Here is a 115,343-nt window from a genome sequence, read left to right as displayed (position 1 = left end):
ATTTTTCACACCGAAGCCGAGGCCCGTGCCTTTGCCGACACCTTGCAAGCCCGCATCCAGGCCCCCCACCGCTTTCCACTCAGCCAGCAACGCGCCGCCGGCTGATCGGCTCTTCAGACCTGCGCCTGCGCGGCCCTTGCCCGTTGCAGGCGCAGAGTCGCCATCGCAATCGTCACCGCCAGCACCCCACACAGGCTGATGACCATCGCCATCGGCATGGCCGTGCCGTCGTGCAACACCCCGACCAACGATGCCGCCCCCGCCGCCACACCAAATTGAATGCACCCGAGCAAGGCCGAGGCGCTGCCGGCGCGCGCGCCTTGCCCGTTCATGGCGCACGCCGAGGTGTTGGGCAGAATGCAACCCAGGCTGGCGATACAGATAAACAACGGTACCAGCAACGGCCACAGGGCTTCGGTGCGCAGCGCTGCAATCCCAAGCAGCGTCAGCGCCGCCGCCACGTAAACCCACACCGTACGCGAGAGCAGAAACGCCGGGCCGCGTTTGGCCAGTAACCGCGCATTCAACTGCGCCACCAGGATAAAACCGGCGGCATTGGAACCGAACAGCCAGCCGTAATGCTCGGCGGGCACGCCATACAGTTTGATGAACACGAACGGTGAACCGGCGATATAGGCAAACATCCCCGCAATCGAGATGCCACCGGTCAGGGCGTAGCCCAGGTAAACCCGGTCCGACAACAGCGCGCCGTAGCGGCGCAACGAGCCGGACAACGGCTGGCGCGGCTGATGCGCCGGAAAGGTTTCCGGTAAACCCACCGCCACCGCAATGGCTGCCATCACGCTGAACAGCGACAGCGCCAGGAAAATCGACTGCCAGCCCCACAGCCCCACCATCAGCCCACCCGCCAGCGGCGCAAGGATGGGTGCCAGACCCGTGACCAGCATCAATTGCGAATACACCTTGGCCGAGCCCACGGCGTCGCATTTGTCACTCACCACCGCCCGCGAAATCACCATGCCCGCGCAACCGCCGAGCGCCTGCACGAAACGCGCACCGATCAGCCATTCCAGGGACGGCGCATAGGCACAGGCGAAGGACGCGAGGGTAAACAGCGTCACACCGCTGAGCAGCGGCACGCGCCGGCCGAAGCGGTCGGCCAGCGGGCCGTAGATCAATTGGCCGATGGCCAACCCCGCGAAATACACCGCCAGGGTCAGTTGGACATGTTTTTCGTCGGTGGCAAAAGCGCTCGCGATGGCCGGAAAGCCCGGCAGGTAAAAGTCGATCGCCAACGGCGCAAAGGCGCTCAAGGCGCCGAGGATCAGAATAATGCGAAGGTTCATCAGGCACCCAAGTGAGTCGGCAGCCCGACAGTCTAGCCGCGCTTGGGTGCCTTGAACATTAAGATAGCTCGCTAACTATTAAAATCAGACGACGGTGTAGCCTTCTTCCTTGATCAACTGTGCGATCGCTTCGCGCTCCAGTTGGCTTTGCACCCTGACCTGCTTCGCCGCAAGATCGACCGTGACCTCGGCATCTGCATCCCGGCTCTGCACGGCCTGGGTCACCGCCCGAACGCAATGGCCGCAGGTCATTCCTTCAACATTGAATATTTGCATGACAAGACTCCTTGGATGAGGTTGAACCCAGTCTCGACCTTGCCACGATGGCAAGGTCAAGTTTCAGAAACGTCGGCCGGGCTGGTATTCGGCGGCGACGTCGGCCAAGCTTCAACTTTATCGATGTGACCCACGGAGCATTCGCCATGCGCTGGTCGTTTTTTGCCCTTGCCGGCCTGATGAGTTTTTCTGCTGTTGCGCCCGCCGCTGAAGACTACGCGGTGCTGATCATTTCCCGGGAGCGCCTGGAAGTGCCGACCACCTGTGAAATCGGTCTGTACATCCAGGATCAACTGGCCGGCCGCCTGTTTCAGGAGGAGTCCACTTCATTCAACCTGCCGGCCGGCAATGTGTCACTGCGCCTGAAACTGCTGCCGGGGCAATCGCCGGGCTGTCTGCCCGGCATGCTCGCCCCGCCCTCCCAGAACATCACGCTCAAGGCCGGCGACGTGCGCAAGCTGCGGATCGCCCAGGGCCCGGACGGCATGTACCTCAAAGCGGCCGAGCTGGGCTATTAAGCTAAGATTTAAAGACGCTTGACCTTACCCACAGGTCAAGGTTGATGCTGGGGGCACTGTCTTCCGGAGGACTGCCCCATGAATGGAACCACCACCTTTGACCTGCCCATCGGCGGCATGACCTGCGCCAGTTGCGCCGGCCGTGTGGAGCGTGCGCTGGGCAAGGTGCCGGGGGTGCAACGTGCCAGCGTCAACCTGGCCAATGAACGCGCCCACATTGAGGTAATCGGCCAGATGGACCCCGGCGTGCTGATCGCCGCCGTCGACAAAGCCGGCTACACCGCCAGCCTGCCCGAGGCCGACACCGCCACCCAGGCCGATCAAGTCCGGCACCTGCACCGCGAACGCTGGGCGCTGATACTGGCGATCGTGCTGGCATTGCCCCTCGTGCTGCCGATGCTGGTCGAACCCTTCGGCCTGCACTGGATGCTTCCCGCCTGGGTGCAGTTCGCCCTGGCGACACCGGTGCAATTTATCCTCGGTGCGCGTTTTTACCGGGCCGCCTGGAAAGCCGTGCGCGCCGGCGCGGGCAATATGGACCTGCTGGTGGCGATCGGCACCAGTGCCGGTTACGGCCTGAGCGTTTATCAATGGCTTACCCGGCCCGCTCCGCATTTGTATTTCGAAGCCTCGGCCGTGGTGATCGCACTGGTGCTGCTGGGTAAATACCTGGAGAGCCGCGCCAAGCGCCAGACCGCCAGCGCCATTCGTGCCCTCGAAGCCTTGCGCCCCGAGCGGGCGGTGCGCGTGTTGGAGGGCCGTGAGGAAGAGGTCGCCATCACTGCGCTCAAGCTCGGTGACCTGGTACGGGTCCAGCCAGGCGAACGCTTCCCGGTAGACGGCGAAGTTGTCGATGGCCAAAGCCATGCCGACGAAGCGCTGATCAGCGGCGAAAGCCTGCCGGTGCCGAAACAACCGGGCGACCGGGTCACCGGCGGCGCGATCAACGGTGAAGGTCGCCTGCTGGTGCGTACCCAGGCCCTGGGCGCGGAAAGCGTGTTGGCCCGGATCATCCGCCTGGTCGAGGACGCCCAGGCCGCCAAGGCACCGATCCAGAAACTGGTGGATAAAGTCAGCCAGGTCTTCGTCCCGACGGTGCTGGTAGTGGCGTTGCTCACCCTCGCGGGCTGGTGGCTGTACGGCGCGCCCCTGGAGAGCGCAATCATCAACGCGGTCGCGGTGCTGGTGATCGCCTGCCCGTGCGCCCTGGGCCTGGCGACGCCGACGGCAATCATGGCCGGCACCGGCGTCGCTGCGCGCCATGGCATTCTGATCAAGGACGCCGAGGCACTGGAGCATGCCCATGCGGTGAGCGCCGTGGTGTTCGACAAGACCGGCACCCTCACCTCGGGCGCGCCGAGAATCGCCCATCTGGCGGCGGTGGACGGCAACACCTCGCGCCTGCTGCAACAGGCGGGAGCCCTGCAGCGCGGCAGCGAGCACCCGCTGGCCAAGGCGGTGCTGGATGCCTGTGATGAACAGGGGCTGCACCCGGCCGACGTCAGTGCCAGCCAGTCCCTGACCGGACGCGGTATCGCCGGCACCCTGGACGGCCGGCAACTGGCCCTGGGCAATCGACGTCTGCTGGAAGAAACCGGCCTTGACGCTGGCCCGCTGAGTCAGCGCGCGACTGAATGGGAAGCCGAAGGTCGCACCCTGTCCTGGCTGATCGAACAAGGCGCACATCCGCGCGTGCTGGGGCTGTTCGCGTTTGGCGACACGCTCAAGCCCGGCGCACTGCACGCCGTGCAGCAACTCAAGGCCCAGCACATCAGCAGCCACCTGCTCACCGGCGATAATCGCGGCAGCGCGCGAGTGGTCGCAGAGGTCCTGGGTATCGACGATGTCCACGCCGAAGTGCTGCCCGCCGACAAAGCCGCCACCGTGACCGCCCTGAAAAAAACCGGGGTGGTGGCCATGGTCGGCGACGGCATCAACGACGCACCGGCCCTGGCTGCGGCCGATATCGGCATCGCCATGGGCGGCGGCACCGACGTGGCCATGCACGCCGCCGGCATCACCCTGATGCGCGGCGACCCGCGCCTGGTGCCGGCGGCCCTGGAGATCAGCCGCAAGACCTACGCAAAAATTCGCCAGAACCTGTTCTGGGCCTTTGTGTATAACTTGATCGGCATCCCGCTGGCGGCCTTCGGCCTGCTCAACCCGGTATTGGCAGGCGCAGCGATGGCGTTGTCCAGCGTCAGTGTGGTGAGCAATGCGCTGCTGCTGAAAACCTGGAAACCCAAGGACCTGGAGGATCAACGTCCATGAATATCGGCCAAGCCGCTCGCCAAAGCGGGCTGAGCGCGAAAATGATTCGCTACTACGAATCCATCGGCCTGCTCAAGGCCGCTCATCGCACCGAGAGTGGTTATCGCCTCTTCAGTGCAGACGACCTGCACACCCTGGCGTTTATCAAACGCTCGCGGGACCTGGGGTTTTCACTTGAAGAAGTCGGCAAGTTGCTGACCTTGTGGCAGGACCGCCAGCGCGCCAGCGCCGACGTGAAAGCCCTGGCGCGCCAGCATGTCGAGGAGCTGAATCAGAAGATTCGCGAGTTTGAGCAACTGCGCGATACGTTGCAGGACCTGGTGGAACACTGCCAGGGCGACCACCGGCCGGATTGTCCGATTCTCAAGGAGTTGGCTTCAGGCAAGTGCTGCGCCTGACTGGTTGCAAATAAATCCAATGTGGGAGGGGGCTGGCAGTTTGTCAGCCAGGCATGTGTTGATTGACACACCGCCATCGGGGGCAAGCCCCCTCCCACACTTTGATTTTCATCTACCCGAAGGTTACTGCATCCAGGGCGGCAGCGGTTCTTCTGCCGTCTTGGTCGATGGCGCATCGTCCGCCGCACGAATCGCTTGCTTGCGCTCTTCGTCCAACCGCGCCGCTTCGATCTCGCGGATCACACCGCCCACGTCCGCCAGTTCTTCCGGCTCGTCGAACTCACCGGTCAGGATACTGGCTGGGTGCAAGGTGCCGGCTTCGTACAACGCCCACATTTCCTTGGCGTACTTGGTCTTCTTCAGCTCCGGGGCAAAGCGCCCGAAGTAGGAAGCCATGTTGCCCACGTCCCGCTCCAGCATGTTGAACGCGTGGTTGTTACCCGCCGCATCCACCGCCTGGGGCAGGTCGATGATCACAGGGCCGGTCGGCGTGAGCAGTACGTTGAACTCGGACAGGTCACCGTGCACCAGCCCGGTACACAGCATCAGCACGATCTGGGAAATCAGGAAGGCGTGGTATTCGCGCGCCTGGTCCGGCTCCAGCGTCACGTCGTTCAGACGCGGCGCCGCATCGCCGTACTCGTCGGCCACCAGCTCCATCAACAGCACGCCTTCGAGAAAGTCGTACGGCTTGGGCACGCGAACGCCCGCCCCGGCCAGGCGGAACAACGCCGCCACTTCGGCGTTCTGCCAGGCATCTTCGGTTTCTTTCTTGCCGAACTTGGAGCCCTTGGCCATGGCCCGGGCCTGACGGCTGTTACGGACCTTGCGGCCTTCCTGGTATTCGGACGCCTGACGAAAACTTCGTTTATTCGCCTCCTTGTAAACCTTGGCGCAACGCAATTCGTTGCCGCAGCGCACCACATAAACAGCTGCTTCTTTACCACTCATGAGTGGGCGCAGCACTTCGTCGACCAGACCGTCTTCGATCAGGGGTTCAATGCGTTTAGGAGTCTTCATCAGCTTTTATTGTGGGTCCTGTATTACCAAACACGCGTGTGGCACTCGTTATACGGCAATCCACTCGTTGGAGGGAGAGGCTACCGCAATTTCCTGCAGGAGCGAGCTTGCTCGCGAAGAACTCAAAGGCAACGCGTTTATCCAGGATGCACGCGTTATCCATGACATCTTTCGCGAGCACGCTCGCTCCTGCAAGGGGGATTCGTCAAGCCTCGTTCATCGTTCAATGATCGCCGTCACGCCCTGCCCCCCCGCCGCGCAGATCGAAATCAAGCCACGGCCTTTGCCCGCCGCATCCAGCAACTTGGCCAGGCTTGCGACAATGCGCCCACCGGTCGCGGCAAACGGATGCCCGGCGGCCAGTGAACTGCCCTTGACGTTGAGACGGCTGCGGTCGATGGCGCCCAACGGCGCCTCCAGGCCCAGGCGCGTTTTGCAGTAATCGGCATCTTCCCAGGCCTTGAGCGTGCACAACACTTGGGCAGCGAACGCTTCGTGGATCTCGTAGTAATCGAAGTCCTGCAGCGTCAGGCCATTCCTCGCCAACAAACGCGGGACGGCGTACACCGGCGCCATCAGCAGGCCTTCTGCACCATTGACGAAATCCACCGCCGCCGCTTCGCCGTCGCGCAGGTACGCGAGGATCGGCAAACCGCGCTCCCTGGCCCAAGCCTCGCTGCCCAGCAGCACCAGCGAGGCGCCGTCGGTCAGCGGCGTGGAGTTGCCGGCGGTGAGCGTGCCTTTTTCACTGCGTTCGAACGCGGGCTTGAGCGCAGCAAGTTTTTCCAGGCTTAGGTCAGGGCGCAGGTTGTTGTCGCGGGTAAGGCCCAGAAACGGCGTGAGCAAATCGTTGTGCCAGCCTTCGGCGTAGGCGGCGGCCATGTTCCGGTGGCTCTCAAGGGCAAGCTGGTCCTGCTCGGCGCGGGGGATCTGCCAGGTCTGCGCCATCAGCTCGCAATGCTGGCCCATGGACAACCCGGTGCGCGGTTCACCGTTGCGCGGCAGCTGCGGCTTGAGGTGATGCGGACGAAGTTGTAACAGGACTTTAAGCTTATCCGCCATGGACTTGCTGCGGTTGGCTTGCAGCAACAGCTTGCGCAAGCCTTCATTGACCCCAATCGGCGCATCGGAGGTGGTGTCCACCCCACCGGCAATGCCGCATTCGATCTGGCCCAGGGCAATCTTGTTGGCCACCAGCAAGGCGGCCTCCAGCCCGGTGCCGCAGGCTTGCTGCACATCGTAGGCCGGGGTTTGCGGCGACAGGCGCGAGCCGAGCACGCATTCGCGGGTGAGATTGAAGTCGCGGGAATGCTTGAGCACCGCGCCGGCCGCCACCTCGCCGATGCGCAGGCCGTGCAGGTTGAAACGTTCGATCAGGCCCTCCAGGGCGGCGGTGAGCATTGCCTGGTTACTGGCCGTGGCGTAGGGGCCATTGGAGCGGGCGAAGGGAATGCGATTACCGCCAATGATCGCCACACGGCGCAATTGAGTCATGGAAAGCTCCCTCTGTCTGTTATGGGCTTGATCACTGAGCCTAGTCGAACGACTGCTACCCTGGGATGGTCAACCCTTTGAACCCCAGTCTTCGGAGAGCGTTCCATGTCTGACCGTTATATCGACTTCGCCAACTCCAGCCTCGGCCATCGCCTGGTCGCCGCCCTTGGCCTGCCGTCACCGGTACGCCTGGAACGCTGGCAAGCCGGGCGCCTGCGCCCGGTGGAAGGCGCACTGCTGCTGGGCGGCGGCGCGCTGGCGAATAAAATCCTGCCGTTTGCCAACAAACTCACCGATGCGTTGTACAGCTATGGCGCCCAGACGCTGGACGCGCCGGCGTGGATTCCCGGGCACGGTCCCAAACTCAAGGCCGTGGTGTTCGACGCCAGTGACTTGCAACACACCGACCAGCTCAAGCAGCTGCGCGAATTCTTCCAGCCATTGCTGAAAAACCTCGCCCCCAGCGCACACCTGGTGATTCTTGGCCGCGCGCCGGAAAGCCTCAGCGACCCGTTCGCCGCCAGCGCCCAGCGCGCCCTGGAGGGGTTCAGCCGCTCCCTGGCCAAGGAATTGCGCAGCGGCGGTGTGTTGCAGTTGCTGTACGTGGGCGAGGGTGCCGAAGACCAACTGGAAGGCGCGTTGCGGTTTTTCCTGTCCCCCAAGAGCGCCTATATCTCAGGGCAAGTGATTCGCCTGGAAGCCTGCGCCACGCCGGTCGAGGATTGGACGCGCCCGCTGGCCGGGCGCAAGGCGCTGGTGACCGGCGCTGCCCGGGGTATTGGCGCGTCCATCGCCGAGACCCTGGCGCGCGATGGCGCCGAGGTGATCCTGCTGGATGTGCCCCAAGCCAAGGCCGACCTTGACGCCCTGGCCGCACGCTTGAACGCGCGCACCCTTACGCTGGATATCTGCACCGAGGACGCCGCCGCGCAGTTGATCGAACACTTGCCCGACGGCCTCGATATCCTGGTGCACAACGCCGGTATCACCCGCGACAAGACCCTGGCCAACATGACCCCGGAATACTGGGACGCCGTGCTGGCGGTCAATCTCAATGCGCCGCAGGTGCTGACCCAGGCACTGCTCGACAGCGGCACCCTGCACGACAACGCCCGCGTGGTGCTGCTGGCCTCCATCAGCGGCATCGCCGGCAATCGCGGGCAGACCAACTATGCCGCGAGCAAGGCCGGGCTGATCGGCTTGGCCCAGGCATGGGCACCGCTGCTGAAAACCCGTGGGATCAGCATCAACGCCGTCGCACCCGGTTTTATCGAAACACAGATGACCGCGCATATTCCGTTCGCCCTGCGCGAGGCCGGCCGGCGCATGAGTTCGCTGGGCCAGGGCGGCGTGCCGCAGGACGTGGCCGAAGCCGTGGCCTGGCTGAGCCAGCCGGGCTCGGGTGCCGTCAGCGGCCAGGCACTGCGGGTGTGCGGGCAGAGTCTTCTGGGAGCGTGACTATGCAATGGCAGACAGTGGACAGCACACCGTTTCTACCGCCGCTGTACTGGCGCGCGGCACTCAAGCGCAAGATCACCGGCAGCGCACTGCCCGAACATGGCCTGCGTTGCCAGGTGCGCGTCGATCCCACGGCTGTCGCGGCGTACCGCAAGGTCTGCGGGTTTGCCGACAGCCCGATGCTGCCGGCGACTTATCCGCACATCCTGGCGTTCGGCCTGCAGATGCAATTGCTGACCGACAAGACCTTTGCATTCCCGTTGCTGGGGCTGATTCACCTGAGCAACCGCATTCGCGTCCATCGGCCCCTGGGCGGTGTGAGTGAGCTGACCGTCGGCGTGTACACCTGCAATCTCAAGCCTCATGCCAAGGGCGCGACCTTTGACCTGATGACCGTGGTCGAGGACGCCCTGGGGCTGCTCTGGGAAGCCCAAAGCACAATGTTATGCCGTGGTGTGAAGCTTGAGGGCGAGACCGTGGAGCATGGGTTGTCGGTGCACACGCCCCTCAGCGAGCTGTCCCGTTGGAAAGCCCCGGCTGATATCGGTCGACGTTATGCCCGCGTGTCCGGCGATTACAATCCGATTCATCTCAGCGCACCGACGGCCAAACTGTTCGGCTTCCCCCAGGCCATCGCTCACGGGTTATGGAACAAGGCCCGCACTCTGGCGGCGCTGGACCAACACCTTCCGCTCGCCAATGTCGACATTGAAGTTGAATTCAAAAAACCCGTACGCCTGCCCGGTGAAGTGATACTGATGACCAGCGGCGCCGGTTCAAGTGGCGAGTTAGTGCTGAATGGCGCAGGGGCTATTGAGCATATGCTCGGGAAGTGGCAACCGATTGCCTGAAGCCCACTGTTTAATTGTATATATACACCTTAAGTTATAGCGGACCCGCCCGGGTCCGCTTTTTTTTATTCAACTTATTGATTTTCATAAATTATAATTACTGAACTTCTACACATTATACCGTTTGTATTAGCGCTTAAGCCGACTAAGACCTTATGTATATAAATCGTTAATACGAAGTTGAGCGTTGCGAGAAAACCGACCCAGGTCTGTGATTAATCACACGGACAAACGTATCGCTGGCCGAAGAAACGGCGAACGTTTGAAACAACCAAGGTTGTACCTGGTGCAAGGAACTCAATCATGAAAACTCAAGTCGTGTTCTGGAAAGCAAGTACCGCACTGGCGTTGATTCTGGCAATGAGCCTCGGCGGCTGCAGCAGCGGTGGTGGCGGACACAAATCAAGCGTGGCGGCGTCGTCGCCGGATGCTGGCGCAGGTGCCGGTGGCGGTACGGGGGGTGGCACCGGCGGCGGCTCTGGCGATGGTACCGGAGGCAGCACGGGTGGTGGTACCGGTGGAGGTACAGGCGGCGGCACGGGTGGCGGTACCGGTGGTGGTACAGGCGACGGCACTGGCGGCGGTACCGGTGGTGGCACTGGCGGAGGCACAGGTGGCGGCACTGGCGGCGAAACAGGTTCGACAGCCACTCCGCTCGTCACTGGCCGGATCGCCGGCACCCTCGGCACCACCGTGGGCAATGTGGGCGCAGCGGTGGGTGATCTCGGTTCGACCTTGAACGGTGTCCCCATTGTCGGCACGACGGCAGGCGGCCTGGTCACTTCGGCCGGCACCGCCGTCACCAGCATCGGCACCGGCGTCACCCGTGGCCTGGGCTCACTGGGCACCCGCCGTAACTCGCTGGGCATCACTGTCGCGGGTGTCGGCAACGGCGTGTCCGATGTGGGCGGTGGCCTGTCGACCACCGGCCGATCGCTGTCGACCACCCTCGGCGGTGTCCCCGTCGTCGGCGGTCTGACCGGCGGCGTGGGCGGCGCAGTCGGTGGTGTGGTGGATAACGTGGGCACTGCCGTGACAATGCTCGGCGATACCCTCAGCACCGCCAGCACCACCGGTCCCTTGGGCTCCCTGACCGGCAACGTGAACCGCAGGGTACTGGTGCCGGTGGTTTCACTGGTGGAAAACACCACCGGCAACCTCGGCAATGCCACAGGCCTGGGTAGGCCTGTCAACGGCCTGGTGGGCAAAGTGGGCGCCGCCGTCACCGGCCTCGGCACCCAGGTCGCCAGCACCGGCGGTACCGGCAACCCTGTGACCACGCTTGTCGGCAACGTGCTGACGGGCGTCCGCGGCACGCTCGACCAGTCCGGCGGCTATGTCGCGCCCACCGGCGGCGCCGCAGCCCCCGGTATACCGGAGCTGGTCGGCGGCCTGGTGAACAACGCAGGCACCGGCCTCAACGTCGGCAACACCAACGGCACCGTCAGTGCAGCCGGTGTGACCGGCGGCGCATTGGGCAACACCATTGCCTCGGTGGGCACCGTACTGGGTGGCACGGGTGTCGCCAACACCGGCGCCACCGCCCCGGTCGCAACCGTGACCGCCAACGTCGGCGCAGCCTTGAACCCGGTGACCTCCGGCGTCACCACAGTGACGCAAAACATCGGCACCACCACCGGCGTCGGTGCTCCGGTCAACGGCCTGGTGACTCAAGTCGGCGGCGCCGTCAGCAGCCTGGGCACTAACCTGAGCACAGCCAGCGCCAACCCGGTCACCACGACCCTGGGCACCACCGTAACCGCCGTGGGCAATACGGTAGGCTCGGTGGGCGGCCTGGTCACAGGCGGCACCGGCGGCACTGCAACAACCGGAGGCCTGGGCGGTTTGGTGAACGGCCTGACCGGCAGATAGAAAATGCACCTGGCCGATTAGACGGTCTCCCCTGCGGCGCCTGCGCTTGGTTGAGACGAGAGACACGGAGTCAGTCTCTCGTCTTTTTGCTGGGCTGCCGCAGTTGACCAAGGAGTGTCCCATGCGCGTGTTCACGCCGTTGTTCCTGCTGACCCTCAGTGCTTACGCCCAGGCCGAGACCCTTCCCACCTTCCTCAACAGCAATGACACCATCCGCACCTTGCCGGTACCCAACCTGCCTGCCGACGCCTATCGACCGGCCACGCCGCAAACCCAGGTGCCTGAAGCGCAGCCCACCGCCGGCCAGCCCCTGTTGATGGACACCAGCGTGACCATTCGCAAACTGCAGATCGAAGGCGGCACGATCTATCCGCTCACCGAGACGGCCCAGGCCTATGCACCGCTGATTGGCCACGAGACCAATCTTGCGCAATTGATCGAAGCCACCCGAGGCATCACCCGCCGCTATCAGCAGGACGGCTACCTGTTGTCCTACGCGTTCCTGCCGCAACAGACCTTCGAAAACGGCCTGGTCCGCGTGGTACTGGTGGAAGGCTACATCAAGGATTACCAGCAAACCGGCGATGTCGGTGCGGTGTCGGCCTATGTCGACAAACTGGCGCAACAGCTCCTCGCCGAACGCCCCCTCACGCGCAAGACCTTCGAGCGCTACACCACCCTGATGAGCCGCATCCCCGGCCTCACCGTACAGGCGCAAGTGCCGCCGCCGGGCACCACCGATGGCGCCACGCACATGCAGATCCAGGCCAGCCGCAAGCCCTTCACCACCAGCATGAGCCTGGTGCAGAAAAGCCGGGGCGGCACCCAAGCTTTGCTCAGCGCCACCAGCCATGCGCAAACCGCCCTGGGCGAACAGTTGAGCGTCAGTGGCCTGTTCCCACCGGGCGAGGACAAAGAGCACTACTACCGGGTGGACTACAACCAGTTCATCAATGCCGAGGGCACCCAGCTGGCACTCGCCGCAGAGCGTTATCGCGCCGATCCCCACAGCCGTGTGCAACTGGACGGCGGCTTCGAACTCAAGCCCCATCAGTCGATCGATCGCTACTCCATCGGCCTGAGCCATCCCTTCATTGCCTCGCCCACCGAGTCACTCACCCTGGGCACGCGCCTGTACGCGGTGGACCAGACCACCCGCTACAAACTGATGGGCTACCCGCTGCGCTTCGATATCGAATCCAACCTGCGTGCCCTGGCGTTCGAGGGCGACTGGCGCAAGGCCGACGCGCGACAGCTGCGAATCCTCACCGGCGGCCTGTATCACGGCATCGACAGTGTGGGCGCCAAGGCGCGCAGTGATCTGGACGTGGCCACACCGGACCTCGACTTCTTCCGCCTGCGCCTGTCCGGCGTGCAAAGCGACAAGTTCTTCGACAACTGGCAAGGCGTGCTTTCAGGCGCGCTCTACTGGAGCGACAACAGCCTTCCCGACAGCGAACGCGCCACGTTTGGCGGGCAGAACTTCGGCCGTGGCTACCCCGACGACCAGGGCTCGGGCGACAAGGGATGGGGTGTGGCGTACGAGGTCAACTACAGCTTCAACCGCGCCGGCAATTGGCTGAAGGTGCTGCAACCCTACGTGGTGCTCGACCGCGCCAGGGCCTGGTTCAACGACCTGCCGGTCAAGGCCGGAGACATGTCCTCGGCGGCGGTGGGTCTGCGCTTTGGCGATAACAAGTACTACAACATCGCCCTGGAGGCCGCCAAGCCGATGTCGGACATCGCCCTGGACAGCTTCAACCGGCGAGCGCGGTATACGCTGAGCTTCAGCTATCAACTGTAAACGCCAAACATCCCTGTAGGAGCGAGCTTGCTCGCGAAGAACGCTAACGATGACGCAGGCATCCAGGTTCCCCGCGTCGCCTTGACGTTCTTCGCGAGCAAGCTCGCTGCTACACCTACAGTTAATGAATTGTCCGGGGGAAAAGACTGTTGAGCGTATCGATCAGCCGCACCAGATAGATGGGCTTGCGAAACAGGTCCAGCACCTGCAGGCGCAGCATGTCGCTGACGTCATCCATCTCGGCATGGCCAGACATCACGATCACCGGCAGGTGGGAGCGAGAAGTGTGTTCGCGCAGGCGCTTGATCAAGGAAATCCCGCTTTCCTCGGGCATGCGCAGGTCGGTGATGACCAGGGCGATATCGGGGTGCAGGGTGAGTTCCTGCAGGGCGAATGTCACGGAGGTGGCGGTAAAACAAACGAAGCCCTCGTTCTCCAGCGACTCCGCCAGTTCAACGAGGGCATCCTCTTCGTCGTCCACCAGCAGGATTTGTTGGCGGGTTAGTTGGCTTGGAGATGCAGCAACATTCATGGGCACGTCCTGACCAATCAACAACGGGAACTCAAGGGGAAATTGCTGTACCGATCCTGGTAAAGAAGGCAGTGATCTGCGGCCCCAGCGTTGTCCCGGCGGCGAGTATAACCAGCGCTACAATCGCCACAAGAATGAGGTATTCGATTGCTGTCGCGCCGTCTTTACGATGAAACAACAATTGAAGTTGAACGTAAAGCTTCATCAGCAGAGCAAGGACCATAACACTTCTCCTCAGGCGATTGGCGCCTTAATTCCGGTACCGCACGGTAATTGCGATGTGCCACTTGAGCATTGCCAACAAAGCCCGGCCTCACAACTGTAAGAACTGATTAGTCATAAAGTAGTAGGTGCTTTTCTGACGCCGTAAATGCGCGCTTTTCAAAGGATTCAGCCTACAGCCCTAAGAAATCTTTCTGTCAGTAATGGCATTTCGTCCTAGCTGAACTACCGTCAAATAGCGAAATAGTTAGTCACTGTTCATAGCAGCCGGATTGCGAAATTAGCCTTTTGGATAGATAGGCTGTCGTGCAACAGGAAAAGGAGAGCCGTCATGAACACGCGTCTGAGCATGGTACTGGCCGGTGTGTTACTGGTCGGTGCGCTGTTTGCCGGCTACTGGGGATTGGTCCTGAGCCGTGAGCCCGCCCCGGCTCCGCCACCGCCGCCAGCGGCTGCTCCCGCCGAACAAGCCGTTGCCGTTGTAGAAGACCAGACCCGTCAATCGGTCGTCGTCCTGGCCCACGATGTGCCCCCCTTCGTTGCCCTGGTTGCCGCTGATCTGAGCATCGAGAAGCTGCGCACGGTACCGGCCGGCAGCCTGAGCAATGTCGAGCAGGCCATCGGCCGCACACCGTGGCGGGCGCTCAGCGCCGGCAGTTGGTTGAACGATGAAAGCTTCACCGCCGGCGGGCCGCTGGCACGCATGATCCGTGCCGATGAACGCGCCCTGGCCGTGGCCGTCGATGAAGTGATTGGCGCCGCCGGCCAGTTGAGCCCCGGCGACTATGTGGACGTGCTGCTGTACCTGCGCCAGGACGCCGCCAACCTTGAACAATCGGCTCAGGTGGTGATCCCCGCCATGCGCCTGCTGAGCGTCGGCGACCAGATGGGCCTGACCAACGACGGCACCCCAGCGTCTCCTCGTGCGCTGACTGCCGAAGAGAGAGCTCAACGCCAAGCCCCCTCGCGCACGGTGGTGCTGGCCGTGCCCGAACAGCTGTTGAGCCGGCTGATGCTGGCCACCCAGGCCGGCACCCTGCGCCTGGCCGTGCGCAGCGCCGACGAGCGTCTGCTGAGCCGCTACTGGGCCGGCGAAGGCGACGCGCCGGGCAACCTGCAGAACGCTAACCGCGACCTTTATCAGTTCACGCAACTGGCCTTGGCCCAGGCCCCCAGAAAAGTAGCCCAGAGCGGGGCCCCGCGCCGCGCCGGTGTCGAGGTGATCCGTGGCAATCAGGCAACCCAACAAACACCCGACTGAACAAGGATGCTGTGCATGAACCGACGTTTCGTACCGGTGTTCACGCTGAAAATCGCCTGCGCCCTGCTGCTGTCGCACCTGTCCATGAGCCTGGCCGTGGCCGCTCAGGGCAATTGCGCCAGCCTTGGACAATTGCCCGCCGCGTTGTCGGTCGGCGAGGGCCTGCAACAGGAGTTGCAATCGCCGGTAGCGATCACGCGCCTGGCCATTGGCGATCCGAAAATCGCCGACGTTCATCTCAATGGCGACCGAACCTTCCTGCTTACCGGCGTCGGCCCCGGCACCACCAGCCTGATGGTCTGGACCGCCTGTTCCACCACGCCGCGCCAGAGCATGGTCTTCGTCAAGGGCAAGGCCAATACCGCCTTGACCAGTCTGTCGCTGTCGCCGGCCGATGATCCGCTGCTGCCCAGCCAGGTCCAGACCGATATCCGCTTCGTCGAAGTCAGCCGTACCAAACTCAAGGAGGCCAGCACCAAGATCCTCGGCATCGGCAACAACTTTTTCCTCGGCAGCCCGAACTTGCTGTTCCCCACACCCAGCACCTTTAAACTGCCGGTGAGCGCGGACAACTTCAATATCGGCTTTGGCGGTGGTCGCGTTTCGGCGATGATCAATGCCCTGGAAAGCAGCGGCTTCGCCTACACCCTCGCCCGGCCAAGCCTGGTGGCCATGAGCGGGCAAAGCGCAACCTTCCTCGCCGGGGGGGAAATACCGGTGCCGGTGCCGAGCAGCGGCAGCGACACCATCTCGATCGAGTACAAGGAATTCGGCATCCGCCTGACCCTCACCCCGACCGTGATCGACCGTAACCGCATTTCGCTCAAGGTGGCGCCAGAGGTCAGCGAGCTCGACTACACCAACGCCGTGGTCATCGAAAATATCCGCGTGCCGGCCCTGACCATCCGCCGCACCGACACCAGCGTGTCCCTGGCCGATGGCGAAAGCTTTGTGATCAGCGGCCTGATCAGCAGCAACACCACCACCAACATCGGCAAGTTTCCCGGCCTGGGTGACATTCCGATCCTGGGGGCGTTCTTTCGCGATTCCTCGGTCAAGCGCGAAGACAAGGAGTTGCTGATGATCGTCACGCCGCACCTGGTGCAACCGCTGGCAGCCAACGCCCAGTTGCCGTCGTTGCCCGGTGAAAGAATGCGCAACTACGACCCGAACTGGTACCGCCTGTTCTTCTTGGAAAACGGCAATTTCGACCGGCTCAACGGGCTGTCCCAATGAGCGATAGCCTGAGCCAGACGTTCCTGGCAATCACCCGCAATACCACCGACCTGGAGTGGTTGCAGGGCGCCCTGGCGCCTCTGGGCCAAGTGGTCAGCGCCGGCAGCGGCACCCTCGATGAATTGCTGGCGCTGGTCGATGTGACCTTCGCCAGCCTGGTATTCATCGGCCTTGACCGCGAGCATCTGGTGGCCCAGAGCGCGCTGATCGAAGGCGCCCTGGAAGCCAAGCCGATGCTGGCCATCGTCGCCCTCGGTGACGGCATGGACAACCAGTTGGTGCTCAATGCCATGCGCGCCGGGGCGCGGGACTTCGTCGCCTACGGCTCGCGCTCCAGCGAAGTCGCCGGGCTGGTGCGCCGCTTGAGCAAGCGCCTGCCCCCGGTCGCGACCAACACGCAATTGGGCGGCCTCTCGGTGCTCTACGGCACCCAGAGCAGTTCCGACGGCGCCCTGCTCACCAGCCACCTGGCGCTGGTGGTGCAAAAGAGCGGCCAGCAGACGCTGTTGCTCGACCTGGGCCTGCCCCGCGGTGACAGCCTGGCGCTGCTGGGCCTGGAAAGCTCGTTCAACTTCGGCGATGCCCTGCGCCACCTGAGGCGGCTGGACACCACCCTGATCAACAGCGCCTTCACCTCGGCCGAAGACGGCCTGCGCATTCTCGCCTACGCGCCCGGCGACGAGCCCCTGGAGCGCACCAGCGCCGCCGAGCTCTACATGCTGCTCAGTGCACTGCGCCAGCACTTCCAGCACATTGTGGTGAACCTTGCCGGCCAGCCGGACAGCGAGGCTCTGCGCACCTTTGTCAGCCACTGCGACAAGCTGCTGTGGTGCACCGATCAAAACGTACTGGACTGCCGACGCAACCTCGCCGTACTGAACCTGTGGCGCGAAAAAGGCATGAAGCTCGACCATGCCAGACTGCTGATCGATCGCTACATCAAAAGCTGCGCGCCGGACGCCGATGCCTTGAGCAAAAGCTTCGGCCTGGAAGTGATTTCCGTGTTGCCCCTGAGCCCGGAGGTCCGGCTGAACGCCAAGAACCAGGGGCAAACCCTGTTTGCATTGACACCGCGCGAAGCCCTGACTCAGGCGCTCAAAACCCTCGGCCAGCGCCTGGCGAAACGCTCGGAAGACGCCAATCGAAAATCCCCCAGCCGCTGGCTGGAGCGCTTGTTGGGAGCCGATAAATGACCAGCGAAAAACTCTTCGGCGCCCCCGCACGAGGCCAGGGTGGCAACACCGACCACGACGGTCTGAAGCTGGTGCTGCATCGCTACATCATTGATGCCATCGAAGAGTCGGGCAAGAACCTGCTGGAAGGCTCGCGCCAGTCCCTGGCGCAATTTGTCATCGACAAAGTCGCCGAGTACATCAACCGCATGCACCTGGCGATCTCGCGCTACGAGATGGAGCGCCTGGCCGAAGAAATCGTCGACGAACTGACCGGTTTCGGCCCGCTGGAAGTGCTGCTGCGCGACCCGTCCGTCACCGAAATCCTGGTCAATGGCCCGCACCGGGTGTTTATCGAGCGTGACGGCCTGCTGCACCAGAGCGACCTGCGCTTTATCGACGCACACCATGTGGAGCGCGTCATGCAGCGCATCCTCGCGCCGCTGGGGCGGCGCCTGGATGCCTCGTCGCCGATGGTCGATGCACGCTTGCCCGATGGCAGCCGGGTCAATGCGATCATCCCGCCGATTGCCCTGGACGGGCCGTGCCTGTCGATTCGAAAATTTCGCAGGGACATGCTCAAAAGCAGCGATCTGGTGGCTATGCAGACCATTGACCAGAACATTTTCGACTTCTTCCAGGAAGCGGTGGGCAAGCGTTGCAACATCCTCATCAGCGGCGGCACCGGCACGGGTAAAACCACACTGCTGAACATACTCAGTCAGTTGATCAACCCCCATGAACGCCTGGTCACCATCGAGGACGTGGCCGAACTGCAACTGGCCCACCCCCACGTCGTACGCCTGGAAACCCGTCCACCGAATGCCGAGGGCCATGGCGAGGTCAAGGCCAGCGACCTGATCCGCAACGCCCTGCGCATGCGCCCCGACCGCATCATCCTCGGCGAAATTCGCGGCGTGGAAGTGATCGATGTCCTCACCGCAATGAACACCGGCCACGACGGTTCCATGAGCACCGTGCACGCCAACAATGCCGCCGATGCCCTGCTGCGCCTGGAAACCCTGGTGGGATTGACCGGCCGAGTGGTCGCGGAAAAGACCCTGCGCCAGATGATCTGCGCAGCGCTGGATGTGGTGGTCCAGTTGACCCGTCTGCCGGACGGCCGTCGGTGCGTCAGCGAAGTGGTCGAAGTGGTGGGCATCCGCGACGACGTGTACGTGACCAACACGCTGTTCCGCCATGACCGGCGCACCGGCTTCGGCTTTGTGCGCGAGGCGCTCAACCCGGCCGGCGAAAAGCTGCGCCGCGAATCGGCCTAGCCCTGGAGGGGAATCGAGCATGACCGGGGCCATCCTGCTATGCATCTGCCTGATCCTGATCGGCCTGTCGGTCCGCTCATTCCAGAACGGCTTGCGCCGCGCCCGGACCGAGCGCGTGCTGGACCGCCTCGCCGAAGGCCAGCCGCAGCTCGTCGAAGAAAGCGATTCGTGGAGCGGTGTGGAGCGCATGTTCCTGCGCGCCGGCCTGGGCAAACCCAGTGACAACCTGGGCCTGTGGCTGACCGCCTGGGGCCTGGGCGTGGTGCTGGGGTTGATCGTCGCCGGCTGGCTCGGCCTGCTGGTGATGCTGCTGTCGCCGCCCCTGCTGCTGCGCCTGTACATCGCCTGGCGTTACCAACGCCGGATCAAACGCATGATCGAGCAACTGCCGCAGTTGCTCGACCACACCGTGCGCAGCCTCAAGGCCGGGCGCACCCTGGCCGACGCGGTGCTGGGCGGTATCGAGGTGACCGAAGATCCGCTGAAAAAAGCCATGGGCCGGGTCCGGCGCAACGTGCAACTGGGCGTCAGCCTGCCGGAGTCCGCCCACGATTTCGCCGAATTCTACGAACGCGACGAGTTCCGTCTGTTCGCCCTGGGCTTGAAGGTCAATCACCGCTACGGCGGCAATGCCAGCGAGCTGTTGGAAAACCTGATCAAGATGATCCGCGAGCGCGAGCAAGCCGCGCGCCAGCTACGCGCCCTGACCGGCGAAACCCGGGTGACCGCCTACGTGCTCACCGCCCTGCCCATTTCGATGGTGGGCTATTTCCTGGCGGTCAACCCGGCCTACCTGATGACCATGTGGAACGACGGCACCGGCCGCCTGCTGTTATTCGTCGCCCTGATGATGCAGGTGCTCGGCTGCTTCACCCTGTGGCGCATGTTGCGGAGCGTATGAGATGGCTATTTCACTGCTGATCAGCGCTGTGTTGTTTCTGGCCGCCCTGGCGCTGGTGCTGGCCAACCTGATCAAACATCGACGTGGTCAGCGTCTGGTTGCCCAGCGCCTGCAAGGGCAGATGGGCCGCGAACATCGCCTCGGTGCGATGATGCGGCAGTTGGGCAACAGCCCGCTGGCGCAACGTTCGGTCAGCCTGGACAACGAAACCCAGACGCTGCTCAACCGCGTGGGTTGGCGCAAAGCCAGCCAGCGCTCGATGTTCGCCGCCTTCCAGATCGGCACGCCGGTGCTGCTGTTGATCGTGACCCTGATCACTCAGCAGGTGCTGTTTCCCAAGGGCGACTCGCCATGGCTGGTGCCCCTGATCGCGCTCGGCATCGGCTATCTGCTGCCCAAGCGTATCCTGGCCAGCGTGGCCAAGGCCCGCCAGCAGCGCATCTCCCAGGAAGTCTCGACGTTCATTCCGCTGCTGCGCATCCTGTTCGAATCGGGCATGGCGGTCGAACAGGCGCTGCGTGTATTGAGCATCGAAGCGCAACGCCTGCTGCCGGCGCTGACCCATGAATTGCGGCTGATCCTGAGCCGGGTCGACTCCGGCCTTGAGCTCAGTGAAGAGTTGGGCAAGACCGCCAGGCTGCTGGCCGTGGACGAGTTCACCGACACCTGCATCATCCTCCAGCAACTGGTTCATCAGGGCGCCGGCGCGATGAAATCGTTGCTGGCGCTCAAGCAATTGCTCGACGACCGGCGCCTGACCCGCATCCAGGAATTTGTGTCGAAGATGTCGGCGAAGATGTCGGTGGTGATGATGGTGTTTCTGTTTCCCGCCTTGCTGATCGTGCTCGGGGGGCCGGCATTCATCGGCATCACCCGGGCGTTGAGTAACTTATGAGGAATGATCGATGAAAGCCTTGATCGCCGGTTTGAGCCTGTTGCTGCTCGGTGGTTGCGCCACCGATGGTCAACCCCCCTGGAGCGCCCTGACGGCCCCTGGCAGTTGCCCCAAGCCCAGCGCCGAACAGGAGCTGTCGTTGAACCTGGCCGATGAAATGGCCAACGACGGCAAACTGCACGCCAGCCTGGCCAACCTGCACACCCTGCCGGCCAGTCTGCCCCAGGTGCGACTGCGCCAGGCCAAGGCGTATCGCTTGCTCGGGCGCAGCGCCGAGCCGCTGTACCGCAGCCTGCTCGGCACCTGCATGGCCGCCGAAGGCGAACACGGCCTGGGGCAAATGGCCGCGGCCAAAGGCGACAACGGCCTGGCCATGGCCCATTTGCAGCGCGCGGCGCGGCTGGCGCCCACCGACGAGAAAATCCGCAATGACCTGGGCGTGGTGTACCTCAACCAACTGCGCCTGGAAGATGCACGGTTTGAATTCATGACCGCCATGGAACTCAAGCAGAGCGACCCGCTGGCGGCCATCAATCTGGTGACGCTGCTGATCTATCAAGACAATTGGAAGCAGGCCGCGCAGGTGGTCAGCAAGACAGGCCTGGGCCCCGAACAAGTCACCCAGGCCCAGGCCCGCGCCGAGCAACTCAAGGCCTCAAGCGTCAAGGCCGCAAAGGCCAAGGATCAGATCGCCACGGTCAGTGAAGCCCATAGCAACCCGAGGAATTGACGATGAAACTGCCCTGTCTTGCCAGCCTCGCCGCGCTGGCCCTGCCCCTCAGCGTCATGGCCATCGAGCCGGGGCCTTCCTCCCCGCAGCAGGCCGCCACCGAGAACTGGCTGGCATTGCAGGTCAGTGGCCAAGCGGCGTCAGCCACGCCACAGGCAGCCTCCGCCACCGAACGCGACCTGGCCGCGCAGCGTTGGCTGGAAAGCTTCAAGCATGAGATTCCGGAGTTTTTCGAGCAGAAGATCGGCGGCAAAACCGAGGGGGACAACTGAGCAATGTAGGAGCGAGCTTGCTCGCTCCTACATTGACCCGTTGCCTCTCAGTGCGCCGTCACCCGCTGGCGCATCGCCGCGTTGTTGGGCGCCAGCGCCAGAGCCAACTGCGTGCGGTTATGCATATGCGTCAGCCGCAGCACCTGGGAAACATACAGCTTGACGGTGTTCTCGGTGATGCCCAGCTCGCAGGCAATCTGATAATTGGTCTGCCCCTTTCCGACCAGCCTGGCCACGTCCAGTTGGCGCGGTGACAGCTGGTTGAAAATCGCCGGGATTTCGACCTGACCTGTCTCTTGCGTCGAAGCCTCTTCACCGTCCGGCCCGGGCGGGCTGCGCCGCACTTTATCGAGGTCCTGGTACAGGTCGTTGATCGTTTCGGAGAGACATTGCAGCTTCTGGTTCAGGTTGCCCAGTTGCAGGTCTTTCCTGCGCTCTTGCAACTCGGCTTCCTGGCGTTGCAAGCCTTCGAGCAATTCTTCCAGGTTAATGGGTTTCTGGTAGTAATCCGCGATGCCGGCGCGCAGGGCCTTGATTACGTCCTGCTTGTCGGAGCGCCCGGTCAACATGATCGACTCGAACACCCGCTGCCTGCCGGCAATCTTTTGCAGCGCCTGGACCAACTCGATGCCGTCCATGCCCGGCATATGCAGATCGCACAGCACCAACCCGATTTCACTGTCTTCGCCAAAGCGCTTCAAGGCTTGCTGACTGGACTCACAGGGGACACAACGGAACCCGCTGCTTTCAAGAAACTCACACAGCTCTTCCACGATCAGCGGCTGATCGTCGACCACGAGCACTTTTACCGCAGAATTAAGCTTGTTCACGCGCTACTCCATGCCTGGCAAGCCAAAGATTGACCCATCCTCAAACCACTCAATTCCTATACAACGCCTTATTAAACGTAGACGTACTTCCCGACTCTGTACATAGCGCCAGAGCCCTGCGGCGCTCAGTGGATCCAAAACCAGACCAGCGTAAATCCCACCAGCAGGAAGGGCGCAAACGGCAGTTTTTTTGACGGTTCGGGGGCCAGGTGCCCGAGGCAATCTGTAAGCCTTTGACCCATAAGCGGCCAGAGCTTTGGCGCCAGCAACAGCCAGAGCACACTCGTCAGGGCGGCGCCGATAAACGCGCCCAATAAATACTCGGCGTCCGACACCAGTGCCAAGGCTGCGAGCAGCTTCACATCCCCGGCGCCGAGACGGCCCAGGGCGTAACCCGGCAAGGTCAACAGCAGCGCCAGGACAAATGCCCACAGGCCCTGGCCGACTGAAGCACCGAGCCAGGTGCCGCCGGTCCAGCACAGGTAGACCCCGCCCAGCGCCGCAACCCCCAGCGTCAGGCGGTTGGCGAGCAATCGCTGCCGCGTGTCCTGCACCGCACACACCACCAACCACAACAGCACCACCACACTCTGGATCACGGAAAAAACCTGCCTTTTCGCTGATTGATTCTATGCTGATATCAAGTAGTAGCCGTCAGGGTAGACGCGGTGATGAAAACTAGCCTCCCCCACAAGCAGAAAGGCACAGCCGCGATCGAGTTCGTGGCCGTCTTCGTGATTTTTTTTGCGGTGTTCTACGGCATGGTCAGCTATAGCCTGCCGCTGCTGTTGCTGCAGTCGTTCAACCAGGCCACCGCCGAAGCGGTGCGCCTGAGCGTAGGGCTCGACCCGGCGATGCAGGGCTACAGCAGCGCCGTGCAAAACACCGCCAGAAGCGCAATCAGCGACCGCCTGCGGTGGATCCCCAGCGCCTATAACTTCAATGCAGCGACACACGTCAACACCACGTTCGTGGGTGGCTTGCTGTCGGTGCAGATCAATTATCCGTCTGCCAATCTGCACGCGGTAATGCCCTTCATTGTGCTGCCCGGCATTGGCAGCGTGCCGCAGTTGCCGGTGACGCTGCAGGCCCAGTCGAGCCTGCAGTTTTGACCTCGGGAGACAAACTGCTCGGGCGTCTGCTTGGCCGTGGCAGCGCGCTGGCAATCGCGCCTGCTGCGCCGCCCTCGGCCGGTTTGCAGGTGCAATTGGATGCGCAAGGCCAGGTGCTCGGTATCAGCGGCACACTGCGCTCCCAACTGGCGCCCCATGCCGAGGCGGCGCCGCTGCGAGCCTTGCTGCGCACCCATAGCGCCCTGGCGGTGGAGGGCGTTCCCGCCGACTGGCAGCGCCATAGCCTTGACCTGGATTTCCAGGGCATCGCCGGGCAGGTGCTGCACACCCGTGCCACTCTGGAGCCGCACGACACTGGGTGGCGGCTGCATGCGGTGGATATAGGCGATCTGCTCAGCGGCCGACGACTGGCCGAACAGCGTGAACAGAATCAGCAATTGACCAGTCAGGCCAGCGAGCAATTGCGCGTGTGCAGCCTCAGCCGCTTGCCCGAGGTGTTCAACGACCAACTGTGCAGCGTGGCGCAGCGTTGGCGAATCCCGTGTATCGCCCTGGCGCTTGTTGATCAAGAGGACCAGAGCTGGGTGATCTACAGCCACTACGCCCAACATGACGCGCCGCAGTTGTGGCACACCGGGCAGCGCCTAGGCGCGTGCCTGGACGGCCTCGACGGCACCGTCCCCTTGAGCCTGCCCCCCACTTACGGTTGCGGGGAGCACCCGCGGCTGCACAGCGTGTTCGGCAATGCCGACGGTTTCCTGGTGCCCTACCGCGATGCCCAGGGCGTCGCCGCGTGGCTGTTGTGCGCAGCCTTCAGCGGTGAAGCCGACACACGTGAGCGCGACTGGCTGGACCTCGCCGCCGCCCTCGCCGCCCCGCTGCTCAGCCGTCTGCGTGAACAGCACCACCATCTGCAACTGGAACGCCAGGAAGCCCTGCAGGGTTTGCTCGGCACCGGCTGGTGGGAATTGCTGCCCGCCGGCGGCGAGATCCAGCTCGCACCGCAATTGATGCGCAACCTGAGCGACGAAGAAAGCCCTACCCGTCAACCCTTGGAAACCTGGCTGAACCTCATCCACCCCGCCGATCGCCAGGAGCTGCACAGCCGCCTGCACGACTTGCAGACCCTCGGCAAACCCTTGCTCGCCAGCGTGCGCCTCAACCGTGGCGACAGCGACCAGCCACCCATCTGGTACCGCGTGCAGGGCCAGGTATTGGGCGCCGGTGAGCAGCGCCGCTGGATCGGCTTCATGCTCGATATCAGCGACGTCAAGAACCAGCAACTGCAAGCCGACGCCGCCCACGCACGCCTGGACAACCTGATCGCCAGCTCGCCGGCGGTGATCTATGTGCAGCGCTACGTAAAAGGCGCCCTGCAGCCGGTGTTTTTCAGCGACAGCCTGCTGCCGCTGCTGGGCCGCACGCTCGCCGAATGCAGCCACGACAGCCTGGTGCAATGGGTCCACCCGGATGACCGCGACCTGTACTTCCAGCGTACGCGCCAACTGCTGCGCGAAGGCAGTGTGCGCAGCCGCTACCGGGTCCAGGATAAACAAGGCGACTACCACTGGCTGCTCGACGAAGCCAAGTTGCTGCGCGACGACCTCGGCCTGCCGGTGGAGGCGGTCGGCCTGTGGCTGGACATCACCGAGGCCACCCTGGCCGCGCAACAGGTCAAGGACAGCGAGGAACGCTACCGCATCCTCGTGGAAGACTCCCCGGCGATGATCTGCCGCTACCGTCCGGACCTGACCCTGACCTTTGGCAACACGCCCCTGGCCAACTACCTGGAGTGCCTGCCCGGCCAATTGCCGGGGCTGAACCTGGGGCACTGGTTATCGCCCGAGCAACGCGCGGCGTTCATGCTGCGCATCGAGCAACTGACCCCGGAATTTCCCGTCAGCACGGCGGAAATCAGCCTGCAACTGCCCGGGCGCGAGCATGCGTGGTGGGTATGGTCGGACCGTGGCGTGTTCGACGAACACGGCAATCTGCTCGAAGTGCAGGCCGTGGGCCGCGACAACACCGAAGTGCGGCGCTCCCAGCAGCAACTGACGCAAAGCGCGAAAATGGCCACCCTCGGCGAAATGGCCACCGGCCTGGCCCATGAGATCAACCAGCCGCTGAACGTGATGCGCATGGCCATCGTCAACGTACTCAAGCGCCTGGGTAATGGCGACGCGCAGATCGACTACCTGACGGAGAAACTCCAGCGCATTGACGCGCAGGTACAACGCGCGGCGCGGGTGGTGGACCACATGCGCGTATTCGGCCGCCGCTCGGAAGTCGAGCAGCACCCCTTCGACCCGGCGCAGGCGGTGGAAGGTACCCTGTCACTGCTCAGCGAAGGCCTGCGCGGCAAGGGCGTAGAGATCAAACTGACCCAGGCGGATACGCCTGTGCAGGTCACAGGCTACGCCGACCAGCTGGAGCAAGTGCTGATCAACCTGATGGTCAATGCCCGCGATGCGCTATTGAGCCTGAAGGAAAAGCACCCTGACCTGCGCCCATGGATCGCCCTGCACACCGAACACGACAGCCGCCACGTGCGCATCTGGGTCGAAGACAACGGTGGCGGCATTGACCCGCGTTTGCTGGAGCGCATCTTCGAGCCGTTCTTCACCACCAAGCCGATTGGCGTGGGCACCGGGCTGGGCCTGTCGGTGAGCTACGGCATCGTTGAAAACATGGGCGGACGCCTCAGCGTCAGCAACGGCGAACACGGCGCGCGATTCTGCGTGGAACTGCCCAGGGTCACCGACGCTTAAATCACCAGATAGGCCTCGCCGGTCTGGCCGCAGCTCAGGTTGGCGCCCACGGTCACGCTTGCCAGGCTGATACCCAAGCTGCTCAACAGGTTGTTGAGGATCGGATTGAGCAGCGGGCTCAGCACATTGTTCAACATGGGCGTCACCAGCGTGCTGACGCCGCTGAGCAACGATACCGTGCCGGCGATCACGCTTCCCAAGGGGTTGCTCCCCACCGGTTGATAAGCAGTAATGCCGACGCCATTGAGGGCTGTGGTAAGGCCACTGACCAGGTTGGTGGCCGGTGCGAACGTTTGATAGCTGGGGGCAAGCCCCACATTGGCGGGCATGGCAAAGGGCGTGGTGCTGGAAAACACCAGGTTCTGGATACTGTTGCTGCCCGCAATCGGGCTTTGCACCTTGATCCCGACGCCGCCCCCCGCAAAGGGTACGCGAGGGTCGCAACTGCCGATGCCGAGGATCTTATGGCACGTCTTGATGCCGAAATCGATCAAGGCCAATGGCTCCACGGTCATTGGCTGTGTGGATGAAAACGCATTGTTGATATTGCCCACGTTCAGCGAGGCCGCCGAGGTGGTGGTGTAGGCCGTCAAGCTCTTGGTGCCCGCGCCTGCCGCCGGGCAGCTATAGGCGGTGACATAGCTGCTGGCGCCGCCGGCATCCAGCACGATCTTCAGCGGCAGGTTGCCCGGCAGCGCCAGCACGTCCAACTGTTGGCAACCGGCGCCCAACAGGCAAAGCGTCGAGTTAATCGTGGTCACCAGGTTCAAGCTCAACAGGCTGCTGAGGACCGGTGTCAGCGGCCCCACCAGGTCATTTACTGCCGTGGTCAAGCCGGACAAACTGCCGAGCACCGGCAAACTCACGGTTATCTGCGTGCGCAGTTGGGCGGTGCGCACATAAATTTTATTCGGCCCCAACGGGTTGGCCGCCGCCAGCATCGGATTGCCGATGGCCGATAACTGCGGCGGCTCCATGACTTTGATCTGCGTGGTGATATTGGCCAGCCCCAACAGGCTCACGGGCAGTGTCACCGCCGCCGCGCTCTGGTTGCCGGCCAGTTGCACCACGCCCTGGACCAACTGAAAGAGTTGCAGATCGGCATTCAGCGCGGCGGCGGTGATACCCGTCTGCAGCTGCAGGATTTTGCCCAGTGTGAGCGGCAACGGATTGTTGAGCGTCGCCCCTTTGATAGCGCCCAGCGCGGTGACTGCATCCAGCGTCAACGGGCTGCTGCCCAGCACGGTGATTGCCGCCTGAACCAATTGCGAGGCGCTCACCGTGGTGCTCAGCAGTTGGGTGTAGTCGCCGGCGGTGACATGCAGGTCGACGGCCAATTGATCGAGGTAACTGAGCATATTGATATCGCTGTTGAGCAGGCCGTTCCAGCCGAGCACGGAAACATTGACCCCACCACCAAGCAGCCCGCTGAACACCGCGTTCATGGTGCTGGCACTGGCGGTATCAAAGTTAACCAACGTGCTCCTGATGCTCAACTGCGCAATCGGCGGGGTGGGTTTGGCCGCCACTGCCGTCGCGCTCAATCGGGTATTGAGGCTGAGCGAGTTACCCGACATCATCGACCAGATCCCACCGGCCACGCTGGTGGGCACGGTTTTGCCGACCACCACCTCAATGGCTGACGACAGCGCCGGGTTGGCAGCAAACACCCGTCGGCCGGAAGCCGCCGTGGTTACCGCGCCGCAGCGGGTGACCAAGGTATTACCGCTACCCACAACAAAGTGATTGCGTGCCACACTTTGCGCCGCATACGCCGCCGCGCTCAAACCCGCCGCACAAGTGCCGCTGCGGCTGACCGCTTCCAGCGCTGCCGTGTCCGCCACTCCCTGCAGCCGGCGCTTCTCCAGATAAAGCCGCCCGCTGTCCACCGCCAGCAAAGTAAACGCCAACACCAGCGCCAACACACCAACGGCCATCAGACCGATAGCGCCACGTTGCTTGCCATGAAATCGGGGAGACATCGAGCACTCCTGTGCCGGCGAATCGCCGAGCGTTTACGCTCCTGAGGGTATGGGTGAGTGTAGACAAGAGTGGCGGCTGGCAAGGGTCAATGTGGAAGGGGGTTGCCGCCGATGACCCAAGATACCTACACAACTTTGCAGGCTGCAGCCGCCAACGCTAACCACGATGCGAAGCGAGTCGCTCTTGATCTGGCTTTTGATCTTGGTCTCAGGCGCCCCGTCAAACCACGCTGGCTGAACGCAGGAACGGATATGTCCCCAGCATCCTGGTCGGCCCGGAGGCCGCCATCGGGGGCAAGCCCCCTCCCACATTTGCACCGGGATCGACACAAGACACCGGTCGGCTCTAAGGCCGCCGCGCTTTTGCTTTTGATCTTAGGCGCCCCGTTAAACCACGCTGGCCGAACGCAGGTTTGAATCCGTGGGTAACCCGGCAGGACGCCGGGTTAGCCGCCCCGCGCCATGGATGGCGCGTGGCGGCGGCCCACGGATTCAAGCCTGCGTTCGGGCACACCGAGCCTAGGCGAGGTGCCGAGTGGTGGGGCAAGAGCGTTTTGCTTACTTTTGCGCTTTTCAAAAGTGAGCCGCTGTAAAAGCGGAACCCTAAGCAGCCGTTACCGCAGAAACGGATATGTACTCGGTCTGATCCAACATCCTGGTCGGCCCAGAGGCCGCCATCGGGGGCAAGCCCCCTCCCACATTTAACCGAGCAGGCCGTTACCGGGGTGGATAGTTGGCAAGTATCCTGGCCACCGTGCTGCGAATAGCATTACTCCGGTCCTGCGGATTCGGCGAACTGGCCATGATCTGCTCATCACTGCCCCGCCACACCAACTTACCGTCCCTGCCATCGAGCAAATCAATCTGCAGCGTCGCCACCTTGTAAGAGATGCTGCGCGTTTCGTTATACATCGGCGCCCCCCAATACCCATTCCACGGCCCGCCCCAAGCCCCCCCGTAATTGGTAGTGACCTGTTGCTGACGGTCCTCGACGATCAGATAGGCCTGCACAGAGAGGTCGGCCTTGCTACCGGGCCCGGCGAGGCGCAGACCGCGCTGGTCAAGCTGCTCGCCCACCGCCTGGCGAATACGCTGCTCGGTCAGGTCACTCTTGATACGCGGATCATCCGGACGATATTGCAGCGCCGGCTCTTTCCAGGCCCAGTTACGGTAGGCGCCGAAGTCGCGGCTGGCGTCAAAGTCATGGTTGACCTGATTACTCTGGCAACCGCCCAGCAGCAGGACAACGGCAAGCGTAGCGATACGACGAAACATGAGGGTTCTCCGATGATCGGTCCGGCTTCAGTTGAGCATAGCGGTTAACGCGGAGGATACGCCGTCATTGCCTTCTGCACCGCCTCGCGCAACGCATCAGCGCGCTCGCTGAGGCTGCCCTGGCTGCCCGTTTCGGCGCTCGCGCTCCACACCGGCTGGCCGCTGCGGGCGTCGAACAGATTGACGCGCACCACCACGACCTGCACTTCATAGGTACGCACCATCGGCACCGAGTTGTACATGCCGTAGCCATTGCCATAGCGGTTGTAGCCGCCATAACCGTAGCCATAATCGTCCTGGACCTGGCGCAGACGCTTCTCCAGGCGTACATCGGCGCTGACCAGCAGGTCCGGCGCACGCGTGTCATGCACCGGGCGCAGGCCGCGCTGGTCCAGCGCACCGCTGACGGCTTCGGCCACCTGGGCCGAATCCGCCCAGGCGGTGCCGGCCGGCAACTGGCCGTTGCGCCAGGCCCAATTGCGGTAGGCGCCATAGTCGCGCACCGGCGCCGGGTAAGCGCTGGCGTCAAAGGTGGTGGCCGCCTGGGCCGGGGCCGGTGGCATTGGCGCCGACGCGGCCACATAAGGATTGGGGCTCGAGCAGGCGCCCAGCCCAAGGGACAACAGGATCAAACAGAGACGACGCATTTCGACCTCCGCAGACTGGGCTGCTTAAACCGGACGGCACACCCAGTGCAAATAACGCCCAAGTCCGGCAAAGCTTGGGTGACGACGGTGAGCGAGCTCCATCTCCAACAGATCCTGCAGCTCGGCGCGCGCCTGGAATTCCACCGGCATATAGTCATGGAACACGCGCACGCCACTTTGGCTTTCGACCTGCCACAGCCCTTCGAGTTGCGCCGCCAATTCCCTTGGGTCCAGCGGCTGTTGCGGCGTGAGGCTCTGCTTTTCGCCGGCCATATCGTTCTTGCGCATCTTGCGAAAGTGGCCCTTGAGCAGGTTGCGATAGATCAGCGCATCGCGGTTATAGAACGCCAGGGACAACCAACCGCCGGGCAGCGTCAATTGATGCAGCACCGGCAGGATCGCATGGGGCTCGGCCAGCCATTCCAGCACGGCGTGGCACAGCACCAGATCGTAGGGCTCGGTGAGCTGGCCGAGCAAGTCTTGCCAGGGCGCCTGGATGAACGTGGCGCTCTGCCCGGCATCGGCAAAACGCTGGCGCGCGCCGTCGAGCATGGGCGCGGCAGGCTCGGCCAGGGTCACCTGATGGCCACGCTCGGCCAGCCACAACGACATATGCCCCAACCCCGCGCCGATATCCAGCACGCGCAACGGGCGATCCGGCAACGCCTCGGCGAGATCCGCCTGCAACACCGCCAGGCGGATCGCGCCCTTGGCGCCGCCATAGATTTTCTCGGCGAAACGCGTGGCCAACTGGTCGAAATGCCGGTCACTCATGGGCAAACCGCCGTTCGCTGTCGGCCAGCTTGGCGCACACCACTTCGTTCATGTCCAGGCCCAGCTCACTGCACAGCAATAGCAGGTACAGCACGATATCGCCGACTTCCTGGCCGGCATGAGCGAGCTTATCGGCCGGCAATTGGCGCGACTGGTCTTCGGTCAGCCATTGGAAAATCTCGACCAGCTCGGCCATTTCCACACTGGCGGCCATGGCCAGGTTTTTCGGGCTGTGGAATTGCTTCCAGTCGTTGGTATCGCGGATGCGGTGCAAGCGTTCGGTGAGGTGTTCGAGGTTCATTGGGGGCTCCTGAATGGGTATAGCTTCAGGGGGATGGGGAGTGAAGGCAAGTGAATAGCGGTGTTGCCCCCGATGAGCATAGGTATCTACACAACTCAGCAGCGCCCAACCGTAACCACGATGCGAAGCGAGCCGCTCTTGATCTGCTTTTGATCCTAGGCGCCCCGTTAAACCACGCTGGCCGAACGCAGGCTTGAATCCGTGGGCAACCCGGCAGGACGCCGGGTTAGCCGCACTGGGCCAGGGATGGCCCATTGCGGCGGCCCACGGATTCAAGCCTGCGTTCGGGCACACCGAGCCTAAGCGAGGTGCCGAGTGGTGGGGCAAGAGCGTTTTGCTTACTTTTGCGCTTTTCAAAAGTGAGCCGCTGTAAAAGCGGAACCCATAGCAGCCGTTACCGCAGAAACGGATATGTACCCGGTCCAATCCAACATCCTGGTCGGCCCTGAGGCCGCCATCGGGGGCAAGCCCCCTCCCACATTCGATTTGTGAACACATACCAGTGTGGGAGGGGGCTTGCCCCCGATGAGGCCCTAATCAACAACACTGAACTCAAGCCTGGCAGTCTGCCCGGCCTCATCCAACACACTGAGCTGATAGCGCCCCAACCGCTCAAAGCTGGCATTGATGCTGTCCTGATTGGCGCTATCCCCCAACGGCGCACCGTTAAGAAACCACCACCGCCGCCCGCTGCCGCCCAGCGCGGAGATTTTCAGGCGTAGCGCCTGTTGACTGGCAGCGGGCAAACGCAGTTGATCGCCCTCGCGCACGCCCACTATGGACAACGGCGAAGCGGCAGCCAGTGCCGGCGGCGGGCAATCCGGGTCGGCGGCCGGGATGCGTGCTTCACGGCGCTCCACCCTGGGCAGCCAGGGCTCCAGCGGCGCCGGCCACAGGGCGATATGCTTCGGTTCGGCGCCAGGGCAATGGGCGTCCACGCGCAAGCCCTTGGCGTTGACCCAGACACTTTCCATCAACCCCACGCTCAATGGCTGATCCAATGCCTGCAAGGTCGGCGGCGTGGTGTTGTCCAGTGTCCAGGCAAAACGCTGGCGACGACAATTGGGATCGCTGCGATTCATCGGCTGGCCCAGCGGCCAACAGATGGCCGCCACGCCCACATTGGCCGGCACGGCCTTGACGGGCGCGCTGATGCCGCGCTGGCTGTCGCGGTTGGTCAGTACGTCATGCACCTGCAACATCAACGGCGCCGCCGACGCCAGGCCAAACTGCCCCGGCACCGGCGTGCCGTCCGGCCGGCCGATCCAGACGCCGATCAGATAACGCGGGCCGACACCAATCGCCCAGGCATCACGAAAGCCATAGCTGGTGCCGGTCTTCCAGGCCAGCGTCGGGCGCTGCACCAGTTCGGCCCGTGGGTCGCGGTCGGGGCGCGCCTGGCCGCTGAGGATACGCCGCACGATCCAGGCCGCCCCTGGTGACAGCAATGGCCGTTCACGCAGCGCGTCATCCGGCTGCAGGCGCAGGGTGGCGCTCTTGCCGTCGCGGGCCAATGCACTGTAGCCGCTGACCAGCTCTTCCAGGCGACTGCCCGCGCCGCCCAGGATCAACGCCAGGTTCGGCTCGGCCAACGCCGGCAACGCCAGCGGCATGCCGCCGATGCGCATCTGCGCGGCAAAGCGTTTCGGCCCGTAGGCTTCCAGCAATTGTACCGCCGGCAGATTCAGCGAGCTGGACAGCGCCGTACTCGCCGGGACCGCCCCGGTAAAGCCCATGGAGAAATTGCCGGGACGGTAATCGCCGTAGCGTCGCGGCACGTCCTGCAGCAGGGATTCGGAATGAATCAGGCCCTCGTCCAGGGCCATGCCATAGAGGAAAGGTTTCAAGGTGGAACCGGGCGAGCGCAGCGCGTTGATCATGTCCACATGGCCATAACGCTTGGCGTCATTGATATCCACCGAGCCGAGGTAGGCGCGCACCGCCATGGTGTCCTCCTCCACCACCAGGATCGCCGCCGAGGTATGTTCGGGCAAACGCGCACGCCAGCCCAGCAACAGGTCTTCGAGGCGACGTTGCAGGGTGGCGTCCACGGTGGTGCGAATCAGCGGCGGGCTGTCCGGCCGGTTCAGGCGGCGTGCGAGCAGCGGCGCAAGGCTCGGTTCCAGCCGTGGCGCGAGCAGCAGCGGTTCTTCCAGGGCTTCATCCACTGCCGATTGCGGCCATACCTGGAACTCGGCAAGGCGGCGCAGCACTTTGTCCCGCGCGTGCTGGGCGCGTTGCGGGTGACGGTCCGGACGCAGGCGGCTCGGTGCCTGGGGCAATACCGCGAGCAGGGCCGCTTCGGCGTGGGTCAACTGCGCCGGGGATTTGCCCAGATAGGCCCAACTGGCCGCCGCCACGCCCTGCAACGTACCGCCGAAGGGCGCACGGTTCAGGTACAGGTTGAGGATTTCATCCTTGGACAGGTGCCACTCCAGCTGCGCGGTACGCCAGAGTTGACGTAACTTGCCATGCAGGGTGCGTGAATGCGGGTCGAGCAGTCGCGCCACCTGCATCGACAAGGTGCTGCCGCCGGATACCACCCGTGCACCGGTCAGGTTCTGCCACGTCGCCCGCGCCAGCGCCAGCGGGTTTACGCCGGGGTGGCGGTAGAACCAGCGGTCCTCGTAGGTCAGCAACGCGTCCAGGTAATACGGTGAGACTTCGCGGGTTTGCACCGGATAACGCCACACGCCATTGGCATCGGCAAAGCGCCACAGTGGCGTGCCATCCTCGGCCAGCACCACCCGGGCCAGGTCGTCCCGGGGCAACGGCAGGGGCCAGATACGGTCGGCCAGCCATAGCAGGGCGATGACCGACAACAGGCTCACCAGTGTCCAGCGGGCAACAAAACGCAAATTCAACCGGGTAAACCTCTATGCTTGCAGGGAACTCGCCTGTCGCAACAACGACCAAAGGCACAGTTACGCCCACCTTCTTATCAGGACACGCACATGCAGGTAGAAAGCTTTTTCGAATGGCTGGGCCAGGCGCTCGGTTCCGTCATCCGCTTTATCGTCGACGGTCTGAGCGGCTTGTTCGGAGCCTTGACCCACGCCGGCGGCAACTTTATCGATGGCTTGTCGCGCACCCTGGGCATGGACACCTCGATCATCAGCATTATCACCCTGATCGTCGGGCTGCTCTTCCTGTACTCGGCGGTACGCGCCTTTATGCGCGCCTCGATCATTATCGGGATCATCTGGCTGATCCTGGGCCTGTGGTTATTGAGCTGGGTCGTGCACTGATTTATCTGACCGCCCCAATCCCTTGTGGGAGGGGGCTTGCTCCCGATAGCGGTGAATCAGTCAAAACATCATTGGCTGACACTCAGCTATCGGGGGCAAGCCCCCTCCCACATTGATCTCCATTTCAACTTCAGCAATCAGCGGCCCTTGATCACCATATCTGCCGGGGTTTCACCCACCGCCTGCCAGTTCGGCCGATACATCGACTCCACCTGCGGCGGCGGCACGCGGTAGGTGCCCGGTGTCACTGCCCGTGCCAGGTACAGCAAGTGCGTGGTGCCGCCGTAACCGTCCAGGTTCATCGCCGCCACGTAGCGGTCATCACGAAACTCCTGATGCTTGAGCGACGCGTTCTGCATCGACTCGCGCCACTCCTTCACCTGGCTGCTCGCATTCTCCAGGCTGGCCGCGCTTTGGGCCAGGTTCTGGTTTTCCAGTTCCAGGCCGGCGGGCAACAGGTCGACCACCAGGGCATCCGGCACGCGTTGCTTGGCGCTGACCGCCAAATGCACCAGCACCAGGTCGCCGCTGTTGAGGCTGCGCAGGTTCAGCGGCTGGCCGTTCATGCCCAGGTATTCGCGACGGATGCTCAGGTTCTCACCGCCCGCTGCCGGTGGCACTTGTGGGTAACCGGAAATCGTCAGTTGCTGGTACACCGGCGTTTGCCCCTGATTGCTCAGGCTCAAGTCGCTGGTCAGCAGCTTGTCATCCAGTTGCAGCGTTGATTGCTGGTTGTTCAGTTCACGCACACCGCCACTGCCGGTCAGCGACACTTGCCAGTTCGCATCTGGCTGGGCGAGCCCGAGCCGCCCGGCGAGGAACAGCGAATTACGCTCCTGGGTCGACAGATACGGGCTGGCCGCCAACTGGTCCGAGAGCGCGAACAGGCGTTCCTCGCGCTTGCCCTTGGCCAGGTCATTTTCTTCCAGCAACGCCAGGATCATCGCCTGATCGCGCAACGGGCTGCCGTAGTCGGCCAGCCATTCCTTGGCGCTGCGCTGCGCCGCCAGGCCGGCGAGCAGCGCCTGGTCCGCACGCGGCTGGTCGCCCATTTTCTGCAGGGCAATGGCCAACTGCACCAGGGGCAAGCCGGAACGCGCATCGCTGCGTCGCTCGAAGATACTGCGCAAGGCCCCCAGCGGCGCCTGCTGACTGCGCGCCAGGACCATGCCGGCGTAGGCCTGCACGGCAAAACGGGTGTGTTCGGCGTTGTCGCTGTAGTCGACTTCGATCAGGTTGCGCTCCTGCACATAGCGCAGCAGACGCTCACTGGCTTTCTTCAGCGCCTCGGCCGGCACTGCAAAACCCTGGTCACGGGCGCGCAGCAGGAAGTCGGTGACATAGGCGGTCAGCCAATATTCTTCCTCGCCGTCGGCGCCCCACAAACCGAAGCTGCCGTTGTAGCGCTGCATGCCCAGCAGGCGTTCGATGCCCAACTCGATCTTGCGTTTACGCTCGGCATCCGGCTCGCCCTTGATGCTCAGGCGTTTAAGCAACGCGTCATCGGCATAGAGCGATGGGTACAGACCACTGGCGGTTTGCTCCAGGCAACCGTAGGGGTAGGCCTTGAGCGCGCTGATCTGCGCGCCGAGGTTCAACGGCGGCCGGCTGGACAGGCTCAACAGCGCCTCGCTGCCCGCGCTGTCGAACTGCTCCAGCGTGCCCGCAGGCAAGCTCCACGGCTGGTCCTTGAGCACGGCGCGGTAATGCTTGAGCAACGCAGGATAGGCAGGGCGCACGCCCAGGGTCCATTCACGGCTGAACGGCGGCAGGTTTTCACCGGGCAGATCCAAACCGTTGACCGTCACCTTGACCTTGCCATTGCCCAGGCCGCCCCAGGCTTTCACCGGGATGCGCAACGTGGTGCGCTGGCCCTGTTTCAACTCGACGCTGTGCGCGCCGCCGTTGACCAGTTGCAACTGCCCTTCGGCGCTCAGTTGCACGTCCAGCTTCTGCGCCTTGCCCGACAGGTTGGACAGGTCCAGCGCCAACGTCGTCTCGTCACCACCGGCCAGGAAGCGCGGTGCCGACAACTCGGCAATCAGCGGCGCGGCGATCACGGTCTTGGCTTCGGCCATGCCATAACGGTCATCACTCCAGGCCTGGGCCATCAGGCGCAGCTCGCCGTTGAAATCCGGAATATCGACGCTGACTTCGCCCTCGCCCTGCTCGTTGAGCGTCACCGGTGCGCTTTGCAGGGCGACAATGGTCACGCTGGTGTCGGGGCGCTTGCCGCCCTTGGCCAGCGCCGCATCGCCCCCGAACGCCAGGCTGGCCAGACGGCCCTGCCCGGCTTCGATCAACTGGCCGTAGATGTCGAACTGGTCCACGCCATAGGCCTTGCGGCCGAACAGGCTGGAGTACGGGTCGGGTGTAGGGTATTCGGTGATATTGAGAATGCCCACGTCCACTGCGGCCACCAGCACATGCACCTGTTTGGGCACACTGCCGTCGGCGTTTTTGGCGGCGATTTTCACCGTCAGCGGCTGTTTGGGGCGCATTTTTTCCGGCGCCGTCAGCGTCAGGCCAAGCTTGCGCTGGGTACGGTCCAACGGCAGATGCAGCAGGCCCACCGCGCGTTTGGGGGTGATATTGGCTTTGCGCTCGCCGGGACGGATCACCAGCGCGCTCACGTACAGATCATGCCGCGACCATTTCGGGTCGAGCTTTACGGCAAAGCTCTTGCCTTCGGCCGGCACGTCGATTTCCTGCCACCACAGCGGCCCCTCGGCGGACTCAACCAGCAGGTAGCCTTTACCGGCCGCCGGCGGCGTGACGGTGACGTTGGCGGTGTCGCCATCGGCATAGGCGGGCTTATCCAATGCCAGCTTGACCTGATCGGGGCGCACGGCGCCGCCTTCGGTGTTGTCCTGGGCCTGGTAGCCGGCCCAGAAGCGCAGGCTGCTGATCAAGCCGGTCTGCGGGTCTTCGACCTCGACGCGGTAGGGGCCCCACTCCACCTGGAAGCTGACCTTGGCGGTGTCGCCGGCCTTGATGTCGAGGGTTTGTTCGTCGAGGTTGAGGAATTTCTCGTTGTAGTGATAGCTCCAGCCATCATTGTCCGAGTAGTTCCAGTAATAGTCGCGGCGCTCACGCACCAGACGCACCTTGAGGTTCTGCGCGGCAAGTTTCTGGCCGTCCTGGTTGGCCACCAGCACTTCGAATTCCGCCGGGCCGTCGCCGTTGGTTTCAGTGCCATCAAACAGCCCGCGCAGGCCCGGCAACTGCTCGGCCGGCCAGATCGGCTGTACCAGACGCCGGGTGATCGGCCGGCCGCCCGACTCCTGCAGACTGGCCTGCACGATCAATTGCAGGGGCGACTTGGCCTCGGCCCATTTGCTTTCCAGGGTCAGTTCTTCCTGGCCCTTGGCGTCCAGCGTGCTTTCGTCCAGTTCGAAATCCTGGCTCAGCTCTTCTTCGGTGACCGAGCCGAACTGGTAGCCCGGCAAGCTTTTGACCGCCTCGCGCAATGGGCGCACGTAGACCTGCCCGCTGACCCGATTGCCCGAGGCCGGCGCGCCGTACAGATAACGGCCATTGACCTGGATGACCGCGTCATCCGCCGGGCTCAGTGGCGTGTCACTGCCCTTGAGCTCCAGCGCCAGGCGCTCGGGCAGGAAGTCTTCGACGAGGAATTCATACAGCTGCGGCTTGCCATCGCCCAGGTCGAATACCAGCTGCCAGCGCCCGGTCGGTGCTTCGCCGGCCAGTTGCAGCGGGTATTGATAGAGACCGGAGGCGTCGGCCTCCCACACGAATTTGCGGCTGACCTGCTCATCGGGGCGGCGCACTTCGACGCTCACCGGCTGCGGCTTGACGGCGTTGCCGTCCTTGTCGCGCAACAGGGCGTTGAGCAGCACGGTTTCACCGGGGCGATACAGGTCCCGCGGGCCGAACACAAAGAACTGCAACGGGTGCGACGGCTGCCCACCGATATCGAACTCGGCCAGGTCCAGCGCGGCACTGTCCAGACGCAGCAAACTGGTTTGTTCACCCTGCTTGGCCAGCAAAACCTGGGCTTTTTTCGGCAGCGGCAACTCGGCGTGGCCACCGTCTTCGGTCTTGCTCTGGCCGAGTACGCGGCCTTCGGCATCGAGGATTTCCAGTTCGACGCCGTTCAACGCCTTGCCGCCTTCCAGCGCCTGGGTAAACACATCCAGGCGATTGGCGTAGCGGTGCACCGACAGGCCGATATCACTCAAGGTAAACAGCGTGGCCGGTTGCGAATAGTTGTAGGTGCCCGAGGCACGCATCACCGCCAGGTACACACCCGGCTGCTGCAATTGCTTGAGACCGGCGATCGGCAGCAGCAGGGTTTCGCGGGTATTGCGCGCCGGGTTGAGGTCAAAACGGCCGCCGTAGACCAGGTCGGCCATCGGCAGCAATTCGCGGGATTCGTAACTTTGCAGGCTGGTGTTGCGCCCCCACTGCGCCAGGAACGCCGGCAGGGACTCGGCCTTGATCCGGAAGAATTCAACGTCGATCTTGTCGACGTTCAGCGCGATCACCGGCAGGCCCTCAGCCAGGCGCGTGGGCAACAGCGTGCCACGGCTGGCAAAGCCGACGGTGGCTTGCAGGTCGCGGGTTTCCAGGCGAGCGGTGTATTCGGCGGCGAGCAGGTTGTCGTTGACCGCCTTCACCCCGGCATCCACCGTCAGCACCAACTTGCGCTGCGGCTCCAGGTGGCGCAGGCGCAATTCCATCAAGTTATCGGAAAGCTCCCAGGCGCCATCGACCTTGCCCGACTTGCTGTCGACCAAATGGACTTTGTCGACGAACTTCTGATCCGGGTCCAGGGGAATGGAAAAACTCACCGACAGGGTGCTGGCCCCGTCCAACTGCACCTCGGACACATCCACCACGCTTAACTCACGCCCGGCGTAACGCTGCTTCAACGCCGCCACATCCACCGCCGCCTTGGCCGGCTTGGGCGCCACACTCGCCGCCGGGGCAGAGGGCGCGGACGGTTTATCGGAAGAATCGCAGGCGCTCAGCAGGGCCAGCGCACAGGCCAGGAACAATCCTTTGTTAAGCATGGGGCACTCATAGTCAGAGGAAACCGAGGGTGAACTATATATCAGCACCGACCAAGCTGCTGCGGAGCTGGTCACATTGACCGACGGAGGGTGTGTTGGTTCTGGGTGTCATTGGAGCCAAACCAAATCCCACATAAAATGCAGATCAAAATGTGGGAGGGGGCTTGCCCCCGATAGCGGTACATCAGCAAAAAATCAGTTGCCTGACGTACCTACACAACTCTGCAGCCCCCACCGTAACCACGATGCGAAGCGAGCCGCTCTTGATCTGCTTTTGATCTTGATCTCAGGCGCCCCGTTAAACCACGCTGGCCGAACGCAGGCTTGAATCCGTGGGTAACCCGGCAGGACGCCGGGTTAGCCGCACTGGGCCATGGATGGCCCATTGCGGCGGCCCACGGATTCAAGCCTGCGTTCGGGCACACCGAGCCTAGGCGAGGTGCCGAGTGGTGGGGCATGAGCCCTTTGGTTACTTTGGGGCTTTTCCAAAGTGACCCGCCGTCAGGGCGGAACCCTAAGTGGCCGTTACCGCAGCAACGGATATGTACTCGATCTGATCCAACATCCTGGTCGGCTCTGAGGCCGCCATCGGGGGCAAGCCCCCTCCCACATTTGGATCGGGATCGACACAACATCCTGGCCGGCTCTGAGGCCGTCATCGGGGGCAAGCCCCCTCCCACATTTGGATCGGGATCGACATAACATCCTGGTCGGCCCAGAGGCCGCCATTGGGGGCAAGTCGAATCGTCGTACCGCCCCTCCCACATTGGATCTGCGGTGGGGTTAATGGCCGGTTACAATGGCGCTCCACCTAGGAGCCTTCATGACCGCCCTGCTCGCCGACTGGCGCCACCGCCCCACCCATCGCCGTGTCTGGGCCCTGGCCGCGCCGATGATCCTGTCGAATATCTCCGTGCCGCTGGTGGCCCTGGTCGACAGCATGGTCATCGGCCATCTGCCCCATGCCCACCAACTGGGCGCCGTGGCCGTCGGCGCCAGCCTGTATACCTTCCTCGCCTGGGCCATGGGCTTCTTGCGCATGGGCTCCACCGGCTTTGCCGCCCAGGCCGCCGGGCGCAATGACGGCGCGGCATTGCGCCAGGTGCTGCTGCAAGGTCTGCTGCTCGCGCTGGGACTGGCCATGTTGCTGGGCAGCGTGGGCATTCCACTCAGCCACCTGGCGCTCGAGTGGATGCAACCCTCGGCCGAACTGAACCAACTGACCCGGGAATTCTTCCATACGCGCCTCTTCGGCCTGCCCGCCGCCCTTGCCAGCTATGCGCTGGTCGGTTGGTTCCTCGGCACCCAGAACGCCCGTGCGCCGTTGGCGATCCTGCTGACCACCAACCTGGTCAATATCGCGCTGAACCTGTGGTTCGTTCTGGGCCTGGATTGGGGCGTGGTCGGTTCGGCCCGCGCCTCGGTGATTGCCGAATGGACCGGTGCCCTGCTCGGCCTGGCCCTCACCCAGAAAGCCTTGCGCGCCTACCCCGGCCATATCGCCTGGGCCGCGCTCAAGCTGTGGCAAAGCTGGCGCCCATTGCTGGCGGTAAACCGCGACATCTTTATCCGCAGCCTGGCGTTGCAGTCGGTGTTTTTCATGATCACCGTACAGGGCGCGCGGCTGGGAGATGCGACCGTGGCGGCCAATGCGCTGTTGCTCAACGGCCTGCTGCTGACGGCACACGCTCTGGACGGCCTCGCTCACGCTGTCGAGGCCCTGTGCGGCCACGCCATCGGCGCACGTGACCGCCAGGCGTTAAGGCGATCATTGGTGGTTGCCTGTGGTTGGTCGCTGATCGCCAGCGTCGGTTTCGCCCTGCTGTTCACCTTCGGCGGCCACCTGTTTATCGCCATGCAAACCGACATTCCAAGCGTGCGCGAAACCGCCGACCGCTACCTGCCCTACGTTGCGGTATTGCCGTTGATTGCGGTGTGGAGTTATGTGCTCGATGGATTGTTTATCGGCGCCACGCGGGCGCGGGAAATGCGCAATGGGATGCTGCTGACGGTGCTGCTGGTGCTGCCGCTTGCCTGGGCATTGCAGGGGTTGGGCAACCACGGGCTGTGGATCACCTTCCTGCTGTTCATGGCGGTGCGCAGTTTGACCCTGTGGGCAATTGCCTGGCGCCTGAATCGGCAAGGGCTGTGGCTCGGTAAAAACTGAAGAAACGCAATCCAAATGTGGGAGGGGGCTTGCTCCCGATAGCAGTACATCAGCAACAAATCAGTTGCCTGACACTCCGCTATCGGGGGCAAGCCCCCTCCCACATTTACGAGGACAGGTAGGAAGAACGGGTCAGGCCCAGACGCAAGGCGTCCAGGAACTGGGTGCGTTCCGACGCACTGATCTTCGCACTCGCACACTTGTCACGGTAATGGGTCATCAATTCCTCCGGCGACAAGTGCACATAGCGCAGCATGTCTTCGATGGTGTCGTGCGTCTCGATCCCGGCGCTGTACACCGAACCGTCTTCACGCTGGTAGATGTTCACCGAGTCGGTGTCACCGAACAGGTTGTGCATATCGCCGAGGATTTCCTGATACGCGCCGACCAGGAAGATGCCCAGCAGGTAGTCTTCGCCCTCGTTCAAGGCATGGACCGGCAGGCTGGTCTCGATGCTCTGTTCGTCGACGTACTGCTTGATCTTGCCGTCGGAGTCGCAGGTCAGGTCTTGCAGCACGGCGCGGCGCAGCGGCTCTTCGTCGAGGCGATGCAGCGGCAGAATCGGCAGTACCTGACCGATGGCCCAGGTGTCCGGCAGGCTCTGGAACACCGAGAAGTTGCAGATGTACTTGTCGGCCAGCTTGTCGTTGAGCTCGTCCAGCACCTGGCGGTGCGAGCGCTGACGGGCCTTGAGCGAGTTGTGCAGGCGACGGCACACGGCGAAGTAGCACTGCTCGGCCAGGGCTTTTTCGGCCAGGGTCAGCTTGCCGTCGGCGTACTGGGTAGCCACGTCGCTCATGTAGTGAGTGGCGCGCCAGTAGGTTTCAGTGACCATCTCGATATCGGTCGGGCCCAGCAGGTCCACCAGCCATTGCACGGTTTCCGGCAGGCTTTCCTTGTTTTCGATGGTCGGGATTTCGTCGTTGTGTTTCTCGACGTCGGTCACCTGCACCACCAGCATGGCGTGGTGGGCGGTCAGCGAACGGCCACTCTCGGAGAAAATGTGCGGATGCGGCAGGCTCTGCGCGTCGCAGAACTCCTTGAGCATGCCCACCACCACGCCGGCGTAGTCGTCCATGTCGTAGTTGATCGAGCTGGCGTTGCGCGAGTGGGTACCGTCGTAGTCCACGCCCAGGCCGCCGCCCACGTCGATGTGGTCCACCGGCAGGCCAAGGTTGCGCAGTTCGCCGTAGTAACGAATGGCTTCCTTGAACCCGTGCTGGTAGTCGGCCAGGTTGGCGATCTGCGAACCCATGTGAAAGTGCAGCAGGCGGATGCCCTGGTCCAGGCCGGCCGCGCGGAAACGCTCGACCACCGACAGCAGCTGCGCCGCCGACAGACCGAACTTGGACTTCTCGCCACCGGTGTCCGCCCACTTGCTTGAGGCCAGGGACGACAGGCGCACACGCAAGCCTACCTGCGGCTTGACCTTGAGGCTGGCGGCCTCTTCGATCACCAATTCAACTTCGGATTCTTTCTCGATCACGATAAACACATTGTGGCCGAGCTTCTGGCCCATCAGCGCCAGGCGGATGAATTCACGGTCCTTGTAACCGTTGCAGACGATGGTGCCGCCCTTCGGCGCCAGGGCCAGCACGGCGAGCAGCTCCGGCTTGGAGCCGGCTTCCAGGCCGATGGAGACGTTCTGGGTGGCGATGATGTTCTCGATCACCGCCTCTTGCTGGTTCACCTTGATCGGATACAGCGCGGTGTACTGGCTCTGGTATTCCAGGCGTTCGATGTTCGAATCGAAAGCACCGGTGAGCTGGCGTACACGGTCTTGCAGGATATCGGGGAAGCGCACCAGCAGCGGCAACGACAGGCCGCTTTTGCGCAGCTCGTCGACTTGCTCGTACAGATCGACAGGCGTGCTGTTCGGACCGTTCGGACGGACTTCTACGCGACCGGCTTCATTGATCGCGAAATAACCGGCCCCCCAATGGCGAATCCCGTAAACACTGCGGCTGTCCGCAACTGTCCATTGGCTGCCATCGTCTTTGCGTGTGCGTCGTACGGACATCGAAGTCCCCTATAAATGAAGGCGAAGGCGCCACCTCAAGCGGAGGCTGGCGCAGTCTAAAGAATGAAAATGACGATTTGCCTGTAAGGGAGGTAGACCTCGCTCGCAGGGCAGAGTTTAGACACAGGCCGGGAAGAGGCTTTCAGCCGCCGGACTTCTTGGCCTTGTAACCGAGCTTGATCAGCTCGGCCAACAGCAACTCGACATGCTCGCCCTGGATTTCGATGACGCCGTCTTTCAACGCGCCACCGGTGCCGCAGCGCTTCTTCAGCGTGGTGGCAAGTTCCTTGAGCGCCTCTTCGGCCAGCGGCACGCCGGTGATGGTGGTCACCGTCTTGCCGCCACGGCCTTTGCTCTCGCGGCGTACGCGGGCAATGCCGTCGCCTTCGGGAATCAGGGTTTGTTTGCAGGTGCACGAATCCACGGGCTGACGGCAGTCCGGGCAGTGTCGACCTGCATCGGTGGAAAATACCAGGCCACCCAGGGCGGCGAAGGATGCGGCTTTCTTGGCCACCGGCAATCCTCTAGGGGATGAAAAGTGGCGCAGTGTAACGGCAAAAAGCCAAGTTGCTAAGGGCCAAATGGCGCCATTTCATGCAACTTTAGCGACGCAACGCCAGATAGCGACGCAGGCCTTCTTGCGCGTCCGGGCAGTAAGGCTTGTGTCTGGCCTCGCTCAACACCGTTTCAATCGGCAGGAAGCGCGCTTCCATGACTTCTTCGGGCTGCAGGCACAGTGGCCCGTCCCATACCGCCGAGTAGGAGGTGCACCAAAGCCTGCTGTCGCCGTCTTCGAAATAGAAATGGTCATGTTCGATCAATTCCACGCCGCTGACGCCCAGTTCTTCGGCAAGCTCGCGGGCCGCCGAATCGGCATAGGTTTCCCCTGCCGCGACCATCCCGCCCGCTGCCGTGTCCCAGAACCCGGGGTACAGTGCCTTGCTCAGGGTGCGCCGATGCACACACAGCTCGCCCCTGGAGTTGAACAGGAAGATAAAGGTGCAACGGCCAATCAGTCCGCGGTTGCGCAGGTCGGACCTGACGAGGTTGCCGAGCGGGTTGTCATGTTCGTCAACCCACTGGATCAGTTCAGCATCGGAGGCTACCCGGTGGGCGGCCTCCTTTTGAGTAGCGTCCATCATCAACCCTGATTGAGGAGCTGACGCAAATCGATCACTGCAGCGTTGGCCCGGGAAATGTAGTTCGCCATCACCAGCGAATGGTTCGCCAGTACACCGAAGCCGCTGCCGTTGAGAATCATCGGGCTCCACACCGGTTCCTGCGAGGCCTCCAGCTCACGAATGATCTGGCGCACGCTGACGGTGGCGTTTTTCTTGGCCAGCACGTCGGCAAAATCGACTTCGATGGCGCGCAGCAGATGGGACAGCGCCCACGCCTGGCCACGGGCCTCGTAGAACACGTTGTCGATCTGCATCCAGGGGGTTTCCACCACTTCTTCATCGACCTGCGGCACTTCACCCGGCGCCAGCGCTTCGGTTTTCAGTGCGGTGTTCAGCTTCACGCGGCCCACACTGGCCGACAGGCGCTGCGACAGCGAACCCAGACGGGTGGCGACGTCGCCCAGCCAGTTGTTCAGGTTGTCGGCGCGGGCATAGAACAGCGCGCCCTTCTGGTTAGGGTCGGACAGGCGTGCTTCGTAGCGGCTCAGGGAGTTGATGCCTTCCTGGTATTCCGACTCGCTGGACGGCAGCACCCAGCTCTTGTTGTCAAAGTTGAAACGCGGCTCGGCCTTGGCCAGGTCAGCGTCTTCAGCCGACTGCGACTGGGAACGGGCGAAATCCTTGCGCAGGGCGCGGGTCAGGTCACGTACCTGCACCAGCACGCCGTACTCCCAGCTCGGCATGTTGTCCATCCACAGGCCTGGCGGGAAACGGTCATTGGAAATGTAGCCACCGGGCTTGTTGAGCAAGGTGCCGACCACGTTTTTCAGGGTTTCGACGGTGGTGTAGCCGATCACCATCTGCTTGCCTTCCTTCTCGGCGGCAAGCTGGGCGTTTTGCTGGACCGGAAACAACGCCGGCTCCTGACTCCAATACCAACCCAGGCCTCCAGTGACCAGCAGGTACAAGCAGATCACGCTGAGCAAGGCGCGGCTCATCAGCAGGTTGCGAACGTAGCTGCGGTTGGCCGACTTGGGCTCAGGGGCGGGGCCTTTGGCACTGCCTTCACGGTTTTTCCAGTCCAGCATGGCGATATCCTTTCAATCACTTGAGTTCATGCACATCAATTGTCCGGGTGCGGTCAAACACTCCGACCACAACCCTACCCCATCGTGCCCATCGGTGCGGCGCTTTTAAACCAGACTGGCGCATACCCGAGGGTGAACTATAAAGGATGCACGCTTTTTACACAGCGCGACCACGAGGTCAAAAAATGAATACCGCCGACGCGTACTTAATTGACGTATGACACTCATACAATAGAAAAGAGGTGCTAGCATAGGGCCACTAGTTGACCTCAGCATGCACCCTCACAGTAGTCAGGATATGACCGAGTCAGAAGACCCCAGCCGCGAGCGTCTCAAGCAGCATTTTGCCCAGCGGGTAATTCATCAGGCACGTCAAATTCTTGAGATCTGGCAACGCCTGCAACGCAGCGAATGGTCGAACGCCGACTTCTCCGAACTCAGCGAAGCCAATCTGCGCCTGCTGCGTTTTGCCGAGCGTTTTGAACAGCCCGAGCATCGCCAACTGGCCCGGCACATTGGCGAGTCCCTCAGGGCCGTGGAAGACAACCGCGGTCGCCTCAGCAGCCAGTTGATCACCGAACTCAACCGCCTGATGCAGCGGCTGTCGCGCACCGGGTTGCGCCAGGGCGATCAACTTGAGCAAACCCTGCTGCCGCCGATGCGCAAGCCGATCTATGTGATGCTGGCCGACCATGACCGTGCCGAACGCCTGGCCAGGCAGTTGGAATTCTTTGGCATGAGCGCCCAATCCCTGGACAGCGTCGCAGCCTTTCGCGCCACCATGGCCGAGCGCCTGCCATCGGCCATGGTAATGGACGTGGACTTCTGCGGCACAGGGCTTGGGCTGAAACTGGCCGCCGAAGCCCAGCAGGGCCTGGAGCAAAAGCTGCCGCTGCTGTTTTTCAGCCTGAATGAAACCGACACACCCACACGCCTGGCCGCCGTGCGTGCCGGCGGCGAAGAATTCCTCACCGGCACGCTGGAAGCCTCGAGCCTGTTGGAAAAAATCGAAGTGCTGACCTGCGTCGCGCAATATGAACCGTATAAAGTGTTGATCATTGACGACTCCCGTGCCCAGGCCTTGCACACCGAGCGCCTGCTCAACAGCGCCGGCATCGTCACCCGCACCTTGATCGAGCCGATCCAGGCCATGGCCGAGCTGGCGGACTTCCAGCCCGATCTGATCATCCTCGACATGTACATGCCCGCCTGCACCGGCACCGAGCTGGCCAAGGTGATTCGCCACAACGACCGCTATGTCAGCGTGCCGATCATCTACCTGTCGGCCGAAGACGACCTGGACAAACAGCTCGATGCGATGAGCGAAGGCGGTGACGACTTCCTGACCAAGCCGATCAAGCCGCGCCATCTGATCACCACCGTACGCAACCGCGCGGCGCGCGCGCGAAACTTGAAGGCGCGGATGGTGCGCGACAGCCTGACCGGGCTGTACAACCACACGCATATCCTGCAATTGCTCGAAGACTGCAGCTTCCGCGCCCGTCGCGAAAACAAGCCGCTGAGCTTCGCCATGCTGGATATCGACCACTTCAAGCGGGTCAATGACAGCCACGGTCACCCCATGGGCGATCGCGTCATCAAGAGCCTGGCCCTGTTCCTCAAGCAGCGCCTGCGCAAGACCGATTACATCGGCCGCTATGGCGGTGAGGAATTTGCCATCGTAATGCCCGACACCGACCTCGAATCGGCCTGCAGGGTGCTGGACGACATTCGTGGGCGCTTTGCGGAAATCCACTACCCGGCCCAGCCACAGGACTTATGGTGCACCTTCAGTGCCGGGCTGGTGGAACTGTGCGACGGCTCCGACGGCCTGATGATGGCCGCCCAGGCCGACGAGGCGCTGTACCGTGCCAAGCATGCCGGACGCAACCGCGTGCAGGCGGCTCGCCCATCAAAGCAAAGTGCCATCTTTTCACCGGAATTCACTGAATCGGTCATAAGGTTGTAATAGAAACGCAATAACTTCAGGCACTTATCTTTTGCTGTCGGTTGAAACCACGCATGCGCCTGAAGCTGCTGACCAATCTCAATACCCTTCTTCTGGTTGCCGTGTGCCTGGCACTTGGCGCGACGCTGTGGTGGTCGCAACGGGCGCTGGAGCGCCCTTACCTGTTGATGGAGCGCTATCTGGGACTGTCCCAGGCCTTTGAGAACCAGACCGCACGCAATATCGACGACTACCTGGCCAGCGGCGATGCCCTGCGGTTGAGCAGCGCCGGTCAGAGCCTGGAAAGCCTGTTGCAGCAGCTCGACTCACTGCCGCCCGAGTTGGCGCAAAGCCTGCGTCCCAGCCTTGCGGACCTGGATGCCTTCAGCAAAACCGACCTGCTCGCCGCCGGTAAACTGGCCGGCGACCCGCAAGCGCTGCTGCTGCAAGCCGAACGCGAACTGGGGGCGAACCTGGAGCAACTGAGCCAGTACGCCAGCGCGGTCAATTCTGCGGACGCCGCGCGCTACCTGCCGCCCCTGCTGGCCGCCTCGCAACACTTGGGCAAGTTGTCCCTGGCGCGCGAAAAACTGGTCAGCAGCGGGCGCGCCGAGCTGGCCGATGACGTCGAGCGTGAAATCGCCAACATCCGTAGCCAGGCCGACCTGCTGGCACAGCTGCCGTTACTGGGCGTGAAGGCCAGCGCCGAATCCAGCACCGACGATTTTTCCGCCTTGATGGGCCTGGAAAACACTGAAAAAACCGAAGCGCTGGACACCGGCGTCGACCTCAAGCGTGAACTCAACGGCCTGTTGACCCGCTACCCCGCCGAGCTCAAGCGCACCCGCGAACAGATCCAGCAACGCGCCGACCTTGCCGCCGCCACCCGCACCAAGATCACCGGTGTGCGCCAAGCCATCGCCGGCCTGGAGCCGGTGGTGCGTGCGCAACACGCCAGCATCCAGGGCGAAGTGCGCCTGATACAAGGGCTGATGATTGGCCTGATCCTGCTGATCGCCCTGTTGATCGACACCTTGCAGCGTCGCCTGGCGCGGGTGCTGACCGCCCTCGCCCCGGCGCTGTCCACCTGGGCCGAAGGCAACTTCAGCCAGCCGATCGGCCTGGGCAGGACCAACCGCGAACTGCGCGATATCGAAGCCTCGCTCAACCGCCTGCGCGCTTATCTCGTGGACCTGGTCGGCACGATTCGCGGCAACGCCGAAGAAGTTGCCGGCAGCAGCCGCGCCCTTGCCGAACTGAGCAGCGGCCTGCACGACGGCGCCGAACGCCAGGCCGGGGATACCGCGCAGATCCGTGACTCCCTGGGCGAACTGGAAGCGACCATCCAGCAAGTGGCGGGCGATGCCAGCCAGGCCGCTGGCGCCAGTCGCAGTGCCGGCATCGCCGTGGAACAAGGCCAGCGCGTCATCGGCCTGAGCCTGACCGGGTTGCACGCCCTGGTGGGAGAAGTGCAGCAAAACGCGCAGATGATCGAGAAACTTGCCGAGGAATCCGCCACCATCGGCGGCGTGCTCACGGTGATCCGCTCGATCGCCGACCAGACCAACCTGCTGGCGCTCAATGCCGCCATCGAAGCCGCCCGCGCCGGTGAGGCCGGCCGGGGTTTCGCCGTGGTCGCCGATGAAGTACGCACCCTGGCCCAGCGCACAGCCGGCGCCACCGCCGAAATCCAGGGCTTGATCAGCAGCCTGCAAAGCGCCGCCCACCAATCGGTGCAAGGCATGCGTGCGCAGGTCGAACACGCCGAAGCCACCGCCGAGCAAGCCCAGGCCGCCGATGGCGCGCTGGACGAAATCGTCGGGGCGATCCAGACCATTTCCGAGACAGCGGTGCGCATCGCTGACGTGACTGCGCAGCAAAGCGGGGCCGTGAGCGAGATTCGCGATAACAGCGAACGCATTCACCAGCTGGGCGAGGACAACCTGCTGCGTATCGGCCAGGGGCGCAGCCAGGGCGAACACCTGCTGGTGCTGGGCGGGCAGCTCAACACGGCGGTGCAGGCCTTCCGCGTCTGATCACCCCTCCAGTGGAGATCAAAATGTGGGAGGGGGCTTGCCCCCGATTGCAGTGTGTCAGTCTCAGTATCTGTCACTGATGCACCGCTATCGGGGCATAGGTATCTACACAACTCTGTATCTGTAGCGCTCAACCGTAACCACGATGCGAAGCGAGTCGCTTTTGATCTTGATCTCAGGCGCCCCGTTAAACCACGCTGGCCGAACGCAGGCTTGAATCCGTGGGTAACCCGGCAGGACGCCGGGTTAGCCGCACTGGGCCATGGATGGCCCATTGCGGCGGCCCACGGATTCAAGCCTGCGTTCGGGCACACCGAGCCCAAGCGAGGTGCCGAGTGGTGGGGCAAGAGCGTTTTGCTTACTTTTGCGCTTTTCAAAAGTGAGCCGCCGTCAGGGCGGAACCCTAAGCAGCCGTTACCGCAGAAACGGATATGTACTCGATCTGATCCAACATCCTGGTCGGCCCTGAGGCCGCCATCGGGGGCAAGCCCCCTCCCACATGGGATCTCCCGCGATTTCACGACTGTATTACCCATGACCGAATCCCAAGTCACAGTCAAAAATTTCGCGCTATCCTCGCTAATCGTGCTGGCTACTGCATAGAACTGGACAGTCACAAAGGCTTTGCGGCATAGTCGCCGGGTTCTGCGCTACCCCAACCAATAACAAGGAACAGCCGATGGCGACCTTACTGGTTCTTCACGGACCCAACCTGAACCTGCTCGGCACCCGCGAACCGGGCGTCTACGGGGCAGTGACGCTGGATCAGATCAACCTCGATCTGGAACAGCGGGCCCGTGTTGCCGGCCACCATTTGCTCTACCTGCAAAGCAATGCCGAGTATGAATTGATTGATCGCATCCATGCCGCGCGCGGCGAAGGCGTGGACTTTATTCTGATCAATCCCGCCGCTTTCACGCATACAAGCGTTGCATTACGTGACGCGCTGCTGGCGGTGAGCATCCCATTCATCGAAGTGCATTTATCGAACGTGCACAAACGCGAAGCTTTCCGCCATCACTCTTACTTCTCCGATGTAGCGGTAGGAGTGATCTGCGGCCTTGGCGCCAGCGGTTACCGACTGGCCCTGGAGGCCGCCCTGGAACACGTTGAAGAACAGGCTAAACGCCCCTGACCGACCCTTGGGAGTTGATGATTCATGGATATCCGTAAAGTTAAGAAACTGATCGAACTGCTGGAAGAATCCGGTATCGACGAGCTGGAAATCAAGGAAGGCGAAGAGTCCGTACGGATCAGCCGTCACAGCAAGACCCCGGCCCAACAGTTCTACGCACCGCAGATGCAAGCACCGGCGCCAGCTGCTGCCGCACCTGCCGCCGCCGCTCCAGCCGCAGCACCTGCGGCCCCGGCAGCCCCTGAGCTGAACGGTTTCGTGGTCAAGTCGCCAATGGTCGGTACCTTCTACCGCACCCCGGCGCCGACCTCGCCAGCCTTCGTTGAAGTGGGCAAGACCGTGAAAGTGGGCGACACCATCTGCATCGTGGAAGCGATGAAAATGATGAACCACATCACTGCGGAAAAAGCCGGCGTCATTGAATCCATCCTGGTAGAAAACGGTCAGCCGGTTGAGTACGACCAGCCGCTGTTCACCATCGTTTGAACCGCGGAGCACCTTCGATGTTGAAACCTGCGAAGAAACTGCAAAAAGTCCTGATCGCCAACCGCGGCGAGATCGCGCTGCGTATCCTGCGCGCCTGTAAGGAAGAGGGCATCAAGACCGTCGCTGTTTACTCGACGGCCGATACCGAATTGATGCACGTGAAACTGGCGGACGAAAGCATCTGCATCGGCCCGCCACTGGCCACGAACTCGTACCTGAAAGTCTCGAACATCATCGCTGCCGCTGAAGTGACCGGCGCTGATGGCATCCACCCGGGCTACGGCTTCCTCGCGGAAAACGCCGACTTCGCCGAACAGGTGGAAAAATCCGGGTTTGCCTTCATCGGCCCCAAAGCCGAAACCATTCGCCTGATGGGCGACAAGGTCTCGGCCAAGGACGCCATGATTGCAGCGGGCGTGCCGACCGTTCCAGGCTCCGACGGCCCACTGCCTGAAGACGAGGAAACCGCGCTGCGCATTGGTCGCGAAGTCGGTTACCCGGTGATCATCAAGGCCGCCGGTGGCGGTGGTGGTCGCGGTATGCGCGTGGTGCACAAGGAAGAAGACCTGATCGAAGCCGCCAAGCAGACCCGCTCCGAAGCGGGCGCCTGGTTCGGCAACCCGATGGTCTACCTGGAGAAGTACCTGACCAACCCACGTCACGTGGAAGTCCAGGTGCTGTCCGACGGCCAGGGCCACGCCATCCACCTGGGCGACCGCGATTGCTCGCTGCAACGTCGTCACCAGAAAGTGTTGGAAGAAGCCCCGGCACCGGGCCTCGACGAAAAAGCCCGCCAGGAAGTCCTGGCGCGCTGCGTGAAGGCGTGCATCGACATCAACTACCGTGGCGCCGGTACCTTCGAGTTCCTCTACGAGAACGGCCGCTTCTACTTCATCGAGATGAACACTCGCGTGCAGGTAGAGCACCCGGTGTCGGAGATGGTCACCGGTATCGACATCGTCAAGGAGATGCTGAGCATCGCCGCCGGCAACGTGCTGTCCTTCACCCAGGACGACGTGAAAATGCACGGCCACTCCCTGGAGTGCCGCATCAACGCCGAAGACCCGAAGACCTTTATCCCAAGCCCTGGCCTGGTCAAGCATTTCCACGCGCCCGGCGGCAACGGCGTACGTGTGGATTCGCACCTGTACAGCGGCTACAAGGTTCCGTCCAACTACGACTCGCTGATCGGCAAGCTGATCACCTGGGGCGCGACCCGCGACGAGGCCATGGCCCGCATGCGCAACGCCCTGGACGAAATCGTGGTCGACGGCATCAAGACCAACATCCCGCTGCATCGGGACCTGGTTCGTGATGAAGGCTTCTGCGAAGGTGGTGTGAACATTCACTACCTGGAACACAAGCTGGCCAACCAGTAAGTGCTCCACCCAACAAAGCCGCCTTCGGGCGGTTTTGTTGTTTCTGCACCCCAACTTTCAGGCCACATTTGCTCCGCATTCATTCAGTAATGTCGTCTTCTGCCGTTCGCTCGCGTAAACTTGCGCGCTTTCGCGGCCTACGCGCTGCACACTCATTTTTTTCAAAGGTGCCCGCCATGCCTTGGCTGCAAGTTCGTCTCGCCATCAGCCCGGAACAAGCCGAAACCTACGAAGACGCTTTCCTCGAAGTCGGCGCCGTGTCGGTGACTTTCATGGATGCCGAAGACCAGCCGATCTTCGAACCGGAACTCAATACCACCCCGCTGTGGTCCCACACCCATCTGTTGGCCCTGTTCGAAGACGGCACCGATGCCGCCTCCGTGCTGGCGCATATGGAGTTGCTCACCGGTGGCCCGCTGCCCGAGCATCACAGCGAAGTGATCGAAGACCAGGACTGGGAACGCAGCTGGATGGATAACTTCCAGCCCATGCGCTTCGGCCAGCGCCTGTGGATCGTACCGAGCTGGCACGCCGCACCCGAGCCGGAGGCCGTCAACCTGCTGCTGGACCCGGGCCTGGCGTTCGGCACCGGCACTCACCCCACCACCGCGCTGTGCCTGGAATGGCTGGACGGCCAGGACCTGCTCGACTGCAACGTGCTCGACTTCGGCTGCGGCTCGGGGATCCTCGCCATCGCCGCCCTGCTGCTGGGCGCCAAGGAGGCCGTGGGTACCGATATCGACGTGCAAGCGCTGGAAGCGTCCCGCGATAACGCCGGGCGCAACCATATTCCTGAAGGCAAATTCCCACTCTACCTGCCTGAGGACCTGCCCCAGGTTCAAGCCGATGTATTGGTTGCCAATATCCTCGCCGGGCCGCTGGTGTCGCTGGCACCGCAACTGTCGGGCCTGGTCAGGCCGGGCGGGCGCCTGGCGCTGTCGGGCATCCTCGCCGAACAGGGTGAAGACGTGGCTGCCGCCTACGCCAGGGATTTCGAGCTGGACCCCATCGCCAACCGTGACGGCTGGGTACGCATCAGCGGACGTCGGCGCTAGAATGAGCGCTTGTCTGAATCGGATGGCCGCATGACCGACAGTTTCGTCACTCAGTGCCCGCATTGCCAGTCGCGCTTTCGCGTCAACCACGCTCAGTTGAACGTGGCGCGCGGCGTGGTGCGCTGCGGCTCGTGCCTGCAAGTGTTCAACGCCGCTCGCCAGTTGCTGGAGCAACGGGCGCAAATGCAACCTGACCAGGTTCCTGGCCATGCCCCGGAGCTTGAGCCTGCCGCCGAAGCCCCACGCGCGATCAGCCAGAAGCAGTGGACCGCCGAAGAACTGGATCTGGACAACCTGGACCTGGACGAAGAACTGGCCAAACTCGAGCGCCGCGAGATTCAGCTCACGCAGCCCGTCGGTGCCGAACGCCGCCAGCCGGGGCCCGACCGTCGGCACAAGGACGACGCCCTCAGCGCCAGCCGCGGTACGCTCAAGGCCGAGGAAGAAAAATGGGCCGCCAGTTTGTTCAGCGAACCGCCGCAAGAACGCGACCTGCCCACCGAAGCGGAGCCTGCGCCGAGCGCACGCACCGAACCGTCCATGTCCTTTCACACCGACGATATCGACGACGAGCCACCACTGCGCGAGGCCCCGCACGATGACGATGATCCGGACCCACCGTTCACGCCCTTGACCCCGGCGGCGAACGCAGTCGACGAGCGTGCGCAATCGCGGCGCAAGCGAGTGCGCGCCGACTCCAGCGCCCACGACGACCTTTTCCAGGACCTGGAAGACGATCCGCTGCACCTATACGCGCAGAAGCGCCCGTCCGGCTGGGGCCGCCGCCTGACCTGGATCGTGCTGGTGGTGATCGCTGCCGCCGGCCTGGCAGGCCAGTACATCGCCTATCAATTCGACGAGCTGGCCCGCCAGGACGCCTACCGCCCGTGGTTCCAGCAACTGTGCCCGACGCTGGGCTGCAGCGTGCCATCGCGGGTCGATATCGCCCATATCAAGAGCAGCAACCTGGTAGTGCGCAGCCACCCGGAGTTCGCCGGGGCCCTGGTGGTGGATGCGATCATCTACAACCGCGCAACCTTCTCCCAGCCCTTCCCGCTGCTGGAGCTGCGTTTTGCCGACCTGAACGGCGGCCTGATCGCCAGTCGGCGCTTCAAACCCGCCGAATACCTCAGCGGCGAATTGGCCGGGGTCAGCGAAATGCCGTCGCAGGTACCGATCCACATCTCCCTGGACATCCTCGACCCCGGCAACAAAGCCGTGAATTACAGCCTGAGCTTTCATTCGCCCGAATGAAGCCCGCCGCAACCTGGGTTTGACGGCGGATTATTGACTGCATCGGCGTCAACCAAACCGATGGCGATAAAAAAATAACTGTTCAGATTTTATCCAATTCAGCCTTTATCCAGTCATCGAGAGCGGGTATCATGCCAACCCTTTTTCGAACTCTAATGATCCGGCCCCACAACAGGGAAGTCCTATGTCGGCGGTACGCATCGGTCCATATACAGTGCACAACGGCTTGATCCTCGCCCCGATGGCGGGCGTCACCGACCAGCCCTTTCGTCAGCTGTGCAAACGTTTGGGCGCGGGTCTAGTAGTCTCTGAAATGGTCACCAGCGACATGAGTTTGTGGAACACCCGCAAGTCGCGGATGCGCATGATCCACGAAGGTGATCCCGAGCCGCGCTCGGTGCAGATCGCCGGGGGAGATGCGCAGATGCTGGCGGATGCGGCCAGGGCCAATGTGGAGCTGGGCGCGCAGATCATTGATATCAACATGGGCTGCCCGGCCAAGAAGGTCTGCAACAAGGCCGCCGGTTCCGCCCTGTTGAAAGATGAGCAGTTGGTTGCCGAGATCCTGCAGGCCGTTGTCGCCGCAGTCGATGTGCCGGTGACCCTGAAGATCCGTACCGGTTGGGACCGGGACAACAAGAATGGCCTGACGGTGGCGAAGATTGCCGAACAGGCGGGTATTGCAGCGCTGGCGGTGCATGGCCGCACCCGCGCCGACCTTTATACCGGGGAAGCCGAGTACGACACCATTGCCGCGATCAAGCAAGCGGTGTCGATGCCGGTGTTTGCCAATGGCGATATCGATTCAGCCGAGAAAGCCCGGCGCGTGCTGCACGCAACCGGTGCCGACGGCTTGTTGATCGGCCGGGCTGCCCAGGGGCGGCCATGGATTTTTCGTGAAATCGAGCATTTCCTGCGTACCGGCGAACTGTTGCCGGCACCGGAACTGACCGAGGTGGAACGTATTCTGCTGGAGCATCTGGTCGCCCTGCATGCCTTCTATGGGGATGTGATGGGCGTACGCATTGCTCGCAAGCATGTCGGCTGGTACCTCGCCACCTTGCCGGGCGCCAAGGAATTTCGCGCTCAGTTCAACCGTTTGGATGAAACGCAGGCACAGGTCGCCACCGTTCGTGAGTTCTTCGCCGAACGTGACAAGAGCCTGGGAACAGGGGATGGAGAGGGGGTGGCCGCATGACGATGATGACCGAGACTTTAGTGAGTGGAACAGCACCCGTGAGCGACAACGTCAATTTGAAACAGCACCTCAACACGCCGAGCGAAGAAGGCCAGACCCTTCGCGGGAGTGTCGAGAAAGCGCTGCACAATTATTTCGCCCACCTCGAGGGTGCTTCCGTCACGGACGTGTACAACCTGGTGCTCTCCGAAGTCGAAGCGCCCTTGCTCGAAAGCGTGATGAACTACGTCAAGGGCAACCAGACCAAAGCCAGTGAGCTGCTGGGCCTCAATCGTGGCACCTTGCGCAAAAAGCTCAAGCAGTACGATTTGCTGTAAGCATTCAATCAAACCAGAAAGGCGCCCGCGTAAAAACGGTCGCCTTTTTTGCTGACTCCTTTGCTTTTGATGGAAATTGAAATGACCGACCAGACTACCCGCCTGCCGATCCGCCGCGCCTTGATCAGTGTTTCCGACAAGACCGGGATCCTCGAATTTGCCCGGGAGCTGGAAGCCCTGGGCGTGGAAATCCTCTCCACGGGCGGGACCTTCAAACTGCTGCAGGACAACGGCGTGGCCGCAGTGGAAGTCGCGGACTACACCGGTTTCGCGGAAATGATGGACGGTCGGGTCAAAACCCTGCACCCGAAAATTCACGGCGGCATCCTCGGCCGTCGCGGTATCGACGACGCCATCATGAACGAGCACGGCATCAAGCCGATCGACTTGGTGGCCGTCAACCTCTACCCGTTCGAAGCCACCATCAACAAGCCAGGCTGCGACCTGCCGACCGCCATCGAAAACATCGATATCGGCGGCCCGACCATGGTGCGCTCGGCCGCCAAGAACCACAAAGACGTGGCCATCGTGGTCAATGCCGGTGACTACGCCCAAGTGCTGGAAAGCCTGAAGGCGGGTGGCCTGACCTACGCCCAGCGCTTCGACCTGATGCTCAAGGCGTTCGAACACACCGCCGCCTACGACGGCATGATCGCCAACTACATGGGCACCGTGAACCAGGCGGCCGAGACCTTGAGCACAGAAGGCCGCAGCCAATTCCCGCGCACCTTCAACAGCCAGTTCATCAAGGCCCAGGAAATGCGCTACGGCGAGAACCCGCACCAGAGCGCGGCGTTCTACGTGGAGGCAAAACCGGCCGAAGTCGGCATCGCCACCGCGACCCAGCTGCAAGGCAAAGAGCTGTCCTACAACAACGTGGCCGACACCGACGCCGCGCTGGAATGCGTGAAGAGCTTCGTCAAGCCGGCCTGCGTGATCGTCAAGCACGCCAACCCGTGCGGCGTGGCGGTGAGCCCGGACGCTGAAGGCGGGATTCGCCAGGCCTACGAACTGGCCTATGCCACCGATACCGAATCGGCGTTCGGCGGCATCATTGCCTTCAACCGTGAACTGGATGCCGAGACCGCCAAGGCGATCGTCGAGCGTCAGTTCGTCGAAGTGATCATCGCGCCAAGCGTCAGCGAAGAAGCGCGCGCCATCGTCGCAGCCAAAGCCAATGTGCGCCTGCTGGCCTGCGGTGAATGGTCGGCTGACCGCGCTGCTGCCTGGGACTACAAACGCGTCAATGGCGGCCTGCTGGTACAGAGCCGCGACATTGGCATGATCGGCAGCGAAGACCTGAAAGTCGTGACCAAACGCGCGCCCACCGAGCAAGAGATCAACGACCTGATCTTCGCCTGGAAAGTGGCCAAGTACGTCAAATCCAACGCCATCGTTTACGCCAAGAACCGCCAGACCATCGGCGTCGGCGCCGGCCAGATGAGCCGTGTGAACTCGGCGCGTATCGCCGCGATCAAGGCTGAACATGCCGGCTTGCAGGTGGTGGGCTCGGTGATGGCGTCCGATGCGTTCTTCCCGTTCCGTGATGGCCTGGACAATGCCGCGAAAGCCGGCGTGACCGCTGTGATCCAACCGGGTGGCTCGATGCGTGATGCTGAAGTCATCGCCGCCGCTGATGAAGCCGGTATTGCGATGGTCTTCACCGGCATGCGCCACTTCCGCCACTGATCCAAATGTGGGAGGGGGCTTGCCCCCGATGACAGTGTGTCAGCCAACTGATCCTTATCTGACACACCGCAATCGGGGGCAAGCCCCCTCCCACATAAAGCGTTCCTGCGACGCCCACAGAATTTGAGGTTTTTGAAATGAATGTTTTGATCATTGGCAGCGGTGGCCGCGAACACGCCCTGGCCTGGAAAGTTGCCCAGGACCCACGGGTTCAGAAAGTCTTCGTTGCGCCCGGCAACGCCGGTACCGCCATTGAAGCCAAGTGCGAAAACGTCGCTATCGACGTGCTGGCGCTTGAGCAACTGGCGGACTTTGCCGAAAAGAACGTCTCCCTGACTATCGTCGGTCCGGAAGTGCCACTGGTGGCCGGCGTCGTCGACCTGTTCCGCAGCCGTGGCCTGGACTGCTTCGGCCCGACCGCAGGCGCAGCCCAGCTGGAAGGCTCCAAGGCTTTTACCAAGGACTTCCTGGCGCGCCACAAGATCCCGACCGCCGACTACCAGAATTTCACCGAGATCGAGCCGGCCCTGGCTTACCTGCGTGAAAAAGGTGCGCCGATCGTGATCAAGGCCGACGGTCTGGCCGCCGGTAAAGGCGTGATCGTCGCCATGACCCTGCAGGAAGCCGAGGATGCCGTGCGCGACATGCTCGCCGGCAATGCCTTTGGTGACGCCGGTTCGCGCGTGGTCATCGAGGAATTCCTCGACGGCGAAGAAGCCAGCTTCATCGTGATGGTTGACGGCAAGAACGTCCTGCCGATGGCCACCAGCCAGGACCACAAGCGCGTCGGCAACGGCGACAGCGGCCCGAACACCGGCGGCATGGGCGCTTATTCCCCGGCGCCGGTAGTTACCGCCCAAGTGCATCAGCGCGTGATGGACCTGGTGATCTGGCCGACCGTGCGCGGCATGGCCGACGAAGGCAACGTCTACACTGGTTTCCTCTACGCCGGACTGATGATCGACAAAGCCGGCAACCCGAAAGTCATCGAGTTCAACTGCCGCTTCGGCGACCCGGAAACCCAGCCGGTGATGCTGCGCCTGCAATCGAGCCTGGTGCTGCTGGTGGAAGCCGCGCTGGCACAGGCCCTGGACAAGGTCGAAGCACAGTGGGACCCACGCCCGAGCGTCGGCATCGTGCTCGCGGCCGGCGGTTACCCTGCCGATTACGCCAAGGGCGATGTGATTGAAGGCCTGGACGCCGCGGCCGCGCTGGAAGGCAAGGTGTTTCATGCCGGCACTGCGCTGCAGGACGGCAAGGTCGTCACCGCCGGTGGCCGCGTGCTGTGCGCCACCGCGATGGGCGCCAGCGTCGACGCCGCGCAGCAGCAAGCGTACAAGTTGGCCGCGAAAATCGACTGGAAAGGCTGCTTCTACCGCACCGATATCGGTTACCGCGCCATTGCCCGTGAACGCGGCGAGAGCAACTGAGTAGCTATCCGTTCGGGTAGGCAAGGGCCTCTGGCCCTTGCCGTACTCATGCCGCCCCGCGCATAGTTAACCCGTGCATTCACCTACGAAGGGACTTCGCCGTGCGCTGGCTCAGGATCGCCTTAGGTTTTACAGTCAGTCTGCTGACCCTGCTCTGCCTGGTCCCGGCTCAAGCCGCGGCGCAAGGCAGTGGTTGGGCAGTATTGCTCGACGATCAGGCCGACCTGCAACTGAGCGACATTCGATCCTCGCGCTACACCAATCAATTCAGCCCCATCGAACTGGACCGGATCACCGCCGCGCCGCCGGACGGTGCGTTGTGGGTACGCTTCAAGCTGCAACCCGGCAAGCATGAACAAGTGCTGCGAGTGTTCGCCCCGGACCTGTCGAACCTGAGCCTGTATGTGCTGGACGGCGACACCCTGGTGGAACAGCAAACCACCGGCACGCGCCAACCCCAGGCCGAGCGCCCGCTGCCCAGCAGTGACTTCATGCTGCCGATGCCACAGAGCCAGCGCCCGCTCGAGGTTTACCTGCGCCTGGTGTCGGAACACGAGCTACGTCCTTACATCACCCTGGAGCCCGCCGTACTGGCCGCCGCCAACCAGAACCAGACACTGGTCTACGGCCTGCTGTTCGGCGTCCTGCTGATGCTGATCCTGCATAACCTCACGCGCTTCGCCTACCACCGCTCGCGCAGCAGCCTATGGCTGGCCGCGTGTGAGTTCCTGCTGATGCTCAGCCTGGCGCTGTTGCTCAACGTGGTGGGGCCGTGGCTGCCCAACTGGCACGCGATCCAGACCCCCGGTGCTTACCTCGCGCTGCTGTTGACCGCGCCGTGCGGGCTGATGTTTGCCTATCGCTTCTTCATGCCCCTGGGCCCGCACCCGCTGAACAAACTGTTGATGGCCGATATTTTGTTGATCGTGCTGTGCGGCCTGCTGTTGTTGTTCGTCAATACCCTGCCGCTGAACATCATCACCTATGCCCTGGTGGCGCTGGCCGGCCTGAGCATGCTGTTTGTCTCGGCCTATCACTGGCAAAAAGGCTATCGTCCGGCGCGCCTGTTCGTGGCGGGGATGGTGGTGTTCAACATCGGCACGCTGATCATTCTTCCCGCCCTGCTCGGCCTCACGCTGGTGGCGCCGCAAGGCCTGATCGTCACCCTGCTGAGTTTCATCTGCATCAGCGGTCTGTTGATGAGCCTGGCCCTCGGCGAACGCCAGCGCGCCATTGTTGAAACACGCTTCAGCCTCAGCCGCGACCTGGCCGCGAGCAACGCCGAAATCGCGGCCAAGGCCGAGTTCCTGGCGAAGATCAGCCACGAAATCCGCACGCCCATGAACGGCGTGCTGGGCATGACTGAATTGCTGCTGGGCACGCCGTTGTCGGTGAAACAACGCGACTACGTGCAGACCATCCACAGCGCCGGTAACGAGTTGCTCACGCTGATCAACGAAATCCTCGATATCTCCAAGCTCGAGTCGGGACAGATCGAACTCGATGATGTTCAGTTCGACCTCAATGCGCTGATCGACGACTGCCTGAGCATCTTCCGCGCCAAGGCCGAGCAGCAGAATGTCGAGCTGATCAGCTTCATCCAGCCCCAGGTGCCGCGCGTGATCAGCGGTGACCCGACACGCCTGCGCCAGGCGTTGTTGAGTCTGCTGGAAAACGCCCTGCACAAAACCGACGAGGGCGAAGTGCTGATCGTCGTTGCGCTCGACGAGCGCAGCACCCAGCCACGCCTGCGCATTGCCGTGCAAGACAGCGGCGTGCCCATGGACGCCGCCGAACGCGACGCCCTGATGCACAGCGAACTGCACAGCAAGAACTTCCTCTCGGCCACACGCTTGAGCGGCCACCTGGGCCTGGTGATCGCACGCCAGTTGATCCTGTTGATGAACGGCGAATTCGGCGTCAAGAGCGGCAGTCACCAGGGCAGCACCCTGTGGCTGACCCTGCCGTTGGACCCCGAACGCTTAGAGCACCCGACCTCCGATCTCGACGGTCCGCTCAAGGACGCGCGGGTACTGGTGGTGGACGACAACGACACCTGTCGCAAGGTGCTTCTGCAGCAATGCTCGGCCTGGGGCCTGAACGTCAGCGCCGTGGCTTCCGGCAAAGAGGCCCTGGCCCTGCTGCGCACCAAGGCGCACCTGCGCGATTACTTCGATGTGGTGCTGCTGGACCAGAACATGCCCGGCATGACCGGCATGCAACTGGCGGCCAAGATCAAGGAAGACCCGAGCCTGAACCACGATATCCTGCTGATCATGCTCACCGGCATCAGCAACGCGCCGAGCAAGATCATTGCACGCAACTGCGGGATCAAACGCATCCTCGCCAAACCGGTGGCCGGTTATACACTCAAGACCACCCTGGCCGACGAGCTGACCCAGCGCAGCAAAGGTGCGACCCTCCCTCGCCCCGCTCCCGCCGCGCCGGCAGCCATTACCGTGCCCAGCGACTTCCGCATCCTGGTGGCCGAGGACAACAGTATCTCCACTAAAGTGATACGCGGCATGCTCGGCAAGCTCAACCTCAACCCGGACACTGCCAGCAATGGCGAAGAAGCGTTGGAAGCGATGAAAGCCCAACGCTATGACCTGGTGCTGATGGACTGTGAAATGCCGATCCTCGATGGTTTCTCCGCCACCCAGCAGCTGCGCGCGTGGGAAGTCAGCCACCAACGTGTGCGCACGCCGGTGGTGGCGCTCACGGCGCATATTCTCTCGGAACATAAAGAACGCGCGCGCCAGGCGGGGATGGATGGGCATATGGCCAAGCCGGTGGAACTGTCACAGTTGCGCGAGCTGGTGGACTATTGGGTTGTGCAACGCCAGCAACGCCCGGAACACGCGCCGTCCTGATTGAAATCCAATCAAATGTGGGAGGGGGCTTGCCCCCGATAGCGGTGAGTCAGCCACAGATGTATCTGCTGACACTCCGCAATCGGGGGCAAGCCCCCTCCCACATTTGACGCGCGTCGCCTGATAGACTCCTCCACACTTCCACCGCCCGCGAGTCCCCCCATGCTCCACGTGTTATTCAGCGTTTACCTGAAGATGCTGGTGCTCTACAGCCCGTTCTTCGTGCTGTCCTGCTTTATCAGCCTGACCCGCGGCTATTCCAGCAAGGAGCGGCGGCGCCTGGCCTGGAAAGTCGCGTTGGCGACGCTGGTGTCGAGCGTGCTGCTGTACCTGTTCGGCCGGGTGATTTTCAGTGTGTTCGGCATCACCGTGGACGCGTTCCGCATCGGCGCCGGCAGCGTGCTGTTTATCTCCGCCCTGGGCATGGCCCAGGGCAAGTCGGCGGTGCAAACCGATAACGTGCAGCAGGACGTGACCATCGTACCGCTGACCATCCCGCTCACGGTCGGCCCCGGCACCATCGGCGCATTGCTGGTAATGGGGGTGAGCCAGCCCCATTGGGACGACAAGCTCACTGCCATCCTCAGCATCGCCCTGGCCAGTCTCACGGTGGGCGTGGTGCTGTACCTGTCCAATCGGATCGAACGCATTCTTGGCGACCAGGGCTTGCAGATTGTCAGCCGGTTGATGGGCTTGTTCGTGTGCGCCCTGGCCGCGCAAATTATCTTTACCGGGGTTCGCGGCTACCTGGTGACCTAGATCCGGTATTTGGCAATGGCCGACTGCACTTTGTCACCCGCGCTTTCGCGCATCAGTTGGAGGGTCTTTTCGTTGACCACCGAGGTATTGAGCACCAGGCAGGTCTGCCCGCTGAAGGCCTCGAACGATGAGCTGTCCCATTCAAGGAACGGCAACCCCACCTGTTTGCTCATACCGTGGCTGCTGTAGGTCACCAATACCATCATCACTTCGCCATTGGTTTGAGCGCAGGACGCCACGCCGAAGTCACCGCCTTGGTGCACGCTGCTGTTGCGCTTGAACAAATCGAAGGACGCCGGCTGTTGCTTCAGGGCCTCCATCGCATCGGCGGCCAGTTTCGGCAGCAGGCTGAGCAGCGGCCCCGACAGAGACATCGAGGCGAGCATCGCGCCGATGATATTCAGCGCCGCCAATTGCACCGTCAGCCCCTTGCCGGCGCGTGAGACGCGCTCGAAGCTGCTGCGCAACGGTAACCAGCCGAGGCTGACCATCACCTGGATAAATTCGTCGTACCAGGCCTCGGTGCCCCGTTGCACCTTCAATACATCGCTCACGTAACTGCTGGCCAGCAGGTAGCTTTTACGGATGTATTCGCGGTTAAGCGCGGACAGCCCCTCGGCAAAAGAAATCACGCCGTTGTTGACCACTGCCGCATTGCAGTCATCTTCGGTGCCCAGCGGTAAAGTCGCGGGAGTGCCTGGCGCACCCGGCAATTTGTAAGCGGCAATCAGCTTGCGCCGCTTTGTACTGTTGATCCTTCTGTGATGTCGCTCCATTTCAATTCTCCACGTACACCCCGACTCGGGGCTTGTAACCACACTAGTCCACTCACCGACAGGCTTTCCAGACAACAAACATCCCTTGGCGCGGCCCGGCAAAACGCTCCGGCCAGCAATAACGCGGCATGAACGCTGGGCCTCGTTGTTTCGTCGTGAAAAAAAGAAAAAACCCCGAACGACAACAGGAAAATCGGTGTGTCATTCGGAGCTTTCGGGCCGCCGCCAAGCTGTTTTCAGCAGGCGGGTTTATCGCCGTACCAGCGCGGGGTGTACACCCACTCCCCACCACCGGCACGCGCAAAGGTGCAGGTGGTGGACGAGCCGATCAGCACCATGGTGCGCATGTCCACCTGGTCCGGGGTGAGCTGCCCCAGCGTGGTGACGCGCAGCGTCTGGCCGGGGCGACCGATATCGCGGCCCAGCACCACCGGTGTTTCAGGGGTGCGGTGCTGCGCGACGATCTCCAGCGCACGCCCCAGTTGCCATGGTCGCGCACGGGAAATCGGGTTGTAGAACGCCAGGGCCAGGTCGGCCTGGGACGCGAGGTCCAGACGTTTTTCGATGATCGACCACGGTTTGAGGTTGTCCGACAGCGACATCACACAGAAGTCATGCCCCAAGGGCGCACCGGCCTGGGCGGCGGTGGCCAGGGAGGCAGAAACCCCGGGCAGGATTTCCAGGTCGACCTGGTGCCAGGCCGGGTCCGTGGAGTCATGCAATGCCTCGATCACCGCAGCGGCCATGGCGAACACACCCGGGTCGCCGGACGACACCACTACCACCGAGCGCCCTTGGGCGGCCAGTTCGAAAGCGTGGCGGGCGCGCTGCATTTCTTCGCGGTTGTCCGTGCAGTGCTGCACCTGATCCTCACGGAACGGCCCGGCCATGCGCACGTAGGTTTCGTAACCGAGTACATCGGTGCAGCGCGCCAACTCGGCCTTGACGGCCGGTACCATCAATTCAGCGGCACCGGGTCCCAGCCCGATCACGGCAAGGCGACCGCGTGGACGGCCGACCTGTGACACGTCCAAAGGCTGTTCGGCCACGCTGAGGGTGATGTCCGCCTGCGCTTCGACCTTGGCAAACCGCAGCGGTACGCCCAGTTCCAACGCGGCTTCATGCAGCGACGCTTCGGCCATCTGCAGGTCGCTGGCAAGCAGGCACGCCAGCGATTGCGCCGCAAGGCCTGCCTCATGCAAAGCCGTGCGCACACGTGCGGCCACGTGCGCGCCCGGCTTGCAGGTGGCGCACACCGTTTTCGGATAAATCACTAATTCGTTGGCGGCCGGCACGCGCTCGGCACTGCCCACATGAATCGCCAGGCGAGCGTGCGGATCCTCCGGCAGGTGGGCCTGCGCCAGCCAGGGCGCCGCGCCTTCAATGCGCACGCTTTCACCGGCGAGCAGGTCCGAGACAAAGCGCTTGCCCGACTCCAGGTCCGCCAACTCATAACCCTTGGGCGGGTTGAGCAGGCAGGTGCCAAAGCGCAACTCGCCACTGGTGGTGATCGCCGCTGCCGCGCCCAACGCGGCGGCAATGTCCCGTGCCATCACATTCACACCGCCCAGGCCTCCCAGCAGGGGCACCACGGCGCTGCCGTCTTCGGCAACGGCCAGCACGGCCGGCTCCTCACCTTTTTCGAGCAGCAGCGGCGCGAGGGTACGGATGACGATGCCGGCGGCGCACAGCGCAATCAGCGGTGTTCCCTGTTGGTAGAGCTGGCGCAGTGTGGCGCCGAATTCGCTGTAGACCTGGTCCGCGCCGTCGACCCGACCGGTCAGGCCATGGATCTGCGCCGCCGGGTAAAGCTGCTGGATCCTGCGCGCAGTCGCCAGGCTGCCCTGGCCCAGAATGACAATCGCCGGGCTCATCAACCTTGCCACCGTTCACCGGGCACGATGATCAAGGAAAAATACGGTGACGACATCGGCTCCACCTGGTCCAGCGGCACGATTTTCTGATTGGCCATGGTCGCACGCTCCACGTACAGCGCGCGCCCGGCCAGACCGAGTTCTTCCAGTACCTGACGCACCTTGTGGAAGTTGCGCCCCAACTTCATGATCACCGCCGCATCGGCGTCCGCCAGCCGGCGCTTGAGGTCGTCGTGCGGCAACACCCCCGACAGCACCGACAGGCTCTGGTTGCGATACACCAGCGGCGCACCCAATACCGAAGCGCCGCCCAGCATCGAACACACGCCCGGGATGACCTGCGCTTCATAGCGCTCGGCAAGGCGGTCATGCAGGTACATATAGGAGCCGTAGAAGAACGGGTCGCCTTCACAGATCACCGCCACATCGCGGCCCGCATCCAGGTGCGCCGCCACATCGACGCTGGCGGTGTCGTAGAAGTCGCTGATCACTTGCTCATAGGACAGCGGCGCCGGCAGCGCCTCGGTGGTCACCGGGTACACCAGGGGCATCAGGGTTTGTTGCGGCACCAGATGGTCCTCGATGATGCCGAACGCATTGCCCTTCTTGCCCTTGGCCACGAAGTACGCCACCACGGGCGACTCGCGCAGCAGGCGCAGGGCCTTGAGGGTGATCAGCTCCGGATCGCCGGGGCCTACGCCCAGGCCGATCAGACGTCCGCGTGGGTGCATTATTCGACCTCCGTGGCGAGCGCATTGACGGCGGCGGCGGCCATGGCACTGCCGCCCAGACGGCCCTGCATGATCACGAACGGCACGCCACGGCTGTCGGCGGCAAGCATCGCCTTGGATTCGGCGGCGCCGACAAAGCCCACCGGGAAGCCGAGGATCAACGCCGGTTTCGGCGCGCCGGCGTCGAGCATTTCCAGCAGGTAGAACAAGGCGGTCGGCGCGTTGCCGATCACCACCACGCTGCCTGCCAGGTGCGGGCGCCACAGCTCCAGGGCGGCAGCGGAACGGGTGTTGCCCAACTCCCGCGCCAGCTCAGGCACGCTGTCATCACGCAGGGTGCAGATCACCGCGTTATTGGCCGGCAGGCGCGCGCGGGTCACACCTTCGGAGACCATCCGCGCATCGCATAAAATCGGTGCGCCCGCCGCGAGCGCATCGCGCCCGGCCTTGCCCGCGCCTTCGGAGAATTGCAGGCCGTCGATCGCCTCGACCATGCCGCAGGCATGAATCACCCGCACCGCGAGTTTTTCCAGATCGGCCGGGATGCGGTCCAGGTTGGCTTCCGCGCGAATAATGGCGAAGGAGTTGCGATAGATCTCCTGACCGTCGCGGATGTAATCAATCATCGGTGTTGCTCCGTGGGCGAGCGCGTAACAGGGCGCCCGCCGCTTCAATGGAAAGAGTGCGCGCGTGCAGCCGGCCAAAACCTGGATGGGCGGCGTCGCGAAAATAGAGGTCGTAATGGCCGGGACTCACCGCCAGCAAGGTGACCGGCGCGGTGTGCGCGGCGGCGCAGGAGCGCGGGCAGCCGGACAGGTGCACCTCCACGCCGGGCTGCAGGGCGGCCAGTTGCACCGCGTCGGCCTTGGTATCGGCCAGGCCTTTGCCGCAACCGCTGGAACCGGTGCAGGCAATCATGCGTGCAAGGGGTTGCTCGATTGAACAGAGAAAGCCCAGTTGCCCCAAGCGGTCGGTGACGGCGCCAGGGCGTGCAATGTTGGGCAGCAGCACGCCTTGCCAGGGCGTGAGGCGCAACGTGCCATCGCCGTACTCGCAGGCCAACTGCGCGGCGCCCTGGAGCATCCGCGAATCCAGACGGCCCAGAGGCGCGACTGCCGCGACGTAGAACTGATTCTTCCGGGGCTGGGGATAACTTCCGATGTGCAGCAGCGCACCACTGGCCGGGCGTTTGAAGCCTTTCGCCGACAGCAGCGGTAGGCTCAGGCGGCTCAATAACTTATCCACAGCCAGATGACGCATGCGCGTTTGCTCGGGCGTCGCCAGGTCGAGAAAGGCCTCCAGCACCGCCACCACCAGCGCATGGCCCTGGTCCAGCGGCACGGCCGCCACGGGCGCATTCAGGCCGGGGCAGCCGGCCAGGCCGAACGCCAGCAGCGTTTGCCCCTCGCTCACAAACGCCGACAGCCACAGGTCATGGTGATGCTCGAGCATCGCCAGGGCTTCACCGCCGTCCAGCTGCACGGCGAACTTGGCCGACAACTGATGAAAACGCGGATGACTGTCCAACGTGGCAAGAATCTGCGCGGCCAGCGGGCGGGTGTCGAACAGCATCTGCGGATCGATGCCGGCGCTGGGGCTGAGCATCAGGTTGCGCACGTCATCACCGGCCGCGTTGCTCGGGCCGAGGCCCGCCGCCAGCAGCATTGCGATCAAGGCGTCCTGCGCGGCGCCGATCCCGCGAATCTGCAGGTTGGCGCGGTTGGTCGCCTCGATCACCCCGCCCGCATACGCCTGGGCAGCATTCGCCACTGCGTTGGCCTGGGCCGCGGTAATCGAACCACCGGCCAGTTTGACCCGACAGATACCGCCGTCCAACGCCTGGACAATACGCAGCAACCCCGGACAGGCCGAGGGGCGCAAGGTATTTACAGCGGGCGTTGGGTTCACGGGGCTACCGGTTGACGGGTAAAGGCGCGGTATTATGCCTGCTTTGTCCGGCGGCATGAAAAGCCTGCCCGTCGGATGTCGTTCAAGGAATTGCTATGTCGCCCTGGCTGACGGTTGTAGGCATCGGTGAAGACGGCTTCAAGGGCCTGGGCAGGAATGCCCGGCACGCCCTGTTGCGCGCTACGCGGATTATAGGCGGCCAACGCCAGTTGGACCTGTTGCCACTGTGTATTCGTGGCGAGCGTCAGCTGTGGCCGAGCCCTTTTTCCCTGGAGCCGGTGCTGGCAAAGCGCGGCGAACCGGTGTGCGTGCTGGCCAGCGGAGATCCGATGTTCTATGGCGTCGGTGCCAGTTTGGCACGCCAGATTGCGGCGGATGAGTTGCTGGTTCTACCGGCGCCGTCGTCGGTGTCCCTGGCGGCGGCGCGTTTGGGCTGGCCGTTGCAGGACGTGGTGACGGTGTCCGTGGTGGCTCGACCCTTCGCGGCAATCAACGCGCACCTGGCCAGCGGTGTGCGCTTGCTGGTGCTGAGCAATGATGGTGGCAGCCCTGCGTTGATTGCCGCGTTATTGACGCAGGCAGGGTTCGGGCCCAGCCGATTGACGGTGTTTGAACACTTGGGCGGCGCGAACGAGCGGCGCCTGGACGGCCTGGCCGCAGACTGGCATCACCTCGGCACTGCCGATCTGAACCTGGTCGCCATCGATTGCCTGGCCTCCAGCGACACGCCGCCCTTGTCGCGCCTGGCAGGCCTGCCGGACTCGGCGTTCCAGCACGACGGCCAACTGACCAAACGCGATGTGCGCGCCATGACCCTCGCCCGCCTCGCCCCGATGCCCGGCGAACTGCTGTGGGATGTGGGCGCGGGCAGCGGTTCCATCGGCATCGAATGGATGCGCACGCATCCCAGCTGCCGTGCCCTGGCGATCGAGCCCGACCCGGGCCGCCAAGGCCTGATCGAACACAATCGCGACGCCCTCGGCGTGCCAGGCCTGCACCTGATTCGCGGCAAAGCCCCGGACGCGTTGCACGGCCTGCCGGTACCCGACGCCATCTTCATCGGCGGCGGCGTCACCCGCGACGGCGTGCTCGACACCTGCTGGCAACACCTGCGCCCGGGCGGGCGCCTTGTCGCCAACGCCGTGACCCTGCAAAGCGAAATGACCTTGATGAACTGGCGCGCCGAGCACGGCGGCGAACTGACCCGCATCCATGTCGCCCAGGCGCAGCCACTGGGCGAGTTCGACACCTGGCGCCAGGCGTTGCCGATCACGCTGCTGGAAGTGATCAAGCCGCTATGAAAAGGATTCTGTTGCTGGGCGGCGTGACGGAAGCGCTGGCCATTGCCCGCACCCTGGGGCCGGAGCATATCTACAGTTTGGCCGGCGTGGGCCGCGTGCCGACCGACCTGACCTGCCAGGTGCGCGTCGGCGGTTATGGAGGCGCTGAAGGGTTGGCGCAGTTTGTTCGCGATGAACGCATCAGCCTGATCCTCGATGCCACCCATCCGTACGCAGCGCAGATCAGCCACAACGCAGCCCGGGCTGCACGGTTGTGCGCTGTGCCGTGCTGGGCATTGCGACGTCCGGCGTGGCAGCCGCAGGCCGGGGATGATTGGCGCGAAGTGTCTGACTGGGCTGAGCTGATCCAAGTGTTGAAGCCCTTCAAGCGCCCGCTGTTCACCTTGGGTCGCGAACCCTTGCAGCATCTCGATGAAATCCCCGCCGACCAGTTCTGGACATTGCGCGCGCTGGACGTGTACCCGGGCAACGAGCGCTGTGAAGTGATCGGCGCACGCGGGCCGTTTCTGATCGAGGATGAGCGGGCGTTATTCGAACGACGCCGGATTGATGTGCTGATCAGCAAGAACAGCGGCAGCACCGCCACCGAACCGAAGCTGGAAGTGGCGCGGGAATGTGGGGTGCCGGTGTTGGTGTTGAAGCGGCCGGTGTTGGCTCATGTAGACCGTGAACTCTTGTCGCCTGAAGAAACACTCATCGCGTTGGCAAATTTCATTCGATAAGTCAGGATCTCTCGCTTGCTTGATAAGTAACCTATTTGTTACCTTCAGGACGGCGAATGATCGAGATTGAAGAATACCGACGTGACAACCTGTCCAGCCCGTTCGATGAGTGGTTTTCATCCTTGAGTGTGCCGGCGGCAACCAGAGTTACGACCGCTCTGGTTCGACTTGAAATGGGCAACACCAGCAACATCAAGTGGTGCGACGGGTTCGGTGAATACCGCATCGATTGGGGGCCAGGCCTGCGAATCTATCTGATACAGGAAGGCCTACGATTAATCATCCTGTTCGGTGGCGGGGACAAGTCCAGTCAAAAGCGCGATATCAAAGTCGTTAAGTCGCTGATCAATGAGCATCAGCGTGACAAGAAATTGAAACAAAAGAGGTAACCAGCATGGCGTTAACCCGTAGCTACAAGCACACCATCGCTGAACGTGCCCAGCGCGACCCTGCATTTGCCCAAGCTCTTCTCGACGAGGCCGCTACGCTGTTTCTCAACGGTGAGCCGGAAGTTTCCCGCGTGATTCTGCGTGATTTGGTCAACGCCACGGTGGGTTTTGAAGGACTTGCGAAAGAAACTGCCAAACCGAGTAAAAGCCTGCACCGAATGCTCTCAGCCAGCGGTAATCCAAGCATGGATAACCTCGCCGCGATTTTTGCAGTGATCAGAAAAGCCTTAGGTGTCGACATGCAGGTGCACGGAGTTCCCGCTGCATAATTGGTACAACAACCAGCATCAGCGGTGCTACAGGCAATGTGGGAGGGGGCTTGCCCCCGATAGCGGTGCGTCAGTCACTGATTTTCTGGCTGATCCTCCGCACTCGGGAGCAAGCCCCCTCCCACAGTTGACCTGCGCAGCCTTGAAGTTCGGCACCCACTCAATTCCCCGTCTATCCTCAAACCCGACACTGCGACACCAAACCACACCACGCGTTTTTACTTATCCCCCCCGATCAGGCTAAATACCCGCCTGATCGTTTAACCCTACGGATTATCCGCCATGGCCCGTCAACGCTTTGCAATTGCCTGGATCGCCTGCCTTGCAGTGCTGTTCAATGCGTTTGCCATGCCGCTGGCCAGTGCGATGCAGCAGACCGATGATCCGGTCAAGCGCCTGCTGTTGGGTGGGTTCTGTTCGTCCAATGGCGCCAGCCTGCAGGCCATTGCCTTGGGCCAGCTGGAAATCCCGACAGCGCCGGACGATCACTCCGCCATGCAGCATTGCTGGTGTTGCTCGGGCTCGGCGCCGTGGGTGGCGTTGCCGGGGCATGCGCCGCAGTTGTATGTGACGCGCCAGCAAGCGCTGCAGAGCCTGCCGCCGCGCGTGTTGCGCAATCCCGCCCCGCGCCGGCAATGGCCGAGCCTCAATCCCCGCGCCTCTCCAACGGTCTGATCTTCTTCGCAAGTGAACTGCGTTTAGAACCGTTCCGGAGAACTGCCATGCTCAAATCTTCCCTGCTTCTGGCGGCGTTGCTGCTGCCGGTGTTCAGTGCTGCCAATGCCGAGGACTACAAGGCCGGTGACCTGTTGGTCAGCGACCCCTGGTCCCAGGAGTTGCCACCGAATGCGCCCACGGTCGCGGCGTACTTTGTTATTCATAACACCGGGACTGCCCCGGATCGCCTGCTTGGCGTTGAAACCAGCGTGGCCGAAAAAGCCGAGCTGCACGAGCATGTGATGCAGGGCGACCTGATGAAGATGCAGCAAGTGCCCAGCGTTGCCGTACCGGCCAAGGGCGAGCTGACGTTCGCGCCGATGGCCTATCACGTGATGCTGCTGGGCCTCAAGGACCGCAGCCTGTTGGCCGATGGCAAGCAATTCCCACTGACCCTGACGTTTGAAAAAGCCGGCAAGGTCGAGGTGAACGTATCGGTTCAGAAGTCGCCGCCGATGACCGCTCACGAGCATAAGCACGCCCAGTAGGACTCCCCCGATGGGCGCTCGCAGCGCCAGGTTGTCTCCACGCCGCCGCTTGATGCGCGGCAGTTGGGTCAGCCTGTTCGCCATGTTGATGATCTTTATCGGTCCGCTGATTTCCCAGGCGATGCCGATGGATCATCACGCCGGTATGTCCATGGACATGCCCGCGTGCCACGGCGAGCCCAAGCCGAGCAAAGCCCCCGACGAACATCATGTCCTCTGGGAAAAATGCGGCTATTGCAGCCTGCTGTTCAGTTGCCCGGCCCTGCCCGGCAGCGTCTCCTACATCACCCTCGGCACCCCGCCGCCCGCCAACGCGCTCATTCCCACCCCGCGCCTGGGTCATGCCCGGCAGAGCATCTTCCCCGGCGCGCGCAGTCGTGCGCCGCCCATCGCGTCGTAAGCCCTTCACCGCGCTACTTCACCCCGGCCGACTTCAAACAGACAGCCGCAGGCTGCTGGCCGTGTTGTTTACGACTGATTGATGGAATTTTTCATGTCCAGGTTTTCTGCTGACACCCGATTGGGCGCTGCCCCGGTTTTCGCCGTTCTGTGCGGCGCGCTGCTTGCGCCACACGCCCATGCTGACGAACACGAGCTGAGCCCCACGGTCGTCACCGCGATCGCCCCCAGCTCGCCGCTCACCGTTGTCACCCAACCCAAGGATCCACGCCAGCCGGTGCCCGCCAGCGATGGCGGCGATTACCTCAAGACCATCCCAGGCTTCGCCCTGGTGCGCAACGGCGGCACCAACGGTGACCCGGTATTGCGCGGCATGTTCGGTTCGCGCCTGAATATCCTTACCAACGGCGGCAGGCTGCTCGGCGCCTGCCCGGGCCGCATGGATGCGCCCACCTCGTATATCTCGCCGGAAACCTACGACAAGCTCACCGTGATCAAAGGCCCGCAAACCGTGCTCTGGGGCCCCGGCGCGTCAGCCGGTACGATCCTGTTCGAGCGCGAGCCCGAGCAGTTCGGCGAGCTGGGTACCCGGGTCAATGCCAGTGTGCTGGCCGGCTCCAACGGGCGTTTCGACAAGGTCATCGATGCCGCTGCCGGAGGGCCGTTGGGCTATGTGCGGGTGATCGGCAACCAGGCCCATGCCGACGACTACAAGGACGGCAACAACGACCGCGTGGCCTCGCGTTATGACAAGTGGAATGGCGACGTGGCCGTCGGTTTCACCCCCGACGCCGATACCCTGCTGGAACTCACCGCCGGCCGTGGCGATGGCGAAGCGCGCTATGCCGGGCGCGGCATGGACGGCTCGCAGTTCCTGCGCGAAAGCCTCGGCCTGCGCATGGAAAAATCCAACATCGGCGAGGTGCTGGACAAGGTCGAGGCCCAGGTCTACTACAACTACGCCGACCACGTCATGGACAACTACAGCCTGCGCGTCCCCTCGGGCACCGGCATGATGGCCGGGCCCATGGCCTCCAACGTCGACCGGCGCACCCTCGGTGGGCGGATCAAGGCGACCTGGCGCTGGGCCGATGTGCAACTGATCGGCGGCCTGGACGCACAGACCAACGAACACCGCGCGCGCAGCAGCATGGGCATCGACACCTACAAGGACCTGCCGCGCAGCAAGGACGCCGACTTTCACAACTACGGCGTGTTCGGTGAACTGACCTGGTACGCCGCCGACACTGACCGCCTGATCACCGGCGCCCGCCTGGACCGCGCCTCGGCCAGGGATTTTCGCCAACGCACCGGCTCGGCAATGATGAGCCGCGCCAACCCCACCGCCGACGCCACCCGCGCAGACACCTTGCCCTCGGGCTTCGTGCGCTTTGAGCATGATCTTGCGGACACGCCCACTACCGTTTATGCGGGTCTGGGTCACGCTGAACGCTTCCCGGACTACTGGGAACTGTTCTCCCCCAACACCGGCGCGGCCGGCTCGGTGAATGCCTTCGACGGCGTTAAGCCGGAGAAGACCACCCAGCTGGATGTTGGCGCGCAATACAAAACCGCCAACCTTGACGCCTGGGCCTCGGCTTATGTCGGCCAGGTGCGCGACTTCATCCTGTTCGACTACCGGCCCGGGATGATGGGCACCACCTCCCAGGCGCGCAATGTCGACGCACGCATCATGGGCGGTGAACTGGGCGCGGCGTACAAGCTGACCACTCACTGGAAAGCCGATGCCAGCCTGGCCTACGCCTGGGGCAAGAACAGCAGCGACGGCAACGCCCTGCCGCAGATGCCGCCGCTGGATGCGCGCCTGGGCCTGACCTACAGCCAGGACGATTGGAGTGCCGGCGCGTTGTGGCGGGTGGTCGCGGCGCAGAACCGCATCGACCCGAACAAGGGCAACGTGGTCGGCAAGGACTACGACACAAGCGGCGGTTTTGGCGTGTTCTCGCTCAACGCCGCGTACCGCATCAATAAGCACTTCAAGGTTAGCAGCGGGGTCGACAACCTGTTTGGCAAGGCATACGCCGAGCATTTGAACCTGGCGGGGAATGCCGGGTTCGGTTACCTGGCAAGCGACCCGCAGGCCATCAAGGAACCGGGGCGTACGCTCTGGACCAAGGTGGATATGAGCTTCTAACAGCATCGGGGGCAAGCCCCCTCCCACACTTGACCGGGTTCCCAAATCCAACTATGTGAACCCAATCCAATGTGGGAGGGGGCTTGCCCCCGATAGCGGTGTAACTGACACAAAAAATCAAAAGCCTTGCGGAGCCCTGATGAGCACTCAACAAAAAGTTTCCTTCTACAACCTGGCCTGGCGCTGGCACTTCTACGCCGGCCTCTTCGTCGCCCCCTTCATGGTGCTGCTGGCCCTGACCGGCATCATCTACCTGTTCAAACCCCAGCTCGACCCATTGCTGTACGGCCACCTGCTCAGCGTTCCCGCCGCCGAACACGCGCTGAGCGCCGACGAGCAGGTGCAACGCGCCAGAGCCGCCTACCCCCAGGCTGCGATCAGCAAGTACCTGCCGCCCGCCGATGCCACCAGCAGCGCACAGTTTGTGATGCATAACCAGGGCCGCGAAATCAGCGTATTCGTCGACCCGTATCGCGGCACCGTCCTGGGTGAGCAGGACGCCAAATACAACCTGCAAGCCATCGCCCGCGCCCTGCACGGCGAGTTGATGATCGGCACCACCGGTGATCGCCTGATAGAGCTCGCCGCCGGCTGGGGCGTAATGCTGGTGGTGTCCGGCCTGTACCTGTGGTGGCCGCGCGGCAAGTCATCGGCCGGCGTATTGTGGCCCCGACTCAACCGCCGTGGCCGCGTGTTCTGGCGCGACCTGCACGCCGTCGCCGGTTTCTGGGGCGCAGCGTTTTTGCTGGTGATGCTGCTCAGCGGCATGACCTGGACGGGCTTCTGGGGCAAGCAATACGCCGCGCTGTGGAACACTTTTCCGGCGGCGATGTGGAACAACGTGCCGCAGTCCGACCAGCAGGCACGCGTGCTCAACACGGCCACCCAACAGACCGTGCCCTGGGCCCTGGAAAACACGCCGATGCCGATGTCCGGCGACCACGCCGAACACATGAACCACGGCGCCATGCATGCAGGCCCCGCCACGCCGACCGTGCGCCTGCAACAGGTGGTCGACCTGGCCAATGCGCGCAGGGTCGAGCCCGGCTACAGCATCACCTTCCCCACCACCGCCACGGGGGTATTCACCGTCGCGGTGTTCGCCAACGACCCGCGCAATGACGCCACCCTGCATGTGGACCAGTACACCGGCAAGGTCCTGGCCGATGTGCGTTGGGCGCATTACAACCTGGTCGCACGCGCCACCGAGACCGGCGTGATGTTGCACGAAGGCAAGATGTTCGGCTGGATCAACCAACTGATCGTGCTGGTGATCTGCCTGATGATTCTGCTCAGTGCGGTGAGTGGCGTGGTGATCTGGTGGAAGCGTCGGCCACAGGGCGGGCTGGGTGTGCCGCCGCTGCGTCATGACGTGCCGAAGTGGAAAACCGCGATGGTGATCATGCTCGCGCTGGCGATCATTTTCCCGTTGGTGGGCACATCGTTGATTCTGGTGTGGGCGCTGGATCGCCTGGTGCTGTCACGCTTTTTTGCCCAAGGTGAATCTGCCTCAGGTTAAGCATGAAACAGGCGAGATGCCCGACGCTGCGGGCTTGTGTAGCCTTGCGCGACTGTTGTCGCGCAGCCAATAAGTGTTAACTTATAACACTTTCTGCGTTATCGTTGCTCGCCGCGCCCTGCGGCGAGCCCCCCTTCAAGAAGCGATTGAATCGACCGATGAACAACTCTCTAGCGTGCGGCCTGTGCCTGCTCGCCCTGCATACCAACGCCCAGGCCATGACCCTGCCCGAGAGCGCCATCACGGCACCGGCAGTCGATAACGAACGTGTCGAGCTCAATACGCCGACTACCGCCGGTTCGCGCCTGAACCTGACGGCGCTGCAAACTCCCGGCAGCGTAGAAAGCCAGACCGGCGCGCAGATCCGAGCACGTGGCGACGCCAGCGTGCAGGACGCCATCTCCCGCGCCACCGGCATCACCCGCACCGGCACCCCGGGCGACGGTGGCACCTCGCTGCAGGCCCGTGGCTTTACCGGCCAAAGCTCGGTGATGCAACTGTACGACGGTAACCGCATGTACACCGGCATGGGCACCTCGACCTTCCCGGTGGACACCTGGGCAGTGGAACGGGTGGACGTGCTGCGTGGCCCGGCCTCGGTGCTGTACGGCGAAGGCGCTACCGGCGCGGTGGTCAATACGGTCCCGAAAAAGCCTTTCACGGGCGCGATCGAAAACCGCATCCGCCTCGGCTACGGTTCCTACGACCGCCAGCAACAAGCCCTGGACAGTGGCGGCTCACTGACCGATACCCTGAGCTACCGCCTGAACCTCAACCGCCTGCGCAGCAACGGTTTCATCGACCGTGGCGACGCCAGCAGCGACTTCATCAGCGGCGCCCTGCGCTGGCAGGCGGCCGACAACCTGAGCTTCACCCTGGCCAGTGACTACGGCGACCAGCGCCCACAAAACTACTTCGGCACGCCCCTGATCAACGGCCAGTTGCACAAGGGCCTGCGCGACAAGAACTACAACGTCAGCAACGACACCCAGCACTACAACGACCAGTGGACACGCCTGACCAGCGAGTGGCAACCGAGCGATAACGTCAGCGCCACCAACGAGCTGTACTACCTGAAAAACCAGCGTCGCTGGCAGAACGCCGAGAACTACAACTTCACCAACGGCCAACTGACCCGCAGCGGCAACTTCGGGATCAAGCACGATCAGGAACAGGTGGGCGACCGCCAGACCTTCACCTTCAAGCACACCCTGTTCGGCCTCGACAGCCAGACCGTGGCAGGCGTGGAATACAACCGCATCCGCTTCCGCCTGGCGAGCAACACGCCGTTTAATGACGTGGCGCAAACCGGCCAACCCGTCGACCTGTATCACCCGGCGCCTGCGCCATTTGCCAGCCAGGACCCGTTCAAACCGGTGTTCGCCACCACCACCAGGACGGTGGCCGGCTTCGCGGAAAACCGCCTGCAACTCACGGATAAACTCGCGCTGGTCACCGGCGTCCGCCGCGACTACGCGCACATCGACCGCGACGATCTGCGCACCGGTGGCCAATCCGACAAAACCCTCACCGGCAATAACTGGAAAGCCGGCCTGGTCTACGCGATCACCCCGCAGACTTCGGTCTACGGCCAGTACGCCACCAGCACCGACGGCGTCGGCGGGTTGATTTCCCTGAGCCCGAGCCAGCAGCAGTTCGACCTGTCCAGCGCCAGGCAGACCGAGGTCGGTATCAAGCAAGCATTCTGGGACGCACGGGGTGAATGGACCCTGGCGGCCTACCACATCGTCAAGGATAAGCTGCTGACGGACGTGCCGGGCGTCCCGGGGTTCAAACAGCAAGTCGGCCAACAATCTTCCAACGGCCTGGAGGCCAGCCTCGACCTGCAACTGCCTCACGCCTGGCAGTTGCAAGCCAACGCCGCCATCGTGCGAGCGCAGTACGACAACTTCAAACAGGACGTCGGCGGCGTGCAGGTGTCGCGCGACGGCAACCGCCCAGTGGACGTGCCGCGCCGCACCGCCAACCTGTGGCTGAGCAAGGCCGTGACCGACAACGTGCGTGCCGGTGCCGGTGTGCGTTATGTCGATGCACGGTATGCCGACATGGCCAACCAGAACGAGTTGCCGAGCTACACCGTGGTCGATGCAACGCTGTCGTGGAACGCCATGCGCAACACCACACTGGGCCTGCAACTCAACAACCTGTTCGATCGCACTTACGCAGTCAGCCAGTACAACGATGGGCAGCAGTGGATTCTGGGTGTACCTCGTTCCATGTTCATTACTGCCGACTATACCTTTTAATGACCTCGCTCACCCTCACCGACCTGGCCTGGACTCCACCCGGCCACGACCACTGCCTTCACCGGTTCCAACTGCGTGACGCCGGCCTGCAGGTCGCTGCCGGGGAGTTTGTCGGCCTGATCGGGCCTAACGGCAGCGGCAAGACCAGCCTGTTGCGTTGCGCCTATCGATTCACCCGGCCGGAGCGCGGCGAGGTAATGCTTGAGCACCAGAACGTCTGGAAGCAAAGCGCCAAGTGGTGTGCGCGACGCATCGCGGTGGTGCTGCAGGAATTCCCCGACGCGTTCGGCTTGCGCGTGGATGAAGTGGTCGCCATGGGCCGCACGCCCCACAAGGGTTTGTTCGACAGCGACACCCAGCACGACCAGCAACTGATCCGCAACGCACTGCAGTCGGTGGGGATGCAGGGTTTCGCAGACCATGCGTTCGCCACCCTCTCGGGCGGTGAAAAGCAGCGCGTCATCCTGGCTCGCGCCCTGGCCCAGCAACCGCAACTGCTGATCCTCGATGAGCCGACCAACCACCTCGACCCGCGCTATCAGCTGGAGCTGTTAAGGCTGGTCAAGCAGTTGAACATCGGCACCCTGGCGAGCATCCACGACCTGAACCTGGCCGCCGCGTTCTGTGATCGCCTGTACGTGATCCATCATGGGCGCATCGTCGCCAGCGGTACGCCCCATGAAGTGCTGACCGCCGCGTTGCTGCGCGACGTGTTTGGCGTCCAAGCCCTGATCGACACCCATCCCTTGTCCGGCTACCCCCGAATCACCTGGATAACCCAACCATGATCCTGCGCGCCCTGCTGTCTCTCGCCCTGATGTTCGCCACTGCCCAAGCGCTCGCCGAAGCCACCCACTACCCGCTGACCATCAAGAGCTGCAACCGCGACGTGACCTTCCAGCAAGCCCCGCAACACGCGGTCAGCCACGACATCAACATGACCCAGATGATGCTCGCCCTGGGCCTCAAGCCACACATGGCCGGCTACAGCGGCGTGACGGGCTGGAAGTCAGTGCCGCCGGACATGGCCGCGATCCTCGACGGCCTGCCGGAGCTGGCGAGCAAGTACCCATCAGTGGAAACCTTGCTCAATGCCAACGTGGATTTCTTCTTCGCCGGTTGGGACTACGGCATGCGCGTGGGCGGCGACCTCACGCCGCACACCCTGCAACCCTTGGGTATCAACGTGTATGAGCTGACCGAGTCGTGTGCGTTCGTGATGAAGCGCCCCGCTGCCACACTCGAAGACACCTATAACGACCTGCGCAACCTGGGCAAGATCTTCGACGTACAAGACCGTGCCAACGCGCTGATCGCCCAGATGCAGGCGCAGGTGGCCGAGGTACAAAAAGACCTGCCCGCCGACAAGCCACGGGTGTTTCTTTACGACAGCGGCGAAGACCGCGCCATGACGTCAGGACGCCTGGGCATGCCACACGCGTTAATCGACGCCGCTGGCGGGCGCAATATCCTCGACGAAGTCGACGCCAGCTGGACCCGGGTCAACTGGGAAACCGTGGTGGAGCGCAACCCGCAGGTGATCGTGATCGTCGACTACAGCGAAATCACGGCCAAGCAGAAAGAGCAATTCCTGCTGGATAACCCGGCCCTGCAATCGGTGGACGCCATCAGGAACCGGCGCTTTATCGTGATCCCGTACGTGCAGGCCACGCCGGGTATCGACAACGTGCTGGCGGTGCAAGCCCTGGCCAAGGGGTTCCACGGCGAATGATCGACCGTCGCTACGCCTTGCTGCTGAGTGCCCTGGGCGCGTTTTTGCTGATCTCTTGCGTGATCTCGCTGGGGTTCGGCTCGGCGCGGGTACCCGTGGACGTGGTGTGGCGGATCCTGCTGCACAAGACGTGCGGCATCGGTGAAGTGAATTGGAGCGCGGGCCAGGAACATATCGTCTGGCTGATCCGCGTGCCGCGCATGCTGCTCGGCGCCTTGGTGGGCGCCGGGCTGGCGTTGATCGGCGCGGTGTTGCAGGCCGTGACGCGTAACCCGCTGGCCGATCCACATTTGCTCGGCGTGACCTCCGGCGCCACCCTCGGCGCGGTGATCGTGGTGCTGCATGTGGGCGAAGTCATCGGCCTGCTGACCCTGCCCATTGCGGCCTTCATCGGCGCGCTGCTGAGCATGCTGGTGGTGCTGGCCGTGGCCAGTCGCAATGGCCGCCTGGAAAGTGATCGCCTGCTGCTGTGCGGCGTGGCGGTGTCATTCGTGATGATGGCAGTGGCCAACCTGCTGCTGTTCATGGGCGACCACCGCGCCGCCTCAGCAGTGATGTTCTGGATGCTCGGCGGCCTGGGCCTGGCGCGCTGGGAACTGCTGGCGATTCCCGCCGCCACGGTGGTGCTTGGGTTGGCCCTGCTATCGGGCATGGCGCGCCCGCTCAATGCCCTGATGGCCGGCGAACAGACCGCCGTGACCCTGGGCCTGAACGCACGCAACGTGCGGCTCAAGGTGTTTTTGATCGCGTCGCTGATGACCGGCGTGCTGGTGTCGATCAGCGGCTCCATCGGCTTTGTCGGCCTGATGGTGCCGCACATCGCCCGGCGTCTGGTAGGCGCCGAGCACCGGCGCTTGCTGCCGGTGTGCGTACTGCTGGGCAGTGTGTTCCTGGTATGGGTCGACGTCGCGGCACGCACGCTGATCGCCCCTGAAGACCTGCCGATTGGCGTGGCGACGGCAGCGATTGGCGGGCTGTTTTTTATCGGCTTGATGCGCAGGCGCTGAGCGCGCCCCGTTGTAGCGCACCGCCACGCACCGACACTTGCGCCTGCCATTTCCTGGTGCGTCACGCCTGCAAAAGCGTGGGCAAACCAGGCATTTCATGGGGTTTGGCGACTCGGCACAGCGCTTGCAATCCCCTGCTCAACTTGTCCCTCACACCCTTGTTGAGTTCACGGAGATCGCACTATGAAGCGTCGCAGTTTGATCAAGGCATTCACCCTGTCGGCATCCATTGCGGCCATGGGCTTGACCTGGACCGTCCAGGCCGCCGAGACCATCAAGGTCGGCATCCTGCACTCGTTGTCCGGGACCATGGCGATCTCCGAAACCTCGCTTAAAGACATGGCGCTGATGACCATCGACGAGATCAACGCCAAGGGCGGTGTGAACGGCAAGATGCTCGAACCGGTGGTGGTGGACCCGGCGTCCAACTGGCCGCTGTTCGCGGAAAAAGGCCGGCAGTTGCTGACCCAGGACAAGGTCGCCGTGGTGTTCGGCTGCTGGACCTCGGTGTCGCGTAAATCGGTATTGCCGGTGTTCGAAGAACTCAATGGCTTGCTGTTCTACCCGGTGCAATACGAAGGCGAGGAAATGTCGCCGAACGTGTTCTATACCGGTGCGGCGCCGAACCAGCAGGCAATCCCGGCGGTGGAATACCTGATGAGCGAAGAAGGCGGCAGCGCCAAGCGTTTCTTCCTGCTCGGCACCGACTACGTGTACCCGCGCACCACCAACAAGATCCTGCGCTCGTTCCTGCATGCCAAAGGCGTGGCGGACAAGGATATCGAAGAGGTCTACACCCCGTTCGGCCACAGCGATTACCAGACCATCGTCGCCAACATCAAGAAGTTCTCCGCCGGCGGCAAGACCGCAGTGATTTCCACCGTGAATGGCGACTCCAATGTGCCGTTCTACAAGGAACTGGCCAACCAGGGCCTGAAGGCGACCGATGTACCGGTGGTGGCATTCTCCGTGGGTGAAGAAGAACTGCGCGGCATCGACACCAAGCCGCTGGTGGGCAACCTGGCGGCGTGGAACTACTTCCAGTCGGTGGAGAACCCGGTTAACCAGAAATTCGTCGCCGATTGGAAAGCCTACGCCAAGAAACACAACCTGCCGGGCGCGGACAAAGCCGTGACCAACGACCCGATGGAAGCCACCTATGTGGGCATTCATATGTGGGCCCAGGCGGCGGAGAAAGCCAAGTCCACCGACGTCGACAAAGTGCGTGAAGCGCTGGCCGGCCAGACCTTCGCCGCACCGTCGGGCTTCACCTTGACCATGGACAAGACCAACCACCACCTGCACAAGCCGGTGATGATTGGCGAGATCCAGGCCGACGGGCAATTCTCGGTGGTGTGGCAGACCGAAGCGCCGATCCGCGCCCAGCCGTGGAGCCCGTACATTCCGGGCAATGACAAGAAGCCGGACTATGCGGTGAAGAGCAACTGAAGCCCACCACAGGTCAAAAATGTGGGAGGGGGCTTGCCCCCGATAGCGGAGTGTCAGACCTATATTCATCAACTGACACACTGCCATCGGGGGCAAGCCCCCTCCCACACTGTCCCCGTATGATCAGGACATTTTTGTATGCCCACTGCCCTCCACCGTTTCATCCTCGCCGTGCTGTTGTTGCTGCCCCTGGCCGCACACGCCAGCGACGCCGACGACTTCCTTGCCGCCAACCCGGTGCAGCAAGCCAAACTCCTCCAGGCGTGGGCCGCCAACCCCGATCCTGCGCGCATCGAGCTGGTGGACGCCCTGCAGCAAGGCCAGCTCACGCTCAACGGCGAAACCAAAACCCTGCGCCTGAACAACCGTCTGCGCGGCCTGATCGACAATGTACAAGCCAGCCAGCAATTGCTCGCCGCCGACCCCAAGGTGCGCTTGAGTGCTGCGCGTACCCTGCAAAAAAGCGCAGTGCCTGCGCAACTGAAATTCCTCGACCAGCAGGTCGCCGCCGAGACCAATGAGGATGTGCACAGCGCCCTCAGCCTGGCCCTGGCCAACCTGCAATTGGTCGACACCGACCCGGTGGTGCGCCTGGCCGCCGTGCGCTTGCTCGGCAGCACCGGCGACCCGCTGGCCCGCACTCGCCTGGAAGCCTTGCTCGCGCCCGGCGTCGAAACCGATGCCGCCGTGCATACCGCCGCCGAAACCAGCCTGGCCCAGGTCAAACGCAAGTTGATGTTCGGTGAAATCCTCGGCCAGGCCTTCAGCGGTATGTCGCTGGGCTCGATTCTATTGCTCGCGGCCCTGGGCCTGGCGATCACCTTCGGCCTGCTTGGCGTGATCAATATGGCCCACGGCGAGATGCTGATGCTCGGCGCCTATTCCACCTACGTGGTGCAGTTGCTGATGCAGCGCTACGTGCCCCAGGCCATCGAGTTCTACCCGCTGATCGCCCTGCCGGTGGCGTTCTTCGTCACCGCCGCCATCGGCATGGCGCTGGAGCGCACGGTGATTCGTCATCTGTATGGCCGGCCATTGGAAACCCTGCTCGCCACCTGGGGCATCAGCCTGATGCTGATTCAGTTGGTGCGCCTGGTGTTCGGTGCGCAGAACGTTGAAGTGTCCAACCCACAATGGTTGTCCGGCGGCATTCAAGTGCTGCCCAACCTGGTGCTGCCGTACAACCGTCTCGTGATCATTGCATTCGCGCTGTTCGTGGTGGTGTTGACCTGGCTGCTGCTGAACAAGACGCGCCTGGGCCTCAACGTGCGCGCCGTCACCCAGAACCGCAACATGGCGGCCTGCTGCGGCGTGCCCACGGGGCGGGTGGACATGCTTGCCTTCGGCCTCGGCTCCGGCATCGCGGGCCTGGGCGGCGTGGCGCTGAGCCAGGTCGGCAACGTCGGCCCGGACCTGGGCCAGAGCTACATTATCGACTCGTTCCTGGTGGTAGTGCTGGGCGGTGTCGGCCAGTTGGCCGGCAGCGTGACGGCGGCCTTTGGCCTGGGGATCGCCAACAAGATCCTGGAACCGCAGATCGGTGCGGTGCTCGGCAAGATTTTGATCCTTGCGCTGATCATTCTGTTTATCCAGAAACGCCCGCAGGGACTCTTCGCACTGAAAGGACGGGTGATCGGCTGATGAATCAGCCATTGATGCTAACGGCCACGCAAAAGGCCGGCCCCAAGGTGACGATTGCAGTGGGCGCGGTGATCCTGTTGCTGCTGCTGGCTCTGCCCTTGGGTTCGCTGCTGTCGCCGGAAAACCCGCTGCATGTGTCAGCCTATACCCTGACCCTGGTCGGCAAGATTCTCTGCTATGCCATCGTCGCACTGGCGCTGGACCTGGTGTGGGGTTACGCCGGCATGTTGTCCCTCGGCCACGGCCTGTTCTTCGCCCTCGGTGGTTATGCCATGGGCATGTACCTGATGCGCCAGGCATCGGGCGATGAGTTGCCGGCGTTCATGACGTTTCTGTCGTGGAGCAAATTGCCCTGGTACTGGGTGGGCACTCAACACTTCTGGTGGGCGCTGTGCCTGGTGGTCCTGGCGCCGGGCTTGCTGGCCCTGGTGTTCGGCTTCTTCGCTTTCCGCTCACGGATCAAGGGCGTGTATTTCTCGATCATGACCCAGGCCCTGACCTTTGCCGGGATGCTGTTGTTCTTTCGCAATGAAACCGGGTTTGGCGGCAATAACGGCTTTACCAATTTCCGCAGCATCCTCGGCTTTGGCATCACTGAACCTGGCACGCGGGCGGTGTTGTTCGTGGCCACGGTACTGCTGCTGGTGGCCAGCCTGTACATCGGCTGGCGCCTGGCGCGCAGCAAATTCGGCCGCGTGCTCACCGCACTGCGTGACGCGGAAAACCGCCTGATGTTCTGCGGCTATGACCCGCGTGGCTTCAAGCTGTTCGTGTGGGTGCTGAGCGCGGTGCTGTGTGGTTTGGCGGGCGCGTTGTATGTGCCGCAGGTGGGCATCATCAACCCCGGCGAAATGTCGCCGACCAACTCCATCGAAGCCGCCGTGTGGGTGGCGCTGGGCGGGCGTGGCACGCTGATCGGCCCACTGCTCGGCGCCGGGGTGGTGAACGGCATGAAGAGCTGGTTCACCGTGGCGTTCCCTGAGTACTGGCTGTTCTTCCTCGGGGCGCTGTTCATCATCGTCACGCTGTACCTGCCCAAGGGCGTTATCGGCCTGTTGAAGAAATGAGGAACGTCATGCTTGAACCTATTTTCGACGCAGGCAGCGGCCGCGATGCGATCGGTATCGGCCAGGCGGCCGGCAAGGGCCTGAATACGCGCCACGGCACCATCCTGACCCTGGAAGACATCAGCGTCAGCTTCGATGGTTTCAAGGCGCTCAACGACCTCAACCTCTACATCGGCGTCGGTGAACTGCGCTGCATCATCGGCCCCAACGGCGCGGGCAAGACCACGCTGATGGACGTGATCACCGGCAAGACCCGGCCCAACCACGGCAACGCCTGGTTCGGCGAAACCCTGGACTTGACCGGCATGAGCGAGGTGCAGATCGCCCAGGCCGGCATCGGTCGCAAGTTCCAGAAGCCGACCGTGTTCGAGGCGTTGAGCGTGTTCGAAAACCTGGAGCTGGCGCAGAAGACCGACAAGTCGGTGTGGGCCAGCCTGCGCGCACGCCTGAGTGGCGAGCAGAAAGACCGCATCGATGAAGTGCTCGACACCATCCGCCTCACCGCCTCGGTGCATCGGCCCGCCGGTTTGCTGTCCCACGGCCAGAAGCAGTTCCTCGAAATCGGCATGCTGCTGATGCAGGACCCGCAACTGTTGCTGCTGGATGAACCGGTGGCGGGCATGACCGACGCCGAAACCGAATTCACCGCTGAACTGTTCAAGCGCCTGGCCGGCAAGCATTCGTTGATGGTGGTGGAGCACGACATGGGCTTTGTCGGCTCGATTGCCGACCACGTCACCGTGTTGCACCAGGGCAGCGTATTGGCCGAAGGGTCGCTGGAACAGGTGCAGGAAAATGAGCGGGTGATCGAGGTTTACCTCGGTCGCTAAGGTGGTTTTCCTGTAGGAGCGAGCTTGCTCGCGAAGATCGTCAACGATAGCGCGGGCATTCTGAATGCACGCGGTGCCCTCAGGTTTTTCGCGAGCAAGCTCGCTCCTACAGGGGATTGAGGAGGTTTTTGGAATGCTGCAAGTCGACAAGCTGCACCAATACTACGGCGGTAGCCACATCCTGCGCGGGCTGTCCTTCGATGTGAAGATCGGCGAAGTCACCTGCCTGCTCGGGCGCAACGGCGTGGGCAAGACCACCCTGCTCAAGTGCCTGATGGGCCTGCTGCCGGCCAAGGAAGGCGCAGTGAACTGGGAAGGCAAGACCATTACCGGTTTCAAGCCGCATCAGCGTGTGCATGCCGGGATCGCTTATGTGCCGCAAGGACGCGAGATTTTCGCGCGCCTGACCGTGGAAGAAAACCTGCTGATGGGCCTGTCGCGCTTCCCCGGCTCGCAAGCCAGGGAAGTGCCCGCCTTCATCTACGAACTGTTTCCGGTACTGCTGCAAATGAAGCATCGCCGCGGCGGCGACTTGTCCGGTGGCCAGCAGCAGCAGTTGGCGATCGGCCGCGCCCTGGCCAGCCGTCCGCGCCTGTTGATCCTCGACGAACCCACCGAAGGTATCCAGCCATCAGTGATCAAGGAAATCGGCGCCGTCATCAAGCAACTCGCCGCCCGTGGCGATATGGCGATCCTGCTGGTGGAGCAGTTCTATGATTTTGCCGCCGAACTGGCCGACCAGTACCTGGTGATGTCACGCGGCGAGATCGTGCAGCAGGGTCGTGGTGAAAATATGGAAAGCGAGGGTGTACGCGGTCTCGTAACCATCTAATCTGTAGCCTCCTGACGATAAGCACTGCGCCATGAACCTGCCCGTTTCCCCTGCCCTGTTCACCCCCAGCTGGCACGCCGAGCTGGAACTGGGCTATGCGCGTTTCGGCGACACCACGCGCCCGGTCATGCGCCGCCACCTTGGCCCGCTGCGGGTGCAAAAGCACCTGTACGCCGAAGGCCCCGAGGTGTGCCAGCACATCATCGTGCACCCGCCCGGCGGGATTGCCGGTGGCGATCGCCTGGACATCAGCGCCCACGTCGGCGCCGATGCCTGGGCGCAGTTGACCAGCCCCGGCGCAGCCAAGTGGTACCGCGCCGGCGGCCCGGCATTTCAGCACGTCGAGTTGACCGTCGAGGCCGGCGCGACGCTGGAATGGCTGCCACAGGAAACCATCGTGTTCAGCGCCGCCCAGGCCGAACTCACCACGCGCATCGACCTGCAAGGCGATGCCCGGCTGTTTTACTGGGATGTGGTCGCCCTCGGACGCCCCGCCAGTGACGAGCGCTTCGACCTCGGCCACTTTCAATCGCACCTGGATATCCGCCGCGACGGCCAGTTGCTCTGGCATGAGCGCCAGCGCATTGTGGGCGCCGATGGCTTGCTGGATTCGCCCATCGGGTTGGACGGGCAACCGGTGTTCGCCACGTTGCTGGTGACCGGTGAGATCGATCCCCAATTGCTCGAACACTGCCGCTCACTGCCACACGCGGTGCGCGGCGACCTGACCCAATTGCCCGGGTTGCTGGTGGCGCGTTGCCTTGCCAGTGAAGCGCTGCTGGCGCGAGGGTGGTTGATTGATTTATGGCGGTTGTTACGCCCGGCGCTGCTGGGCCGCGAAGCAGTCGCACCACGAATCTGGAGCACATGAAGATCAAAATGTGGGAGGGGGCTTGCCCCCGATGGCGGTGGGTCAGTAACAGATGCAGTGCCTGACACACCACAATCGGGGGCAAGCCCCCTCCCACACTTGATCTTCATTGTATTTAAGAATGCATTTAAAGGACCTTGAACCATGGACCTGACCCCACGGGAAAAAGACAAGCTGCTGATCTTCACCGCAGGCCTGGTCGCCGAACGGCGACTGGCGCGCGGTGTGAAGCTCAACTACCCGGAAACCATCGCCTATATCTCCGCCGCCCTGATGGAAGGCGCCCGCGATGGCCGCACCGTGGCCGACCTGATGCACTACGGCACCACCCTGCTCAACCGCGAACAGGTGATGGAAGGCATCCCGGAAATGATCCCGGATATCCAGGTGGAGGCCACCTTCCCGGACGGCACCAAGCTGGTCACCGTTCATCAACCCATTGCGTAAGGTGCAGCGATGATTCGTGATGCAACCGAACACGACCTGCCGGCGATCCGCGCTATCTACAACGACGCGGTGCTCAACACCACGGCAATCTGGAACGAGCAACCGGTCGACCTGGCCAACCGCCAGGCCTGGTTCAGCGCACGCCAGGCGCAGCAGTACCCGATCCTGGTGGCGGCGGAAAACGATGAAGTCACCGGCTACGCCTCGTTCGGCGACTGGCGCCCCTTCGAGGGCTTTCGCTACAGCGTCGAACACTCGGTGTACGTGCGCAATGACCAGCGCGGCAAAGGCCTCGGCCCGCAGTTGATGCAGGCCCTGATCGAGCGCGCCCGCAGCCGCGGCAAGCACGTGATGGTCGCGGCCATTGAAAGCGGCAACCTGGCCTCGATCCGCCTGCATGAACGCCTGGGTTTCATCACCACCGGGCAGATGCCCCAAGTGGGCATCAAGTTCGGCCGCTGGCTGGACCTGACCTTTATGCAACTGACGTTGAATCAGGGCGCCAAACCGCCCAAGGAGTGAGATCGATGAGCGCTGCACACCTGCGTCGCGTCAATGCGGAAAGTTTTGCCCATTACCGCCTGGGCTTGATCGAGCTGTTGCTGGACGCAGTGCAGCATGGCGCATCGGTGGGCTTTATGGCCGACTTCGATGAGACCCAGGCCCGCGAGTACCTGAACGGCGTGCAAGCCGGTATCGAAGACGCCAGCCTGCTGCTGTGGGTAGTGGTGCGCGAAGAACAAGTGGTCGCCAGCGTGCAATTGGCGCTGTGCCAGAAAGCCAATGGTCTGAACCGCGCCGAGGTGCAAAAGTTGCTGGTGCACAGCAGCGCCCGCCGCCATGGCCTGGGCCAACAATTGATGAGCGCCCTGGAACTCGCCGCCCGCCAGCACAAGCGCGGCCTGCTGTACCTGGACACCGAGGCCGGCTCCGGCGCCGAGGCCTTCTACCGGTCCCTGCACTACACCAAAGTCGGTGAGCTGCCCGACTACTGCCAAAGCCCGGACGGGCACTACAGCCCGACCGCCATCTACTACAAGACCCTGGGGCAACCTGCATGATTCCTGGCGAATATCAGATCCAGCCTGGCGAGATCGAACTGAATGTCGGCCGCCGCACCGTCACCTTGAGCGTAGCCAACAGCGGCGATCGGCCGATCCAGGTCGGCTCGCATTATCATTTTTTCGAGACCAATGACGCGCTGACCTTTGACCGTGCCACGAGCCGTGGCATGCGCCTGAATATTCCGGCGGGTACGGCGGTGCGGTTCGAGCCGGGGCAGAGTCGTGAGGTCGAGCTGGTGGATTTAAGCGGCGGGCGGCGGGTATTCGGGTTTGCCGGGCGGATCATGGGCGACCTTTAGAGCCTCATCGGGGGCAAGCCCCCTCCCACCTTTGAAGGTATTCACAGCTCCAAATGTGGGAGGGGGCTTGCCCCCGATAGCGGTTTCACATTCAACACATATTCTTCAGGGCACACACATGAAAATCACCCGCCAAGCCTACGCCGACATGTACGGCCCCACTGTCGGTGACAAGGTCCGCCTGGCCGACACCGAGCTGTTTGTCGAAGTCGAACAGGACTTCACTGTCTATGGCGAAGAAGTCAAATTCGGCGGCGGCAAGGTGATTCGTGACGGCCAGGGCCAGAGCCAATTGCTCGCCCATGAAGTCGTCGACACCCTAATCACCAACGCGCTGATCATCGACCACTGGGGCATCGTCAAGGCTGACGTTGGCTTGAAGAACGGCCGCATCCACGCCATCGGCAAGGCCGGCAACCCGGATATCCAGCCCGGCGTGACCATGGCCATCGGCGCCAGCACCGAAGTGATCGCCGGTGAAGGCATGATCCTCACCGCCGGCGGCATCGACTCCCATGTGCATTTCATCTGCCCGCAGCAGATCGAAGAGGCACTGACCAGCGGCGTCACCACCATGATCGGCGGCGGCACGGGGCCGGCCACCGGTACCAACGCCACCACCTGCACCTCCGGCCCGTGGCACCTGGCGCGCATGCTGCAGGCCAGTGATTCGTTCCCGATGAACATCGGGTTTACCGGCAAGGGCAACGCCAGTTTGCCCGAGCCGTTGATCGAGCAGGTCAAGGCCGGAGCCATCGGTTTGAAGCTGCATGAAGACTGGGGCACCACGCCCGCCAGCATTGATAACTGCCTGAGCGTCGCCGACCAATACGATGTGCAGGTGGCGATCCACAGCGACACGCTCAACGAGTCCGGCTTCGTCGAAACCACCCTCGCCGCGCTCAAGGGCCGCACCATTCACACCTACCACACCGAAGGTGCCGGTGGCGGCCATGCGCCGGACATCATCAAGGCCTGCGGTTTCCCGAACGTGCTGCCCAGTTCCACCAACCCGACACGCCCGTTCACGCGCAACACCATCGACGAACACCTGGACATGCTGATGGTGTGCCATCACCTCGATCCGAGCATTGCCGAAGACGTGGCCTTCGCCGAAAGCCGTATCCGCCGCGAGACCATCGCCGCCGAAGACATCCTGCATGACCTGGGCGCGTTCTCGATGATCAGCTCCGACAGCCAGGCCATGGGCCGTGTCGGCGAGGTGATCACACGCACCTGGCAGACCGCCGACAAGATGAAAAAACAGCGCGGCCCGCTGCCGGGTGACGGCCCCGGCAACGACAACTTCCGCGCCAAGCGCTACATCGCCAAGTACACCATCAACCCGGCGATCACCCACGGCGTGAGCCATATCGTCGGTTCTGTCGAAGTCGGCAAATGGGCGGACCTGGTGTTGTGGCGCCCGGCCTTCTTCGGCATCAAGCCAACCCTGATCCTCAAGGGCGGCGCGATTGCCTCAAGCCTGATGGGCGATGCCAACGCCTCGATCCCCACGCCACAACCAGTGCACTATCGCCCGATGTTCGCCAGCTTCGGCGGCTCGCTGCACGCCACCAGCCTGACGTTCATCAGCCAGGCGGCACAGGACGCCGGCCTGCCCGAGGCCCTGGGATTGAAGAAGCAGATTGCAGTGGTCAAGGGTTGCCGTGATGTGCAGAAAAGCGACCTGATCCACAACGATTACCTGCCGGATATCGAGGTTGATCCGCAGACCTATCAGGTCAGGGCCGACGGCCAGTTGCTGTGGTGCGAGCCGGCCGATGTACTGCCCATGGCCCAGCGCTACTTTTTGTTTTAGGTAACGACCTCAGCCACGTCCAGCGGATGCTCAAGCAACTCCTGACGGGTCAGTGTCTCGATCAGCACCGCCTCGCTGATTTGCAATTGCGCTTGAAGTTCTCTGGCCCGTTGATCGTAAAGAGCCTCGGTGATCGTTCTGGATTCAAACCTGCTGCGCAAGTCCTCCAACTGATCGTGAAACGGATTGCGCAGTTCGTCAAATTGCGAGGGGTATTTGCCTTTCAGGTAATCCTGCCAAAAGTCCCTGGACAGCAGCGCCTGAAGCTCTTGCGCAGAGTTATCCAGGGCTTTGATCGTGTCATAGGCACTATCGAGCATTGATGAGGTAACGTCGCCCCAGTTGGTATGCACGACCTTCTGCGGCTGCCCCGGTAGCTGGAGCCGATCCTTGAGGCCGTAACGATACGCCAGTCGGATCTCAACCTCTTCGTCCAGGCGCTGGGTATGGGGCAACTTGTCGGCCGCCGACACGTTGGGGTCATTGATGATGGCTTCGCTGCGCTGGATATCCGCCGACGCGATCGTGTCCACTTCGTGCAGGCGGAACAAGCCCCTGGATAAGCTTGCCAATTGCAGGCCCTGGGTCTGATCCGTGGCCTGCACCCGAGCCTTGTAGGCCAGCGTGCGCACTTCCAGGTTACTGAAGGAGAAAGCCGCAAGGTCACAACACCCTGGCTCGCCGGCCAGGTCGAGGAGTTCCGTGCGCAGGGTTTCCGATTCGGCGGTGTCCTGGGTGATGCTTTCGATCACTTCCCAGACGCGGCGCTGCATGTCGGCATGGTCGGTGACAGTCGGTTCCAGACGCTCAAGGATGTCAAAAAACGGGTCGACTCTCGGTATGCGCTCCAACGCCACCCATAGGAGCCGTTTGCTACTCGCGTCTTGCGGGGACATGCCTTGGGACCAACGCAGAAATGGATCCTGCGGGCCGTATGTGGATGCCTCACGGTCAGGGGCAATATCAGCTGTCAACCGTAGCGCGTTCGGAAGATCCTCAGACATCAGCCCGGCTTCCTCAAGGCGCCGGCTATATTCGTGGACTTGTCGCCGGGTTTGCTCGGTCAACGGGTTCTCGCTGATATCCGTCACACGAGTCACGCGCGCCGTCTGCGCCAACTGCTCATCCGACGGTGCAATGACGGAGTCCGGGATAGTGGTAATACTGTTTTGGCTCAGATCGACCCGTAGCAGGTTCGTCCGCTCAACCAATCCCGCAGGCCAGGTATCAATCCCCGCATTGCTCATCTGCAAGGTACGCAAATCGGTCATCTGGCTGAAATCCGGCGTCAGGCCGAGGAGGTTATCATCGAGTATCAAGTCACGAAGTGTCGCTCGCGAGGACAGGAGAGCAACCGACTCGGCAGTCAAGCGGATTCGGTTGTTTTGCAGAGATAAACGGGTCAACTCGTTCATATTCCCCACGGCTGGCGGCAACTCGAACAAATGGTTATCCGACATGTCCAGCGAGCGCACACCGCGGCAGTGCGCCAAGAAGCCTTCTGGTGATGTGCGCAGGTTCAGACGGTTCAGTTTGAGTACCGCCGGACGGATGAAATTCGCGCCAAGGTCGGGCAGCCTCGACAAGCGCAAACCACTGAGGTCCAGTTCGATGTCGATGAGTGTACCGTCGCTGGCTGGAACGAGGGGGTTATCCGCTCTCCAGCAGTTCATGATGCGGTGACTGGCGCGATTACGATCGGTGAATTGCTCGTAACCCTGACGCTCGTAGGCGTGGCTCCAGGCTCTTAACTGACGCTTGAGCGCTCTAAATTCCTGCTCACGCTGGGCCAGCTCTGCATCGGCGCGCTCGCCCAACGACCAAATCGTCTCCCGGCAGACTTGAATGCCAATGTCGGGATATATTTCCCGCATGACCCTAAGCCTTGGATTACCACTGTCAAAGGCGCCATCAAGGGCTCCTTGCAGCAGTTCGGGTCGTGTGTGCGTCAACGTCTGCCAGTAGCGATCGAACCGCTGCCAATAGTCGGTGGGAAACCTGTTGTTCTCAAGCAGCAGGACGTTGTTTATGCGAGCGATCGCTTCAAGCTGCTCAGGCGGTGGTGTCAAATGTTCTGGTGGAACCTCCTGCAGGCGGTTTTGGGATAAATCGACGCGTCTCAATCCAGTCAGTGCGGTTAATCCCGAGGGCCACTGCGCAATCTGCGTATTCCTCAGGTTTAACTCCGTCAGGTTTGGCATACCACTGACGTCGGGGGCTATACCCAGCGGGTTGTTGCACAGATCAAGCGTCGCAAGGGAGCTGAGGTTGCTCAGCATACGGCTGGTTGGTGGGGTCAACTTAAGCTTATTGCCGGTCAGGTTCAACGAAGTCAGGGAGCGCATTTCACCGATAGCGCCGGGTAACTCGGTAAGCCGGCAACCGATCAGGGCCAAATGCTTGACGTGGGTGAATGATGTGAGGAAAGCATCAGTCTCGCCGGACCAACCGGTACCCTCGATCTCAAGCCCCTCAACGTGGCTGAAGTCGGCACTTAGTAGCGGAAGTTCCAGATCGCCCCTCATCATCAGCGTCAGGGGGCCTTGATTCATACGCCGCCAGTGACTCTTGATCTCTCTGGCTATATAGGACGCGCGGCGAAGGTCGGCATCAGCGCGCGGCGGCCCACTGGCGTAAACCCAGTTATCCAACTCCCTCGTCAACGTTTTGAGCTCAGCCTTCCAGCGTTTCAACCCACCCTTGACGTCGTCGCCCAATGTGCGGACGAACGCATCGACGGCCTCCTCGTCAATCAAAGGGAACAGATCGGTGACCTGCTCGTGCACTGAATCGACATCGCTAACGCTGGTCGCCTGTCGGCTGGATCCGCCGCCACCGCCAAGCAATCTCAGTGTCGAATCAACCGTCGGCTTGCGCACCGGGTTCTCCAGCAACACCGTGCGCAGCGGCTCACGAGGCAAAGGCGCTTGTTGGATCGCGGTCTTCAACTGCTGTGCATCGGTGAACCCAAGGTTCTGGCGTTCGGTGGCGGACAACTGGTCCCAGGTCGCCCCAAAAAAATCCCTGGGCATAGGTGCCTCGAACAACCCATTGTCCTTGAGCACCAGGGTCTTGGTAGTAGTTGAGTCCGGGGAACCGATGGCATCCAGCAGCGTGCCTTGGGCCGAATAGTGACGCAACTCCACCCGCGTTCCACGCTGCCATCCAGGCAAGGTTTCCAGGGTGCGCAAGGCGAGGCGCTGGCTGTCGATGCCTGCCAGTGTGTCCAATTGCAGGCCTTCATAGGCGCGCGACACCCGGACTTCCTGCTCAAGCCACCTCGCCTGTTCAATTCGCTCTTCGGGCAGAAACCCGGTATCTCGAAATATCTGCAACTGTTCAACGCTCAGCCTTTTGAGCAGCTCAATGGCCATCGACGCCGGCAGCCTGGGGTAAGTCGCCAGGACCAGGCGCACATCAGGATCGTTCGTGGCATTCAAGGCTTGGTAGCGCTCTTCGACCAGCGAGCTCTTAAAGGTATCGACGACATTGGCGATGTGTTCACGCAGCTTGCCGGCCCGCACCGCCAGCGACTCTTCGGCACTGCCAGGGATTTCCCTGAGCGTAGGATCCACACCCTGCAAGCTGAACAGCACTTGATTGAGCCACTCACCGCTCGTCAATTGGCTTTCACTGACCTCTACTACACGTCTGGAGGCGTCCCCGAAGGTCTCCTCCCACAAAACTCTGCTGTTGTTGCCACTGACCCTCACCCGCAGCGGCGTATCAGGCAACATCCCTCGTCGACGCATGATTTGCAGTTGCAGCACGGGGTCGGCCTGAGCATAGACGACCGGGTCGCTGCTTTTCATTTGTTCGACAAAAGTTGTCAGTGCCTGATGCGCCTTGAAATGCTGGATCGTATCGTCCAACAACATAGGCACGGGGTCATGCACAACAAAGGTCTGGCGCAAGACGTCTTCTTCGACACCACTGGAAATAAGCGCCTGCTCCAGCGTTGCGCTGCCAAGCCCTTGCCGGTCCAGGCCCAGGCGCCTGATCAGGGTCGGTTTATCCCAGGTCAGCGGTTGCTCGACTTCATGGCTCCAGGCGCCGGCATGGTTATGTTCCAGTTGTGGTTCATAGGCGCCGGGGCGACTCGGGTGCTGAATGCGATACTGGCCGGTGTCGGCTTCCTGCCGGACCTGATAGTAGTCGCCGTCAATGGGCAGCACCGTCTGCCCATTGTGCGGGTAGAGGCCCAAGGCGTCCGGCTTGGTGCCCGGGGCCAGCTCGACGGGCACCTTGTAAGGGGTCATATCAGGATTCCACAGCACCTGCTTGCCGGTTGGCAGCGTGACCGGCTTGAGGTGGTCGATCGAACTCGCCCATTTGACTGCGGGTAACACCTTCGCGCCGGTACCCTGCACCGCAGCATTGAGGGCCACGCTGGAAAAGTGCGCCCACATGGTCTTCGTATCGCCTTGCTCGTAGGCTTCGATACCTTCGTACACCTCGGAGCACATCTGCGCCGCGCCCACCGCCAGCATGATCGGCCCCAGCCCCGGCACTACGAATGCGCCGAGGTTGAACACGCTGTTCACGGCGTCCAGGTAGCTCACCAGCCGGTCCATGCGCGCCTCGCGGTCTTCGTCACCGGTAGGCACCGCCACAGCACGGGCGTCAGCCAGAATCTTGCGCACCTGGGCCTCGCGCAGCAGCTCCCACAGGTTGGCGCCGATTTTCAACTCATCCAGGGGCAGTCTCGGCGGCCTTGCCGCCATCGGGTAATCGCCGGTCACACCGTTGCCGTTGGCGGGTTTATACAGCACGTTGAAGTGCCGGAAGAAAACCCCTTGCTCACGCTGGGGCACGAAGCGACTGAAAAAGCGCCGATACGACGCGCTGTGCAGGCGCGTCCGCAGATCGGCCATGAACTCCCCGCTGGAGGCATACTCCTTGAGCGGTTGCTGTGGATCATTGGGGATAAACACCACAAGGCGCTCGACTCTGTCACTGCCTTTACGCTCAGGGCCGATCAGCAAGGGCCCCACCAGCACACTGCCAAACACGTTCAGAGCGACAAACGTCACTGGCTTGCCATCAAGGGTGGCGCTGCCTGGGTCGGTAATGACCTGCTTGAGCATTCCATAAACATCGGCGCTGATGCCCCATTCGGGCGTTTGAGCCGCCAGCTCCGCGCTCAGCGCCAGCAGTTGGCGCTGGTGCTCTTGCAGTTGCGCTTGCAGTGCCGTGCGCTGAGTTTCATCTGCGGGTTGGACGATGGACTTGATGTGTTCCTGATACAACTTACCCAAATCCAGGCTGCGGCACATTTGGGCAAATTCATGGGGAGCAATGGCCAGGGCATAAGACCTGAACACGCTCGGGTTTGGGATCACATCGCCCCCATTCGCGCCCACTGTGGTAATGAGCTGACAATCCTGGCAGGTGCTCGCTCGCTCTTCGTCGGGTTCGAAATTGGCCAGGGCGGCTTCAAGCAGGGAAACCGTACGGTATTCATAACGAAGCTGCGGATCGCTTTGCTGTTCGAAGACAAACGCGCCGAATAGATCATCACGACCTTTAAACCCATACTTACGCGCGAAATAGACGTTGTTGACGTCCAGCTCCAGGTTGAAGCGTTGCTTGATCGCGTCTTTCAGCGGCTGTTCGGCAAATGCCTTCACATCCTCGATATCGCCCAGGCTGTTTTCCACCTGGTTCAAGGTCTCGCGATAACGGGTATGGCTGGCGGCCAGTTCGGACCTCTGCTGAGCCGTAGCGGCCAGATACCATCTGGGCAGTTCCATCTCGTGATTGGCGAGTTCTTCCTGGCGCTGGGTAGTTGCCTGGTTGAACCAACCGGGCACGCGGTCCTTGAGGAAGTCGTAATGCACGCCCCGAAGGTCAACGTTGAACTTGCCTTCGCGGGTAGAGATAACGGGTTGTTCTGACATATCGGGCCATCCATGAAGGGTTGTGAAAAACCCAACCTATCGGATCGCCCGGTTTGGAAAGCCCTAGCTATTTATCGCCGATCAAAAATGCTCACGCGGGTTGAACGCGGCCTTCTGTGCCAGCTCCTGCCACAGCGCCTTGACCTCCTCATCACTGCTCTTGGGCATCACGGCCTTGAGCTGCACAAACAGATAACCGCGCTGCCCGGCCTTGTTCAGCAGGCCATGGCCCTTGGCGCGCATGCGCTGGCCGTTCTGGCTACCGGCGGGCACCTTGAGGTTGATCTTGCCGGTGAGGGTCGGCACTGCCACTTCCGCGCCCAAGGCCAACTCCCACGGGGCCAGTGGCAGGTTGATGATCAGGTTTTCGCCATCCACTTCGAACTTGGGGTGCGGCGCAAACTTGATGATCAGGTACAGGTCGCCATTCGCTCCGCCACCAATGCCCGGTGCGCCCTGCCCTTTGAGGCGGATGCGCTCGCCGTCGGCCACGCCGGCGGGGATCTTCACGTTCAGGCTCTTGGTGGTGTTGCTCACGTGCCGGCCCGAGGCGTCGTATTGCGGCACCTGGAAGTTGATCTGCTTGGACTCGGTAGACAGTGTCTCTTCAAGGTGCACCGTCAGCTGCATCTCGACGTCCTGGCCCTTGCGCCCGGCAGGACGGCGCTGGCCGCCCCCGAAGGCATCGCCACGACCACCGAAGATCGAGCTGAAAAAGTCCGAGAAGTCCTCAGTGCCCGCGCCACCACCGCCAAAGCCGCCACGGCTCTGCCAGCCCGGCGGGCCCTGGAACGGCTGGCCATGCTGGCCGTATTTGCGCAATTCGTCGTACTCGGCTCGCTTGTCGGCGCTTTTAAGCGCTTCATAGGCTTCGGACGCGTCCTTGAATTTCGCTTCGGCGTCTTTTTCCTTGCTCACATCGGGGTGATATTTGCGCGCGAGCTTGCGATAGGCAGCCTTGATTTCCTTGTCATCGGCCGTCGGCTCGACACCCAGAATCTTGTAGTAATCTTTGAAATCCATCGACGGTTCACCATCCTTTATCGAGATCGCACTGCCCGGTGCGCAACGTGCGCTGGTTTGCACCTGTTGAGGGTTGCGGCCCGGGGGTACGTCAAAGTGTTATCGGCATCAGCCGTATGCAACAGATGTGGGGGCAAATCCCGTACTTTCAAGCGCGATTTAACGGATGGTTGGCCTACGCAAGCGCTTGCGACTGGCATACACTGCGCGGCCGTTTTTCAACCGGAACCCGATAGACATGAAAAACCCATCCCCAGCCCGTGCCTGTGGTATTGACTTCGGCACGTCCAACTCCACCGTCGGCTGGATCCGTCCCGGCATGGAAACGCTGATCGCGCTGGAGGACGACAAAATCACCCTGCCGTCGGTGGTCTTCTTCAACTTTGAGGAGCGCCGCCCGGTGTACGGTCGCCTGGCGCTGCACGAATACCTGGAGAACTACGAAGGCCGCTTGATGCGCTCGCTCAAGAGCCTGCTGGGTTCCAAGCTGATCAAGCACGACACCAGCGTGCTTGGCACTGCAATGCCGTTCACTGACCTGCTGGCGCTGTTTATCGGCCAACTCAAGAGCCGCGCCGAAGCCAACGCCGGTCGTGAGTTCGAAGAAGTGGTGCTGGGCCGCCCGGTATTCTTCGTCGATGACGACCCGATGGCCGACCAGGAAGCCGAGAACACCCTGGTGGACGTGGCGCGCAAGATCGGCTTCAAGGACATCTCGTTCCAGTACGAACCGATTGCGGCGGCGTTCGACTACGAGTCCACCATTGAAAAAGAAGAGCTGGTGCTGATCGTCGACATCGGCGGCGGTACCTCCGACTTCTCCCTGGTGCGCCTGTCGCCGGACCGTCGCCACAACGACAACCGCCAGAGCGATATCCTCGCCACCGGCGGCGTGCACATCGGCGGCACCGACTTCGACAAACAGCTCTCGCTGGCCGGCATGATGCCGCTGTTCGGCTACGGCAGCCGCATGAAGAGCGGCGCCTACATGCCCACCAGCCACCACATGAACCTGGCCACCTGGCACACCATCAACTCGGTGTACTCGCAAAAATCCCAGCTGGCCCTGGGCAGCATGCGCTACGACATCGAAGACACCGGCGGCATCGACCGCCTGTTCAAATTGATCGAACAGCGCGCCGGGCACTGGCTGGCCATGGAAGTGGAAGAGACGAAGATCCAGCTGACCCAGGCAGACAGCCGCCATGTGCCGCTGGACCGTATCGAAGCGGGCCTGAGCGTGGACCTGAGCCGGGCGCTGTTCGAGTCATCCATCGACAACCTGCTCGAACGCGTGCGCGGCAGTGTCACGCAGTTGCTCAACGACGCCTCGGTAAGCGTGGCCCAAGTGGACACGGTGTTCTTCACCGGCGGTTCAAGCGGCATCCCGGCGCTGCGCCACAGCATTTCGGCGATGCTGCCGAATGCGCGGCATGTGGAAGGCAATATCTTTGGCAGTATTGGGAGTGGTTTGGCGATTGAGGCGAGCAAGCGCTACGGCAGCTGATTTCCAGCTTAAACCGCGGCGCGCCCATCGGGGGCAAGCCCCCTCCCACATTTTGATATGTGAACACCTTCAAAGGTGGGAGGGGGCTTGCCCCCGATAGCGTCAGCCCAGGCAACACAAGGCTTAAACCATCCCGCCGAGCTTCAGCTCGCTTTTCAGATACGCATAGTAAATCGGCCCTGCCACCACCCCCGGCAGGCCGAACGCTGCCTCGAACACCAGCATCGCCAACAACAACTCCCACGACTTGGCACTGATCTGCCCGCCGACGATGCGCGCGTTGAGGAAGTACTCGACCTTGTGGATCACGATCAGATACCCCAGCGCCGCCACCGCCACCCAGATCGACAACGACAGGGCCACGATGGTGATCAGAGTGTTGGACATCAGGTTGCCGATCACCGGCAGCAGGCCGAGCAGGAAGGTCAGCACGATCAGGGTTTTGGTCAGTGGCAGGTGAATACCGCACAGCGGCAGTACCACCGCGAGAAACACGGCGGTGAAAGCCGTGTTGAGCGCGGCGATCTTGATCTGGGCGAAAACGATATTGCGAAACGCCTGGACCAGCAGGTGCAGGCGGTCGAACAGTGCGGCGGCCAGGGGTTTGCGCTTGGTCAGGTCGGGCACGCGCTGCAGGGCGATGATCGCGCCGAGCACCATGCCGATCAGCAAGGTGACGAACATGTGCGCGGCGTCCTTGCCGACCAGTTGCAGCTCGCTCAGGTGTTTGCTCAGCCATTGGCCGATGGCCACGCGAAACTCAGCGGCGCTGGCGGGCAGGTACGCGTCCAAAAACGGCGGCAACTGGCCGCGCGCGCGGTCGACCACGCCCATGAACTTGTCGAGCGAAGCGCCGGGGTTTTCCGCTTCGTGGAGCAGAAAGCTGATGGCGCCAGCGAAGATCAGCGCAAGTACGCTGACGATCAGGGTACCGAGCAAGGCCACCGCCAGCCAGCGCGCACGCCGCCCTTCGATCAGCCGTTGCAGTTGGGGGGTGAGCATGTTGACCAGTTCATAGACCAACAGGCCGGCCAGCAGGCTGGGCAGCAATTTGAGCGGCAGCACCAGCAGCAACCCGCCGAAAATGATGATGTAGCTGGCCAGCAACAACACATGACGCTGAGAAAACGTTGGCATACAGCCTCAAAACGAACGGCGTTAAAGGATGTTGTAGGAGCGAGCTTGCTCGCAAAAAACGAAAGGGCACCGCGTTTAGTCAGGGTGCCCGTGTGATCGTTCACGTTTTTCGCGAGCAAGCTCGCTCCTACAAAGGGACTGTGTGCGAGTGTCGCAGCCTTCTATGGCCTGGGGCTATTACTTCTTCAGGCAGGTGCTCATGAACGTTTTACGCGCTTCGCCCGCCAACGCCTGGGTTTTAGCCGACGCATTGCAGTCTTTCATCTTCTGCTGCTGCGGCGTCAGAGTCTTGGCATCGTTGGCGGCAGGTGCCGACAGGCAGGTCTTCATGTAGGCCTTGCGCTCATCACCCTTGAGGGTCTTGGTGGTCGCCTCGGCATTGCAGGTGGTCATCTTGTTTTGCTGGGCGGTGGCGGCAAAACCCTGGGAACACAGCAGCAGGCCCATCATCAACAGCGAAATACGCAGCATCTTCATGGAGTTTTCTCCCTGTTACCGTACCGAAGGGCACGGCCTACAACGCAGTGTAGTCAAAACCTGTTACAACTTCACCGGCCGCGAATAGTCGTCCGACGGTATTGCTCCGGCGTGCAACCGGCATGGCGCTGGAACATCGCGATAAAGGCCGAGGCGCTGCTGTAGCCCAGGTCAAATGCCACATGCTGCACGCTGCACGCGCTGTCGAGGGCTTCGATGGCCGCCAGATAGCGCAGGCGCTGGCGCCATTCGCCAAAGCTCATGCCGAGTTCGCGCACAAACTGACGCGCCAGGGTGCGTTCGCTGACATGCACCTGCTCGGCCCACTGCGCCAGCGGACGGTTGTCGCCCGGTTGCGCCTGCATGCCTTCAAGTACACCCAGCAGGCCGGGATGACGGGCGTAAGGCAGGAAGCAATCGTGGATCGGCGCCTGCTTGAGTTGGTCCACCAGCACCTGGGCCAGGCGGATATCGGCTTCGGTCTGCGGCTGATTGACGTCGCGCAGGGCGAAATCCTTGAGAATTGCCTTGAGGATGTCACTGATCGCCAGGGTGCAAGGCTGCCGGGGCAGTTGCTCGCACAACGGCGGCGCCAGGCCCACCGAGTGGTAGACAATCGCCTCGGCATTGTAGGAACTGTGCACGGTATGCGGCGGCACCCACACTGCGTACTGCGGCGGCGACATGAAACGGCTGCCGGCCACTTTCATGCGCATCACACCGCTGGCCGAGTAGTCCAGCGAGCCCCAGGCGTGCTGGTGCGGGGTGCATTCGGTGTCTGGGGCGAAGTCGGAATAGCGGAAGTACACAGGGCTCGGCAGGCTGACGAAATCGGGCAGGCGTACGGTGTGTCTGGACATATTGTCTGGATTCAAAGGCCGGTTGTCTGGATCGCATTATAGGCTTCGATCCAGACAAGGGATAATCCGGCCTCCTCAACGCACTGGGTCTGGTTTCGATGCAATACACGTATCCCCTGCTGGCCATCCTTATCTGGTCCGGCAACACCGTGGTCAACAAACTGGCGGTGGGTTCGATCTCCCCGGCTGAAATCGGCTTTTATCGCTGGCTGTTCGCGGCGCTGCTGTTCACCCCATTCATGCTCAAGCCGGTCATCGCCAACTGGGCGCTGATCCGCCCGAACCTGGGCAAGATCTTTATTCTCGGCGTGCTGGGCATGGCCGTGTATCAAAGCCTGGCCTATTACGCGGCCACGCTGACCAGTGCCACCAACATGGGCATCATCCTCTCGCTGATGCCGCTGATGGCCCTGACCGCCGCCATCATCAGCCTCGGCCAGCGCCTGACCTTCGGCGCGCTGACCGGCGCGGTGCTGTCGTTCGCGGGGGTTGTGGTGGTGGTGTCATCCGGCAGCCTGGGCGCGTTGCTGCAACACGGGATCAACCTCGGTGACGCCATGATGCTGGTAGCCACCCTGGCCTACGCGGTCTACAGCACCTTGCTGAAAAAATGGCAACTGCGCCTGCCGCCGTTGGTGCTGTTGTATCTGCAAGTGCTGGTGGCGGTGGTGGTGCTGTTTCCGTTGTTCCTGTTCTCGGCCAAGGCGGGCCTGGGCTGGGCGAATATCCCGCTGGTGCTGTATGCGTGCCTGCTGGCTTCGATGCTGGCGCCGCTGGCGTGGATGCACTCGGTCAAAACCCTGGGGCCAAGCCGTACCACGTTGTTTTTCAACCTGCTTCCACTGATTACTGCCTTGATCGCGGCGGTGGTGCTGAAGGAGGCGCTGGCGCTTTATCACCTGGTGGGAGGGTTGCTGACCTTGGGTGGGGTGGTCCTGTCGGAGCGCTGGACTACGCCGGTCAGACCTCGTCGTGACACATCCTGTTAAATCCGATAAAACTTTTCGCCTCTCTCGCGACTCACAACTGGGAGCGATCACGCCGGCAGAGCGTGGCGTAAAACCGGATTAGCCCCAGGAGATTGAGATGACTGAAGCACACTTGACTGACGTTGCGACCCTGCGCAGCCGCGCCCGCCAGAACGTTGAAAACGGTGCCGTGACCGAAGGCTATGACGCCGACCGCGAAGAAATTATCCGCCTGCTCAACGCATCGCTGGCCACCGAACTGGTCTGCGTGTTGCGCTACAAGCGTCACTACTTCATGGCCAGCGGCCTGAAAGCCAGCGTCGCCGCCGATGAATTCCTGGAGCACGCCACCCAGGAAGCCGAACACGCCGACAAACTTGCCGAGCGCATCGTGCAGCTGGGCGGCGAGCCGGAATTCAACCCCGACCTGCTGTCGAAGAACTCCCACGCACAGTACGTGGCGGGCAACTCGCTGAAAGAAATGGTCTACGAAGACTTGGTGGCCGAGCGGATCGCGGTGGACAGCTATCGCGAGATCATTCAGTACATCGGCGATAAGGATCCGACTACCCGTCGCATCTTCGAAGACATCCTGGCCCAGGAAGAAGAACACGCCGATGACATGGCGGATATTCTCGAAGGCCTGTAACCAGCCGCACAGCAATACCCATGTGGGAGGGGGCTTGCTCCCGATAGCAGTGGTTCAGCCAAGGATGTTCTGGCTGATAAACCGCTATCGGGGGCAAGCCCCCTCCCACATTTGGTTTCGGGTGCAGTCAGTTATTTCACAGTCTTGGGCGCCTTGCCTTCTCTCATCTGTTGCAGCAACGGTGCGCACGCATTCGGCTCGCCGCCGCTTGGGGCAACCAGTGCGAGCAACCCGGCCGCAGGACCTGCGATCACACCCAGGGCGACCATGCCCGCGCCGCGCAACGCCAGGGGGATAGCCTTGACGCCGGCATTGGGCTTGATGAACGGCCCGTTCACATACAATGGTGAGCGCAGGGAGAACAGGCGGAAGCCCTTGGACTCCGGCGTGATGGTCAGGTCCAACTGCTCGGTCGCCATATTCGCCGTGCCATCGACGTAGATGATCGCGTTCTCGGTATCGAATACAAACAAGCGGGTGGTCGCCAGGCCGGTCTTGATGCCGAAGTCCGCCGCAGCGCAGTTGATCTTCACTTCCTTGTCGCCAAACAGGCGTCCCACCACGTAGTTGCCGACGTTGAGGCCAGCGATTTCCATCAGGCCACGGCTGATGGCGCCGTCGTTGATCAGCATTTTCAGGTCACCATTGGAGGTGCCCAGCAACGCTGCCACGGAGTTGCCGCGCCCGGCAATATCAGCGTCGCCGTTGAGTTCGCCAAAGCTTGTTTTCATCGGCTCAAAGCTTGGGAACAACTGTTTGAGCTTGAAATTACGCGCCGTGAGTTTCGCGCGCCCTTCCATCGGCGTGGTGCGGCCGTTCAAGCGGATCTGCGCATCGAGCTTGCCGCCGGCCACGCCGAAGCGCAGGGGTTCAAGGCTCAGCTCACCGTCGTTGAGCACCACGTGCGTATAGAGGTCGGTGAACGGCAGCTCGGCGCTGTGCACGATGCGTTTGCCGGTGAATTCCACGTCGGCATCCATCTCGCGCCAGCGCTCGGTGCGGAACTCTTCGACCGGCAGCACCTTGGTCGCCGGTTGCTTGCTTTCACCGCCACGGGCTTTCTGCTTGGCATTGGAGTCGGCGCCAATCAAGGGCGCCAGGTCGTCCATCAGCAGTTGATTGGACACCAGCGCGCCGCTGAGCTTGGGCCGTGGCTGGCTGGCCACGTAGGCCAGGTCGCCGTGGATATCGCTGTTGCCGATCTTGCCGTTGAAGTTTTCATAGCGAAAGGACGCGCCGCTGGCTTCATGCAGCTTGGCGATCAGATGGCCGTCGGTTGAATACGCCGGCGAATCGGGCAACGTTACGCCGGTCAGCGGGTAGAGGTTGCCCAGGCTGGCACCGGCAAGTTTGAGGCGCAGGTCCAGGGCGCCGAGGTTCAGCGGGTCGGTCAGGGTGCCGGCCAGGGCGATGCTGGTGTCAGCGATCTTGACCTGGGCCTGCAGCGGGAACGGCTTGGCCGCGTCCTGCAGCGCGAGCAGGCCGCCGATCTTGCCGGTTCCGGCGAGCGCCTGGCCGTGATACTGGCCCTTGACCTTGAGGCCGAACGCGTAGTCCTGGGGGGCCGAGCCTTTTTCCAGGGCTTTTTTGGCATCCGCGTCGCCGACGATTGCACCGAAGGGGATCGGCTTGCCCAGCGGGTCGATGATCACATCGAGCCGGGTCTTGAGGGTCTGGTCGTCGAGGGTGACGTGGCCTTTGTCGAAGCCGATGGCGCCGATATCCACCACCCAGCTCGAAGGCTCGGCGTCGGGGTCCTTGGGGTCGAACTTGAAGGTCCAGTTGGCGCGGCCGTCCGCCAGGCGCTGCAGGTCGGCGCTCGGTTCGGTGAGGTCGATACGCGGGATCACTACGCGCTGTGCCAGCAACGCCAAGGGCGAAATACGCAACTCGACTTTCTTGAGCGTGACCATCTGCGGTTGCTTGGACCACTCGGGATTGCCCAGGCTCAGGTCTTCGGCAATCACGTGGGGCCAGGGCACCCACGCCCGCCAGCCGCCCTCGTCGGGCTCACGCTGCCACACCACCGCCAGGTTGCCGTTGATGGCGAACGGGCGGTGCAACTCTTCGGAGACCTTGGCATTAAGGGGCGGCTTGATGCGGTTCCAGTCAAAAAACACCAGGACCAATACCGCGATGGCGATTAACAGAACGAAGCTGGCGCAGCACCAGGCGACGATTTTTCGAGTGCGCGTCATTGCACAAAACTCCTGATTACGACTGGCTGGGCAACAGCCTTTGAAACAGCTTATAGGACTACGACTGGCAAAGTGCCCGGGGGTTTAACGCAACGGCCGATTTAGCCGAAAAAAGCGATTTTCCTGATCGATCAGACCGTTTCCGCTCATCAACCACGCACCATTGTTACCCAGGTGCGTGTCGAAAATACCCACTACGGTGCAAAACCGCGTGCTTGAGAGGCGCGAGCTAGAGCCTCCCGGGAGAACAATCAATTCTGTTGATTATTACCATTGTGTTTATGAACTTTTATATCGACTTATCAAGAGTAGCATTAGCCCTGTACCCACTTTATCGCCCTCCCAAGGAGCAACCCTCATGAAACGCCAAGTACTTGCTACCGTCCTGTTATCCGTCCTGGCTTCCAGTGCCTTTGCCCTGCCAGCCGCCGAACAGGCTACTCCACAGAACAAGGCTCAGGCCGTCCAGTCCAGCCAAACCGTGGCTCGTAGCGGTTCGCAAGAAGATGAAAACCGTGACTACGCCAAAGGCGCTGTCGCTGAAAACGGTTCGGAGCAGGCCAACAAACGCGCCTACACCGAAGGCCTGACTGAAGGTGGCAACGACCGCCTGCAGGAAAAAGGTCTGGTGGAAGGCGGTGCTGAGCAAGCCAACGACCGCGCGTACACTCAAGGTATCGCTGAAGGCGGTGCTGATCGTCTGCAAGAACTGCATCAAGCACAGAGCTAAGCCCGTGGTGGCCCAGAAAAAAGCCCGATCTGTCGATCGGGCTTTCGCTTTTATATAGACCGCATCACGCAATGCCCCGCCAAGTTCGACGCCGGCAAAGCGCTTTTGCTAGAGTGCGTCGCTGTACTCGCCGACAAAGCCCATCCGCTCATGCTGCCCCGCGCCGAACAGAAGCAACAGACTCGCCTCGCCTTGATGGACGCTGCCCGCCATCTGATGGAGTGTGGCCGTGGGTTTGGCAGCCTGAGCCTGCGCGAAGTGGCCAAGACAGCGGGCATCGTGCCCACCGGCTTCTATCGCCATTTTGCCGACATGGACCAGCTTGGGCTCGCGTTGGTCAGTGAAGTCGGCCAGACATTTCGCGCCACGATTCGCCTGGTGCGCCACAACGAATTCGTCATGGGCGGAATCATCGATGCGTCCGTGCGGATCTTTCTCGATGTGGTCTCGGCCAACCGTTCCCAATTCCTGTTCCTGGCCCGCGAACAGTACGGCGGTTGCCTGGCCGTGCGCCAAGCCATCGGCGCGCTGCGCGAAGACATCACCCGCGACCTGGCGGCCGACCTTACGCTGATGCCCAAACTGCAGCACCTGGACGCCGACGGTTTGCACGTGATGGCCGATCTGATCGTCAAAAGTGTGTTCGCCACCCTGCCAGACATCATCGACCCTCCCGCCCAGGCCTTGCCTGCCCACCTCACGCCCCAGGCGAAGATCACCCAGCAATTGCGCTTTATCTTTATCGGCCTCAAGCATTGGCAAGGCCTGGGCAGCACCGAGTAATACGATCAGCCGGCCTTGTGAAAGCGCTTGGCGGTGGTGTAGTTCCTGTTCCAGTAGCTATTGCTCAAAGAATCGATACGCACGTTCTTGCCGGTACGCGGTGAATGGATGAATTTGCCATCGCCGATATACAGCCCGACGTGACTCACCCGCCCCTGCCCATTGCCTTTGAAAAAGACCGCGTCGCCCGGCTTCAACGCCGTGCGCTTGATGGTCGCGGCCGTTGAACGGTGCATCGCAGCCGTGGTGCGCGGCAGCTGAATATTGGCTTGGGTCTTGAACAGATAGACCAGGAAGCTGCTGCAATCGAACCCTTGCTCGGTGGAGGTACCGCCCCACTTGTAGGGTGTACCGAGCAGTTGATGGGCGCGGTCGATCACATTTTCGACCGAAGACGGTGCATGGGTGGAAACAAACGTCGGCGGCTGTTGAAGAGTGGCCGAGGCTGAGGAAATAAGACAAGACAGGCTGACAATGACGGAACAGATAAGTGACTTGAACATGATGAACATCGCGACGGATTAAACACGGCGCGAATCTTAAAGAACCACCACGTAAGCTCACGAAGGCCGATTCTCTGGCTCTTGTAGGATTATTCCTTAAAGCCAAAATGACGAATTGTATGAAAGACGTTTCATGCAATTCATCGGCTTACTCCACACAAAATGCCCCTTCCCGGTGCCGAGCGCCGCTCAAGCGCACCAAATTGCAGCACGCTCACCCTTTGCGAATGCCCTGCCGTGTAACGCTCGCGCCCTGCTGACAGGGATTTCCTACGCGCCTGCCGGGTTGGCAAGGCCCTTGCTCTACCACCTTTATAGCCCCTTTATCGTTAATAGCTGGAAACCCTCCGATGCTGGTGATCCACCGCCGAATCGCCCCCCAGGCCCTATGGGCCGCCGAGCTGCTGCTGAACTTCGAAGCCCGCAGCAAAAGCCGCCTGCGCTGTTTCAGTGCCGACGGTGAAGACGTCGGCCTGTTTTTGGAGCGTGGGCAACCGCCGTTGCACGATGGCGAATTCCTGCAAGCCGAGGACGGACGCGTCGTACGTGTCTGCGCGCGCCCTGAACAACTGCTGCATGTCACCTGCCGCAACGCGTTTGAACTGACCCGCGCGGCCTATCACTTGGGCAATCGCCATGTCGCCCTGCAGGTCGGCGATGGCTGGCTGCGCCTGCTCGATGACTATGTGCTCAAGGCCATGCTGGAACAGCTGGGCGCCGATGCGCACCCCATCGAGGCGCCTTTCCAACCCGAGCACGGCGCCTATGGCGGTGGTCATCACCACTCGCGCCATGGTGACGAAGACTTCAATTACGCGCCCAAACTGCATCAGTTCGGCGTGCGTCCATGAACCCGGCCTGGGCGCTGTTGCGCCTGGCCAGTCCGCAATTGCCGATTGGCGGCTACAGCTACTCCCAGGGCCTGGAAATGGCGGTGGAGAACGGCCGCGTCAACGATGCCGCCAGCGCGCGACGCTGGATCAGCGACCAATTGCTGCTCAACCTCGCACGTTTCGAAGCGCCCTTGCTGCTCGCCCACTGCCGCGCCGCCGCGGAACAGGCCTGGCCGCGCCTGTCGCAGTTGTGTGAAGAACACCGTGCCAGCCGCGAAACCCGCGAGCTGTATCAGGAGAGCCGGCAGATGGGCTACTCCCTGCAACAACTGCTCTGTGGTCTGCCGGAATTGGACGCCGACGCCCGTGATTTCCTTGACCAACAGCCTGAACCCCATCTGGCCCTTGGCTGGGCCCTGGCCGCGCGCGCCTGGGCCATCCGCCCCGACGACGCCCTCGCCGCCTGGCTGTGGAGCTGGCTGGAAAACCAGTTGGCCGTGCTGATGAAGACCCTGCCCCTGGGCCAGCAAGCCGCGCAGCGCCTGACCAGCGAACTGCTGCCGCTGTTGCAGCAGGCCCAGTACGAGGCTGGCCGCGTCGAACCCGATCACCTTGGCAGCGCCGCGTTTGGCCTGTCTTTGGCGTGCATGGCGCACGAGCGCCAGTACAGCCGCCTGTTCCGTTCCTGAGGCTTTTTTGGAGAACCCACCATGAACACACAACCCCTGCGCGTCGGCATCGGCGGCCCGGTCGGCTCCGGCAAGACCGCCCTGACCCTGGCCCTGTGCCTGGCGCTGCGCGAGCGCTACAACCTGGCGGTGGTCACCAATGATATCTACACCCGTGAAGACGCCGACTTTCTGGTGCGCAACCAGGCCCTGGCGCCGGAACGTATCATCGGCGTGGAAACCGGCGGCTGCCCGCACACGGCGATCCGCGAAGATGCCTCGATCAATCTGGAGGCGGTGGACCAGCTTAACCGCCGGTTTCCAGGCCTTGACCTGATTCTGGTGGAGTCCGGCGGCGACAACCTGTCGGCGACGTTCAGCCCCGAGCTGTCGGACCTCACCATCTACGTGATCGATGTGTCCGCCGGCGACAAGCTGCCGCGCAAGGGCGGGCCCGGTATTTGCAAATCCGACCTGCTGGTGATCAACAAGATCGACCTCGCGCCGCTCGTGGGTGCCTCGCTGGAATTGATGAACAGCGACACCCAACGCATGCGCAATGGCAAACCCTTTGTGTTCAGCAATCAGAAAACCGGCGTCGGCCTGGATGAAATCGTCGCCTTTATCGAACGTCAAGGCCTGCTGACCGCTGCCTGACCCCCTACGGAGCCTGTTTATGAACCTCAACAAACTGTTCGCCACCGCCGCGCTGCTGCTGGCCCCCGCCCTCGCCTTCGCTCACCCGGGCCACGGCGACAATGGCCTGGTCGCCGGTATCAGCCACCCCCTGGGCGGGCTCGACCACCTGCTGGCCATGGTTGCGGTCGGCCTGTGGGCGGCGCAGCAAAAAGGCAACGCACGCTGGGCGCTGCCGTGTGCCTTCGTCGGCACCATGTTGATCGGTGGCATGCTCGGTTTTGAAGGCCTGCAACTGCCGGCACTGGAAAGCGGGATCGCCGCATCGGTGCTGGCGCTGGGCCTGGCGGTAGCGCTGGCAGTGCGGCCACCGCTGTGGGTGGCGGTGGGGGCAACGGCGTTGTTTGCGTTGTTCCATGGCGTGGCCCATGGCCTGGAACTGCCGGACATGTCCAGCCCCTGGGCGTACGCGGCAGGGTTTGTCGGCGCGACGGCTGCGTTGCATGCGGCGGGTTACGCGGTGGTGCGTTTTCTGCCTGCGGCGGCGGCACCGTTGGTGCGGGTGGCGGGGGCGGCTTCGGCGGCGACCGGGGTTTGGTTGTTGGCGGGCTGAACTTCAGCGTTGCTGAAGGCCTCATCGGGGCATAGGTATCTATACAGCTTTGATATGACACCGACATGTGGCGAAAGAGCTAGCTCCCGATAGCGGCCTCTGGGCCGACCAGGATGTTGGTGTCAATCCCGGTCCAAATGTGGGAGGGGGCTTGCCCCCGATGGCGGCCTCAGGGCCGACCTGGATGTTGGATCAGACCGAGTACATATCCGTTTCTGCGGTAACGGCTGCTAATGGTTCCGCCCTTACGGCGGCTCACTTTTGAAAAGCGCAAAAGTAAGCAAAACGCTCTTGCCCCACCACTCGGCACCTCGCCTAGGCTCGGTGTGCCCGAACGCAGGCTTGAATCCGTGGGCCGCCGCAATGGGCCATCCCTGGCCCAGTGCGGCTAACCCGGCGTCCTGCCGGGTTGCCCACGGATTCAAGCCTGCGTTCGGCCAGCGTGGTTTAACGGGGCGCCTAAGATCAAAAGCAGATCAAGATCAAGAGCGGCTCGCTTCGCATCGTGGTTACGGTTGGGCGCTGCTGAGTTGTGTAGATACCTATGCTCATCGGGGGCAAGCCCCCTCCCACATTTGACTGTATTCACAAATCAAAGGTGGGAGGGGGCTTGCCCCCGATAGCGGCGCCACAGACACCACAGTTCCCAAGCCTGATAACATGCGCGCCACACCCCTGCCGTGACGACGCCAGCCAATGCCCATCGCTTCTCCACCCGCTTTGAATTCCGTGCTCACGCACTTCCATGACCTGATCGTGCCGCTGTGGCAGGGCCCGGGCTGGAATGCCGACCTGGCACTACCGTTTGAGGCGCTGGACGCCGAGCATCAGCCACTGCCCCCGCAACGCTACCGCGCCATGGCCTGCGCCCGCCAGTTGTACCTGTTTGCCAGCCTGATCGGCGAGCCCGGCACGGACTTCGCGCAAGCGCGTGCGGCGCAGTTGTTCCGTTCCCTGCAACAGCATTTCCACGACGCCGAACACGGCGGCTGGTTCTACAGCATCGACCCGGCCGGGCAGCCACTGGACAAACGCAAAGACCTCTACACCCACGCCTTCATCATCTTTGCCTGCGCCCAATACTGGGCCAAGGTACGTGAACCCTTGGTGGAGTCGGTGCTCAACGCCGCGCTGGAAGTGGTCGCCCAACGCTTCGCCACCGGTGACGGCCTGTACGAAGCGGTGCTGGACCGCAACTGGGCCTCGCTCAAGTCCGGCCCGTTGCAAAACCCGTTGATGCACCTGGCCGAAGGCTTCCTTGCCACCCTCGCGGTGCGTGAGGACGCCGAGGTACAAACGGCCCTGCTGGCATTGGCGACGGCCATGCAGCAACGCTTCATCGACCGCGAGCATGGCGTGATGCTGGAAAAACCGCTGGGTGCTGTGGATAACTGGTTTGAACCGGGGCACCAGTTCGAATGGTTCTTTTTGCTCGAGTCCTCGCCCGTACTGCGCGGCACACCGCTGCATGCGTCGCTGACACGGGCGTTCGCCTATGCCGAACACACCGGTGTGGATAAGTTGAGCGGTGCGGTCAGTGGCATGCTTTCAGTGGATGGCACGGTGCGCGACGGCACCCAGCGTATCTGGGCCCAGGCCGAGTACCTGCGGGCATTGACCTTGCGCCCCGGCAGCGAGGCGGTGCTGCAGCGTCAATTGCTGGCGCTGCAAGAGCATTTCCTGCATGAGAAGGGCTGGCATGAATGCCTGGATGCCGAGGGTCAGGTGAGCCGGCGGGATATGCCTTCTACCACGCCTTATCATTTGGCGACTTGCTATCAGGGTCTGATCCAGTATTTGAGCTGATCTTCAGGCCCTCATCGGGGGCAAGCCCCCTCCCACATTTGACTGTATTCACAAATCAAAGGTGGGAGGGGGCTTGCCCCCGATAGCCTCACCTCGGTCTAACTGACCTCACGCAATCCACTTGCGATCCCCGGTAAAACTGATCGTCAACCAACGCGCCGCATCCGGCGTGCCCAGCGCTGTGGATATCTCTTCGCGCAACCCGTCGAGGGTCGCGACCTTATCCACCGGGTAATCGGCCGGCAACACCACATGAATTTCAATGAATCGTGCCCGCCCGTGCTTCTGCACGTAGGACACGTAGTCATCGAAGCCATGCCTGGCCTGCGCCGCGTCCATCACGTCGCGCACGGTGTCGTCCAAGTGATCCGGGGCAATCCCCAGCACCTCACGCAAGGCCGGGCGCAGGATCTTGAACGCCGGCGCCAGCATGCTCAGGGCCAGCAGAATCAGGATCAGCGGGTCGACGTACACCGCCCACTCGCCATAACCCTGGGATTTGAGCAACAGTGCCGCCAGAAAGCTGATCAGCAAGCCCACCGACAGCATCGCGTCCACCAGCCAACTGATGTTGTCGAACTGGATCAGCGATGACTTGAGCGTGCGATTGCGGTAACGCACATAGAAAAAGTAGGCGAATTCCACGACGGTAAACACCGCCGCATACACGATCACCAGCCCCAACTCGATGTCGCGACCGCCATTGATGATGCCGAACACACCGTTGAGAAACGCATAGATGGCGATCAGCAGCAGAAAGCTGCCTTCGATCAACAGCACCATCGGCTCCAGGTGCCAGTAGCCGAACTGGAAACGCTCGTTGCTTTTCTTGGCGATCAACTTGGCCGTGATCAGCATCAGCACCTTGATGGCGGTGGCGATCAGCGAGAAAAAGCCGTCGAACAGAATGGATTGGGCGCCGGATATCACACCCGTGACAATCCCGGCGATCGCGACGGCGAACATCAGGATGGTCGATTGTTTGAGCAGTGCCTGCTCACCTCGGTTACTCACATTTCCTCCCGTCAAAACCTTTAGACCGCACAGTGCGGAGGGGTTTTCAGGGGTGGAGTGTACCTTATGGCCTGTTTTTGGCCGATTTGACGCCATCGGGGGCAAGCCCCCTCCCACACTTGAATGGATTACAAATCAAAATCTGTGAACCCGATCCAATGTGGGAGGGGGCTCGCCCCCGATGGCAGCGCCTCGGTCTAAAGCCTTACTTGGCCCCACGCTCAATCGCAAACCCAGCCCAGGTCTGGCTCACCGGCATCAGCTCCAGCCGGTTGATATTCACGTGCGCCGGGGTGTTGAGCACCCAGAAGATTGTGTCTGCAATATCCTGCGGCTGGATCGGCTCGGCGCCGGCATAGGTCGCGTCATAGCGCGCCTGATCCCCACCGAAACGCACCAGGGAAAATTCGCTCTCGCACAGGCCCGGCTCGATGTTGGTCACACGCACGCCAGTGCCTTGCAGGTCACAGCGCAGGTTCAGCGAGAATTGCTTTACGAACGCCTTGGAGCCGCCATACACGTGGCTGCCCGGGTAGGGGTAGCTGCCGGCGATGGAACCCAGGTTGATGATCCCGGCGCCACGGCCATGGGCGATCAGGCGCGGCAGCAGCAGGTGGGTGGTGGTCAACAGGCCCTTGATATTGGTGTCGACCATGGTTTCCCAATCGTCGAGGTTGCACTTGGGCGCAGGGTCGGTGCCCACGGCCAGGCCGGCGTTGTTGATCAGCCCGCGCAGCGTGGCGAAC

At 62.5% G+C, this 115,343-nt stretch carries 100 protein-coding genes (2 of these 100 only partly in view); 67 read left to right on the top strand and 33 right to left on the bottom strand.

Annotated features, from left to right (window positions below):
* Positions 1–105, top strand: partial view of a hypothetical protein gene (locus BOP93_RS27565; RefSeq protein WP_164420429.1) — the 3' portion only. The gene continues 69 nt to the left of window position 1, outside the view; 105 of the gene's 174 nt are visible here — the last part of the coding sequence; the start codon falls outside the window, past its left edge; the stop codon is at positions 103–105.
* An 8-nt stretch (positions 106–113) separates the two neighbouring features.
* Here BOP93_RS27565 and BOP93_RS03245 read toward each other — a convergent pair whose 3' ends face one another.
* Complete coding sequence (locus BOP93_RS03245) at positions 114–1,307, bottom strand: multidrug effflux MFS transporter (protein ID WP_065894629.1); 1,194 nt, start codon at positions 1,305–1,307, stop codon at positions 114–116.
* 84 nt (positions 1,308–1,391) lie between these two features.
* Positions 1,392–1,583: a heavy-metal-associated domain-containing protein gene (locus BOP93_RS03240; protein WP_104501534.1), complete on the bottom strand. Its 192-nt coding sequence runs from the start codon at positions 1,581–1,583 to the stop codon at positions 1,392–1,394.
* A gap of 146 nt (positions 1,584–1,729) precedes the next feature.
* Here BOP93_RS03240 and BOP93_RS03235 point away from each other — a divergent pair, with 146 nt between their 5' ends.
* From BOP93_RS03235 to cueR, 3 genes are all read left to right on the top strand, one after another.
* Complete coding sequence (locus BOP93_RS03235) at positions 1,730–2,101, top strand: hypothetical protein (RefSeq protein ID WP_104501533.1); 372 nt, start codon at positions 1,730–1,732, stop codon at positions 2,099–2,101.
* A gap of 78 nt (positions 2,102–2,179) precedes the next feature.
* Positions 2,180–4,372: a heavy metal translocating P-type ATPase gene (locus BOP93_RS03230; RefSeq protein WP_104501532.1), complete on the top strand. Its 2,193-nt coding sequence runs from the start codon at positions 2,180–2,182 to the stop codon at positions 4,370–4,372.
* Entirely contained in the window at positions 4,369–4,770 is a 402-nt protein-coding gene (gene cueR, locus BOP93_RS03225) for a Cu(I)-responsive transcriptional regulator (RefSeq protein ID WP_104501531.1), read from the top strand. The genes BOP93_RS03230 and cueR overlap by 4 nt, the downstream gene beginning before the upstream one ends.
* Positions 4,771–4,893: 123 nt before the next feature.
* Here cueR and BOP93_RS03220 read toward each other — a convergent pair whose 3' ends face one another.
* Together BOP93_RS03220 and BOP93_RS03210 are read right to left on the bottom strand one after the other, a co-directional pair.
* A complete protein-coding gene (locus BOP93_RS03220; RefSeq protein WP_104501530.1) occupies positions 4,894–5,790 on the bottom strand; it encodes a PA4780 family RIO1-like protein kinase in 897 nt (298 codons plus the stop codon).
* A 216-nt stretch (positions 5,791–6,006) separates the two neighbouring features.
* The gene (locus BOP93_RS03210) at positions 6,007–7,284 is read right to left on the bottom strand and encodes an acetyl-CoA C-acetyltransferase (protein WP_104501528.1); all 1,278 of its coding nucleotides are present in this window, start codon (positions 7,282–7,284) and stop codon (positions 6,007–6,009) included.
* 105 nt (positions 7,285–7,389) lie between these two features.
* Here BOP93_RS03210 and BOP93_RS03205 point away from each other — a divergent pair, with 105 nt between their 5' ends.
* The 4 genes from BOP93_RS03205 (at position 7,390) to BOP93_RS03190 (ending at position 13,269) form a co-directional block, all read left to right on the top strand.
* On the top strand, positions 7,390–8,742 hold the full coding sequence (locus BOP93_RS03205; RefSeq protein WP_104501527.1) for a 3-oxoacyl-ACP reductase: 1,353 nt from the start codon (positions 7,390–7,392) through the stop codon (positions 8,740–8,742).
* A gap of 2 nt (positions 8,743–8,744) precedes the next feature.
* Entirely contained in the window at positions 8,745–9,593 is an 849-nt protein-coding gene (locus tag BOP93_RS03200) for a MaoC family dehydratase (RefSeq protein ID WP_104501526.1), read from the top strand.
* A 303-nt stretch (positions 9,594–9,896) separates the two neighbouring features.
* Complete coding sequence (locus tag BOP93_RS03195; protein WP_104501525.1) at positions 9,897–11,465, top strand: collagen-like triple helix repeat-containing protein; 1,569 nt, start codon at positions 9,897–9,899, stop codon at positions 11,463–11,465.
* A 121-nt stretch (positions 11,466–11,586) separates the two neighbouring features.
* Positions 11,587–13,269, top strand: coding sequence for a ShlB/FhaC/HecB family hemolysin secretion/activation protein (locus tag BOP93_RS03190; protein WP_104501524.1), 1,683 nt, complete (start codon positions 11,587–11,589; stop codon positions 13,267–13,269).
* Between the two features lie 121 nt (positions 13,270–13,390).
* Here the strand turns inward: BOP93_RS03190 and BOP93_RS03185 are convergent, their stop codons facing one another.
* Both BOP93_RS03185 and BOP93_RS03180 read right to left on the bottom strand, forming a co-directional pair.
* Positions 13,391–13,801: a response regulator gene (locus tag BOP93_RS03185; RefSeq protein ID WP_104501523.1), complete on the bottom strand. Its 411-nt coding sequence runs from the start codon at positions 13,799–13,801 to the stop codon at positions 13,391–13,393.
* Positions 13,802–13,832: 31 nt separating this feature from the next.
* Positions 13,833–14,024: a Flp family type IVb pilin gene (locus BOP93_RS03180; RefSeq protein ID WP_104501522.1), complete on the bottom strand. Its 192-nt coding sequence runs from the start codon at positions 14,022–14,024 to the stop codon at positions 13,833–13,835.
* Between the two features lie 330 nt (positions 14,025–14,354).
* Between BOP93_RS03180 and cpaB the strand changes: the two genes are divergently transcribed.
* From cpaB to BOP93_RS03140, 8 genes are read left to right on the top strand one after another with little or no spacing between them, the layout of a single operon-like run.
* Positions 14,355–15,284 (top strand): Flp pilus assembly protein CpaB, encoded by a 930-nt coding sequence (cpaB, locus tag BOP93_RS03175; RefSeq protein WP_104501521.1) that lies wholly within the window; start codon positions 14,355–14,357, stop codon positions 15,282–15,284.
* A gap of 15 nt (positions 15,285–15,299) precedes the next feature.
* Positions 15,300–16,520, top strand: a complete 1,221-nt coding sequence (locus tag BOP93_RS03170; RefSeq protein WP_104501520.1) for a type II and III secretion system protein family protein — start codon at positions 15,300–15,302, stop codon at positions 16,518–16,520.
* Complete coding sequence (locus BOP93_RS03165; protein ID WP_104501519.1) at positions 16,517–17,713, top strand: AAA family ATPase; 1,197 nt, start codon at positions 16,517–16,519, stop codon at positions 17,711–17,713. The genes BOP93_RS03170 and BOP93_RS03165 overlap by 4 nt, the downstream gene beginning before the upstream one ends.
* Positions 17,710–18,972 (top strand): CpaF family protein, encoded by a 1,263-nt coding sequence (locus BOP93_RS03160; protein WP_104501518.1) that lies wholly within the window; start codon positions 17,710–17,712, stop codon positions 18,970–18,972. The genes BOP93_RS03165 and BOP93_RS03160 overlap by 4 nt, the downstream gene beginning before the upstream one ends.
* Before the next feature lie 19 nt (positions 18,973–18,991).
* The gene (locus tag BOP93_RS03155; protein WP_104501517.1) at positions 18,992–19,873 is read left to right on the top strand and encodes a type II secretion system F family protein; all 882 of its coding nucleotides are present in this window, start codon (positions 18,992–18,994) and stop codon (positions 19,871–19,873) included.
* 1 nt (position 19,874) lies between these two features.
* Positions 19,875–20,768, top strand: a complete 894-nt coding sequence (locus tag BOP93_RS03150; protein ID WP_104501516.1) for a type II secretion system F family protein — start codon at positions 19,875–19,877, stop codon at positions 20,766–20,768.
* Between the two features lie 10 nt (positions 20,769–20,778).
* A complete protein-coding gene (locus BOP93_RS03145; RefSeq protein ID WP_104501515.1) occupies positions 20,779–21,498 on the top strand; it encodes a tetratricopeptide repeat protein in 720 nt (239 codons plus the stop codon).
* 2 nt (positions 21,499–21,500) lie between these two features.
* Complete coding sequence (locus tag BOP93_RS03140) at positions 21,501–21,770, top strand: DUF3613 domain-containing protein (RefSeq protein WP_104501514.1); 270 nt, start codon at positions 21,501–21,503, stop codon at positions 21,768–21,770.
* Between the two features lie 47 nt (positions 21,771–21,817).
* Here the strand turns inward: BOP93_RS03140 and BOP93_RS03135 are convergent, their stop codons facing one another.
* A complete protein-coding gene (locus BOP93_RS03135) occupies positions 21,818–22,600 on the bottom strand; it encodes a response regulator transcription factor (protein WP_104501513.1) in 783 nt (260 codons plus the stop codon).
* A 125-nt stretch (positions 22,601–22,725) separates the two neighbouring features.
* Entirely contained in the window at positions 22,726–23,199 is a 474-nt protein-coding gene (locus BOP93_RS03130) for a prepilin peptidase (RefSeq protein WP_104501512.1), read from the bottom strand.
* Positions 23,200–23,271: 72 nt separating this feature from the next.
* On the opposite strand from BOP93_RS03130, the gene BOP93_RS03125 reads away from it, so the two are divergent.
* Together BOP93_RS03125 and BOP93_RS03120 are read left to right on the top strand one after the other, a co-directional pair.
* Entirely contained in the window at positions 23,272–23,712 is a 441-nt protein-coding gene (locus BOP93_RS03125) for a TadE family protein (protein ID WP_104501511.1), read from the top strand.
* Positions 23,709–26,441: an ATP-binding protein gene (locus BOP93_RS03120; RefSeq protein WP_104501510.1), complete on the top strand. Its 2,733-nt coding sequence runs from the start codon at positions 23,709–23,711 to the stop codon at positions 26,439–26,441. The genes BOP93_RS03125 and BOP93_RS03120 overlap by 4 nt, the downstream gene beginning before the upstream one ends.
* On the opposite strand, the gene BOP93_RS03115 is transcribed toward BOP93_RS03120, so the two are convergent.
* From BOP93_RS03115 to pbpC, 6 genes are all read right to left on the bottom strand, one after another.
* A complete protein-coding gene (locus tag BOP93_RS03115; RefSeq protein ID WP_104501509.1) occupies positions 26,438–28,423 on the bottom strand; it encodes a pilus assembly protein TadG-related protein in 1,986 nt (661 codons plus the stop codon). The two genes, BOP93_RS03120 and BOP93_RS03115, sit on opposite strands and share 4 nt — an antisense overlap.
* A gap of 717 nt (positions 28,424–29,140) precedes the next feature.
* A complete protein-coding gene (locus tag BOP93_RS03105) occupies positions 29,141–29,698 on the bottom strand; it encodes a DUF4136 domain-containing protein (RefSeq protein WP_065897440.1) in 558 nt (185 codons plus the stop codon).
* A gap of 44 nt (positions 29,699–29,742) precedes the next feature.
* Complete coding sequence (locus BOP93_RS03100; protein ID WP_104501508.1) at positions 29,743–30,345, bottom strand: DUF4136 domain-containing protein; 603 nt, start codon at positions 30,343–30,345, stop codon at positions 29,743–29,745.
* Positions 30,346–30,369: 24 nt separating this feature from the next.
* Complete coding sequence (locus BOP93_RS03095) at positions 30,370–31,119, bottom strand: methyltransferase (RefSeq protein ID WP_065886474.1); 750 nt, start codon at positions 31,117–31,119, stop codon at positions 30,370–30,372.
* Positions 31,112–31,420 (bottom strand): MazG-like family protein, encoded by a 309-nt coding sequence (locus BOP93_RS03090; protein ID WP_104501507.1) that lies wholly within the window; start codon positions 31,418–31,420, stop codon positions 31,112–31,114. The genes BOP93_RS03095 and BOP93_RS03090 overlap by 8 nt, the downstream gene beginning before the upstream one ends.
* 533 nt (positions 31,421–31,953) lie before the next feature.
* Positions 31,954–34,284 (bottom strand): peptidoglycan glycosyltransferase PbpC, encoded by a 2,331-nt coding sequence (gene pbpC, locus BOP93_RS03080; protein ID WP_104501506.1) that lies wholly within the window; start codon positions 34,282–34,284, stop codon positions 31,954–31,956.
* 90 nt (positions 34,285–34,374) lie between these two features.
* On the opposite strand from pbpC, the gene BOP93_RS03075 reads away from it, so the two are divergent.
* Positions 34,375–34,668 carry a hypothetical protein gene (locus BOP93_RS03075; RefSeq protein ID WP_104501505.1) on the top strand — a complete coding sequence of 98 codons (294 nt, stop codon included), beginning with the start codon at positions 34,375–34,377 and terminating at the stop codon, positions 34,666–34,668.
* Between the two features lie 137 nt (positions 34,669–34,805).
* Here BOP93_RS03075 and BOP93_RS03070 read toward each other — a convergent pair whose 3' ends face one another.
* Positions 34,806–39,704: an alpha-2-macroglobulin family protein gene (locus tag BOP93_RS03070; RefSeq protein ID WP_104501504.1), complete on the bottom strand. Its 4,899-nt coding sequence runs from the start codon at positions 39,702–39,704 to the stop codon at positions 34,806–34,808.
* An 823-nt stretch (positions 39,705–40,527) separates the two neighbouring features.
* Between BOP93_RS03070 and BOP93_RS03060 the strand changes: the two genes are divergently transcribed.
* The gene (locus BOP93_RS03060) at positions 40,528–41,871 is read left to right on the top strand and encodes an MATE family efflux transporter (RefSeq protein ID WP_104501503.1); all 1,344 of its coding nucleotides are present in this window, start codon (positions 40,528–40,530) and stop codon (positions 41,869–41,871) included.
* Between the two features lie 106 nt (positions 41,872–41,977).
* On the opposite strand, the gene speA is transcribed toward BOP93_RS03060, so the two are convergent.
* The 4 genes from speA to BOP93_RS03040 form a co-directional block, all read right to left on the bottom strand.
* Complete coding sequence (gene speA, locus BOP93_RS03055) at positions 41,978–43,891, bottom strand: arginine decarboxylase (RefSeq protein ID WP_065883466.1); 1,914 nt, start codon at positions 43,889–43,891, stop codon at positions 41,978–41,980.
* A gap of 142 nt (positions 43,892–44,033) precedes the next feature.
* On the bottom strand, positions 44,034–44,405 hold the full coding sequence (locus BOP93_RS03050) for a translation initiation factor Sui1 (protein ID WP_057724111.1): 372 nt from the start codon (positions 44,403–44,405) through the stop codon (positions 44,034–44,036).
* An 88-nt stretch (positions 44,406–44,493) separates the two neighbouring features.
* On the bottom strand, positions 44,494–45,030 hold the full coding sequence (locus BOP93_RS03045) for an NUDIX hydrolase (RefSeq protein WP_065897678.1): 537 nt from the start codon (positions 45,028–45,030) through the stop codon (positions 44,494–44,496).
* 2 nt (positions 45,031–45,032) lie between these two features.
* Positions 45,033–46,100, bottom strand: a complete 1,068-nt coding sequence (locus BOP93_RS03040) for a DUF2333 family protein (protein WP_065883460.1) — start codon at positions 46,098–46,100, stop codon at positions 45,033–45,035.
* Positions 46,101–46,398: 298 nt separating this feature from the next.
* Between BOP93_RS03040 and BOP93_RS03035 the strand changes: the two genes are divergently transcribed.
* From BOP93_RS03035 to BOP93_RS02970, 13 genes are all read left to right on the top strand, one after another.
* Positions 46,399–48,069, top strand: coding sequence for a GGDEF domain-containing response regulator (locus BOP93_RS03035; protein WP_104501502.1), 1,671 nt, complete (start codon positions 46,399–46,401; stop codon positions 48,067–48,069).
* A 53-nt stretch (positions 48,070–48,122) separates the two neighbouring features.
* Positions 48,123–50,084: a methyl-accepting chemotaxis protein gene (locus BOP93_RS03030; protein ID WP_104501501.1), complete on the top strand. Its 1,962-nt coding sequence runs from the start codon at positions 48,123–48,125 to the stop codon at positions 50,082–50,084.
* Between the two features lie 679 nt (positions 50,085–50,763).
* Positions 50,764–51,219, top strand: a complete 456-nt coding sequence (gene aroQ, locus BOP93_RS03020; protein ID WP_065951442.1) for a type II 3-dehydroquinate dehydratase — start codon at positions 50,764–50,766, stop codon at positions 51,217–51,219.
* 24 nt (positions 51,220–51,243) lie between these two features.
* Complete coding sequence (gene accB / locus BOP93_RS03015) at positions 51,244–51,705, top strand: acetyl-CoA carboxylase biotin carboxyl carrier protein (protein WP_065894602.1); 462 nt, start codon at positions 51,244–51,246, stop codon at positions 51,703–51,705.
* 17 nt (positions 51,706–51,722) lie between these two features.
* A complete protein-coding gene (gene accC, locus BOP93_RS03010; RefSeq protein ID WP_003188188.1) occupies positions 51,723–53,084 on the top strand; it encodes an acetyl-CoA carboxylase biotin carboxylase subunit in 1,362 nt (453 codons plus the stop codon).
* Positions 53,085–53,260: 176 nt separating this feature from the next.
* Positions 53,261–54,139: a 50S ribosomal protein L11 methyltransferase gene (gene prmA / locus BOP93_RS03005; protein ID WP_104501500.1), complete on the top strand. Its 879-nt coding sequence runs from the start codon at positions 53,261–53,263 to the stop codon at positions 54,137–54,139.
* A gap of 30 nt (positions 54,140–54,169) precedes the next feature.
* Positions 54,170–55,393: a DUF3426 domain-containing protein gene (locus BOP93_RS03000; RefSeq protein ID WP_104501499.1), complete on the top strand. Its 1,224-nt coding sequence runs from the start codon at positions 54,170–54,172 to the stop codon at positions 55,391–55,393.
* 184 nt (positions 55,394–55,577) lie between these two features.
* Positions 55,578–56,591 (top strand): tRNA dihydrouridine synthase DusB, encoded by a 1,014-nt coding sequence (gene dusB / locus BOP93_RS02995; RefSeq protein ID WP_104501498.1) that lies wholly within the window; start codon positions 55,578–55,580, stop codon positions 56,589–56,591.
* The gene (gene fis, locus BOP93_RS02990) at positions 56,588–56,908 is read left to right on the top strand and encodes a DNA-binding transcriptional regulator Fis (protein WP_003221275.1); all 321 of its coding nucleotides are present in this window, start codon (positions 56,588–56,590) and stop codon (positions 56,906–56,908) included. Before dusB ends, fis begins: the two co-directional genes overlap by 4 nt.
* 81 nt (positions 56,909–56,989) lie before the next feature.
* Positions 56,990–58,597: a bifunctional phosphoribosylaminoimidazolecarboxamide formyltransferase/IMP cyclohydrolase gene (gene purH, locus BOP93_RS02985; RefSeq protein ID WP_104501497.1), complete on the top strand. Its 1,608-nt coding sequence runs from the start codon at positions 56,990–56,992 to the stop codon at positions 58,595–58,597.
* Positions 58,598–58,734: 137 nt separating this feature from the next.
* Positions 58,735–60,027 carry a phosphoribosylamine--glycine ligase gene (purD, locus tag BOP93_RS02980; RefSeq protein ID WP_104501496.1) on the top strand — a complete coding sequence of 431 codons (1,293 nt, stop codon included), beginning with the start codon at positions 58,735–58,737 and terminating at the stop codon, positions 60,025–60,027.
* Positions 60,028–60,128: 101 nt separating this feature from the next.
* Positions 60,129–62,900 (top strand): hybrid sensor histidine kinase/response regulator, encoded by a 2,772-nt coding sequence (locus BOP93_RS02975; RefSeq protein ID WP_104501495.1) that lies wholly within the window; start codon positions 60,129–60,131, stop codon positions 62,898–62,900.
* A gap of 162 nt (positions 62,901–63,062) precedes the next feature.
* Positions 63,063–63,659, top strand: coding sequence for a MarC family protein (locus BOP93_RS02970; RefSeq protein WP_065883442.1), 597 nt, complete (start codon positions 63,063–63,065; stop codon positions 63,657–63,659).
* Here BOP93_RS02970 and BOP93_RS02965 read toward each other — a convergent pair.
* The 5 genes from BOP93_RS02965 to cobG all read right to left on the bottom strand — a co-directional run bounded on the left by BOP93_RS02965 (position 63,656) and on the right by cobG (position 69,005).
* Positions 63,656–64,435 (bottom strand): hypothetical protein, encoded by a 780-nt coding sequence (locus BOP93_RS02965; protein ID WP_104501494.1) that lies wholly within the window; start codon positions 64,433–64,435, stop codon positions 63,656–63,658. The genes BOP93_RS02970 and BOP93_RS02965 overlap by 4 nt on opposite strands.
* Before the next feature lie 236 nt (positions 64,436–64,671).
* Positions 64,672–66,309 carry a precorrin-3B C(17)-methyltransferase gene (gene cobJ, locus BOP93_RS02960; RefSeq protein WP_104501493.1) on the bottom strand — a complete coding sequence of 546 codons (1,638 nt, stop codon included), beginning with the start codon at positions 66,307–66,309 and terminating at the stop codon, positions 64,672–64,674.
* The gene (locus BOP93_RS02955; protein WP_065883437.1) at positions 66,309–67,040 is read right to left on the bottom strand and encodes a precorrin-2 C(20)-methyltransferase; all 732 of its coding nucleotides are present in this window, start codon (positions 67,038–67,040) and stop codon (positions 66,309–66,311) included. The genes cobJ and BOP93_RS02955 overlap by 1 nt, the downstream gene beginning before the upstream one ends.
* A complete protein-coding gene (locus BOP93_RS02950; protein WP_065894588.1) occupies positions 67,040–67,666 on the bottom strand; it encodes a precorrin-8X methylmutase in 627 nt (208 codons plus the stop codon). The genes BOP93_RS02955 and BOP93_RS02950 overlap by 1 nt, the downstream gene beginning before the upstream one ends.
* Positions 67,659–69,005 carry a precorrin-3B synthase gene (cobG, locus tag BOP93_RS02945; protein ID WP_104501492.1) on the bottom strand — a complete coding sequence of 449 codons (1,347 nt, stop codon included), beginning with the start codon at positions 69,003–69,005 and terminating at the stop codon, positions 67,659–67,661. Before cobG ends, BOP93_RS02950 begins: the two co-directional genes overlap by 8 nt.
* 38 nt (positions 69,006–69,043) lie before the next feature.
* Between cobG and cbiE the strand changes: the two genes are divergently transcribed.
* The 24 genes from cbiE (at position 69,044) to ureC (ending at position 92,292) form a co-directional block, all read left to right on the top strand.
* On the top strand, positions 69,044–70,249 hold the full coding sequence (cbiE, locus tag BOP93_RS02940; protein ID WP_104501491.1) for a precorrin-6y C5,15-methyltransferase (decarboxylating) subunit CbiE: 1,206 nt from the start codon (positions 69,044–69,046) through the stop codon (positions 70,247–70,249).
* Complete coding sequence (locus BOP93_RS02935) at positions 70,246–70,971, top strand: cobalt-precorrin-6A reductase (RefSeq protein WP_104501490.1); 726 nt, start codon at positions 70,246–70,248, stop codon at positions 70,969–70,971. Before cbiE ends, BOP93_RS02935 begins: the two co-directional genes overlap by 4 nt.
* Before the next feature lie 56 nt (positions 70,972–71,027).
* On the top strand, positions 71,028–71,360 hold the full coding sequence (locus BOP93_RS02930; protein ID WP_065894581.1) for a type II toxin-antitoxin system RelE/ParE family toxin: 333 nt from the start codon (positions 71,028–71,030) through the stop codon (positions 71,358–71,360).
* Between the two features lie 5 nt (positions 71,361–71,365).
* Entirely contained in the window at positions 71,366–71,689 is a 324-nt protein-coding gene (locus tag BOP93_RS02925; protein WP_065883425.1) for a DNA-binding protein, read from the top strand.
* Between the two features lie 282 nt (positions 71,690–71,971).
* Entirely contained in the window at positions 71,972–72,364 is a 393-nt protein-coding gene (locus BOP93_RS02920) for a DUF2946 domain-containing protein (protein WP_065895731.1), read from the top strand.
* 47 nt (positions 72,365–72,411) lie between these two features.
* Positions 72,412–72,894 carry a copper chaperone PCu(A)C gene (locus BOP93_RS02915; RefSeq protein WP_065895732.1) on the top strand — a complete coding sequence of 161 codons (483 nt, stop codon included), beginning with the start codon at positions 72,412–72,414 and terminating at the stop codon, positions 72,892–72,894.
* Between the two features lie 10 nt (positions 72,895–72,904).
* Positions 72,905–73,294, top strand: coding sequence for a DUF2946 domain-containing protein (locus BOP93_RS02910; RefSeq protein ID WP_065894574.1), 390 nt, complete (start codon positions 72,905–72,907; stop codon positions 73,292–73,294).
* A 93-nt stretch (positions 73,295–73,387) separates the two neighbouring features.
* The gene (locus tag BOP93_RS02905; RefSeq protein ID WP_104501489.1) at positions 73,388–75,448 is read left to right on the top strand and encodes a TonB-dependent copper receptor; all 2,061 of its coding nucleotides are present in this window, start codon (positions 73,388–73,390) and stop codon (positions 75,446–75,448) included.
* Between the two features lie 139 nt (positions 75,449–75,587).
* Positions 75,588–76,967, top strand: coding sequence for a PepSY-associated TM helix domain-containing protein (locus BOP93_RS02900; RefSeq protein WP_104501488.1), 1,380 nt, complete (start codon positions 75,588–75,590; stop codon positions 76,965–76,967).
* A 158-nt stretch (positions 76,968–77,125) separates the two neighbouring features.
* Entirely contained in the window at positions 77,126–79,234 is a 2,109-nt protein-coding gene (locus BOP93_RS02895; protein ID WP_104501487.1) for a TonB-dependent receptor, read from the top strand.
* Complete coding sequence (locus BOP93_RS02890) at positions 79,234–80,022, top strand: ABC transporter ATP-binding protein (RefSeq protein WP_065894568.1); 789 nt, start codon at positions 79,234–79,236, stop codon at positions 80,020–80,022. Before BOP93_RS02895 ends, BOP93_RS02890 begins: the two co-directional genes overlap by 1 nt.
* Positions 80,019–80,966, top strand: coding sequence for an ABC transporter substrate-binding protein (locus BOP93_RS02885; protein WP_104501486.1), 948 nt, complete (start codon positions 80,019–80,021; stop codon positions 80,964–80,966). The genes BOP93_RS02890 and BOP93_RS02885 overlap by 4 nt, the downstream gene beginning before the upstream one ends.
* The gene (locus BOP93_RS02880) at positions 80,963–81,973 is read left to right on the top strand and encodes a FecCD family ABC transporter permease (RefSeq protein ID WP_104501485.1); all 1,011 of its coding nucleotides are present in this window, start codon (positions 80,963–80,965) and stop codon (positions 81,971–81,973) included. Before BOP93_RS02885 ends, BOP93_RS02880 begins: the two co-directional genes overlap by 4 nt.
* A gap of 183 nt (positions 81,974–82,156) precedes the next feature.
* Positions 82,157–83,422 carry an urea ABC transporter substrate-binding protein gene (urtA, locus tag BOP93_RS02875; protein ID WP_065894564.1) on the top strand — a complete coding sequence of 422 codons (1,266 nt, stop codon included), beginning with the start codon at positions 82,157–82,159 and terminating at the stop codon, positions 83,420–83,422.
* A gap of 138 nt (positions 83,423–83,560) precedes the next feature.
* Positions 83,561–85,063, top strand: a complete 1,503-nt coding sequence (gene urtB, locus BOP93_RS02870; RefSeq protein WP_104501484.1) for an urea ABC transporter permease subunit UrtB — start codon at positions 83,561–83,563, stop codon at positions 85,061–85,063.
* Positions 85,063–86,130, top strand: a complete 1,068-nt coding sequence (gene urtC / locus BOP93_RS02865) for an urea ABC transporter permease subunit UrtC (RefSeq protein ID WP_104501483.1) — start codon at positions 85,063–85,065, stop codon at positions 86,128–86,130. Before urtB ends, urtC begins: the two co-directional genes overlap by 1 nt.
* Positions 86,127–86,960 carry an urea ABC transporter ATP-binding protein UrtD gene (urtD, locus tag BOP93_RS02860; RefSeq protein WP_205885787.1) on the top strand — a complete coding sequence of 278 codons (834 nt, stop codon included), beginning with the start codon at positions 86,127–86,129 and terminating at the stop codon, positions 86,958–86,960. Before urtC ends, urtD begins: the two co-directional genes overlap by 4 nt.
* 133 nt (positions 86,961–87,093) lie before the next feature.
* Positions 87,094–87,792 carry an urea ABC transporter ATP-binding subunit UrtE gene (gene urtE / locus BOP93_RS02855; RefSeq protein WP_104501481.1) on the top strand — a complete coding sequence of 233 codons (699 nt, stop codon included), beginning with the start codon at positions 87,094–87,096 and terminating at the stop codon, positions 87,790–87,792.
* A gap of 31 nt (positions 87,793–87,823) precedes the next feature.
* Positions 87,824–88,663 carry an urease accessory protein UreD gene (locus tag BOP93_RS02850; protein WP_104501480.1) on the top strand — a complete coding sequence of 280 codons (840 nt, stop codon included), beginning with the start codon at positions 87,824–87,826 and terminating at the stop codon, positions 88,661–88,663.
* 144 nt (positions 88,664–88,807) lie between these two features.
* Positions 88,808–89,110 carry an urease subunit gamma gene (gene ureA, locus BOP93_RS02845; RefSeq protein ID WP_104501479.1) on the top strand — a complete coding sequence of 101 codons (303 nt, stop codon included), beginning with the start codon at positions 88,808–88,810 and terminating at the stop codon, positions 89,108–89,110.
* A gap of 9 nt (positions 89,111–89,119) precedes the next feature.
* Complete coding sequence (locus tag BOP93_RS02840; protein WP_104501478.1) at positions 89,120–89,632, top strand: GNAT family N-acetyltransferase; 513 nt, start codon at positions 89,120–89,122, stop codon at positions 89,630–89,632.
* Positions 89,633–89,637: 5 nt separating this feature from the next.
* Positions 89,638–90,171, top strand: a complete 534-nt coding sequence (locus BOP93_RS02835; protein ID WP_104501477.1) for a GNAT family N-acetyltransferase — start codon at positions 89,638–89,640, stop codon at positions 90,169–90,171.
* Complete coding sequence (locus tag BOP93_RS02830) at positions 90,168–90,473, top strand: urease subunit beta (RefSeq protein WP_104501476.1); 306 nt, start codon at positions 90,168–90,170, stop codon at positions 90,471–90,473. The genes BOP93_RS02835 and BOP93_RS02830 overlap by 4 nt, the downstream gene beginning before the upstream one ends.
* A 118-nt stretch (positions 90,474–90,591) precedes the next feature.
* Positions 90,592–92,292, top strand: a complete 1,701-nt coding sequence (gene ureC, locus BOP93_RS02825; RefSeq protein ID WP_104501475.1) for an urease subunit alpha — start codon at positions 90,592–90,594, stop codon at positions 92,290–92,292.
* Here the strand turns inward: ureC and BOP93_RS02820 are convergent.
* Both BOP93_RS02820 and BOP93_RS02815 read right to left on the bottom strand, forming a co-directional pair.
* Positions 92,289–98,192: a dermonecrotic toxin domain-containing protein gene (locus BOP93_RS02820; protein WP_237140392.1), complete on the bottom strand. Its 5,904-nt coding sequence runs from the start codon at positions 98,190–98,192 to the stop codon at positions 92,289–92,291. The genes ureC and BOP93_RS02820 overlap by 4 nt on opposite strands.
* Positions 98,193–98,273: 81 nt before the next feature.
* Positions 98,274–99,215 carry a DnaJ C-terminal domain-containing protein gene (locus BOP93_RS02815; RefSeq protein ID WP_104501474.1) on the bottom strand — a complete coding sequence of 314 codons (942 nt, stop codon included), beginning with the start codon at positions 99,213–99,215 and terminating at the stop codon, positions 98,274–98,276.
* 238 nt (positions 99,216–99,453) lie between these two features.
* Here BOP93_RS02815 and BOP93_RS02810 point away from each other — a divergent pair, with 238 nt between their 5' ends.
* Positions 99,454–100,722: an Hsp70 family protein gene (locus BOP93_RS02810; RefSeq protein WP_078820160.1), complete on the top strand. Its 1,269-nt coding sequence runs from the start codon at positions 99,454–99,456 to the stop codon at positions 100,720–100,722.
* Positions 100,723–100,845: 123 nt separating this feature from the next.
* Here BOP93_RS02810 and BOP93_RS02805 read toward each other — a convergent pair whose 3' ends face one another.
* From BOP93_RS02805 to BOP93_RS02795, 3 genes are all read right to left on the bottom strand, one after another.
* Complete coding sequence (locus BOP93_RS02805; RefSeq protein WP_065883382.1) at positions 100,846–101,859, bottom strand: AI-2E family transporter; 1,014 nt, start codon at positions 101,857–101,859, stop codon at positions 100,846–100,848.
* Between the two features lie 177 nt (positions 101,860–102,036).
* Positions 102,037–102,336, bottom strand: a complete 300-nt coding sequence (locus BOP93_RS02800; RefSeq protein WP_104501473.1) for a PsiF family protein — start codon at positions 102,334–102,336, stop codon at positions 102,037–102,039.
* 71 nt (positions 102,337–102,407) lie between these two features.
* Entirely contained in the window at positions 102,408–103,196 is a 789-nt protein-coding gene (locus tag BOP93_RS02795) for an AraC family transcriptional regulator (RefSeq protein WP_104501472.1), read from the bottom strand.
* Between the two features lie 98 nt (positions 103,197–103,294).
* On the opposite strand from BOP93_RS02795, the gene BOP93_RS02790 reads away from it, so the two are divergent.
* Positions 103,295–104,185 (top strand): DMT family transporter, encoded by an 891-nt coding sequence (locus BOP93_RS02790; RefSeq protein WP_104501471.1) that lies wholly within the window; start codon positions 103,295–103,297, stop codon positions 104,183–104,185.
* A 97-nt stretch (positions 104,186–104,282) separates the two neighbouring features.
* Positions 104,283–104,813: a ferritin-like domain-containing protein gene (locus BOP93_RS02785; protein WP_065883376.1), complete on the top strand. Its 531-nt coding sequence runs from the start codon at positions 104,283–104,285 to the stop codon at positions 104,811–104,813.
* 131 nt (positions 104,814–104,944) lie between these two features.
* Here the strand turns inward: BOP93_RS02785 and BOP93_RS02780 are convergent, their stop codons facing one another.
* Positions 104,945–107,011 (bottom strand): AsmA family protein, encoded by a 2,067-nt coding sequence (locus BOP93_RS02780; RefSeq protein WP_104501470.1) that lies wholly within the window; start codon positions 107,009–107,011, stop codon positions 104,945–104,947.
* Positions 107,012–107,369: 358 nt separating this feature from the next.
* Between BOP93_RS02780 and BOP93_RS02775 the strand changes: the two genes are divergently transcribed.
* Both BOP93_RS02775 and BOP93_RS02770 read left to right on the top strand, forming a co-directional pair.
* Complete coding sequence (locus BOP93_RS02775) at positions 107,370–107,741, top strand: hypothetical protein (protein WP_104501469.1); 372 nt, start codon at positions 107,370–107,372, stop codon at positions 107,739–107,741.
* Positions 107,742–107,891: 150 nt separating this feature from the next.
* Positions 107,892–108,524 carry a TetR family transcriptional regulator gene (locus tag BOP93_RS02770; protein WP_065883368.1) on the top strand — a complete coding sequence of 211 codons (633 nt, stop codon included), beginning with the start codon at positions 107,892–107,894 and terminating at the stop codon, positions 108,522–108,524.
* A 5-nt stretch (positions 108,525–108,529) separates the two neighbouring features.
* Here the strand turns inward: BOP93_RS02770 and BOP93_RS02765 are convergent, their stop codons facing one another.
* A complete protein-coding gene (locus tag BOP93_RS02765) occupies positions 108,530–109,027 on the bottom strand; it encodes a C40 family peptidase (RefSeq protein ID WP_104505233.1) in 498 nt (165 codons plus the stop codon).
* Positions 109,028–109,377: 350 nt separating this feature from the next.
* Between BOP93_RS02765 and ureE the strand changes: the two genes are divergently transcribed.
* The 5 genes from ureE (at position 109,378) to BOP93_RS02735 (ending at position 113,583) form a co-directional block, all read left to right on the top strand.
* Positions 109,378–109,878: an urease accessory protein UreE gene (ureE, locus tag BOP93_RS02760; protein WP_065896742.1), complete on the top strand. Its 501-nt coding sequence runs from the start codon at positions 109,378–109,380 to the stop codon at positions 109,876–109,878.
* Positions 109,875–110,549 carry an urease accessory protein UreF gene (locus tag BOP93_RS02755; protein ID WP_104501468.1) on the top strand — a complete coding sequence of 225 codons (675 nt, stop codon included), beginning with the start codon at positions 109,875–109,877 and terminating at the stop codon, positions 110,547–110,549. The genes ureE and BOP93_RS02755 overlap by 4 nt, the downstream gene beginning before the upstream one ends.
* 21 nt (positions 110,550–110,570) lie before the next feature.
* A complete protein-coding gene (gene ureG / locus BOP93_RS02750) occupies positions 110,571–111,185 on the top strand; it encodes an urease accessory protein UreG (protein WP_057724209.1) in 615 nt (204 codons plus the stop codon).
* A 19-nt stretch (positions 111,186–111,204) separates the two neighbouring features.
* Positions 111,205–111,777, top strand: a complete 573-nt coding sequence (locus BOP93_RS02745; protein ID WP_104501467.1) for a HupE/UreJ family protein — start codon at positions 111,205–111,207, stop codon at positions 111,775–111,777.
* 696 nt (positions 111,778–112,473) lie between these two features.
* On the top strand, positions 112,474–113,583 hold the full coding sequence (locus BOP93_RS02735) for an AGE family epimerase/isomerase (protein ID WP_104501466.1): 1,110 nt from the start codon (positions 112,474–112,476) through the stop codon (positions 113,581–113,583).
* 108 nt (positions 113,584–113,691) lie between these two features.
* On the opposite strand, the gene BOP93_RS02730 is transcribed toward BOP93_RS02735, so the two are convergent.
* Both BOP93_RS02730 and BOP93_RS02725 read right to left on the bottom strand, forming a co-directional pair.
* Positions 113,692–114,597, bottom strand: a complete 906-nt coding sequence (locus BOP93_RS02730; protein ID WP_104501465.1) for a cation diffusion facilitator family transporter — start codon at positions 114,595–114,597, stop codon at positions 113,692–113,694.
* Positions 114,598–114,802: 205 nt separating this feature from the next.
* Positions 114,803–115,343, bottom strand: partial view of an SDR family oxidoreductase gene (locus BOP93_RS02725; protein ID WP_104501464.1) — the 3' portion only. Its footprint extends 224 nt past the window's final position; 541 of the gene's 765 nt are visible here — the last part of the coding sequence; the start codon falls outside the window, past its right edge; it ends in the stop codon at positions 114,803–114,805.

This window comes from Pseudomonas orientalis, from assembly GCF_002934065.1.
Lineage (GTDB): Bacteria > Pseudomonadota > Gammaproteobacteria > Pseudomonadales > Pseudomonadaceae > Aquipseudomonas > Aquipseudomonas orientalis_A.
This window is presented reverse-complemented; position numbering and strand designations above follow the sequence as displayed.

Coding starts and splice junctions, on each gene's coding strand:
- BOP93_RS02835 (WP_104501477.1), top strand. CDS start 89,638: ATGAGCGCTGCACACCTGCGTCGCGTCAATGCGGAAAGTTTTGCCCAT.
- BOP93_RS03190 (WP_104501524.1), top strand. CDS start 11,587: ATGCGCGTGTTCACGCCGTTGTTCCTGCTGACCCTCAGTGCTTACGCC.
- cueR (WP_104501531.1), top strand. CDS start 4,369: ATGAATATCGGCCAAGCCGCTCGCCAAAGCGGGCTGAGCGCGAAAATG.
- BOP93_RS03155 (WP_104501517.1), top strand. CDS start 18,992: ATGACCGGGGCCATCCTGCTATGCATCTGCCTGATCCTGATCGGCCTG.
- BOP93_RS03210 (WP_104501528.1), bottom strand. CDS start 7,284: ATGACTCAATTGCGCCGTGTGGCGATCATTGGCGGTAATCGCATTCCC.
- BOP93_RS02920 (WP_065895731.1), top strand. CDS start 71,972: ATGGCCCGTCAACGCTTTGCAATTGCCTGGATCGCCTGCCTTGCAGTG.
- BOP93_RS02950 (WP_065894588.1), bottom strand. CDS start 67,666: ATGATTGATTACATCCGCGACGGTCAGGAGATCTATCGCAACTCCTTC.
- aroQ (WP_065951442.1), top strand. CDS start 50,764: ATGGCGACCTTACTGGTTCTTCACGGACCCAACCTGAACCTGCTCGGC.
- BOP93_RS02735 (WP_104501466.1), top strand. CDS start 112,474: ATGCCCATCGCTTCTCCACCCGCTTTGAATTCCGTGCTCACGCACTTC.
- purD (WP_104501496.1), top strand. CDS start 58,735: ATGAATGTTTTGATCATTGGCAGCGGTGGCCGCGAACACGCCCTGGCC.
- BOP93_RS03165 (WP_104501519.1), top strand. CDS start 16,517: ATGAGCGATAGCCTGAGCCAGACGTTCCTGGCAATCACCCGCAATACC.
- BOP93_RS03240 (WP_104501534.1), bottom strand. CDS start 1,583: ATGCAAATATTCAATGTTGAAGGAATGACCTGCGGCCATTGCGTTCGG.
- BOP93_RS02830 (WP_104501476.1), top strand. CDS start 90,168: ATGATTCCTGGCGAATATCAGATCCAGCCTGGCGAGATCGAACTGAAT.
- BOP93_RS02970 (WP_065883442.1), top strand. CDS start 63,063: ATGCTCCACGTGTTATTCAGCGTTTACCTGAAGATGCTGGTGCTCTAC.
- BOP93_RS03180 (WP_104501522.1), bottom strand. CDS start 14,024: ATGGTCCTTGCTCTGCTGATGAAGCTTTACGTTCAACTTCAATTGTTG.
- BOP93_RS03145 (WP_104501515.1), top strand. CDS start 20,779: ATGAAAGCCTTGATCGCCGGTTTGAGCCTGTTGCTGCTCGGTGGTTGC.
- BOP93_RS03040 (WP_065883460.1), bottom strand. CDS start 46,100: ATGCTGGACTGGAAAAACCGTGAAGGCAGTGCCAAAGGCCCCGCCCCT.
- BOP93_RS03045 (WP_065897678.1), bottom strand. CDS start 45,030: ATGGACGCTACTCAAAAGGAGGCCGCCCACCGGGTAGCCTCCGATGCT.
- cpaB (WP_104501521.1), top strand. CDS start 14,355: ATGAACACGCGTCTGAGCATGGTACTGGCCGGTGTGTTACTGGTCGGT.
- BOP93_RS02780 (WP_104501470.1), bottom strand. CDS start 107,011: ATGACGCGCACTCGAAAAATCGTCGCCTGGTGCTGCGCCAGCTTCGTT.
- BOP93_RS03105 (WP_065897440.1), bottom strand. CDS start 29,698: ATGTTTCGTCGTATCGCTACGCTTGCCGTTGTCCTGCTGCTGGGCGGT.
- accB (WP_065894602.1), top strand. CDS start 51,244: ATGGATATCCGTAAAGTTAAGAAACTGATCGAACTGCTGGAAGAATCC.
- BOP93_RS02900 (WP_104501488.1), top strand. CDS start 75,588: ATGAGCACTCAACAAAAAGTTTCCTTCTACAACCTGGCCTGGCGCTGG.
- BOP93_RS03230 (WP_104501532.1), top strand. CDS start 2,180: ATGAATGGAACCACCACCTTTGACCTGCCCATCGGCGGCATGACCTGC.
- BOP93_RS03140 (WP_104501514.1), top strand. CDS start 21,501: ATGAAACTGCCCTGTCTTGCCAGCCTCGCCGCGCTGGCCCTGCCCCTC.
- urtD (WP_205885787.1), top strand. CDS start 86,127: ATGAGGAACGTCATGCTTGAACCTATTTTCGACGCAGGCAGCGGCCGC.
- BOP93_RS02805 (WP_065883382.1), bottom strand. CDS start 101,859: ATGCCAACGTTTTCTCAGCGTCATGTGTTGTTGCTGGCCAGCTACATC.
- BOP93_RS02915 (WP_065895732.1), top strand. CDS start 72,412: ATGCTCAAATCTTCCCTGCTTCTGGCGGCGTTGCTGCTGCCGGTGTTC.
- BOP93_RS02880 (WP_104501485.1), top strand. CDS start 80,963: ATGATCGACCGTCGCTACGCCTTGCTGCTGAGTGCCCTGGGCGCGTTT.
- dusB (WP_104501498.1), top strand. CDS start 55,578: ATGTCGGCGGTACGCATCGGTCCATATACAGTGCACAACGGCTTGATC.
- BOP93_RS03185 (WP_104501523.1), bottom strand. CDS start 13,801: ATGAATGTTGCTGCATCTCCAAGCCAACTAACCCGCCAACAAATCCTG.
- BOP93_RS02890 (WP_065894568.1), top strand. CDS start 79,234: ATGACCTCGCTCACCCTCACCGACCTGGCCTGGACTCCACCCGGCCAC.
- BOP93_RS02905 (WP_104501489.1), top strand. CDS start 73,388: ATGTCCAGGTTTTCTGCTGACACCCGATTGGGCGCTGCCCCGGTTTTC.
- urtE (WP_104501481.1), top strand. CDS start 87,094: ATGCTGCAAGTCGACAAGCTGCACCAATACTACGGCGGTAGCCACATC.
- BOP93_RS02755 (WP_104501468.1), top strand. CDS start 109,875: ATGAACCCGGCCTGGGCGCTGTTGCGCCTGGCCAGTCCGCAATTGCCG.
- ureG (WP_057724209.1), top strand. CDS start 110,571: ATGAACACACAACCCCTGCGCGTCGGCATCGGCGGCCCGGTCGGCTCC.
- accC (WP_003188188.1), top strand. CDS start 51,723: ATGTTGAAACCTGCGAAGAAACTGCAAAAAGTCCTGATCGCCAACCGC.
- urtC (WP_104501483.1), top strand. CDS start 85,063: ATGAATCAGCCATTGATGCTAACGGCCACGCAAAAGGCCGGCCCCAAG.
- BOP93_RS02765 (WP_104505233.1), bottom strand. CDS start 109,027: ATGTTCAAGTCACTTATCTGTTCCGTCATTGTCAGCCTGTCTTGTCTT.
- BOP93_RS02895 (WP_104501487.1), top strand. CDS start 77,126: ATGAACAACTCTCTAGCGTGCGGCCTGTGCCTGCTCGCCCTGCATACC.
- BOP93_RS03090 (WP_104501507.1), bottom strand. CDS start 31,420: ATGAACCTCGAACACCTCACCGAACGCTTGCACCGCATCCGCGATACC.
- BOP93_RS02745 (WP_104501467.1), top strand. CDS start 111,205: ATGAACCTCAACAAACTGTTCGCCACCGCCGCGCTGCTGCTGGCCCCC.
- fis (WP_003221275.1), top strand. CDS start 56,588: ATGACGATGATGACCGAGACTTTAGTGAGTGGAACAGCACCCGTGAGC.
- BOP93_RS02935 (WP_104501490.1), top strand. CDS start 70,246: ATGAAAAGGATTCTGTTGCTGGGCGGCGTGACGGAAGCGCTGGCCATT.
- BOP93_RS02800 (WP_104501473.1), bottom strand. CDS start 102,336: ATGAAGATGCTGCGTATTTCGCTGTTGATGATGGGCCTGCTGCTGTGT.
- BOP93_RS02955 (WP_065883437.1), bottom strand. CDS start 67,040: ATGCACCCACGCGGACGTCTGATCGGCCTGGGCGTAGGCCCCGGCGAT.
- speA (WP_065883466.1), bottom strand. CDS start 43,891: ATGTCCGTACGACGCACACGCAAAGACGATGGCAGCCAATGGACAGTT.
- BOP93_RS03150 (WP_104501516.1), top strand. CDS start 19,875: ATGGCTATTTCACTGCTGATCAGCGCTGTGTTGTTTCTGGCCGCCCTG.
- BOP93_RS02770 (WP_065883368.1), top strand. CDS start 107,892: ATGCTGCCCCGCGCCGAACAGAAGCAACAGACTCGCCTCGCCTTGATG.
- BOP93_RS02840 (WP_104501478.1), top strand. CDS start 89,120: ATGATTCGTGATGCAACCGAACACGACCTGCCGGCGATCCGCGCTATC.
- BOP93_RS03195 (WP_104501525.1), top strand. CDS start 9,897: ATGAAAACTCAAGTCGTGTTCTGGAAAGCAAGTACCGCACTGGCGTTG.
- BOP93_RS02930 (WP_065894581.1), top strand. CDS start 71,028: ATGATCGAGATTGAAGAATACCGACGTGACAACCTGTCCAGCCCGTTC.
- BOP93_RS03060 (WP_104501503.1), top strand. CDS start 40,528: ATGACCGCCCTGCTCGCCGACTGGCGCCACCGCCCCACCCATCGCCGT.
- purH (WP_104501497.1), top strand. CDS start 56,990: ATGACCGACCAGACTACCCGCCTGCCGATCCGCCGCGCCTTGATCAGT.
- urtB (WP_104501484.1), top strand. CDS start 83,561: ATGCCCACTGCCCTCCACCGTTTCATCCTCGCCGTGCTGTTGTTGCTG.
- cobJ (WP_104501493.1), bottom strand. CDS start 66,309: ATGAGCCCGGCGATTGTCATTCTGGGCCAGGGCAGCCTGGCGACTGCG.
- ureA (WP_104501479.1), top strand. CDS start 88,808: ATGGACCTGACCCCACGGGAAAAAGACAAGCTGCTGATCTTCACCGCA.
- BOP93_RS02785 (WP_065883376.1), top strand. CDS start 104,283: ATGACTGAAGCACACTTGACTGACGTTGCGACCCTGCGCAGCCGCGCC.
- BOP93_RS03000 (WP_104501499.1), top strand. CDS start 54,170: ATGACCGACAGTTTCGTCACTCAGTGCCCGCATTGCCAGTCGCGCTTT.
- BOP93_RS02910 (WP_065894574.1), top strand. CDS start 72,905: ATGGGCGCTCGCAGCGCCAGGTTGTCTCCACGCCGCCGCTTGATGCGC.
- BOP93_RS03235 (WP_104501533.1), top strand. CDS start 1,730: ATGCGCTGGTCGTTTTTTGCCCTTGCCGGCCTGATGAGTTTTTCTGCT.
- BOP93_RS03125 (WP_104501511.1), top strand. CDS start 23,272: ATGAAAACTAGCCTCCCCCACAAGCAGAAAGGCACAGCCGCGATCGAG.
- BOP93_RS02795 (WP_104501472.1), bottom strand. CDS start 103,196: ATGTCCAGACACACCGTACGCCTGCCCGATTTCGTCAGCCTGCCGAGC.
- ureC (WP_104501475.1), top strand. CDS start 90,592: ATGAAAATCACCCGCCAAGCCTACGCCGACATGTACGGCCCCACTGTC.
- BOP93_RS02965 (WP_104501494.1), bottom strand. CDS start 64,435: ATGGAGCGACATCACAGAAGGATCAACAGTACAAAGCGGCGCAAGCTG.
- BOP93_RS03200 (WP_104501526.1), top strand. CDS start 8,745: ATGCAATGGCAGACAGTGGACAGCACACCGTTTCTACCGCCGCTGTAC.
- BOP93_RS02810 (WP_078820160.1), top strand. CDS start 99,454: ATGAAAAACCCATCCCCAGCCCGTGCCTGTGGTATTGACTTCGGCACG.
- BOP93_RS03030 (WP_104501501.1), top strand. CDS start 48,123: ATGCGCCTGAAGCTGCTGACCAATCTCAATACCCTTCTTCTGGTTGCC.
- BOP93_RS03160 (WP_104501518.1), top strand. CDS start 17,710: ATGACCAGCGAAAAACTCTTCGGCGCCCCCGCACGAGGCCAGGGTGGC.
- BOP93_RS03220 (WP_104501530.1), bottom strand. CDS start 5,790: ATGAAGACTCCTAAACGCATTGAACCCCTGATCGAAGACGGTCTGGTC.
- BOP93_RS03095 (WP_065886474.1), bottom strand. CDS start 31,119: ATGAGTGACCGGCATTTCGACCAGTTGGCCACGCGTTTCGCCGAGAAA.
- urtA (WP_065894564.1), top strand. CDS start 82,157: ATGAAGCGTCGCAGTTTGATCAAGGCATTCACCCTGTCGGCATCCATT.
- BOP93_RS03170 (WP_104501520.1), top strand. CDS start 15,300: ATGAACCGACGTTTCGTACCGGTGTTCACGCTGAAAATCGCCTGCGCC.
- prmA (WP_104501500.1), top strand. CDS start 53,261: ATGCCTTGGCTGCAAGTTCGTCTCGCCATCAGCCCGGAACAAGCCGAA.
- BOP93_RS03070 (WP_104501504.1), bottom strand. CDS start 39,704: ATGCTTAACAAAGGATTGTTCCTGGCCTGTGCGCTGGCCCTGCTGAGC.
- BOP93_RS02850 (WP_104501480.1), top strand. CDS start 87,824: ATGAACCTGCCCGTTTCCCCTGCCCTGTTCACCCCCAGCTGGCACGCC.
- BOP93_RS02925 (WP_065883425.1), top strand. CDS start 71,366: ATGGCGTTAACCCGTAGCTACAAGCACACCATCGCTGAACGTGCCCAG.
- BOP93_RS03245 (WP_065894629.1), bottom strand. CDS start 1,307: ATGAACCTTCGCATTATTCTGATCCTCGGCGCCTTGAGCGCCTTTGCG.
- BOP93_RS02885 (WP_104501486.1), top strand. CDS start 80,019: ATGATCCTGCGCGCCCTGCTGTCTCTCGCCCTGATGTTCGCCACTGCC.
- BOP93_RS02775 (WP_104501469.1), top strand. CDS start 107,370: ATGAAACGCCAAGTACTTGCTACCGTCCTGTTATCCGTCCTGGCTTCC.
- BOP93_RS02815 (WP_104501474.1), bottom strand. CDS start 99,215: ATGGATTTCAAAGATTACTACAAGATTCTGGGTGTCGAGCCGACGGCC.
- BOP93_RS03205 (WP_104501527.1), top strand. CDS start 7,390: ATGTCTGACCGTTATATCGACTTCGCCAACTCCAGCCTCGGCCATCGC.
- BOP93_RS02790 (WP_104501471.1), top strand. CDS start 103,295: ATGCAATACACGTATCCCCTGCTGGCCATCCTTATCTGGTCCGGCAAC.
- BOP93_RS03100 (WP_104501508.1), bottom strand. CDS start 30,345: ATGCGTCGTCTCTGTTTGATCCTGTTGTCCCTTGGGCTGGGCGCCTGC.
- BOP93_RS03115 (WP_104501509.1), bottom strand. CDS start 28,423: ATGTCTCCCCGATTTCATGGCAAGCAACGTGGCGCTATCGGTCTGATG.
- ureE (WP_065896742.1), top strand. CDS start 109,378: ATGCTGGTGATCCACCGCCGAATCGCCCCCCAGGCCCTATGGGCCGCC.
- cobG (WP_104501492.1), bottom strand. CDS start 69,005: ATGCCGCCGGACAAAGCAGGCATAATACCGCGCCTTTACCCGTCAACC.
- BOP93_RS03075 (WP_104501505.1), top strand. CDS start 34,375: ATGCAGGTAGAAAGCTTTTTCGAATGGCTGGGCCAGGCGCTCGGTTCC.
- BOP93_RS02820 (WP_237140392.1), bottom strand. CDS start 98,192: ATGTCAGAACAACCCGTTATCTCTACCCGCGAAGGCAAGTTCAACGTT.
- cbiE (WP_104501491.1), top strand. CDS start 69,044: ATGTCGCCCTGGCTGACGGTTGTAGGCATCGGTGAAGACGGCTTCAAG.
- BOP93_RS03035 (WP_104501502.1), top strand. CDS start 46,399: ATGACCGAGTCAGAAGACCCCAGCCGCGAGCGTCTCAAGCAGCATTTT.